We start from the raw sequence: 110,895 nt of genomic DNA, 5'->3' as shown, positions 1-110,895 counted from the left end.
CCACCGCACAGCGTTCGAGCAAGGTCGTGAGCTGCAGATCGTTGTGCACCGGTGGTGCAATGCAGCGGTAATTCACCACAGCCGTACCCCCTCCACTGGCACAGATTCCCTGCACCGTCTCATCAATCCAGGCCGGCAACTGAGCGTGCTGCTGCAGATCAAGACATCTCACCGTGCCCAGCAAACGCACCTGATCGGCAATCACGTTGAAGGCGCGACCGCCCTCCACCTTGCCGAAACTGATCACAACCGGCTGTAAAGCGTCCAAGCGGCGGGCGATGGTCTGCTGAAGCTCTGTGATCACCCGAGCCGCCAGCCAAACCGCATCCACCGACTGATGGGGACGGGCACCATGGCCACCTTCTCCCTGCACCAGGATCTCCAGCTCTCCGGCCGCCGCCGTGAGACAGCCCCGCCGGATCCCCACCGTGCCCACCGGCAGATTTGGCACCACATGCACGCCATACAACGCATCGAGGCCCTCCACCGCCCCCGCATCCCGCATCCATACCGCCCCCTGGGCCAACTCTTCGGCGGGTTGAAACAGCAGCCGCACTCGAGCCCCTAAGTGGGGCTCCTGCGCCAGCAAGCGCGCGACACCAAGGCCCGTGCAGGTGTGCAGATCGTGGCCACAGGCATGCATCAGACCCTGGCGGGTGGAGGCATAGCTCAGGCCGGTGCGCTCCTCTACGGGCAGGGCATCCATGTCCACCCGCAAGCCCACGGTGGGGCCGTGGCCAGGCCCCAATTCGGCCACCAGGCCCGTGCGGCCAACCCCCTCTCGGACCCGCCAACCCAGTTGACGCAGTTCACCGGCGACCAGGGCGGCGGTCTGGTGTTCCTCACCGCTGAGTTCAGGGTGGGCATGCAGATGCCGGCGCAGCTCCAGAAGCTCAGGCAGCTCACGGCTGAGTCGATCGGACAGGGACGCCGCTTGGGTCATCTCAGGACGCCTCCAGGGCCAGGAACGCCATCAGATCCTCCGTCGGTTGCGGTGGCCAGCGGCGCACCTGCTGCAGCCAGTCGGCCTGGCGGTAACGCTGATCCAGCCCGGCCGCCGCGGCCCAGTGGCTTTCGGCTTCACCACTGGATCCTTCCCGCCAGAGCAAGCCGCTGAGGGCTGCCCGAGCATCGGCGAACAAGGGATAGCGACGAATCAGTTTGCGCAATTCCGCCTCCGCCCAGTCGAGATCCCCTGTTTGCCAAGCCGCCAGCGCCTCGCTGGAGCGGGCCATGGCGAAGCCGGGGCGGGCGAGAGCAGCCTGGCCATAAAGCTCTCGCGCCTCAGGCCAGTCCCCTTGCGAGCCACGCACATTGGCCAGGTTGTAGAGGGCCGAGGCATCCTGCGGATCGCGCTCCAGAATCCAGAGATAGTCGTCCGCTGCTGCGGACCAGTCCTGAAGCGCCTCTTCTGCCGTGCCCCGGTTCAGATGCGGGTCGCTTTCCTCAGGTGCCAGCACAATCGAGGCGCTCTGGTCTTCGATCGCCCCAGACAAATCCCCCAGGGCCAAACGCACATTGCCGCGATTGCTCAGCGCTGCTGCATCCTCTGGAACCTGCTCCAGAAAGCTGTCCCAGAGGGGCAACGCCTCCACAAAATCCCCCTGACGGCTTGCCGTCAGCGCCTGCTCATAAAGCCCCTGCAGATCGAGAGCTTGCACTGGCAGGGCCAGCACCAAACTCATCAACAGGACGAGAAACCGGTTCATGCAGCCTCGGCCAGATGACTGCGGGCCGCATCCGTGACCATCCGGCCGCGGGGGGTGCGCATCAGCAACCCCTGTTGCAACAAAAACGGCTCCACCACGGTCTCCAGGGTGACGGGATCGTCGCCAAGGGCCGCCGCCAGGGTCTCCAGGCCCACCGGGCCACCACCGTGGTGGTCGATCAGCAGCTGCAGCAAACGCCGATCGCTTGCATCGAGGCCCCGATGATCCACGCGGTGCAGGCTCAAGGCCTCTCCAACGAGGGCCTGATCAATGGCTCCACTGCTCCCGCCTCGCACGCTGGCCACATCCCGCACCCGGCGCAGCAGGCGGTTGGCAATCCTGGGTGTACCGCGGCAGGAGGCCGCAATGCTGCTGCGGGCCTGCGGTGTGAGGGTGACGCCGATCAACCCCGCGGTGCGCTCGACGATTGCTTCCAGGTCGTCCTGGCCGTAAAACTCCAACCGCTGGATCAGGCCGAACCGGTCCCGCAGCGGGGAGCTCAGCGATCCGGCGCGGGTGGTGGCCCCCACAAGGGTGAAGGGCGGCAAGTCGAGGGAACGAGTTCGTGCTGAGCTGCCCTTGCCCACGGTGAGATCGAGGCGACGGTCTTCCATCGCCGGATAGAGCAGCTCCTCCGCTACCCGGCTCAGGCGATGAATCTCGTCAATGAACAGCAGATCACGAGGCTGCAGGTTGACCAACAACCCAACGATGTCGCGCGGGCGTTCCAAAGCCGGTGCACTGGTGACCTTGCACTGCACCTCCATTTCTTCGGCCAACACCATGGCCATGGTGGTTTTGCCCAAACCCGGCGGGCCATAGAGCAACACATGATCGAGGGCATCGCCGCGGCCAAGCGCTGCTTGCACCGCAATGCCCAGCACCTGCTTGAGCTCGCTCTGACCGATGTAGTCGTTCAGGCGCTGGGGCCGAAGCTTGTCTTCCGGCCGACTCACCACCTCTTCAGGTACCGGCTGGGGGTCCACCAGCGCTTCAGGGCGGCGTGGTGGCTTGCGACCGGAGCTGGAGGAGACAATCGCCATGCGGGCAGGGTACCCAGACCTGGATAGGGTCGGAAGACACAGCCGCAGCCATGGCCAAGGGAGGAGCGAAAAAAGCAGCCGCAGCCGCGGCACGGGCCGCCGCCAATCGGATGCTGGCGGACAACCGGCAGGCACGGCACCAGTACGAGATCCTCGAAACCCTCGAAACCGGCATCGAGCTGGTGGGCACCGAGGTGAAGTCGATCCGCAACGGCAAGGCCAACCTGCGCGATGGCTTCTGCCTGATCCGCAATGGGGAGCTGCAGTTGCACAACGTGCACATCTCACCCCACACCCACGCCGGCAGTTACTTCAACCACGACCCACTGCGCACCCGCAAACTGCTGGCCCATCGCCGTGAAATCGACAAGCTGCGCGGTTTGGTGGATCAGAAAGGCCTGACGCTGATCCCCCTCAACATTCACCTCAAGGGGTCCTGGATCAAGCTCACCATCGGACTGGGCAAAGGGCGCAAGTTGCACGACAAGCGCGCCGCCGAAAAGGAAAAGCAATCCAAGAAGGACGTGAAAGCAGCGATGGAGCGCTACTGATCGAGCGGTTCCGCCCGACAGGACAGGGTGAACAAAGCCGACGAGACCCCCTCGTTGGTAATCAGCACCTGCAGCGGAGAACCTGCTTCCGGAGCAATCCGAGTCACCTGCAGTGGACCGCGCTCATCCACCACCTGCCCGTTGGCACCAAACACCACCATCTGCATCAGCGGTGTGCCGTTGATGCCCAGTGCCACGACATCACCTGCTGGAGCCTCCACAAGCACCAAACGCGCACCACCGGCAGGGATAGGCAACGACGTGATGGCGGGTTCAAGCGGGCGCGCTTTGAGCCGCACGATCTGAACGTCATCAAGGCTCTGAATCGCCGCTGCAATCCAGAGCTGAAGAAAGGGGTCGGCAGGTTTCCGACCACGCATGGTGACCGGCAGCAGATCCTGGGCTCCAGCACTCACCAGATGCTCGACGACCCGCGGATGAACGCCCTGTTTCAACAGCGCCTCACGCGGCTGCTGCCAGTCCCCTGCCCCCAGACGCCCCAACTGGACCCGAATCGCCGGCGGCAGCAAGGCAATCCGAGCCAGCCATTGCTCGGCCAGCTCGGTCCAGACCCTGCGTAACGATGCTTCCTGCTGCGGCTCCGTGCTGAGCTGGCTGGCATCCACAAGTTCGACAAACCAGCCACGATTCACTTGAAGCGCCCGCAGCCGGCTGAGCAATTGCTGGCGTTGATCCAGCTCCGCCGACGGCAGGCTGACGACGGGCGCCGAAGCCCCCCCTTCGCTGCTGGCACGAAAGGCCTCAACAACACGGGAACTACGGGACAACAGGACCCATCCAATCGCGGAACCCACCAGCGCCAGGACACCCAGAGCAATCACCACGGGCCAGAGGCGACCCTCCGCTCCCTGCTCGCGAGCCAAGGCCCGACTAGTTCGCGCCGCCACGCCTGACTCGGGTTCAGACGCGGGCAAAACCACCGACTCCAGGGCCTGCAGCACCTCAGCAGCCTCATCGAAACGGTGCTCTGGCTCCTCCGAGCACAACCTCTCCAGAACCTGGCGAAAACTCGCCTCCAGCTCCAGGCCCTTGGGCCAGCATTCGTCGTCGCCTGCGGTCCCGCCGAGCAAGACAAGAGCGGTGACCCCAAGATCATGGAGATCGCGCCAGGGAGCATCCGTCGGGGTCGTGCCCACCCGCTGAACCCCGCCACCCTCCAGCAACACCGGCAGGCCATCGCTGCTTCGGCGCAGCAGATGGCGGGCATTCAGATCACCGTGCACCAGCCCGCTGCCATGCCACACCGCAAGCACCGGCAGCACCTGGCGCAGCAAGAGCAGAACCTCATCCGCACTGAACCGCCTTTGACGCAGCAGCAGGTCGTAAGCGATGCCGTCCTGCCAATCACGCACAAGCCATAACGCCCCATCCAGTTCCAGCAGCTCGCCGCAGCGGGGCGACTGGGAATGCGACAGCATCTGCATCTGTGGCCACACTCCCTGCAATCGCTCCTGGGATTCCGGAGTCTCCAGTTGGCGCATGGCCACCGGCAGATCGCCCGCCATCACATCCACCGCACGCCAGAGGGAACCACGCAGCGGATCGGGTCCACTCAGCCGTTCCTCCAGGCGATATCGCTCCACCAGCACCGTGCCGGAACCGCTCAAGGGATTCAGCCACATCGATGGGCTGATGGTACCGATGGTTCGCTGCACCCCCTAGGGTCCGCGCAAGTTGGTTCGGGCCCGTGCTGCTGGACACTCTGCTGGCGGTGCGGCAGCGCAGCGAAACCCTGATCGCACCTCTGGAACCCGAAGACCTGATGCTCCAGGGGATGGCCGATGCCAGTCCACCCAAATGGCATCTGGGCCACACCAACTGGTTCTTCGACACCTTCGTGCTGCAGCCCCATGCAGCTGGACATCGGGCCTGCGACCCGCTCTGGAGCTATCAGTTCAACTCTTATTACGACGCCATCGGAGCGCGTCACCCCCGGCCGCAACGGGGCCTGCTCAGCCGTCCGGCCATCGGCGCGGTGCTGGCCTGGCGCCAACGGGTGGATGCCGGTCTAGAAGCACTGCTGCAGGACCCGCCCGAAGGGGTTGATGCCTTGGTGCAGCTCGGCCTGCAGCATGAACAACAGCACCAGGAACTGCTGCTGATGGACCTCTTGGATGGCTTCAACCGCCAGCCATCGGAACCCGTCTACAACCCTGAAGCTGAGCTGACCCTGACCCTGGAGGAGGAACAGTGGCTGGCCTGCCCCGGCGGGTTGACGGAGATCGGCCACCAGGGCGAGCGGTTCCACTTCGACAACGAGACGCCGCGGCACCGGGTGTGGCTGGAGCCGTTTGAACTAAGCAGCAGCCTGGTGAGCAACGCTGGCTACGCCGGCTTCATCGCCGATGGGGGCTATCAACGCCCCGAGCTGTGGATGAGTGAAGGCTGGACCTTGGTGCAACAGCACCAGTGGCAGGCGCCGCGCTACTGGCGGGAAAACAACCACGAATTCACCCTGGCGGGCCGCCGCCGCCGCGACCCCCAGGCACCGGTGCGTCATCTGAGCTGGTTCGAAGCGGATGCCTATGCCCGCTGGAGCGGTGCCCGGCTTCCCACCGAAGCGGAATGGGAACACGCCCTTGGCCTGCATGGCGCTGCCATGCAGCACGCCCACCGGGTGCTGTGGCAGTGGACCGCCAGTGCCTACAGCCCCTATCCCGGCTTTCGCCCGGTGGAGGGGGCCATCGGCGAATACAACGGCAAATTCATGAGCTCCCAGATGGTGCTGCGCGGCAGCAGCTGGCTCACGCCCCCTGGCCACGAGCGCAACAGCTACCGCAATTTTTTCCCTCCAGCGAGCCGCTGGATGGCGGCCGGCATCCGTCTGGCCCGATGAGCATCAGCCTGGTCAACCTCCACCCGCCGCCGGCGGATCTGCAGCGCCTGGTTCGGGATGGCTTGCGGCGCAGCCCACGCCAACTGCCGGCCTGGATGCTCTACGACGCCGAGGGATCACGGCTCTTCGCCGAGATCTGCCGGCAGCCGGAATACACCCTCACCCAACGGGAAATCGCCCTGTTGGAAGAGAACGCAGCCGCCATCGCCGCCGCCACGGGCCCCGGGCTGGTGGTGGAATTCGGCATCGGCAACGCCCGCAAGGTGGATCCGCTGCTCACAGCTCTGGGCAGCAGCGTCTTCGCCGCCTTGGACATCAGCCTCAGCGCCCTGAAAGAGGCCCTCTCCGGCCTCGCGGCCCGGCACCCCAACACTGCCATGGTGGGCATCTGCTGTGACCACACCCGCCTGGAGCAGCTGCCGCCGCATCCCGCCCTGGACGGTCAACGACGCATCGGCTTCTTTCCTGGTAGCTCCTTGGGCAACTTCACCCCAGAGGAGGCTGTGGACTTTCTGCGCAATGCCCGGCAGCTGCTGGCTGGAGGGCCGCTGCTGCTGGGGCTGGATCAACCCCGCGAGCCGGCCCTGATGGAGGCCGCCTACGACGATGCCGCCGGCGTGTCCGCCGCCTTCGCCCGCAACCTGCTGCAGCGGCTCAACCGCGACCTCCAGGGGGATGCCGATCCGGCGCAATTCCGCTACCGGGCCCACTGGCAGGCGAGGCAGCAGCGCATCGAAATGGCGCTGGTGAGCACGCAGGATCAGACCGTGCACTTGGGCGGAGAGGCCTGGTTCTTTCGCCAGGGGGACGCCTGGATCACCGAGCACAGCGTCAAATACTCCCCGGACGCCGCGGCCGCCCTCGCGGCCCAGGCCGGCTGGCGGATCCAACGCCGCTGGACCGATCCAAACCAGCAGATCGCTCTGCATCTGCTTTTGCCGGCAAACTGAGCCCACAGACTTATCCAAATACGGAGCCCAGGAGCTCAGGCGGCATGAAATCAGACGAACGGCGTCAGGCGATCAAGCGGCAGCGCGAACAGCTGATCCAAGACCTGGAAGCGGTGTACATGGCCGCCTTCGATCGCCTGGGGGAACTGGAAGGTGAAGTGGGAGAAGTGAAAGCAGCACAGCTCACCCAGATGATCCTCAACTCCAAAACCGCCGCAATCGAGCCCTTGGAGAAAGAGATCGAAAAACCAGTGATCACCACGCCAGGCGAAGCATGAGCAGCTGGCTGGAGCAGTTGGAGCGGGAGCTGGATGCCCGGCTCTCCGCCTTTCTCCGCAACAACCCCGTCCAGGAGGACCTGTTCAGCGAACAGCACCAAAAGGATCGGGCCGCAGCCCTGCAACGGCAACGTCAACAGCTGCAGAGAGAAGCGAAGCAGCAACGCCAACAGCTGCTGAGGCTGGCCGAGGACGTACGGGCCTGGCGCAGCCGGGTGGAGCGAGCCAGGGCAGCCGGCGCAGCCGATCTGGCCGGGCGAGCCGAACAACATCTCACCAGCCTGATGAACCAGGGCCGTGCCCTCTGGGCCGACCTGGAGGATCTGGGACGCCGCTTCAACGAGGTGGAGCGGCAGTTGCAGGAGCTTCAACAGCAAAAGCAAACGCCCAGCCCCTCAACACTGGAGAAGGACTGGGCGTTGTTTGAAGCGGAACAGGAGCTTGAGCAGCTGCACCGTGAGGCTGGGCTGAGTTAAATCAGGCCTTGGGCGCGGGGGGCTCCAGGCTGACACCCTCGGGCGGAGGTGTGGGATCCGGATCGGCGATCAGCATGTGCTGCAGCACGATTTCAGGGCGCTCACTGTCGCGCCAGCGGATGCGGTAAGCAGGCATTTTGGTGCCACGGCTGGTGGTCTGCTCCACCGGCTCCATCACCCATCCCCGGCGGGAACGGCCCTGGGGATTCCGCTTGACCACGGCATCAGCGTGCTTGAAGCGAAACCCGACGCGTTCTCCACTCATGGGGATAGGACCATGCCACTCCTCCCATTATTCCACTGAGGGTGGTTCTCCCTTGCGGGACTCCGGCCGCAGCAGCGGGAAGGCGATCACATCCCGAATCGAAGGGCTGTCGGTGAGCAACATCACCAGCCGGTCGATGCCGATCCCCAAACCTCCGGTGGGGGGCATGCCCACCTCCAGAGCCGTGACGAAGTCCTCGTCCAACCCCTGGGCTTCCAGATCACCCGCCGCCTTGCGCGCTTGCTGGGCCTCAAGGCGCTGGCGTTGATCGACGGGATCAGTGAGCTCACTGAAGGCATTGGCGTGCTCACGGCCGACGATGAACAACTCAAAGCGTTCCACCAAGCCGGGCTTGCTGCGATGGGGCCTGGCCAGGGGCGAAATTTCCACCGGGTAATCGGTGACGAAGGTGGGCTGAATCAGGGTTGTCTCCACCGCTTGCTCAAAGGCTTCGTTGAGCAGACGGCCCACCGAGTCGGCCAGCTCAGGCGCATGCAGGCCCTTGGCGGTCATCGCCGCGGCCGCCTCCTCGCGACTGCTGAAGCTGTTGAAATCAAGCCCCGTTGCGTCCTGCACGAGCTCATGCATCGTGGCGCGCCGCCACGGCGGAGCCAGATCGATCTCAGTGCCCTGGTAGGTGATGGTGGTCGACCCGCAGACCTCCTGGCACACCGCGCTGACCATCTGCTCGGTGAGCTCCATCATCCCGAGGTAATCGCTGTAGGCCTGATAGATCTCCACCGAGGTGAACTCGGGGTTGTGGCGGGTGCTGACCCCTTCATTGCGGAAGATCCGGCCAAGCTCATACACCCGCTCAAAGCCACCAACCACCAGGCGCTTCAGGTGCAGTTCCGTCGCAATCCGCAGGGTGAGGGGCAGGTCGAGGGCGTTGTGGTGGGTCTCGAACGGCCGAGCATCTGCACCACCGGGTTCGCTCTGCAGCACGGGGGTCTCGATCTCGAGAAAGTCCCGCTGATCGAGCCAGCGACGGATGCCGCTCACCAGGCGGGCCCGGCGACGGAAGGTCTCACGGCTGTCGGGGGAGACCACCAGATCCAGATAGCGCTGGCGGTAGCGCTTCTCCACGTCGGCCAGACCATGCCACTTGTCGGGAAGGGGCTGCAGCGCCTTGGTGAGCATGCGCCAGTCGCTCACTTTCACCGACAGCTCGCCACGGTCGGTGCGACGCAGGGTGCCGCTCACCCCAAGCCAGTCGCCACTGTCCACCAGCGTGGTGATCTGTTTGAACCAGCCCTCCTGCTGGGCCTCGAGACCCGCCTTCTCCAGGAACAGCTGGATGGAGCCCGTCTCATCCGCCAGGGTGAAAAAGGCCAGCTTTCCCATCACCCGGCGGGTCATCACCCGTCCCGCCACCGAAACGCTGACGTCCCGCTCTTCCCCCTTGGGCAGATCGGCATGGGTCTCCTGCAGCTCAGCCATGCGGTGGCTGGGACTGAAGGTGAGGGCATAGGGGCCTTGCCCTAGCTCTTCCAAGGCCTTGGCCTTGTCCAGACGGGTGTCGCGCAGCTCAGACACAGCAGCAGGTCAGTCGGGCGCCATCCTGCCCGCCCGCGGGTTGATCAACCGGCAGCGGAGGCTTCACCCATGCGCTGGGAGGCGTAACCAATGCCTCGCACCGTGAGGATCAGCTCGGGATTGCGAGGGTCAGGCTCCAGTTTTCCGCGCAACCGCGCCACATAGACATCCACCACGCGCAGATCGGCGGCACGGCGAGGGGGATAACCCCAGAGCTGCTCCAGGATTTCAGCCCGTGGCACCACATGGCCGGGATCGCGGAACAGCAACTCCAGCAGGCTGAACTCCGTATAAGTGAGGTTGATGCGCTCCGATCCACGGGTGACCTGGCGTCGGTTGGTGTCCACCACCAGATCGCCGAGCCGCAAAACGCCCTGTCCTGTGGGCAGTTCGCGACTTTCAACAACCGCATTTCCCCGGCCCACCCGGCGCAGAATCGTGGCAATGCGTGCCTCGAGTTCCTTGGGGCTGAAGGGCTTGGGCAGGTAGTCGTCAGCACCCAGATCCAGACCGGCCACCCGCTCGGAGATCGCTTCCACCGCGGAGAGGAAGATGATCGGCACGCAGGATTCGGCCCGCAGGCGGCGGCAGACGGCAAAGCCATCCAGCTTGGGAAGCATCACGTCGAGCACCACCAGGTCGGGGGACTCGTTGTGGAACATCTCTAGGGCCTGTTCACCATCCTCAGCACAGATGACGCGGTAGCCCGAAAGCTGCAGGCGCATCACCAAGACGCGCCGGACTGCAGCCTCGTCATCAACGACAAGAACGGTCGCTTTCGGTTGTGAGGGCAGGTCGCCCGTCATCCGAATCAAACCCTTAACGAGCTGCAACCTTACTGGTCAGGGCCTGGACACCGACGCAAACACCCTGGCGCGCAGCCGGTTTACCGATTGTTTTAAGAATTGCCGGCGGCCTCAGGCCAGCGCGAACGGGCGTAACGGTTCCATTCCGACGCCGCAGCTGTTAACGCCTGCTCAGGGCTGATCTGGGCCAACATCGCCCGCTGCATCTGGGTGTAGAGGATCTTCTGCAAGCGCTTGATCCCTGGCAGAGCCGGCACCAACACCCGGGCCCGGTCCAACGTGCTGGCGGACAACAAACGGGCCTGGCGAATCTGACGCTCCGCGGCTGTGGAAGAAACCTGCTGCTCCAATTCGGCACGCACCCGGGCCAAGGCCTCCAACGACGACGGCAGCACCCGGGCCTCAGCCGCGAAGCGCGCCTGTTGATCAGCATTAGTCATGAACAGCGCAAGATCCACGGCCTCCTGGGCGCGCTGGCTCTGACGCGGCACCGCCAACGTCATCAAAGCCACATTGGCTGTGCCATCGGCACCGGTCACCGGGGGATGGGGCTCCGTCACCGCGGCCACCCCTGGCGCATTGGTCTGAATGCTGCGCAGGAATTCCGCCCCCGTGGCCGCCAAGGCCAGATCACCGCTCTGGAACAACTCGATCGCCCGGCGCTGCCCCTGACTCACCACCTCCCGAGGCAACACCCCCTCCCGGTAAAGATCACTCCAGAAACGAAAGGCCCGGAGCCCCGCAGGGCTGTCGAAGGCGGCCCTGCGTTGGGAATCCAGCAGGGTCACTCCCATCTGCACCAGGGTTTCCAGGAGCTCGGCCGAGTCGTCAGGAACAGTGGTGAGGAAGAGGCCGTAACGGCCTGTTCGCTCGCGGACGCGACGGGCGAATGCCGGCACCTGCTCCCAGCGGCTGGGCGGAGCAGCGATGCCGGCTTGATCCAACAGCGCCCGATTCACCAAACTCAGCCGCACCGTGAGGTACCAGGGCACAGCGATCTGCCCGGCATCGGGGTCACGGCAGGCTTGCCACACCGAGGGCAGATAACGGCCAGCGGCATCAGCCGGCAGCAGCGGGGTCAAGTCGGCCAGTCCTCCCTTGCTGGCCAGATTGGCCGCAAAGGGCGGATTGAGGTTCACCACATCCGGAGCCGTGCGCGCAAACACCGCCGCCAGCAACTTGCGTTCCACAGACCCCCAGGGCAGATCCGTCCAGCGCACGGGCGCATCGGGATGGAGGCCGGCCCAGGCCCCCAGAACATCGGCGAAATAGGGGTTGAACTTGGGAGCCAATTGCAGGGTCCACAACTCCAAGGCCCTGAGCTGTGGGGTCTTCGGGCCGCAAGCCGCCAACCCCATGGCCGCTGTCCCCAGCAGGAGATCCCGACGGGTCAGCCTCATGAGGGAACCCTCCTGCGCCAGAGCAGCAACTGCAACGACACCAACACCGGCGCCAGCACACCCGTCACCAGGGCCTGGCACCAGAGGGTCTGCAGGCCCCAGCTCTGGGTGAGGGGATCCAACACTCCGCCTTGACGCCACCAGAGCTGAAGGATCAACGACAAACCAAGACCCACGGACCCGAGCCAGGCCAACAAACCCAGATTCAGGCTGCGTTGAATCGGTGCTGCACGCCGCCCCAGCCGTCCCCACCACCAGCCCAGCAGCAGCAGCGCCGGCACCTGACTGACACCGCCCAGATTGAGACCATCCAGCACCAGCCCCAAAGCCACACCCGACAACGCCCCTGACACCGGACCATCCACGAGAGCCCAGGGCAACAGCCAGAGCACAGCCCAGGCGGGACCAACCCCATCGATGGCCAACCAAGGCGGCGACGCCAAGGCCAGAAACGGCACCACCAAAGCTGAGGCCACACAGATCGGTTGTCGGTGCAGACGCGTCATGTCAGTGGTTCATCTCAACGGGTCTGCACCTGCACCCAGTCGATCGCCTCCGGTGCTGCGATCAACTGCACCACCGCTACGGGTGCAGGAACAGCCTGTTCATCCACCGACTGGATCACCCCAACCGGCACGTTGGGGGGCAACAGGGTGCTGGCCGGGGACGTGGCCACCAGATCCCCCGGACGCACGTCGGGGTCCTTGTCGATGAAACGCAGCGACAGACGGCTGTTGCCGCGGCCCACCAGCAACCCATGACGGCGGCTGCGGGGCAGCCAGACGCCGATCTCATGGCCCGGGGCGGTGAGCAACTTCACCCGCGCTGTGGCGGGGGTCACACTGTCGATGCGGCCCACCAAACCGCCGGGGCCAAGAACCGCATCGCTGCGACCGATGCCCTGCAGCGAGCCCTTGCCCAGCTGCAATTGCTGCCACCACCCCCGCGGCGAGCGGGAGATCACGGCAGCGGAAACGTTTCCTTGCGCTGATCCTTGTTGCTGTAGCTCCAGCAGAGCGCGCAGGCGCCGGTTGTCCTCTTCCAGAAGCTGCAGGCGAGAGCGCTCCTCCAGATCCACCGCGGCCGCCACCCATTCCCGTTGCGCGGAACCCGGCCAAAAGGGGCGGCTGAGCAGGGCATAGGCATCGCTGAAACCAGCGCCCTTGCTCAGACGCACCATCAACAGCCCGGCCACAAGCAGCAGCCAGGGGGTGAGTTGCCCCAATCCGCGCCAGCGGCTCTTGCCGGGACGGAGCGTCGGGGCCATCGCTTCAGACGCCTGCCGCGGTTCGGACGAATTCGGGGGTATCCACCACCCGCTGGAGGCGTTTCCAATCCTCCAGCACCTGACCACATCCGTTCACCACACAGAGCAGAGGGTCTTCGGCGATGTGCACAAAGATGCCGGTCTCATGGCTGATCAGGTCGCTGATGCCTCGCACCAACGCACCACCACCAGCCAGCATGATGCCGCGATCCACGATGTCGGCCGCCAACTCAGGCGGTGTGCGTTCCAGGGTGCGCTTCACCGCTTCGACAATCACATTGAGCGGTTCGGCGATGGCTTCCCGCAGATCACCGGCCTTGAGATTGATGGTGCGCGGCAAGCCAGAGAGCAGGTGCAGACCCCGCACATCCATGGACTGCTGATCGAACTCGTCGTCGGGGAAGGCGGAGCCGATGCGGATCTTGATCTCCTCGGCCGTGCGCTCACCCACCACCATGTTGTGCACCTTTTTGAGGTAGACGCTGATGGAGTCGCTGATCTCATCGCCGGCAACGCGGACGGATTCACTCAGCACCGTTCCGCCCAGGCTCAACACCGCCACCTCAGTGGTGCCGCCGCCGATATCAACAATCATCGTCCCAACGGGCTCGGTGACCGGAAGGCCAGCGCCGATGGCGGCTGCCACCGGCTCATCAATCAGATGAACTTCACGGGCCCCTGCCATGCCCGCCTCACGAACGGCACGACGCTCCACACCAGTCACGCCACTGGGAATGCCGACGACGAGCCGAGGGGCCATGATTCCTCGGCCCTCATTGCCTTTGGTGATGAAGGTTTTGAGCATCTGCTCAGCCGCATCAAAATCGGCAATCACCCCATCGCGCAACGGGCGGACGGCCCGGATGTTCCCCGGGGTTCGGCCAAGCATCAACTTGGCTTCATCACCCACAGCCATGGTGGTGCCACGCTCGAGATCAAGAGCCACCACGGAGGGCTCCTGCAGCACGATGCCCCGGCCTGAAACGTAGATCAGGGTGTTTGCGGTGCCCAGGTCGATGCCGATGTCGCGCGACAGCTGGAAACGACGAAAGAACACAGACACCGCAGTCGAGACCGCCGGATCATAGGGGCGTTCTCAGCGGTTGCCTGTTACGCCCAGCAGCATGGGTGGAACTCCTTAAAAGCAGTCACCCAACCGGTGCCGCATCATGAATCCAAATTCAGGAGATGAATTGTCTATGGGCGTTAATTCCGTCACCCTCGTCGGCCGTGCCGGCCGCGATCCCGAAGTACGTTACTTCGAGTCCGGCAGCATGGTGGCCAACCTCACCATGGCGGTGAACCGTCGCAGCCGCGACGATGAACCCGACTGGTTCAACCTCGAGATCTGGGGCAAGCAGGCCCAGGTTGCTGCGGATTACGTGAAAAAGGGCTCCTTGCTCGGCATCATCGGCAGCTTCAAGCTGGACCGCTGGACCGACCGTGCCAGCGGCGAAGAGCGCAGCAAGCCAGTGGTGCGTGTGGATCGGCTCGAACTGCTGGGATCCAAACGGGACAACCAGGAGGCCGCCGGCAGCTTTGGCGGCCAGGCTTCCGACGAGGACATCCCTTTCTGAGCCTCTCCCCCAGGGAAACCCTCGCGCCGGTGCTCAGTCGGACGACTGACGCCGGCGCCAGATGCGCAGACCCAACCAGATCGCGCCCGCCAGCAGCGACACCACCAGCAACACCTTCACAGCCTTGGAGACCGGGTCAATCCAGAGCTCAACGTTGCTGTAGCCCTCTCCGAGAACCATGCCGGCCACGGTGAGCAGGGCCGTCCAGATCAGGCTGCCGGCGGTGGTCCAGACCAGAAACGGCGCCATCGGCATCATTTCAATGCCCGCCGGGACCGAGATCAGCGTGCGAATGCCAGGCACCAAGCGCCCCCAGAACACCAGGGCGGTGCCGTAGCGGCTGAACCAGCGGCGGCTGCGGGCCAACTCATCGGCACTGATGCCGATCCAGCGACCGTGACGTTGCAACCAGGCTTCGATCCGTTCCTCGTTGATCAAGCGACCGACCCCGTACCAGGGCAGGGCACCGAGCACCGTGCCCAGCAAACCGGCCAGCACCACGGGCACCAGATCCAGCTGACCCTGCTGCACATAGAAGCCCCCGAGGGGCATGATTAGCTCGGACGGAATCGGCGGGAACAGATTCTCAAGAAACATCGCCGCGAAGATCGCGGTGTAGCCCAACCACTGATTCGCCTCAACCGCCTGGCCGATCAACTCCGGCAGTTGTGTGATCAGATCAGAAAGCCCCATGGAGACTGCGCTTGATCGCGCAAGTCTTCCATGGGGCCGTGAAGATCAGATTCCGATCCGCCGGATCGTGATCAGTAGCGGTAGTGGTCGGGCTTGTAGGGACCTTCCACGGGCACATTGATGTAGTCGGCCTGATCCTTGCTGAGTTCGGTGAGCTTGGCGCCGATGCGACCGAGGTGGAGGCGCGCCACCATCTCATCGAGATGCTTGGGCAGCACGTACACCTCTTTGGCGTACTCATCGCCCTTGGTGAACAGCTCGATCTGAGCCAACACCTGGTTGGTGAAGGAGTTGCTCATCACAAAGCTGGGGTGGCCGGTGGCACAGCCCAGGTTCACCAGGCGGCCTTCCGCCAGCAGGATGATCTTGTTGCCGCTGGGCAGGGTGATGTGGTCCACCTGCGGCTTGATGTTCTCCCACTCGTATTCCTTGAGGGAGGCGACATCGATCTCGTTATCGAAGTGACCGATGTTGCAAACGATGGCTTCGTCCTTCATCTTCACCAGGTGCTCGTTGCGGATCACCTGGTAGTTGCCGGTGGCGGTGACGAAGATATCCATGTCTTCGACCACGTCCTCAAGACGGACAACGCGGTAGCCCTCCATGGCCGCCTGCAGCGCACAGATCGGGTCCACTTCCGCAATGCAAACGGTGGCACCGAGGCCGCGTAGCGACTGGGCCGAACCCTTGCCCACATCGCCGTAGCCGATCACAAGGGCCTGCTTGCCCGCCACCATCACATCGGTGGCGCGCTTGATGCTATCCACCAGCGACTCACGGCAGCCGTAGAGGTTGTCGAACTTGCTCTTGGTGACCGAGTCGTTGACATTGATGGCGGGGAAAGGCAACTCACCGCTCTTCTGCATCTTGTAAAGACGCGCCACACCCGTGGTGGTCTCCTCGGTCACACCCTGGATCTGGGCTTTGGTGCGGGAGTAGAAGCTGGGGTCCTGGGCCAGCTTCTTCTTGATCGAGGCGAACAGGAAGGTCTCCTCTTCGTTGCCGGGGTTGTCCAGAACGGTGATGTCCTGCTCGGCCTTGCTGCCCAGCATCACCAGACCGGTGGCATCGCCACCGTCATCCAGGATCATGTTGGGGGAACCGCCGTCACCCCACTCAAGAATGCGGTGGGTGTAGTCCCAGTACTCCTCGAGGGTTTCACCTTTGACGGCGAACACGGGGATGCCCTGGGCGGCGATCGCCGCAGCAGCGTGATCCTGGGTGGAGAAGATGTTGCAGGAGGCCCAGCGCACTTCGGCCCCGAGTTCCACCAGGGTCTCGATCAGAACCGCGGTCTGGATCGTCATGTGGAGGGAGCCAGCGATACGGGCTCCTTTCAAGGGCTTCTCGCTGCCGTACTTCTCGCGCAACGCCATCAGACCGGGCATCTCGGTCTCGGCGATGTCGAGTTCCTTGCGGCCGAAGTCGGCCTGATTGATGTCGGCGATGACGCAATCAACGCCGAGCTTCAGCTCAGCCGGGGACGTGGGCGCTGCCACCATGGATCTAATGCTCCCTAAAGCAATCGTGGAGTTGAATCTCTGCAGAGACGCCGAGGCTTCGGGCTCGCCAGGACCGGACTCTACAGGGCATGTCTGGTCCCTTGAGACCCTTGAGAAGACCCGGGCCCTGGGCCGATTGCTGGCGCGCGAGCTTCCGACGGGAACAATCCTGCTGTTGAGCGGCCCCCTGGGGGCCGGCAAAACATCGCTGGTGCAGGGCCTGGCCGAAGGCCTCGGGATCAGCGAAGCGATAACCAGCCCCACCTTCGCTTTGGCGCAGCACTACCCCCAGGGGGAGCCGAAACTTGTGCACCTTGATCTCTATCGCCTGGAGCAGCCGGCCTCCGCCGATGAACTGTTTCTTCAGGAGGAGGAGGAAGCACAAGCCACCGGGGCGTTGATGGCCGTGGAGTGGCCGGAACGGCTGGGGCTCGATCTGGCCGAGGCCTGGCACCTGGAGCTTCGCCATCAAGGCGAAGGGCGACTGGCTCAGCTCACCTCTCCTAGGAAGGCCTCCACCTGAGCCTGCGTGGGCTGGGGATCAATGCCACCGGCCCCGCCGCAGACCAGAGCACCACAGGCGGCAGCAAAGCGGATGCGTTCATGGGCTGCAGCGGCCCAGCGGTGCAACAGACCGGCCGTGAAGGCATCACCGGCACCGGTGGTGTCCACCACGACGGGAGGCTGAAAGGCGACCTGCTGACCGGAATCAGCACCCAATTGCCAGTGCACCGGCTCTGCTCCATCGGTGACCACCACATCGGGTCGCTGGGGCAAGGCCTGCTGTATTACACCGGGATCGTCGGTGTTGAAGAACCAAAGGGCTTCCTCACGAGCCAACTTGATCAGAGCCGCCTGCTGGAGCAACGGCTGGATGGCCGCGAGCGCCTTGGGATCGGGTCCGGCGTCCGGATCCGCGACCGGATCCCAGAACGTGGGACGCCAGTTCACGTCGAGGGCAACCGCCGTTCCTTGGCTCCGGGCCTGGCGCACAGCCGACAACAAAGCCTCAGCCGACGTTGGGGTTGCCAAGGGGAGGGTGCCAATCAGCAACCATCGGGCCTGAGGCAAAGCAGCCAGCTCTAGAGCCTGATCCGCGAAGCCAGCCCCTTCATCCCCAGCAAAACCCTGAAACTGCCGTTCACCCTCCAGCGAACGACGGACCAGCACGATGCGACTGGGACGCACGGCATCCCGCTGCAACAACGCAGTCTCAACCCCACGCTCAACAAACAATTTGGAAAACGCCTCACCAATGGCGTCCTGGCCAAGTCGTCCGGCAAAAGCAACGGGGGTGCCCAAGCTGGCCAAGCCACAGGCGACATTCGCGGGCGCACCGCCCAGACGATCGTCCACCGGCCGATCGACCGCCGGGTCACCTCCAGGCGGACCGAGCCGATCAATCAGGGCTTCACCAAGACAGACGACCACGGAACCAAGCGTCATCCGATCGCAGCAGAACCTTGCTTAAAGGTGGGCAGAGCAGCCCAAACTGCCAAGCAACGCCTCAATGATCCGCGCATTGGCGGCTGGAAAGGCGTAGTTCCCTAGGTCATCCGGACGCACCCAACGCACCTGCTGACTGGCAAGGGGCTGCGGCTCTCCCGAGACCCAGTCGCAGACATGAACCACAAAGCGCAGCTTCTTGTGGCTGTAGGCGTGATCCACAGTGATCAGTTCAGCCCCGACCGTCACTGCAATGCCGAGCTCCTCCTTGAGCTCGCGGGCGATGCAGGTTTCGATTGTTTCGCCCTGCTCCTGTTTGCCACCGGGAAACTCCCACATGCCTCCCAGCAGGCCTTCCTCCAGGCGCTGGTCAATCAACACCTCTCCTGCCGAGTTGAGCACGACCCCCACACCGATCACCTGAAAGGGCAAGGGCTTGGTGGCGTCGGTCACGGGCCAGCGGCGGGGGTCGCCGGCAGCGTAAGCAGCGCAGTGGGATTGCCAGGGGCAGCGGGGGCAATCAGGCTGGCGGGGGGTGCAAAGCGTGGCCCCCAGATCCATCAAGGCCTGGTTGGTGTCACGAGGCCGCAGCGGATCAAGCAGGGCCTCGCTCCATCTCCAGAAGAGGGCGTCGTCGCGGGCTGGCGGGCGCGGATGGGCCATCAAGCGCGCCAGCACCCGTTTGACGTTGCCATCCAAGATCGGCAACGGGACATTGAAGGCACTGGAAAGGATGCTGCCGGCGGTGGTGCGACCGATGCCCGGCAACGCCATCCACTCCTCCAAGCTGCGGGACCAAGGCTCACCAACCAGCAGCTGCGCCGCCTCATGCAGCCGGCGAGCCCGCGAGTAGTAACCGAGGCCCTGCCACTTCAGCCGCACTTCGTCCAGAGAAGCCGCGGCCAACGCCTCCAGGGTGGGAAACGCCGCCATCCAACGCGTCCAGTAGGGGAGCGCAACGGCCAACTGGGTCTGCTGCAGCATCACCTCGGCAATCCAGATTCCGTAGGGATCGAGCTGGTGATCCGCTTCAGGCCAACCCCCGGCTGGATTGAACATCCAAGGCTTCTGCTGGGGATCCCGCCGGCCATGGGCCTGCCACCAGCTGAGCAAGCAAGCGCTCAGATCAAGGGAGTCGACCAAGCCGGGAGCGGAGTTGCCGCCACTGGCGTGAATGGTGCCGGCGCTGAGATGCGGTGAGCGGGGCATGGGCAAGCAGCTGCTGCTGATCCGCCATGGCCTGAAACAGCGGGGCCAGATCGGGCTGCATCCTCGCGGCTCGCCGACAAAGGTGCGGGAAGCTTTCCCCCTGCAGGGGCTCAACACCCCGATGGGCCAGCAGGCGAAGGGACTGAGCCAGAGGTGAGCGGGGCCAGTGGGCCAGGCGAAGCAGCAGCCAACCAGCCAACAAAGCCGCTAAGCCACTCACAACAATCACCACACCCAACCAGCGCAACTGCGCACCAAACAGCATCTGCAGCCAGGCCTGCTGACTGGTTTGATCGAAACTCAACCACCAGCGCGTCCAGGCCAGATCCAGGCCCCACAACTGCCATTGGAACCAGCGCCACCAGGGCACCTTCTCCTCAAGCCGCTGCCCTGGCTCAGCAGCCACTGCGGCTGGCAAACCAGGAGTTGTGGCCCAGAGGGTGGGATCCACCCGCTGCCAACCCTCCCCCTCTAACCACAGCTCCACCCAGGCATGGGCATCGCTCTGGCGCAACTCCAGATAGGGACTGCCGCTGAGCGGTTGCACCACATGACCACCCTGATAGCCGCTGATCACGCGGGCCGGCACATCAGCAGCCCGCATCAAGGCCGCCAGGGAACTGGCGTAGTGACCACAGAACCCCACCTGCTGATCGAACAAAAAGGCATCCAGATCAGCCACCGCGCCGGGCTGAAGGGTGTAACGGAAGGGCTGACGCCGAAACCAACCCTCAACTGCTTCCAGCCGTTCACGGCTGGTGGGCAACTGGCGAAACTGTCGCGCCAAGGTCTTCAGCCTGGACAAGGAATCAGGGGGCGACTGGCGTTCACTGGGAATGGGGGGTCGCTGCTGCCAGGCCGCCACCTTGTCGGGGGACTGCAGGCGAAAGGAGCGGCGCTGGCGCGATGCGGCACCGACCAGCAGCTCACCTTCCGGCGTGATCCACTGATCCGGCGAGGTCGGCAAGGCGGAACCATCCCAGGGGACGGCCCTGGTGGCTGAAGGTTCCACCACCCACCACTGGCTGGTTCCTTCCCCAGCCGTTGAAACACCCGAGCCACCCCGAGGAACGGGAGGATCCCGGTGCTGCCAGCGACGGCCATCGAATTGCTCATGCACCAACACCCGCCAGTAGGCATCCGTCGGCAGGGGCTGCCCCTCCGGCAGCAAAACCCGAGCTGCCGAGCCATCCACCAGCGCCAGCTCGGTGATGCTGAGGGGATCAAGGTCTGGGGACAGACCGGAGACCGCACCGCGGGTGGGACCCAGCTGGGTGGTCCACAAGGGGGGAAGCCTGGGCACAAAGAAGAACAACACCAGGGCCAGTGGCAAGGCTGCCGCCAGCAGCTGCAAGCTGCGCTGCACAACACCACGGAAGCTGAGGGAGCCGGCCAGTTCATGGCCCAGCAAACCGGCAAGGGCCAGCAAGACAGCCAGCAGCTGAAGCACGCTCGCCAGCAGCCCCTGCAACTGGGCCGCCAACAGGCCTGTGGAGAGCAACTGCAGGAGAGCGACAAGCCGCCGGTCAAAGGGCCGCCGGCATTCCCGCAGCTTGAACAGGGCACAGAGCACCAACGCCCACGTGGGCCAGGTGAGGGGCGCAGACCAATTCAATGCGAGGCATTGCAGCAGCAGAGGGGGTAACACCCACCAGGCCAAAAACGATGAATGGCGTTGATGGCTCATGCCGTCGCCAACGCTTCCAGACAGGCATCGCGATGGCGCACCCCCTTCGATGGCGCCAGAGAGAGGCCCTGGATCTGCAGGCCATAGCAGGCACCTCCGTGGTGCAAGCGCCAGATGCGATCCGCCAGATGCTCCCGGGCCAGCTCCAGTGCAACGCCGGGTGCAGGAGCGAGGATCACTTCAGGCTCCTCGGGATCGTTGAACACCTTGGCCTGCAAGGGCCGGCCTCGGGCGGCACTGGCCCAATCCACCAGGGCCGGACGTTCGCCCTCGCGAACCGGCCGGAGGTCCTGCCATTCCTCCAGACCATTAATGGAGCGTGGAGGCTGCGTTTCAGCCACAGGACCAGACCGACGCCGCGGCCAGATCAACTGCGGCTGCTGGGGCTGCCAGCGCCCCCAACAGATGAACAGTCCAAGGGGCGCAATGGTCTCGATCTGCACGGGGGACGGCAGCTGCCAGCCCCGGTGCTCCGCCACCCAGGGAAGCGTGAGGGTCGTGGTGCCTGCTGCGATGCGATCACACACCACCACCGCATGCCCCTGAACACGCAAGCTGCACCGGGGCCGAGCTGCGGAACTCTCCAACTGCAACGGGTACTCGGCCGGCTCACCAGCAAAGGCCGGCGAAGGCCCAGCACAGCGCAAGGTGAGGCCCTGAAGTGTGTCGTGCGTCAGGAACATGGCGAGCAACATCAATCCGAGCATCAGGAAAGCCAGCAGCAGGGTGCTGTTGCTTCCCGTCTGAATCGCCACCAGCAGCAACAAGCCAGCGGCTGCAATCCAGAGCGCACCGAAGCGACTGGGAATGATGTAAAGGCTGCGATGCCCCAGCTTCAGTTCAGCGCAAGGCCGGGACGGCTTGAAGAAGGGCTTCACTGTGCGGTGCGCCATGACGAGCGAGACAACCGGCATCCAGTCGATGCTCCACCACCGCCGGCAACACGGCCTGAACATCGTCAATCAGCACATGATCGCGTCCGTTGAGCAGCGACCAGGCGCGGGCAGCCGCCAGCAGCCCCTGGCTGGCCCGGGGAGAGAGACCGGGAAGGCGCTGACGACTCACCTCCACCAGATCAAGGACGTAATCGATCAGAAGCTCAGAGCAGTGCTGAGCAGCACAACGCTGCTGCAGCTGCTGCAGCACTTCCGGACCAAGCCGCTCCAGCGAATGATCGAAAGCTGAATCAAAGCCAGACGTCAGCATCGTCCGCTCGGAGGCACGATCGGGGAAACCCAGGCTCAGGCGCATCAGAAAACGATCCAGCTGGGCTTCCGGCAAGGGGCTGGTGCCCACCTGATCGAGGCTGTTCTGCGTTGCAATCACGAAAAACGGCTGAGGCAAGTCATGGCTGACGCCGTCAACACTGACCCGACCCGCGGCCATCGCCTCCAGCAAGGCGCTCTGGGTGCGGGGGCTGGCACGATTGATCTCATCGGCCAGCAACACCTGCGTGAACAGCGGGCCGGGCTGAAAACGGAAGCTGGCCTCCGCCGGATTGAACACGTTCAGGCCCGTGAGGTCCGCCGGCAACAGATCACTGGTGAAGCTCACCCGCTTGAAGGCGAGGGCAAAGACCCTGGCCAACGCTTCGGCCAGGGTCGATTTCCCCATCCCCGGGCGGTCTTCGATCAGCAGATGACCACCGGCCAGCAAACAACTGAAGGCGAGACGCACCTGGTGCTCCTTGCCCAGCAGCACCCGGCCGACAGACTCGATCAAGGGCAACAGCTCCGGTGCAGCCAAGGGATCACGCACAGCACTGCTCCAAATTGACAGGTCCAGCGAGCAAACGCTCAGCAAGCCTCAATGCACACGCTTCGCTCGCCAGGATGCACTGGCGCAGCAAGCCAAGGCGTGAGCCCAAGCAACAGCCTCTGGAGCTGGAACCAGCGAACAATCGGTTGGAGCCTGATGGGCGACCCCAATGCCGAAGAGGCCGTGCTGCTGATTCATGGTTTCGGGGCCAACACCAACCACTGGCGTTTCAACCAACCGGTGCTGGCCGAACTGATGCCCACCTACGCCATCGATCTGCTCGGTTTCGGGCGCAGCGATCAGCCTCGGGCTCGCTTGAAGGATGAACCCGTTTCAGCGGATGCCGTTCATTACGGCTTTGATCTGTGGGGCCAACAGGTGGCTGACTTCTGCCGCCAAGTCATCGATCGCCCGGTGCGACTGGTGGGCAACTCGATCGGCGGGGTTGTCGCCCTCCGTGCCGCTCAGCTATTGGGCGAGAACTGCCGCGGCGTGGTGCTGATCGACTGCGCCCAGCGCTTGATGGACGACAAGCAACTGGCAACCCAACCGGCTTGGATGGCCTGGATCCGGCCACTGCTGAAAACAATGGTGCGGCAGCGCTGGCTCAGCACCGCACTGTTCCGCAATGCGGCACGTCCTGGGGTGATCCGCAGCGTGTTGAAGCAGGCCTATCCCAGTGGCACCAACATCGACGAGGACCTGGTGGATCTGCTGTTTCAACCAACCCAACGCGAAGGTGCCGCCGAGGCTTTCCGCGGATTCATCAACCTGTTCGACGACCATCTCGCCCCACAGTTGATGGAAGAGATGTCGACCCCTGTGGATCTGATCTGGGGTGAGCAGGATCCCTGGGAGCCAATTGCTGAAGCCGAGCGCTGGGCCCAGACACTGAACTGCGTTCGATCCCTCTCAGTGATTCAAAACGCAGGCCACTGTCCTCACGACGAAGCACCGGATCAGGTCAATCCGGTGCTTCAAATGCTGATCAACAAAAAATCAATTCAGCAGGCGACGTAAGCCTCCACCTGATCACTGACCCGGCGCAGGCCGGCCAAACCATCACGCTCGAGGTTGCGAACACGGTCACGGCTCATCCCCAAGATCCGGCCGATGCCCGTGAGGCTCATCGGATCTTCTCCATCCATGCCGTAGCGCATCCGCAACACCTGCTCCTGCAGATGGGGCAGCTGTCCCAGGAGACTGCGCAGATCACCCTTCAAGCAATCCTCTTCCACCTGATCGCTGGGCAGATCGCCATCGCCGGAGAGCAGCTCCAGCAGTTCGGTGTCATCACCATCACCCACCTTCATTTCAAGGCTGACGGGCTGACGAGCACGACACATCAGATCTTTGACGTCGTCTTCCGGCAGCTCAACGAACTCAGCCAACTCGGTCACCGTGGGGGTGCGTCCCAGCTCCTGGCTCAACTCCCGTTGACCCTTCTTGAGCTTGTTCAACATCTCCGTGATGTGAATCGGCAGCCGAATCGTGCGGCTCTTCTCAGCAATGGCCCGCGTGATGCCCTGGCGGATCCACCAATAGGCGTAGGTGGAAAACTTGTAGCCCCGAGTGGGGTCGAACTTCTCCACACCACGCACCAATCCAATGGTTCCCTCCTGAATCAGGTCAAGGAGCTCCATGTTCCGCTTGGTGTACTTCTTGGCCACGCTCACCACCAGCCGGAGGTTGGCGGCCACCATCCGCTCCTTGGCGCGGCGACCATGCTGCAGCTTGCGCTTGAGCTGCATCGAGGACAGACCTGATGCCTTGGCCAGCTGGTCACGACTGGGCTTTTCACCAGCCTTGCTCTCCAGCTCAGACTCGAGTGATTCCAGATCCATCAGTTCCTGCACCTGGCGACCCAGGGTGATTTCCTGCTCGTGTGTCAGCAGAGGGACCCGGCCGATGTCTCGTAAATAAGAACGAACCAGATCGACGTCTGCCGTAATGGTTTTCGCAGCTTTGGCAGCGGTTTTGGGCTTGGAAGCAGCGGTCGCAGCCGGAGCCATGGGGCGCTTCTTTTAGTTATGTGAAGAGTACTCCTAAGAAACGTAAACAGACTCTCAGAAAACCCCGAAAACAAAGAAATGGGTAGAAATACCTGCGGCTTGCACCAGCTGCGGCAGGTGGATCAGCAGCCACCCCGCCGTCTTCAAGTAGATCAGCGTTCCCGCCACATCCGTGCAGGTGGTGATGAAGGGTGTGGACATCAACGCAGGATCCAGGCCCATGCGGTCAAACAGGAGCGGAAACGCGGCACCGGCCGTAGCCGCCAGGGTGGTGATCGCGAGCAGGCTCATCCCCACCGAGAGGCCCACCAGTGCGCTTTCGCCGCGCCACCAGGCGAAGGGAACCACCAAAAGCATCATCAACACCCCCAGCAACGCCCCCGCCATGGCTTCTCGGCCAATCGCCCGCAGGGGGCCGAGACTGGAGATGCTCTGGGTGCTCAAACCACGGATCACCACCGTGGAACTCTGGGCCCCCACGTTGCCGCCGGTGCCACCGAGCAAGGGGATGAACGCCGCCAGCAAAACCACCCGTTGCAGCACATCTTCATTGGCGGCGATCACCTCTGAGGTGAAAAAGCTGGCCAGCACCAGCACCGCCAGCCACACCACACGGCGGCGAGCGACGGTGAACAGATTGCTGCTGAAGTAATCGTCGTCATCGCCGGCCTGCACCGCGCCGGCCGCGTAGAGATCACGGGTGGCCTCCTGCTCAATCACGTCGATCACGTCATCCACCGTGACGATGCCCACAAGACGCTGCTCCAGATCCACAACGGGAACAGCGAGGAAGTCGTAGCGCTGAATCGTGCGGGCCACCTTCTCCTGATCCGTGTCAGTGCTGACGCTGAGCACCTCCTCCGTCATCACATCACCGATACGGGCCTGGGGGTCTGCTGTGACCAGATCCCGCAGCGAAAGGATGCCGGTGAGGCGTCGCTCGGCGTCCGTCACGTAGAGGGAATAAATCGTCTCGGTGTCGCGAGCACGGCGCCGCACGATCTCCAGCGCCACTGCGGCGGTTTGGTTTTCCTTGAACGCGATGTATTCGGTCGTCATCAAACGACCGGCCGTTTCGGAGCGGTAGCCCAGCAACTCAGCGGTCACCTTGCGTTCATCCGGGCTGAGCTCGCTCAACAACTGCCGCACCACCTTGGCCGGCAACTCCTCGAACAATCGGGCGCGATCATCCGGCGACATCTCCTCCATCACCTCCCGCATCTCGCCAGAGCGCAGCAGGCTCAGCAGGCTTTGCTGCGTGGCGGTGTCGAGGTATTCGTAAACACTGATGGCTTCATCCTTGCTGAGCAGGCGAAAGGCAATCGCCTGCAGATTGGCCGGAAGACTGCCGATCGCCTCGGCGATGTCCACCGGCTGCACCGGTTCCAGCAGCAGTTTCACGGCGTCGTAATTGCCCGCCTGAAGCATCGCGGCGAGTTCCTGGGAGACCGCTTCGGCCAGCAAGTCGGGTTCCACGCTCACGCCAGCACTGCTCAGCCCCGATGCCTCCGTCATGCCCCTCCGGCCGGGAGCCCAGTGTATGGCCGTTGGAGCCGGTTAACCTCTGCGCTCCATCCCTGTTTCTCCATGGCGATCAGCGTCAGCGCCGTCTCTGTCACCACTCCTGACGGCAGCATCAAATCCCTGGGCGACTACGCCGGCAAGGTGCTGCTGATCGTGAACGTGGCCAGCCGCTGTGGCTTCACCAAGCAATACGCGGGTTTGCAGGCTCTGAACGAGGCCTACGCCGCCAAGGGCCTGGCAGTGCTGGGTTTCCCTTGCAACGACTTCGGCGCCCAGGAGCCCGGCAGCCTCGACGAGATCAAGAGTTTCTGCTCCACCACCTACGGCGCTGACTTCGAACTGTTCGAGAAAGTGCACGCCAAGGGGAGCACCACCGAGCCCTACACGACCCTCAACCAGATGGATCCCGCCGGTGATGTGGAGTGGAACTTCGAGAAATTCCTGGTGGGCAAGGACGGCACCGTGATCGCCCGCTTCAAGAGCGGCGTCACCCCCGAAGACCTCAAGTCGGCGATTGAGGCGGCGCTGGCGGCTTGAGCCGTCGCCCCAGGCTGAACCCCAGGGCTGCGGCACCCAGCCCCAGTCCGAGGGTCAGCCCGATCAAGCCCAATGCGGCGGCCCAATCACCCACACTCAGGTGCTTCATGGCCGCCAGCATCCAGCTGCTGAAGGTGGTCAGCGAGCCGCAGAAACCAATGCCCAGCAGCAACTGTCGCCTTGGGGCGGCGGGGAGCCCAGCCAGCAAGCCCAAGAGGGCAGCCCCCAGAACATTCACCAGCAGGTTCTGGTCCCCCAGATGAAGGGCCAATTGCCAGCGCAGCAGCGCTCCGGGAACAGCGCCCACGCCAACAAGCAGCAACTCCTGCAGTTCCAGTTGCAGGCTTGGTTTGGTCTCAGGCATGGGTCCCCAATCCGTAACCCAAAGCAGAGGCCAGCAAACCCGCCCCGATCGAGGCCAGCGCCAGCACCACAGCAGTGAGCGCCTGGCCAGCCCGCAGCTCGTTCAGCAGCTCCACGGCAAAGGTGGAAAAGGTGCTGAGGCTGCCGAAAAAGCCCACCCCCATCAGCAGGGCAATGCCTGTGCTGGCGGTGCAGGTTTCATTCAGCGCCAGCACCAGACCCAGAGCAAAACAGGCCACCACATTCACGATGAAAGTGCCCCAGTGCTTTTTCGGCACCATGGGTTGAAAATGGTTCACCACCTTCAGGCGCAGCCAGGCTCCGGGGATCGCCCCGAGCCCAACCAGCAGAGCCTCAGACGCGGAGCCAGCCACGGCGTTGCTCTCCGGAAAGGGTTTGCACGTGCAGCCAGTCCTGGCCATCGGCGCTGGACCAACGCCGCAGCAGCCGCAGAGAGGATCCCGCCTTAAGGGTGCTCAGCCGTGGAGCGACTGCAAGCGGACTGAGGCGCAGAGGTTGATCGGAACTGGTGTGCAAGGGGCCGGAGGCTGCGCGACGACGGGGCTGCGGTTGACGCCGGTCAGCGCCACCAGCCGGCAGGGCAGCCGGAGCCATCAGCGCCACCCCCAGCAGCCAACTCCACCGCAGGACAGGCCCCATCAGATGTCGAGGGCTGCCATGTCCAGCTCGGCGCTGTGGGTTTCGATGAATTCCCGACGGGGCGCCACCTTGTCGCCCATCAGGATCGTGAAGATGCGATCGGCCTCGAGGGCATCCTCGATCTCCACCCGCTTCATCGTGCGGGTGGTGGGATCCATGGTGGTTTCCCAGAGCTGCTTGGGCATCATTTCGCCAAGGCCCTTGAAGCGCTGGATCGTGTAGTTGGCCTTCTCGCCGAAGCCCTCCAGGGTCTTCTGCAGATCGCCCTCGTTGTAGCAATAGGTGTGATTCTTGCCGCGCTCAACTTTGTAGAGCGGCGGGCAGGCGATATAGATGTAGCCCCCCTCCACAAGCTCCTTCTGGTAGCGGTAGAAGAAGGTGAGCAGCAGGGTGCGGATGTGGGCGCCGTCCACGTCGGCATCGGTCATGATCACGACCCGGTGGTAGCGGAGGTTCTTCATGTCGAAGTCCTCACCCTTGATCCCCAGGCCCAGGGCGGTGATCAGCGCCTGAATCTCCGTGTTCTTGTAGATCTTGGCGTCGTCGGTCTTCTCGATGTTGAGGATCTTGCCCCGCAGCGGCAGGATCGCCTGGAAGCGACGGTCGCGGCCCTGCTTGGCGGAACCCCCTGCGGAGTCGCCCTCCACGATGTAGATCTCGGATTCGCCGGGGTCCCGGGAGCTGCAGTCAGCCAGTTTTCCAGGAAGGGTTGAGCTCTCCAGAACACTCTTGCGCCGCACCAGTTCGCGGGCCCGGCGGGCGGCTTCAGCGGCATTGAACGCCTGGATTGCCTTCTCCAGGATCAGGCCGATCACGGAGGGATTGAACTCGAGGAACTGACTGAGAGCTTCACCCACCAGGTTGTCGACAATGCCGCGCACCTCGGTGTTACCGAGCTTGGTCTTGGTCTGACCCTCGAATTCAGGTTCCGGCACCTTCACCGAGAGCACCGCCGTCAGGCCTTCACGAATGTTCTCCCCCGCCAGGTTGGAATCGGATTCCTTGCGTTTGCCCAGCTTCTTGGCGAAGGCATTGAGGGTGCGGGTGAGCACCGTCTTCAGGCCTTCGATGTGGGTGCCACCATCCACGGTGCGGATGTTGTTGGCGAAGCCGAGGATGCTGTCGGAATAGGCATCGGAGCACCACTGCAGGGCGGCCTCCACCTGAACGCCGTCCTTCTCGGAATTCACGTAAATGATGTCCGGATGGAGGGCGTCCTTGTCCTTGTTCATGTAGGCGACGTATTCCTTGATGCCGCCTTCGTAGAAATAGGTCTCCTCATGGGGGTTCCCCTCCTCATCGCGGGCTGACTCCCGCTCATCGCGGAAGACAATTCGCACGCCGCCGTTGAGATAGGCCAGCTCCCTCAGACGGGCCGAGAGGGTGGCGTAGTCGAAGACGATGCCGCCCGTGAAGATTTCAAGGTCAGGCTTGAAGCAGACGGTGGTGCCGGTCTCCCCGGACTCCGCTGCGGGCTGCGACTCCGACGCCAGCCCCCCGATGGCCGCGCCGCGCTCGAAACGCTGGCGATGCACCTGGCCCTGACGGCGCACCGTCACCTGCACCCATTCGCTCAGGGCGTTCACCACCGAGACGCCAACGCCGTGCAGACCGCCGGACACCTTGTAGCCACCGGCGCCAAACTTGCCGCCGGCATGCAACACGGTGAGCACCGTCTCCAGGGCGCTCTTGCCGGTGCGAGGGTGCACATCGGTGGGAATGCCGCGGCCGTTGTCGCTCACCGAGGCGGAACCGTCTTCCCCCAGAACCACAACGATGCGGTCGCAATGGCCCGCCAGGGCTTCATCGACCGAGTTATCAACAACCTCGTACACCAAATGGTGCAAGCCCCGCGGTCCGGTGGAGCCGATGTACATGCCCGGGCGCTTCCGAACGGGCTCAAGCCCCTCCAGCACCTGAATCTGCTCAGCGCCGTAGGCGTTCTGGACCTTGGAAGCGTCGCTCATTCAGAAAGTCTCAAGCCAGGAAACCGGGTCATGGGCGGGCGCAACGGCTCTAAACCTCGACCTGACAATGTCAATCTACCACCGGCTGTCTATAGAGGCTTGCAGAGGCCTCTCAGCGCCCATTCCACGCCGGGCTGCACCCCCCTCACCCCTTTGAACAGCTCCCACCCCCTGGTGATCACCCTGCTCGGGCCCACCGCCAGCGGCAAGACCGCCCTGGCGCTGGATATCGCCGAACGGCTGGATCTACCGGTGATCAACGTGGATTCGCGCCAGCTCTACAAGGAGATGGATCTGGGCACCGCCAAGCCCACGGCGGAGCAACAGGCGCGGGTGCCGCACCATCTGCTGGACCTGCGCAGGCCCGATCAGCCGATCACGTTGCAGGAGTTTCAGGCGATCGCAACCCCTTGCATCGACGCCGCTCTGGAGCAGCGAGGCGTGGCGTTGCTGGTGGGCGGCAGCGGCCTGTATCTCAAGGCCCTCACCAGTGGCCTTCAGCCTCCGGCCGTGGCACCCCAGCCGCAGCTGCGCCAGCAGCTAAAGGCCTTAGGCCAAAGCATCTGCCACCCAATGCTGCAGGCCGCTGACCCAAGGGCCGCCGCGAAAATCGCCCCCGCCGATGCGGTGCGCACCCAGCGCGCCCTGGAAGTGCTCTACGCCTCCGGGCAACCGATGAGCCGCCAGGCAACAGCCACGCCTCCGCCCTGGCGGGTACTGGAACTGGGCCTCAACCCCGCCAACCTGCGCCAGCGCATCCAGCAACGCACCGAGCAGCTGTACCGCGATGGGCTGGTGGAGGAGACCCGGCGACTGAGCGAGCGCTATGGCGCCGATCTGACACTGCTGCAGACCATCGGCTACGGCGAAGCGCTGCAGGTGATCGCCGGCAGCCTGAGCAGTTCAGAGGCGGTTCGGATCACTTGCCAACGCACTCGCCAGTTCGCGAAACGCCAACGCACCTGGTTCCGGCGTCAGCACAACCCCCACTGGCTGCCCGACCAGGCAACGCTGACGGATGCAATGACGTTGATCGAGCAACATCTAAGGTGAATGATGCAGACGTTGTATTCAGCGAAGTTGTCTGCACATGTCCCCGTCACCGCCTGAATGCCCCCACGTCCCCGTTTTGACCGTCGTGCCCCGGTTCGGGAGCTGCCCAACATCAACGACCGGATCAACTACCCCCAGTTGCGGGTGGTCGACTCAGACGGCGCTCAGCTGGGCGTGATCAGCCGGGAAGAAGCTCTGGATGTGGCCCGCGACCGGGAACTGGATCTGGTGCTGGTGAGCGAGAAAGCTGACCCGCCTGTCTGCCGGATCATGGACTACGGCAAGTTCAAGTTCGAGCAGGAAAAGAAAGCCAAGGAGGCCAAGAAGAAGTCGCACCAGACCGAAGTCAAAGAGGTCAAGATGCGCTACAAGATCGACCAGCACGACTACGACGTGCGGATCGGCCAAGCCCAGCGCTTCCTCAAGGCCGGCGACAAGGTGAAGTGCACCGTGATTTTCCGCGGTCGCGAGATTCAGCACACGGCGCTTGCCGAAACTCTGCTGCGGCGGATGGCCAAAGATCTCGAGGAAAAGGCCGAGATCCAGCAGGCGCCCAAGCGGGAGGGCCGCAACATGATCATGTTCCTCACACCGCGCAAAACGCCGCTGGTGAAAAAAGAGGAGAAGGAGCAGGCCGCCAACAAAGCCGTGCGCACCATCCCCGCACCGCCAAAGCCCACCGCCGCCAAGGTGGCCAGCCCCCAGGGCTAGACCACAAGGTCATCACCCAACAGCAAGCGCCATCCCTGGGCTGACGCCTGGGGACTGAAAGCGCTGCGGGCTTCGCACATGAAGCCATGGTCGGCACCGGCGTACTCCACAAAGCGCAAGCGCTGGCAGGCGGGGTCAACCTTGCTCAGGGCAACCCCTATCGCTTCGCGATCCTCGAGAGGGATCAGTGGATCAGCCGTACCGAAGACACAGGTGAGCCGCGCCTTGATTTCAGGCAGCAGGGCCAACGAGGGTTCACCACCACCAGGCCGCATTCGGCTCACACCGGCACCGTAAAAATCAAAGGCGTGCTCAACCCCGGGCAACGTGGCCGCAAGAAAAGCGGCATGCCCCCCGAAGCAGAAGCCCACCACATGGATGACGGCCTGCGGGTAACGAGCCATGAACCAGCTGACTGCTGCGGCAACATCAGCAAGGATCTGCTCGCTGGTGGTGGCGTCCTTATGAAGGCGCCCTTAAGCCAAATCGGAGGCGTCGTAGGCCAACTCCAAAGCAGGAGCCGTGCGGGAGAACAACGGCACCGCCAGGGCCGGATGCCCCTGGGCGGCCAAGCGATCGGCCACGCTGCGCACCCAGGCATTCACACCAAACACCTCAGGCAGCGCAATATATACACGTTTTACATACGATTTTGAGTCAATTTCGTTCGCACTGCGTTGCTGTTCTGCCCACCAGCAACGCAAGCAAACTGAGCCATTCGGAACTTCAACCCAGACGCCCCGGGTGGAGTCAGAAGTTTCCATAACTGCATAGGACACACAGGCAATTGTCACCAAAGGAATCGGTCCGTATGGTGGCCGCATTCAGACCTGTCCCACCGGCGTGCGATTCCATATCCAACAGGAAAGTGACATTCCGGCATCGACGCAGCTCTACAACCAGATCTGTTTTGCCATCGCAGCGCGGCATTACCCGCCGGGACATCGCTTACCGAGCACCCGCCAGTTGGCGATGCAAACGGGGTTGCACCGCAACACGATCAGCAAGGTGTACCGCCAGCTGGAAACCGATGGCGTGGTGGAGGCCATGGCCGGCTCTGGCATCTACGTGCGCGACCAACAGAAACCCCGGGAAATCAAAACGCCTCCGCACATACGCAACAGGGGCGTCACCGACCTCGACCGGGAAGTGCGCAAGTGCGTGGATGGCCTGCTCAATGCAGGATGCACCCTGCAGCAAACCCGCGAATTACTGACCCGTGAGATCGACTGGCGGCTGCGTTGCGGCGCCCGCGTGCTGGTCAGCACACCCCGGGAAGACATTGGCGCCTCGATGCTGATCGCAGAGGAACTGGAACCCTGCCTGGATGTACCGGTGGAAGTGGTGCCGCTGGAAGAGCTGGAAAGCGTGCTGGAGAACTCCAGCAATGGCACCGTGGTGACCAGCCGTTATTTCCTCCAACCAGTGGAGGAACTGGCCAAGAAACACAGCGTCCGGGCCGTGGCGGTTGACCTCAACGACTTCCGCCAGGAATTGGCCATGCTCAAGGAACTGCGCCCCGGCAGCTGCGTGGGCCTGGTGAGCATCAGCCCCGGCATTTTGCGGGCTGCGGAAGTGATTCTCCATTCAATGCGTGGCAATGAATTGCTGCTGATGACCGCCACCCCGGATGTGGGCAGCCGCCTGCTGGCCCTTCTACGGGCCTCAAGCCACGTGCTCTGCGATCGACCCAGCCTTCCCCTGGTGGAACAGAGCCTGCGCCAGAATCGCTCCCAACTGATGCGCATGCCCCAGGTGCATTGCGCCGAGAGCTACCTCAGCACCGATACGATCGATTTGCTCCGTAAGGAGATTGGTCTGCAAATTCCGGCCGCCGCCAGCTAATTCTCCTGCGATGTTTGATCACATCCGTGCCGACCTCGCGATCATTCGCGAGCGTGATCCGGCTGCTCGTGGCTGGTTAGAGATTGTGTGCTGCTATCCCGGCTTCCAGGCGATCAGCCTGCACCGAATTAGCCATCGCCTATGGACCTGCCGTCTGCCCCTGAAGCTGGCCGCCCGCTGCCTCAGCCAAGTAAGCCGCGCCCTCACCGGCATCGAGATCCACCCCGGCGCCCGGATCGGACACAGCGTATTCATTGACCATGGCATGGGGGTGGTGATCGGCGAGACCGCCGAAATCGGCCACCGTTGCCTGCTGTATCAAGGCGTCACCCTGGGAGGCACAGGCAAGGAACACGGCAAGCGCCACCCAACCCTGGCGGAGAACGTGGTGGTGGGTGCAGGCGCCAAGGTGCTGGGTGCAATCACGATCGGGACCAACACCCGCATTGGCGCTGGATCCGTGGTGGTCCGCGATGTGGAGAGCGACTGCACGGTGGTGGGCATCCCCGGAAGGGTGATCCACCAGAGCGGTGTACGGATCAATCCCCTTGCCCATTCGGCCCTTCCGGATGCGGAAGCAAACGTGATCCGCAACTTGATGGAACGGATCGATCAGCTCGAGAACACGGTGATGAACCTCAAACGCTGCCTACAGGAGGTGGCGGCCGGTCGGCAGCTCCTAGAAGAATGCTCGGGTGAAGCCCAGAACCTCAAAGATCGAGAAATCTTGGAATTCCTGGGAGATAGCACTAAATAAAGAGCTCACAGCTGGCCGATTTAATTAACTTTATGGCGAATACTTTTGACCCAGAAAATCTACATTGACCCTCCAGGGCGAACCTTTTCGCCAGGAAACCCTTAAACGCACACTGCGCAAAAACAAGTCAACATTCAGGGCTAATCACAAGAACAATCTCACTTAAGCATTAGAAACAAGCAAGACAAGCTTTTATCTTTATACACAGATATATTGGATGACTCCATAAAACCAAAGAAATGCAGTGAATTTAGCCAGCAAAGATTTCCCTAGAGCCAATAATGACTAAGAAAATATTGATTAAAAATTCCCCAGAACAGCGCCTTTGCCCTGAATCATAAAGACTAGTTTTTGGGAGCTTGCGGCTGGAACATGAACATTGAATAAATGACATTGCGACGCATGTTGGTCATCATTTCAAGGAACATGTCGTAGCCCTCGTTCTTGTATTCAATGAGAGGGTCTTTCTGACCGTAGCCACGCAGACCCACCGATTCACGCAGGGCATCCATCGCCTGAAGGTGCTCCCGCCAGAGGGTATCGATCTGCTGAAGGATGAAGAAACGCTCGGCCTCCCGCATCAGCCCCGGACGTTGCTGTTCGATCTGGCCTTCTTTGAGGTCGTAGGCGTTGCGCAGTTGCTCCTGAAGAAAGGCCTTGAGTTCCTCCATGCCAAGGCCCTGCACCTGATCAGGGGTGAGATCCTCCAGGAGGTAGATGAATTCCTTCACCTTGCCCACCAGCTGGCCCAGATCCCATTCCTCCGGCGGCAGATCCGGATTCACATAGGCCTCCACGATTTCGCCCATGGTGCGTTCGCCGTAGCCGATCACCTGCTTCTTGAGGGCACGGCCATCGAGCACCCGGCGGCGTTCGGAATACACCGCACGCCGCTGATTGTTCATCACCTCGTCGTACTCGAACACCTGCTTGCGGATGTCGTAGTAGTAGGTCTCCACCTTCTTCTGGGCCCCCTCCAGCGAGCGGGTAAGCATTCCGGACTCAATCGGCATGTCCTCCTCCACGCGGAAGGCATTCATCAAACCGGCAACACGGTCACCGCCAAAGATCCGCAGCAGGTTGTCTCCTAAAGAGAGGAAGAAGCGGGTGGAACCGGGGTCGCCCTGGCGGCCGGCACGGCCACGCAGTTGGTTATCGACACGGCGGGACTCATGCCGTTCCGTGCCGATCACATGCAGGCCACCGGCCTCGCGAACGCGGCTTTCCTCCTGCTTCACCACGGCGTCGTATTCACCCTTCACCCTGGCGATCGCCTCGCGCAACGCCTGAATCTGGGGATCCTCAGTGGGAGCTTTCTCCGCAGCAGTGGCGATGCGCTCCTCCAGCTCAATCACCGTGAGGGCACGGTCGCCCCAGGCCTTGACCAGATCACGCGCCAGCTGGCCGAGGGCTTGATCAGTGTCATCAGTGAGGGGGCAGGGATAGAGGCTCTCACCGCTGCGGGGCAGCGAAGGCGCCGCAGCATCAGCAAACCCGCCCGGAGCACTGCGCTGCAAAGGGACGGGCGGCTTGTGATCTTCCTCCGGTTTCACAAGACGGCCTAGCAGCACCTCCCGCAACTTCAAGCGGGCCATGTAGTCGCTGTTGCCGCCAAGGATGATGTCGGTGCCACGGCCCGCCATGTTGGTGGCAATGGTCACGGCGCCAGCCCGACCCGCCTGGGCGACGATCTCCGATTCGCGCTCCACGTTCTCCGGCTTGGCGTTGAGCAGGTTGTGGGGGATCTCCTGCTCCGCCAGCAGCGAACTCAGCAGTTCGCTTTTCTCCACCGAGGTGGTGCCCACGAGCACAGGCCGTCCGTTCTTGTGGATCTCAGCTGTTTCGTTGGCCACAGCGCGCCATTTGGCAGCCTCGGTTTTGTACACCTGATCGGCCCAGTCCTGACGCGCCCGGACCCGGTTGGTGGGGACGATTGTGGTTTCGAGTTTGTAGGTCTTCTCGAATTCAACCTCTTCCGTTTTTGCCGTGCCGGTCATACCGGCCAAGCGCGGATAGAGCAGGAAAAAGTTCTGATACGTGATCGAAGCGAGAGTCTGTGTTTCCGGTTGGATCGGCAGGGCCTCCTTGGCCTCGATGGCTTGGTGCTGGCCGTCACTCCAACGGCGACCCGGCATCACCCGACCGGTGAACTCATCCACAATCACCGCTTCGCCGTCGCGCACGATGTAGTTCACATCCTTGACGAACAGCTCCTTGGCCTTGAGGGCGTTGGTGATGTAGTGAGCCCAGGGGTCCTGAGGGTTGAACAGATCCGCCACCCCCAACATCTGCTCGGCTTTGGCGAAGCCTTCATCGGTGAGGGTGCAGCTGCGCTGCTTTTCATCGACCTCGTAATCACCTTCTGGATCGATGCCGTCTTTGCCCAACTCAGCGGCGCGAGCCAAGGCATTGGCCACCTCGGCGGCCTGCTGGTATTTCTCCTGAGGACGTTCCACCTGACCAGAAATGATCAGTGGAGTTCGGGCTTCATCGATCAGGATCGAATCCACTTCGTCGATCACGCAGTACTGAAACTCCCGCTGCACCACCTCCGAGATATCGGCGGCCATGTTGTCGCGCAGATAATCGAAGCCCAGCTCTGAGTTGGTGGCGTAGGTGATATCGCAGTTGTAGTTACGCCGGCGCTCCTCAGGACGCATGTCCTGCTGAATCAAACCGACAGATAAGCCAAGAAAACGATGCACCTGGCCCATCCATTCGGCATCACGACGAGCCAGGTAGTCGTTCACCGTCACGACGTGAACGCCCCTTCCAGTGAGGGCATTGAGATAGCTCGGAAGGGTGGCAACCAGGGTTTTGCCTTCGCCGGTTTTCATCTCGGCGATCTGACCTTCATGCAGCACCATGCCGCCAATCAGCTGGACATCGAAATGACGCATGCCCAGCACACGCTTGCCGGCTTCACGAACAACGGCAAAGGCCTCAGGCAGGATCTCGTCGAGGATCGGCCGCTGGTTCGCCAGACTGCCGGCATTGGCCAAACGCTCCTGGAAGGCAGCGGTTTTGCCACGTAACTCGTCGTCGGAGAGCGGAGCGATCTCCTCTTCAAGCAGCTGAATATCCGAAACGATCGGCTGGTAACGCTTCAGCTTGCGGGCATTGGGATCACCCAGCAGGAGCTTGAGCATGGAAAGCAGCAACCGAATCGGGTGCAGCCTAATGGAGGCTCACTCGCAGAAGGCCCTTCTGGACTGGGTTCTGAATCAAGCGGATGAAGAGATTCGAACTCTCGACCCTCTCCTTGGCAAGGAGATGCTCTACCACTGAGCTACATCCGCAGGTGTCGACGCGGGCATGTCCCTGACGACTTGGAGACTCTGCCTTACGGAGGGACCAATGGTCAATTGCCAAGGGTTCCCACCGTGAATTTCAACAGGAGCCGGCCATCTTCTGACGCAGCTGCTTCACCCGATCCCGCAGGTTGGCGGCTTCCTCGAAGTCGAGCTTCTTGGCCGCCTCCTTCATCTTGGCTTCGAGCTGATCGATCAACTCCGGCAGCGCCTCCAGCGCCAAGCCGGCATCGGGATCGTTCTCCAGGGCCTTAGCGGCCTTGCCGACCACCTCCACCAGATCCGCGTCCGGGCCGTCTTGCTTCAACTTGCGGCTCAACTCCAGGAAGCTGAGGATCGAGTTGCTGGCCTTCTTGCCCGCCGCCGTAGGCACCACCCCGTTCTTCTCGTTGTAGGTCTGCTGAATCGCCCGGCGTCGTTCGGTCTCGGAGATGGCCTTGGCCATCGAGTCGGTCATGTTGTCGGCATAGAGCAGCGCCACCCCCTCCACATGGCGGGCGGCCCGGCCGATGGTCTGGATCAGGGAGCGCTCAGCCCGCAGGAAGCCTTCTTTGTCGGCATCGAGGATCGCCACCAGGCTCACCTCCGGCAGGTCGAGACCCTCCCGCAGCAGGTTCACCCCCACCAGCACGTCGTATTCCCCCAGGCGCAGATCCTGGATGATCTCGATCCGCTCGATCGAATGGATCTCCGAGTGGAGGTAGCGCACCCGCACCTCGTTTTCTGCCAGGTAATCGGTGAGGTCTTCCGCCATCCGCTTGGTGAGCGTGGTGACCAGCACCCGCTGGTTCTTGGCGGCCCGGTCACGGATTTCCCCCAGCAGATCGTCCACTTGGCCCGTGGTGGGCCGCACCTCCACCACCGGATCGAGCACCCCGGTGGGGCGAATCACCTGCTCGGCCACCTCACCGCCGCTCACCTCCATCTCCCAGTCCCCCGGGGTGGCGGAGACAAACACCGTCTGGCGCGCCTTCTCCCAGAACTCTTCACCTTTGAGGGGCCGGTTATCGGCGGCACTGGGCAGGCGGAAGCCGTGCTCGATCAGCACCTTCTTGCGGGCCTGGTCGCCGTTGTACATCGCCTGCAACTGCGAGCAGGTGACGTGGCTCTCGTCCACGATCAGCAGCCAGTCGTCCGGGAAGTAGTCAATCAGGCACTCCGGCGGCGTGCCCTCCTCACGGCCGGCCAGATGGCGGGCGTAGTTCTCTACCCCGTTGCAGTAGCCCACCTGGCCCAGCATCTCCAGGTCGTACTTGGTGCGCTGCTCCAGCCGCTGCGCTTCCAGCAACTTGCCTTCGCCGTTGAGCACATCCAGCCGCTCCCGCAGTTCTGAGCGGATGGCGCTGATGGCGGAATCCAGCCGGTCTTTCGGGGTGACGAAGTGCTTGGCCGGGTAGATGTTCACCGCGTCCATGCTCTGCAGGATCTCGCCGGTGGTGGGGTCGACGTAGCGGATTGCCTCCACCTCATCGCCGAACAGCTCAATCCGCACCAAGCGGTCTTCGTAAGCCGGACCGATCTCCAGCACATCTCCCTTCATCCGGAAACGGCCGCGGGCGATTTCGGTGTCGTTGCGGCTGTACTGGTTATTCACCAACTCCCGCAGCTGGCTACGGATGTTGAGGGTCTCGCCCACCTCGAACTTCACCGCCGCCTTGAGGTACTCACTCGGAATCCCCAAGCCGTAGATGCAGCTGATCGAGGCCACCACGATCACGTCGCGCCGTTCAAACAACGACCGCGTCGCCGAGTGGCGCAGCATGTCGATCTCCTCGTTGATCGACGCCGTCTTGGCGATGTAGGTGTCGCTGACCGGAACGTAGGCCTCCGGTTGGTAGTAGTCGTAATAGGAGATGAAGTACTCAACGGCGTTCTCCGGGAAGAACTCCCGCAGCTCGTTGCAGAGCTGGGCCGCCAGGGTTTTGTTGTGGGCCAGCACCAGTGCCGGCCGGCCGGTCTGGGCGATGACGTTGGCCATCGTGAACGTCTTGCCCGTTCCCGTCGCCCCCAGCAGGGTCTGATAGCGCTCGCCGCTGTTCACGCCCTTCACCAGCTGCTTGATCGCCGTCGGCTGGTCGCCCTTCGGCGAATACGGAGCCGTGAGGTCGTAGGCGGGCATGGGTGCGGGGCCAGACGGCGGCCATCAATTATCGCCGGGGAGCAAGATGAAGTGCTGCGGCTCCCCAACCCGTGACCCCGATCCGGCTGGTTCACCATGCCCCCGGTGCCCCCGGCCTGCGTTGGCTGGGGCTCGGGCCGGATCTGCGCCCCAGCCGGGCCCTGCTCAAGCTGCAACGGCTGTTCGATCGCCACGCCTTCTGGGCCCGCGGCCGCAGCTTTGCTCAGCTGCGGCGACTACTTGCCGGCAGCGATGCCGTGGTCAGCCTCTGGCGCGGCAAGCGGCTGGTGGGCTTCGGCCGGGCCACCTCCGATGGCTTCAGCCGGGCCGTGCTCTGGGACATCGTGGTGGCCGGCGATCTGCAGGGCCATGGCCTCGGCCGCCGGGTGATCGAAGAACTGCTCCACACCCCGCCTGTGGTGGGCGTGGAACGGGTGTATCTGATGACCACCAAGAGCGCCGGCTTCTACCGGCAACTGGGCTTCCAGGATGCGAACCCCCAGCAGCTGATGGTGCTGCGCCGCTGAGGCATCTCAATCCGGTCAGGCCCGGTACGATCCGGATCCGTCAGATCAGCCGATGCCCCGGTCAGCGTCCCAGTCCCCTGACGACGCCCTGCAGGGCAATCTGTTCGGGGCGCCTGAGCCGGCCGCACCGACTGCACCCACCGGCGAACCTGAGGCGGCCAGCCACGATCTCAGCGACGACGAGCTCGGCGCCGATGCCGCGGCCCGGCCCCGAACGCGCCAGGCCACAACAAGCGAGGCCTGCAGCGAAGCCCCGGCTGCAAACGATTCAGAACCCAGCAGCGACGAACCGGCCTGGGCCCACCACAGCCAGCTCGACCCGCTGCAGCTCACACCGATGCTGCGCCACTACGTGGAGCTCAAAGCGGCCCATCCCGAACGGGTTCTGCTCTACCGCCTGGGCGACTTCTTCGAGTGCTTCTTCGAAGATGCCATCGAACTCTCCCGGGTGCTGGAGCTCACCCTCACCGGAAAGGAAGGCGGCAAGGCGATTGGGCGGGTACCGATGGCGGGCATCCCTCACCACGCCGCCGAGCGCTACTGCACTGAGCTGATCAAGCAGGGCTACAGCGTGGCCCTTTGCGATCAACTCGAAACCACCCCCACCAAGGGCGCCCTGCTCAAGCGGGACATCACCCGGGTGCTGACCCCTGGCACCGTGTTGGAGGAGGGCATGCTCAGCGCCCGCCGCAACAACTGGCTGGCGGCGGTGGTGGTGGAGCCGGCCCAGGGCAAGCAACCGCTGCGCTGGGGCCTGGCCAGCGCCGATGTGAGCACCGGCGAGGTGCAGGTGATGCAACGGGACGACAGCAGCGCCCTGCACCAGCAGCTGGCCCAGCAGGAGGCCTCCGAACTGCTCTGGGCCGCCGCTCTCGATGCTGAGCGGCCGGCCTGGTGCCCGGAACGGCTGCGGCTGACGACAATGGCCAGCACCCCCTTCAGCCCAGTGGAGGCGGAGCGCACCCTGCAGCAGCACTACGGCCTCAGCAACCTCGATGGCCTCGGCCTGCCGGAGCACCCCCTGGCCCTGCAGGCCCTCGGCGGCCTGCTGCGTTACCTGCAGGACACCCAGCCCCTGGAGGAGGACAGCCGCATCCCCCTGGAGGTACCGGCGATCGTGCACCGCGGCGATGCCCTGGTGCTGGATGCCCAGACCCGCCGCAACCTCGAGCTCACCGCCACCCAGCGGGACAACCAGTTGCAGGGGTCCTTGCTCTGGGCCATCGATCGCACCCTCACCGCAATGGGCGGCCGTTGCCTGCGCCGCTGGCTGGAAGCACCGTTGATGGACCGTCAGGCCATTCAGCAGCGCCAGGATCTGGTGAGCAGCCTGGTGGGTGAGCGCAGCCTGCGGCTGGCGATCCGCCAGCTGCTGCGGCCGATGGGCGACCTGGAACGGCTGGCCGGCAGGGCCGGAGCGGGCCATGCCGGTGCCCGCGATCTGGTGGCCATCGCCGATGGCCTGGAACGCTTACCCCAGCTCACCGCTCGGCTGGGCTCTGCGAGCAGCGTGGGGCCGGAGTGGTTGCAGCAGCTGCTCAGCCCCGATCCAGCCCTGGCGGAGCTGGCCCAAACGATTCGCCACAAGCTGGTGGAAGCCCCACCGCTCTCCCTCTCCGAGGGCGACCTGATCCATGACGGCGTCGATCCCCTGCTGGATGGGCTGCGCAACCAGCTGGACGATCAGGACGCCTGGCTCAGCCACCAGGAGCAGCAGTAGCGCCAACGCAGTGGCATCAGCACCCTGAAGCTGCAGCACCACCGCACCTTCGGCTACTTCCTGGCGGTGAGCAAAGCCAAGGCCACCGCCGTGCCGGACCACTGGATCCGGCGCCAGACCCTGGCCAACGAAGAACGCTTCATCACCCCCGATCTCAAGGAGCGGGAGGGTCGAATCTTCCAGCTGCGGGCTCGGGCTTGCCAGCGGGAATACGAGCTGTTCTGCCAGCTGCGCGAGCAGGTGGGGGCCATGGCCGCCCCAATCCGCCAGGCGGCCCGCGCCGTTGCTGCCCTCGATGCCCTCACCGGCCTGGCCGATGTGGCCGCCAGCGGTGGCTACTGCGCACCAACCATCACCGACGGCCGGGGGCTGCAGCTGGAGGCCAGCCGCCATCCGGTGGTGGAGCAGCGGCTGGTGGAAACCGCGTTCACCCCCAATGATGTGCAGCTGGGTGAGGGAACCGACCTGGTGGTGCTCACAGGCCCCAACGCCAGTGGCAAAAGCTGCTATTTGCGCCAGATCGGCCTGATCCAGTTGATGGCTCAGATCGGCAGCTGGGTGCCGGCCCGCTCCGCCACGGTCGGCATCGCCGATCGGATCTTCACCCGGGTGGGTGCCGTGGATGATCTGGCCGCCGGCCAGTCCACCTTCATGGTGGAGATGGCCGAAACCGCCAACATCCTTCACCACGCCAGCGATCGTTCCCTGGTGCTGCTCGATGAGATCGGGCGGGGCACCGCCACCTTCGATGGTCTCTCGATCGCCTGGGCCGTGAGCGAGCACCTGGCGGGCGACCTGGGCAGCCGCACGGTGTTCGCCACCCACTATCACGAGCTCAACAGCCTGGCCGCCGAACGCGACAACGTGGCCAACTTCCAGGTGCTGGTGGAGGAGACCGGTAAAGATCTGGTCTTCCTCCATCAGGTGCAGGCCGGCGGCGCCAGCCGCAGCTACGGCATCGAAGCGGCACGCCTAGCCGGCGTTCCCAAGCCCGTGGTGCAACGGGCCCGTCAGGTGTTGGATCAACTCGCCGCCTGAAATCTGGTTTGGTCATCCCGCTCACCGGGGCTTTAATTGCCTCTCTTCCGTCGGTGCCGCGTGAAGGCAGATCAAGAACTCAGCGCACAGATCGAGGCAGCTGCTGCGGCTTATCACAGCAATCCAAGGCGGCTGCGAAGGATCACACGTCAGCTCCGCCAGCGTGAAACCAAATCATCCTGCCTCAGGAGCGCAAAATTGCTTCTGAAATACGAACCTGAATCTATCGAGGCCATCGCCTCCTTGATCTTTTCCTATTCAAATGACAGATGCGGAAAAAACTTGCGAACAGCCCTCGATCTGGCGCAACAGCGTGCGGTAATTGACCCCAAAGCACTAAAAATCATTCTGCGCAAAGTACGACGCAGCCTCGACGATCGCCGTCTCAGACGCTTCGACAACCAGCTGAGCAGTTACACCTCTGAACAAGAACAGATCGCAATACGGCAAGCCCGAAACCTGAAATCCCAAGACCGGCTCCGACGACGGCCGCAGAGCAAACCCAACAGCTGTGATGTGATTGCCATCGCCTCGAATGAGGGGCCTTACATCGCAGAATTCATTCATCACTATCTGTTCCTGGGCTTCAACAACATCTACATCGGTCTGAATAACGATCATTCCGGTACCACGGGCCCGATTGTGAATGCGATCAGTAGGCACTACCCACAAGTGCACCTGATCAACACCGATCAAGATCATCAACAGGGCCTGCAGCGGGGGTCCTACACCCGCCTCTACGAAGTGGCCTCCCAAACGAGTGACGCATCCCACTGCATGGTGGTGGATGTGGATGAGGCGTGGGTTGCTGTTCCTTTCCCCACCAGCATCCAAACCTTCCTGACCGCGCATCCCAAGGCGGATGTGATCTCATCCAATTGGCTGCACTGCCATGGCGCCAACCTGTTCGACAACCCACTGGATCTCTCGAACACCCGCCTGAGGCTCACCGATCAATTCAAAAGTTTGTTCCGCTATGGAATCGCGGTGACCGATCTGGGTGCTCACGTGCCCTGGGTGCTCGCTGAACCAGAAATCCAGCACACCAGCAGCGACGCGAGACCCGTCAAAAGCAAGCCTGTTAATGGACTACGGAGGCTGAGCAAACGAGGCATCAAGGCCTCCATCCACAAAGCAAACACCAGCTGGGTGATCCACCGCCACACCCGATCAGAACTGGAATATGCCGCCAAATTGCTCCACCCGGATGTGAACAAGAAGGCGATCCCATTCAAACCAAACCGAAAGGGCTACCTGCTGCCAAAGGAAAGCCAGGAGTCACGCCAACTGGCGACCAAGCTCCTTGGTCCAACCCACCAACCACCGCAAGCTTATATCGATTCTTTTGAGGCCTTCATTGATCGCTGCAGCATTCGCGACCTGATCAAAACCGCCCGCGCCGAAATCGGTGAAGAGCCGATCAAAAATCGGATCAAGACGATGGATCCCGCGCAAATCAGAAGCCATAAGGCCATTTGGACCCATACGTTCCGGGGCACTCGCTTTCTGCAACTGCTCGAGCAACGCAGCCGATAGAGCGGTCTTCAGTCCAACGCTTAAGGCAAAGCCTTCATCAGGCTGCCCATCTCCAACGCCTCCAGGCCGTAGCTCCAGCCCAGATTGCTCTTGATGCCCGCCCGTTCGAGCGCCTGCTGCATCGTGTCGGTTGTCAACACGCCGAAGATCACGGGCACAGACGTGTCGCGGGCCACCGCAGCAACACCCTTGCTGGCCTCCGCCACCACCACATCGAAATGGGGCGTATCACCGCGGATCACCGCCCCCAGGGTGATCAGCACCTGGTACTGACCGGAGCGGGCCATCTGCTGGGCCACTATTGGCAGTTCGAACGATCCCGGCACCCAGGCCACGTCCAGCTGGGAGCTGGTCTCCGACACATCCACGCCATGGCGCTTGAGGCAGTCGAGACAGCCGCTCAGCAGCTTGGCGGTGACCAGATCATTGAAACGGGCCACGACAATGCCGACGCGCAGCCCGGCTGCGTCAGAGAAACGTCCTTCAAACGTGGCCATTGGGAAGGTGCCGACTGAATTTCAGCCATCGTGGCACCCGCCAGGTTCTGCCTGAGGCTGAGCTCAGACGACGAAGAAGCTCACACCCCAGTTCAGCAGCACCAGCGCCACCCACACAGCACTGCCCAGCAGGATCAGACGGTTGGAGCGGCCGCTGTCCTCACTGGAGGCATACAGCACCGGCACCGCAACGATCAAAGCGAAGGACGCCACCACCAGGGCCAGAACGGTCAGCGTGTTGATGAACTGCATGGAGCTGGAAGTCAGGAATTGATTTTCACACGAGAGCTGTTGCTCCCGCGAGCGAGCGGAGCACTCTTCACACCATGAAGGGGAAGAGGCCTCCGCTCAGCGGAGATTCAGGTTCAAACGCGGGTCGCGACAGCGCTACCGAGGGCATCACGCAGACCACGAACAACGGCCACCATCGCCAGCTCATCCTGCAGGCGGTTCACGGCAGAACCGACGCCCACGCCGGCCGCACCGGCAGCGATGGCCATCGGCAGTGTGACCGCCGAAAGACCCGAAGCACAAAGAACGGGCACATCGACAGCGCGGCTGATGCTGTGGGCGGCGGCCAGGGTGGGGGCAGCCTTCTCAATCAGGCCCAGGTGGCCAGCACTGAAGGGCTTGGCACTGGTGCCGCCCTCGGTTTGGATCAGATCGGCACCTGCAGCCACCAGATCGATGGCCAGCTGCTCCTGCTCATCAATCGGCAACACGTGGGGCACGGTGACGCTCAACACCACGTTGGGCAGCAGTTGGCGGGTGCGGCGGGTGAGCTCCAGCACCTCAGCCGCATCAAAGATGCGGCCCTGGGGATAGAAGGCGTCGTAGTTGCCGATCTCCACCATCACGGCACCGGCCGCAACGGCGGCGGGGAACTGCTCGGGCTCGACCGACGACACACACACAGGCACGCCGCCGGAGGCCTTGATCGCCAACTGCACGAGGGCGGGATCACAGGCCACATCAATCAGATCGGCCCCACCACGGCCTGCGGCACAAGCGACACGTTCGACGCTGGCAGCATCGAAATTCATCAAGCCAGCGATCACCTTGAGGGCGGAGCGCTGCTCGAGGCTGCGCTGCAGAGCGGCGGGCAGCTGATGAAGTCGGGTCATGGCAGAAACAGCAATAACGACAGTCTCCCACCGGAGCGGGAGGGACCCGAGCGAGAATTGCCACCGGAGCACCTCGCTTGTGGCCTCTCATTCCGACTGGAGCGCGTGGCATCACCAGCTGCACCAACGGCTGCTGAAGAAGCCGCAGCTGCTGCCAGCCGGGTCGGGCCTGGTGCTGGCCATTTCCGGCGGACAGGATTCGATGGCCCTGCTGGGCCTGCTGCGGGACCTCCGCCATAAGCACGCCTGGACACTGAAGCTCTGGCACGGGGACCACGGCTGGCACCAACACTCAGGCGAGATCGCAGCCGCGCTTTCCGCCTGGTGCCGAAGCCAAGGGTTCGACATCCGGATCAGCCGGGCTGAACAGGGGCAAACCAACAGCGAAGCCAAAGCCAGGGCCTGGCGCTACGCCGAATTACAGAAAGCAGCAGAGGAATGGAACAGTGATGTGGTCACCGCCCACACCGCCAGCGATCGGGCCGAGGGGATGCTGATGAACATGGCCCGGGGCTGCGACATCGAAGGACTGAGCAACCTGCGGGAGGTGCGGCCCCTCAGCGAACACATCCCGCTTGGCCCGCGCCTGCGCAGACCGTTGTTGCACCTCAGACGCGATGCGACGTCAGCAATCTGCTCCAGCCTGCAACTGCCGATCTGGCTGGATCCCAGCAATACCGATCAATCCCTGGAACGCAACCGGATCCGACACCAGGTGATGCCTGTCTTGAACCAACTGCATCCCGGATGCGAACAACGCATGGCAGACCTCAGCGAACGCCTTTCCCGGGTCAGGGACACCCAGGCCGGACTCTGCGACCTGGCCCTGCAAAGCCTGATCCATGCAGCAGGACTCGATCGCCAGACCATGCGTCGCCTCGACGACCCGACATGCCGCGCTTTGCTTGCCACTTGGCTGAGAAAGCAGGGGACCCCCCGCATCACCAGTCAAAGGCTCGACGAGCTCAGCCATCGCCTGCGCACGGGTCCAGGCAATGGACAGAGCGACCTGGGGAACCATTGGCGACTTGAGTGGAACCCATCAACGATTCAACTGATCAACACCGCTCCAAAAGAAAAGAACTGAAGCCAACGATTCGCCACTGGTAGGCTCCCCCAGCCATCCAGACCACAGATGATTATTTCTGAATCTAATCAATTTGTGTTCATCAAAGGCAGAAAAGTTGCTGGAACCAGCGTTGAAGTTGGGCTGACCAGCCTCTGCGATCATCGAGATATTCTTACTCCGATTACACCCATTGACGAAGTTGTTCGATTCCAAACAACTCGATTAATGGCCCAGAACTACGGAGCGGATCCAGAAAAGCTCGAGGCCTACGCCCACACGATCCAACGTATCGAGCAAGGTGGCGAGGCAAACTGGAGCGAAATCCGAAAGCCCCGGGGCCAATATATGGGCCATATGCCCTTGATCGAGATCGAAGATCAATACGGAGCGATTCCCCAGGATTGGACCATCATCGCCATCACCCGCTGCCCCTACGAGCAAGCGCTCTCGCGCATCAAACACATGGCAAACAAGGAAGCCGTAAGAGAGCGGTCAGAGGCAGCCATTGACGTTGAAAGCAGCTACTTTCAAGAAGCAAAAACAAAATTCATCAACAAAGCAGCCAACAAAAAACCGCGTCTTAACATCAGCCTTTACAAGGACTCCGCTAATAACTTACGGCCAAATTTCTATCTACGCTATGAAAATCTCAACAGCGATTACAAGCGACTCCTGGAGAAACTAGGCCAAACCAACGCGCCAGAGCTGCCTCACCTTAAAAAAACAAGCACGACCAAAAGAACAGCAGCGCAAGACCTGTTCGAGCGCCAAGAACTCGACATTATCAACGCATGCTTTGAAGAAGAATTCCAGCAATACAACTATCAAGCCATTTAATTAGTCCAAACGGCGTCACATCTTTCTGCAGCCATGACAGGCAATCAGTGGACCATCACGCAGGCAATTGCGGCAGAGGTAAACGGACCAACGATCAAACCACACGGTCCGGCAACAAAATCCCGTCAGGACCGCAAGATTTCTTGACAATCACGACGGAAGCATCAACAACAACCATACAGACATCAATCAGAACAAGCTCTCCACAACAAAACTAATCATTCATTAGCTGGATTCAACAAACAGCGACAAAGCGCAAGAAAAGCTTGAGGCCTTAAGCTTAGATTTCAATTCAGATCAGCATCAACCAAGCAACAAGCATGTTGCCAGGGGAAGCCACGGCCCCGTGTTAAAATAAACAAAATTTTCACGTCAATGAAAAAGCTGTTTATTCTTGGCGTAGGCGCTCAAAAAGGTGGAACGACGTGGCTACATCGTCAACTCAACGACAACCCCAATGTAGACCTTGGCTTCCGAAAGGAATATCACATCTTTGATGCCATCGCCGACACGAAGCTCCGCGGAGACAATGACGAATCAGGCAATTCCTTCCGAAACAAACGCATCAGAAAAATCCTGAAGTTTAACGATGCAGGAAAATTAGGAAAAAACCTGGGCAGCAAGCGAAAAAGATCCCAACACACTGCTCTTGAACTTGCTTTTTAGACAATCTTGACCACTACTTTGATTATTTTGACTACTTATATTTGAAAAATTCAGACGTGGAAGCGGTTGGCGACATTACGCCGAACTACGCAATCCTGAAGCCCTCGATGCTCCGCATGATCAAAAGGAGACTCGAAGATAAGGGATTTACGGTAAAAGTTATCTTTTTAATGCGTGATCCAGTGGAACGGATATGGTCGCTAGCTCGAATGAAAAAGAGAAACATGAACGAAGCAAGGCAGCAAGATTTTGACGAAATTAAGTATATTTCGACTAAAGTGAGCAAAAATTTTGCTATCGTCAAGTCGAGCTACGAGTACACGATTCAAAACTTAGAGAAGGTATTTAATCAACAGGATATTTACTATGGATTTTATGAGACGCTTTTTAGCGAAGCAAGCTTCGAAAAAATCCAAAAATTTCTGGGAATTTCTTTAAATAAATTTGATACGGAGCAGGTCTTTAATGCTTCGCCGAAAACAACGGATATTCCGGCTGAAACGAATCAAGATCTTGTTGAGCGCTTTGAGTCAACCTACAAATTCATGCTGAGCCGTTTTGGCCAATCAATGAAGGAGATTTGGCAGGGATACGACTTGCTCGACAACCCTCAAGCTTGAATATAACTTCCAGGCTTGATCTGATGGACAGCGCTCGAAATACGCTCATCACTTGAATCCAACCCAATAAAATCTGCCATTTCCTTAACGAATTGCTCTGGACTCATAATTGCTTTCTCATAGCTACACACCAATGATGGGCATTTCGATTTACGAATAATCTCGAGATTACGATTTTGCCAGGCCAAATGTTGCTCCATTAATTTAATCGGCGATGTTTTTTTTGCCGACTTGCCACGGGCGGTCTTGCGTCCCAAGGGCCTGAGCGACGAAGCGAGAGGGTCCCTCAACACGCAGATGAGGTGGGGCCGACGGATGTGCTCAATAATTTGATTGAGATAAACATTGGCACGAGGATATTTCCAACCCCAAACTGAATTTGTCAGATTACGCTGGTTAACGGCATCAATCAAAGATGCGCGCATCTTACTTCGATCAGCCTTGAATTCATCAGGCATGCAGTCAAAATTGAAGGCCTGATCTTCATAATTAGCCGGAAGATCTTGACCCATCGGCACACCCAACTGCTCGACAATCCGGGCCACCATGGTGGTACCACCGCGCGGAACTCCGAACACCACAAAGGTGCGCGGATCAGCTGCATTCACAGCAGCAGATGATTCTCCAGGGATTTGAATTGACGTCGAGAACAGCTCGAAACCCTGCACCGATCCTCAGCTCTAAGCAACTGCAACCTTACGCTGCTCAGAGGCTGGCTCTCAACAGAGCGTTCACCGCAGCCGCCACCAGCCCGGCTCCTCCGCGGCTGCCCTCCAGACGGATCTGAGCCAGACCACTGGCTGCCAGGTGCGCCTTGCTTTCGGCCACGCCGACAAACCCCACAGGCATACCAATCACCAGGCTGGGGGCTGGAGCACCAGCGGCCACCTGTCGCAATAATGCCTCCATCGCGGTGGGGGCACTGCCAATCAGCACCACAGGTGGTGGTGTTGCTTGGCCAAGGGTCCGCCACGCCTGCTCCATCCCAGCCGATGTGCGGGTCGAACCCTCGGGTGCGCAGTCAGGGGCCCACTCCAAAACCGTGTGCACCACGCTTCCAAGAGTGCGCTGGGCCATGGGCGTCACCGCCGCTGCAGCCATGGCGGTGTCGGTGAGGATCGCCGCTCCCTGCTGCAACGCCTTCATTCCCCGCTCGCAAGCCCCTTCGCTGCAGTGCAGCAGCTCCCCCAGGGAAAGGTCGCCGCTGCTGTGAACACAGCGTTCCAGCACCTGCTGCTCCAGCGGCGGCAAGCCCGTGTCCCCCAATGCGATCCGAATCCGGCGGATGCTCTCGGTGAAGATCGGGTGGTCTTGGCTCATCCACGCCATCATCAACCCATGCCGATCCATTTGTTCTGGGGTGATGACGCCGCCGCCCGGGACCGGGCCATCGACGCGCTGATCGCTCGGGTTGTCGATCCCAGCTGGAGCAGCCTCAACCTCAGCCGACTGGATGGAGCCGAAAACGGTCAGGCCCTGCAGGCCCTCGAAGAAGCCCGAACCCCGCCCTTCGCCGCCGGAGAACGCCTGGTGCTGCTTCAGCGCAGTCCGTTCTGCAATGGCTGTCCCAGTGAGCTGGCCGACCGGTTTGAAGCCGCCCTGGAGCTGGTGCCCGAGAGCAGCCATCTCGTGTTGGTGAATCCGGCCAAACCGGATGGTCGCCTGCGCACCACCAAAGCCCTGCAAAAGCGGATCAAGCAGGGCCTTGACCATGAGCAAAGTTTCCCCCTGCCGGCGGCCTGGGATGGTCGGGGCCAGCGCCAGCTGGTGCAGAGCACAGCGGAAGCCCTGGGACTCTCCGTGGACTCCAACGCAGTGGATGCGCTGGTGGAGGCCATTGGCGCCGACAGCGCACGGCTGGAATCAGAGCTGCGCAAACTGTCGCTGCGGTCCACCAGCATCGATGAAGCCCTGGTGCGGGAGCTCGTGGGCGGGCGCAGCACCAACGCACTGGCGGTGGGTGATGCTCTGTTGGAGGGCAATCCCGGCGAAGCCATCGCCCGCTGGGATGCTCTGCTGGACGCAGGCGAACCAGCCCTGCGGATCGTGGCCACCCTCACCGGTCAGATCCGCGGCTGGCTCTGGGTGAGCCTGCTGGAGCAGCAGGGTGAACGGGATGTCGCCGTGATTGCCAAGGCCGCCGGGATCGGCAACCCCAAACGGATTTACGTGATGCGCAAGCAGCTTCAGGGACGCCCACCGAAGCGCTTTCTCTCGCTCCTGGGCCGCCTGCTGGAGGTGGAGGCACGGCTGAAACGGGGGGCCATGCCGGGCGATGCCTTCCGCGACGGTCTGCTGGGCTGATCGCTGACCGCCAGGTGAGAAAATCCAGCGTTGCTGAAGCTCGGCCCATGGCGCTCCTGGTGCAGAAATTCGGGGGCACCTCCGTCGGCAGCGTGGAACGGATCAAGGCGGTGGCCGATCGCATCGGACGCTGCCGTGAAGAGGGGCACGACGTTGTGGTGGTGGTCTCCGCCATGGGCCACACCACCGATGAACTGACTGGCCTGGCCAACGCCATCACCTCCAGCCCCACCCAACGGGAGATGGACATGCTGCTCGCCAGTGGCGAACAGGTCTCCATCGCCCTGTTGGCCATGGCCTTGAACGCTCAAGGGGTGAGCGCAACGTCGATGACCGGACCGCAGGTGGGCATCGCCACGGAATCCACCCACGGCAGAGCCCGCATCCTCGGAATTCGCACCGACAGGATCCGCAACCGTCTCACTGCCGGCCAGGTGGTGGTGGTCGCCGGTTTCCAGGGCACCAGCACCAGCAGCGATGGGCTCAACGAAATCACCACCCTCGGGCGCGGCGGCTCCGACACCTCCGCTGTCGCCCTGGCGGCAGCCCTCGGTGCCGATGCCTGCGAGATTTATACGGATGTTCCGGGTGTTCTCAGCACCGATCCGCGCAAGGTGACCGATGCCCAGCTGATGGACACGATCAGCTGCGACGAAATGCTGGAACTCGCCAGCCTGGGGGCCTCCGTGCTGCATCCAAGAGCCGTTGAAATCGCCCGCAATTACGGCGTGAACCTTGTGGTGCGCTCCAGTTGGAGCGATGCCCCAGGCACCCGGATCACCAGCCGTTCAGCCCGTCCGATCAGCAGCAACGGACTGGAGCTTGGCAGTCCTGTGGATGGGATGGAAGAAGTGGACGGACAGGCCGTACTCGCCCTTTCCCACATTCCCGATCAACCCGGCATCGCCGCACGCCTCTTCGAAACCCTCTCCGAAGCGGGGATCAATGTGGACCTGATCATTCAGGCCACCCACGAGGGCAGTAGCAACGACATCACCTTCACCGTGGCCGAGGCTGATCTCGAGCTGGCCCATGGTGTGAGCCAGAAGGTTCTCGATCAACTGGGCGGCGAACTCGCGGCAGAGGGAGGGCTGACCAAGCTGAGCATCAGCGGGGCCGGAATCATGGGGCGCCCTGGGATTGCCGCCGGCCTGTTCAACTGCCTCTGTCAGCAGGGCATCAACCTCCGCCTGATCGCCACCAGTGAGGTGAAGGTGAGCTGCGTGATCGACTCCGGCGCCGGCAGCAAAGCTGTTCAAGCCGTGCAGGAGGCCTTCGACCTCGAGGATTCACAAATCCTCATCAATCCCACCGACAACGGCAGCGGCGAACCGGAAGTGCGCGGCGTGGCGCTCGACCGCGACCAGGTGCAACTCAGTGTTCGTCATGTGCCCGATCGTCCCGGCACCGCAGCCGCTTTGTGTTCAGCCCTGGCCGATAACAGCATCAGCTTGGATGCCATCGTTCAATCGGAACGACAGCACAGCGACGGATCGCGGGACATCACCTTCATCCTGCGCAAGGACGACCGCGCCCGCGCCGATGTGGCCCTGGCACCGCTGCTGGCCCAGTGGCCCGGTGCCGCTCTGGAGGATGGTGAGGCCATTGCCCGGGTGAGTGCTGTGGGCGCTGGGATGCCGGCAACGCCAGGGACGGCGGGGCGCATGTTCCGCGCACTGGCGGATGCGGGCATCAACATCGGCCTGATCGCCACCAGCGAAATCAGAACCAGCTGTGTGGTGGCCGAAGATGCTGGCGTCAGGGCGCTCCAGGTGGTGCACACCGGATTCGGACTGGGAGGTGAAGAGCGTCACACCGCCCAAGGCACCGCCTCACCGCACGACCCCGACTAACGGTCTACAACGGGGGGACTGGCCCCCCAACGCGTGGACGCCGATTTCGAGCAGCACTACCAAGCCGCAGAACGGGCCTATGGCCTCGGGGAGTACGCCGAGGCCCATGCAATCTCCTCAGCGTTGTGGGATCAACTCCAAAGCGCCTCGAACGACCACGACCCCAGCCTGGTCTTGGGCTGGCGGGCGGTGGTGTCGCTGCTCCTGGGTCACATCCAGCTGCATGGGCTCTAGCAACCGGAGCAAGCCGCCATCTCCTACGAACGGGTGCTGGAGGGTGACGTGGACGCCACCATCGCCGCCCTGGCGGAACAGGGGCTAGAGCGCTGCCGATCAGAAGCCAACGCCAGTGGAGCATGTACGACTCCCGCAACCAATGGCGCCGTCCCAGACCTGCTTAAGGATCCATTCCTGAACACGGATCCTGATCAAGTCAGGGCAGCACCGGCTGATGTGTTCACCGCAATGCCGCGTGGTTGCCCAGTGATGAGGAACCCAGGGCCATGCCGACTCCGGATCCCTCTCCCACTGCGGTCCCAAACCCAAAGACAACAGTAACTCCAGCAGCCGATTCAGACATCCAGCTGACAGACCTGGAGATCAACCCCACAACAGAGGAATCAAGCGAAGGCAACGTCGAGACAATTACCCCGAGCCCAAAGCCAACGCTCACCCCGGAAGCCAGTTCAGAGGTGGAGATGGCGAACCAGGAACAAGCATTCAGCGAAGAAGAGCCACCCCTCGACACCATCGAGCCCGCACCCCAGGGGCCTGAGGCCCCATCGCTTTTGGAACATTCATGGCTACGCGTCCAACTCCAGCCCGACATCAAAAGCCCGACCAACTCCAGGGAGCCGATGGGACTGATTAACAGGATCAAAGGGGTCTTCGCCCGATCAGCTGGCCCCTAACTACTAACTACCCCGAGCAAGCATCCGGATGAATAACACCTTGGACAAACCATGACCTTGGGCTACAGATAGCCACAACATGTCTTTTTCAATCACCTAAACCAATGACCCGACAAACCTGCAGCGTAGAAAGCAGACAATGAAAGCATCAATCCAAAAGATTTGACCAGAAAACATTAACGTGCCGAAAGAGACTAAATACACATCAAACTCACATCTCACTCGCTTTATAACCCATTTGGGCATCAACCCTCTTGGCATGCTCCTTCAGTTCCTTCCTCGAAAAACCAAGGCCCATAAATTGATTCAACGATACAGCCAATTGAAGAGGATCATCAATCGCCTTCTCGTAACTCACCAACAACGCAGGAGCACCAGCTTCTTCAAGGAGTGCCAATTGGTTAGCCTGAAGCTCCAGCGCGTAACGAATGGCACCAGCTGCTGGCCGACCACGACGAACAACACCGCGCCATGTTGAAGCAACAACATCACGGAACACACACACAAACATAGGATTAACAACTTGAGAGCAAATATCCTTCAGATAGAGGTCAATACGCGGATATTTCCATCCCCAAGTGTCAAATTTTTGATTCCTGCTTTCAATAGCCTGCCGAATGGAAGCAATCTTTTGCTCACGAGTCCATTCCGGATTTTTTCGCCCCAAAATATCCCAATTAAAATCACCATCCTCAAGATTCACAGGCAATTCCTCGCCCAAATAAACACCCATTGAACGAACAACATTCGCGATCATTGTTGTCCCACCGCGAGGCATGCCAAACAGAATAAGTGTCTTCTTAACACCGGCATTCAACGAGTCGACATCTGCCACATTCAGCGAAAACACAACCTCATTATCAAGAGACTCCAGCTTCTTCCTAGAAACTCTTTTAACCATGAGCCCAGCATAAGTCTCATGATCATAATCCAAGCTGAAGAGCGCAAAAAACAGACATTGGCCCAAAAAGTTCGGCGAAGGATAGATTGCCTCAAAACAATCAAGGCCTCTTACAACGGCTTCCAGCAGGCGATAAACAACAATCAGAGTTCGGTATAATTCACACTCCTTCAAAGACAGCATCCAACAATCTGTTGAAGCGCTCATGGCTCCGCGTTCAACTCCAGCCTGAAATCAAAAGCCCCACCGACTCCGGGGAGCCGATGGGGCTGATCAAGAGGATCAAAGGGGTCTTCGCCCGCTCAGCTGGCCGCTGAACGACGACGACGGGTGCGGCCTGCAGGCATCTCCGGCTCCGGCGAAGCGGGTACTGCCTTTTCAGCCACCGGTTGAGGAGCCACTTTCTCCACCACTGCGGTTGCCGCAGCGGCACGGACGGGGGCCGGTGTTGCCGAGCTAGACCGGCCGTTGCCCTGGTTGTTCCGCACCGGAGCGGGGGTTCCACCGCCACCGCCGTTGCGACGGCCATAGGGAGAGCCACCGCCACGACCACCGCGACCGCGGGGAGCCGGACGGTCATCGGGCTCAGCATCGGCACGGCCCTTGTAGACCGGTGTGCCACCAGGAGCAGGCTGCACCAGACAGAGGATCAGCGGCTCCACCTGCAGTTCACGGCGCATCCGGCGGCCAAGGCCCACCTCCACTTCTCGCTGCACACCCATCCAGTCCACCTCCGGGGCCTTGCCACCGGTGTTGCGGCAGAGCTGCTTCCAGCGGTTTTCGAGCACCCACTTGATTTCGCGCTCTACCCACAACGACATCTTGCGGGCATCGGCTGTGGTGACCACACCCCGCAGGTTCACCCGCGGCGGGGCCACCATGGCGCCATCGGTGCTGATGGCGGCCAGGATCGTCACCACGCCGTCTTCCGCCAGCTGCTGGCGTTCCTTCAGCACCCGGGCATCAACGATGCCGTTGCGGGATTGATCCAGCAGCTCGATGCCCGCTTTCACGGCATTGCCTTTGCGGATCGAATCCGGGGTGAGCTCCACCACATCACCGTTGTCGATGATCAGGGTGTTATCGACCGGAACCCCCATCGAATGGCCGGTGCGGGAGTGCTGCACCAGCATCCGGTGCTCACCGTGCACCGGCACGAAGAACTTGGGCCGGGTGAGGGCCAACATCAGTTTCTGGTCTTCCTGGAAGCCATGGCCGGAGACATGAATGCCTTCGCCCTTGCCGTAAACGACCTTGGCACCCAGCATCATCAACTTGTCGATGGTGTTCACCACGGAGATGGTGTTTCCAGGGATCGGGCTGGCCGAGAAGATGATCGTGTCGGTGGTCTTCACCTTCACCTGGGGATGCTCCCCGCGGGAGATGCGGCTCAGGGCAGCCAGCGGCTCACCCTGGCTGCCGGTCATCAGCAGCAGGGTTTCGCGATCGGGCACATCGTTGATCTGCTTGATCGGCACAAACAATTCATCCGGCGCGCGCATATAGCCCAGTTCCCGCGCCTTGGCGATCACGTTGAGCATGGAGCGGCCCAGCAGTCCCACCTTGCGGCCGTTCTTCAGGGCCAGCTCCAGAATCATCGACACGCGATGAATCGAGCTGGCGAAGGTGGTGACAATCACTCTCCCTTCGGCATTGGCGATGTGGCGATCCAGGTTGGGGAACACCGAGCGCTCCGGCGGGCAGAAACCAGGAACCTCGGAGTTGGTGGAATCGCTGAACAGACAGAGGACGCCCTTGTCACCGTGGTGAGCCAGGCGGGCCATGTCGAAGTTTTCGCCGTCGACCGGGGTGTGGTCGAACTTGAAGTCACCCGTGAAAATCACGGTCCCCACTGGTGTGGAGATGGCCAGCGAGAAGCTGTCGGCCATCGAGTGGGTGTTGCGGATGAACTCCACGGAGAAGTGCTGACCCACCTTCACCACATCGCGCGGACCGACGGTCTGCAGGGTGGTGCGGTCGCGGACACCGGCCTCATCCATCTTGCCGGTGAGCATCGAGAGGGCCAGCCGCGGCCCGTAGATCACCGGAATGTTGAAGTGCTTGAGGTGGTGAGCGATGCCACCGATGTGGTCTTCATGACCATGGGTGACGATCATGCCGCGGATCCGCTTCTGGTTCTCGCGCAGGAAGCTGGTGTCGGGCAGCACCACATTCACCCCGTGCATGCCGTCGCTGGGGAAGGCCAGACCGGCATCCACCAGCATCAGGTCATCGCCGTACTCGAACACACAGGTGTTCTTGCCGATTTCGTGGAGACCACCCAGGGGAATCACACGAAGGCAGGGCTCCTGACCCTTGCTGGATCGCGCGTTGTTAGCCATGGAAAACGATGTGTAGAAGAACGGGTTGCGTGAGCCGATAAGCCGGACCGAGCTAGGTCTGACGGAGGGCGGCCATGGCGGTGGAGAGCGAACGTTTCATGTCGTCAGAGAGGGGGCACAGGGGCGGACGGGGCGCACCGACAGACCAGCCATTGAGTTCCAGGGCAGCCTTGACGGGAATCGGATTGGTGGTGGCGAACAGGGCCTTGAACAGGGGAATCAACGCGTCGTGCAGGGCGAGTGCGGAGGCACCATCGCCGTTCAGATAGGCCTCGATCATGGCGCGGATCTCAGGGCCCGCCACGTGGCTGCCCACACTCACGACGCCCACTGCACCCACAGCAAGCATCGGCAGGGTGAGGCCGTCGTCACCGCTGTAGATCGCCAACTGCGGACCGCAGGCCAGCCGCAAGGCCGTGACCTCTTCAGTGGTGCCGCTGGCGGCCTTGAAACTCACCACATTGGGGCAGTCCATCAGCCGGGCCACCGTGGCCGGGGCGATGCTGCAACCGGTGCGGCCAGGGATGTTGTAAAGCATCAACGGCAGCTCAGGTGCCGCTTCAGCGATGGCCCGGAAATGGGCCTCCAGACCCTCCTGGGGAGGCTTGTTGTAGTAGGGCACCACAACGAGAGCGCCATCGGCGCCGGCCGCCGCCGCTTCCTTGGTGGCCTCCACCGCTTCCGCTGTGGAATTGCTGCCCGTGCCCGCCAACACCTTGGCGTTGCCGCCCACGGCATCACGAACGGCCTGCAGCAGCTTCAACTGCTCGTCCCAGCTGAGGGTTGGGGATTCACCGGTGGTGCCGCACACCAGCAATCCATCGGAGCCCTGCTCCACCAGGTGCCGCGCCAGCTTTCCAGCGACGCTGAGATCCACAGCACCACTGGCGTCAAAGGGAGTCACCATCGCGGTGACCACACGGCCGAAGGGCGTTGGCGAGAGGGTGGCGGCCTGGGTCATCACTTCTGAATCAAGAGTTCAGCGATCTGAACAGCATTCAGCGCCGCTCCCTTGCGGATCTGGTCCCCACACAGCCAGAGCTCCAGAGCATTGGCATCGCTGATGTCCTGCCGGATCCGGCCGATCGCGACCGGGTCGCGACCGGTCACATCCGTCGGCATCGGGAAACGGTTCGCCACCGGGTCGTCAATCAACTCCACCCCAGGTGCAGCCGCGAGCAGCTCCCGTGCCTCATCAACCGGGAAGGGGGACTCGAACTCGATGTTCACCGCTTCGGAATGGGCCCGCAGCACGGGCACCCGCACGCAGGTGGCGGTGAAGCGCAGATCCGGCAGACCCATGATCTTGCGGGTCTCGTTCACCATCTTCATCTCCTCCTCGCAATAGCTGTTGGCCTGCAGGGGAGAGTTGTGCAAAAAGAGGTTGAACGCCAGGGAGTAGGGCAGCACCTCTCCTTTCGGAGTGCCGCCATCCAGCACCGTCTGCGACAGGTTTTTCAGCTCCTTCATGGCCCGGGCACCGGCACCACTGGCGGATTGGTAGGTGCTCACCACCACCCGGCGCATCGCCCGCTTGGCCGCCAAAGGAGCCAAAGCGAGGGTGAGAAGGATCGTGGTGCAATTCGGATTGGCGATCACGCCCTTGTGGGCGAAGGCCGCATCGGGGTTGACCTCGGGCACCACCAGCGGTACACCCTCCTCCATCCGGAAGGCACTGGAATTATCCACCATCACGGCACCGGCGGCGGTGATCGCCTCGCGCCACTGCTTGGAAACAGAACCACCGGCTGACGCCAGCACCAAGTCGACCCCTTCAAAGGATTGGGCCGAGACCTCTTCCACTGTGAGGGTGCGGCCATTCCAGCTTTGGGTCTGGCCGGCCGAACGGGCCGACGCCAGCAGCTTCAGCTCACCAACGGGGAAACGGCGCTCTTCAAGCAGCAGCAGCAGCTCTTGGCCAACAGCACCGCTGGCACCAAGAACAGCAACATTGAGAGGGCGATTGGGAAGGGTCGAAGACAAGCGGTGGAGTGAACGATCTGAACGAAAACCCGTCGTTTCTCAGGCCCAACATCACTACGTAGAGAACGTGATGCCGGCCTAGCGACGCGCTCAGCTTACCGATCCAGCCTGAATTCACCGGTTGCATAAAGTGCTGGGCTGCCCTTTCCCTTCCCCCATGAGCGCTGCAGCCCTGAAGGTGACCACCGAAGCCCGCCCCAGCAGCCGCCTGGCGGTGACGGTCACCGTTCCTGGGGAGCGCTGCAAGACCAGTTACGAAGACGCCATCACCAACCTGAGCCGCAGCATCAACCTGCCGGGCTTCCGCAAGGGCAAGGTGCCGCGCACGGTGCTGGTTCAGCAGCTGGGTGGCGTGCGGATCAAAGCCACGGCTCTGGAAAAGCTGATCGATAACGCCTGGCGTGACGCCATCAAGCAGGAATCGCTGGAACCGATCAGTCAGCCTGATCTGAGCAGTGGTTTCGACGGCCTGCTGGAGAGCTTTGAGCCCGGCAAAGAACTCACCTTCACCCTGGAAGCCGACGTCGCCCCGACGCCGAAGCTGAAAACCACCAAGGGACTGAAGGCGGAATTTGAAACCGTGGCCTACGACGCCTCCCGGGTCGACGCGATGCTTGAGGATTCCCGCAAGCAGATGGCCACGGTCGTGCCTGTGGAAGGCCGTGCCGCCAAGAACGGCGACATCGCTGTGCTCGGCTTCAAGGGCACCTACAGCGATGACGGCAGCGAGATCGAGGGCGGCAGTGCCGATTCGATGGATGTGGACCTGGAAAACGGCCGGATGATCCCCGGCTTCATCGAAGGGGTCATCGGCATGAAGGTCGGCGAGACCAAAACCGTGGAGTGCCAGTTCCCTGACGACTATCCGAAGGAGGACGCCCGCGGACGTAAGGCCGCCTTCGAGATCGAACTGAAGGACCTCAAGACCCGCGAATTGCCCGAGCTGGATGACGAATTCGCCAAGCAGGCCAGCGAACAGGAAACCCTGGCGGACCTGCGCAAAGACCTGGAGCAGCGGCTGAAGGACGACGCCGAACGCCGTCAGACCAGCAACCGCCGCGATGCCCTCGTCGCCGCCCTGGTGGAGCAGCTGGAGGTGGAGCTTCCGGAAGCCCTGATCCAACAGGAAAGCCGCAACCTGCTGGAGCAAACCGCAGCCCAATTCGCCCAGCAGGGCATGGATGTGAAGTCGCTGTTCACTCCCGACCTGGTGCGCAACCTCATGCAGAACTCCCGCCCCGAGGCTGAAGAGCGTCTGCGCCGCAGTTTTGCCCTCACCGCCCTGGCTGAAGCGGAGGACATCAAGCTCGACGACAAGGACGTGGACGCCAAGGTCAAGGAGGTGAAGAAAGAGCTCTCCGCCGACGCCAAGATCGATCCAGAGCGCCTGCGTCAGGCCGTGATGGATGACCTGATGCAGGATCGTCTGATGGGATGGCTCGAGGAGAACAGCACCCTCACCGAAAAGGCACCGTCTGCGGATGACAGCAAGGCTGCAGCCAAGAAAAAGCCCGCCGCCAAGAAGACCGCAGCTAAAAGCAAGTCCAAGGCGGACGCCAAGGACTGAGCAACGCCCATAGATTGACCCAACTTCACCGCATACCGATCGCGTGATCGACGCCCGCAGTCACCACCCCATCCAGAACCGCTGGCGGGCCGCCATGCCCGTCTCGGCACCGGGGCCACTGCCCACGGTTGTTGAACAGTCCGGTCGCGGCGACCGCGCCTTCGACATCTACTCCCGCCTGCTGCGGGAGCGGATCATCTTCCTCGGCACCGGCGTGGATGACGCCGTCGCCGACGCCCTGGTGGCGCAGATGCTGTTCCTCGAAGCCGAGGATCCAGAGAAGGACATTCAGATCTACATCAACTCGCCGGGAGGGTCGGTCACCGCTGGTCTGGCGATCTACGACACCATGCAGCAGGTCGCCCCTGACGTGGTGACCATCTGCTACGGCCTCGCCGCCAGCATGGGTGCCTTTCTGCTCTCCGGAGGCACAAAGGGCAAGCGTCTTGCCTTGCCGAATGCCCGGATCATGATTCACCAACCCCTCGGTGGCGCCCAGGGGCAGGCGGTGGACATCGAGATCCAGGCTAAGGAAATCCTGTATCTCAAGGAAACCCTGAACGGGTTGATGGCAGACCACACCGGCCAGCCGCTCGACAAGATCTCGGAAGACACCGACCGCGACTACTTCCTTTCTCCAGCAGAAGCGGTTGAATACGGCCTGATCGATCGAGTGGTGGACAGTTCCGGGGACGGAGGAATCATTACGGAGGGCTGACAGACGCCCTTCCGTTCTCGATCCTGTGTGTTCAGGGAGACCCCATCGGTTGATTCCTGAGTTGTTCTCCTGCGTGGTGCCCAGCGTTCGATGGCCAAGTTCGACGCCCATCTGAAGTGTTCGTTCTGTGGGAAATCCCAGGACCAGGTGCGCAAGCTGATCGCCGGACCTGGCGTTTACATCTGCGACGAATGCATCGATCTCTGCAACGAGATCCTGGATGAAGAGCTGGTGGATGGGCAAGGCAACCCACGCCACAGCAATGAGCCGAGCCGAAAGGCCACCCCAGCCGCCCGTAAGAGCAGCAAGCCGGCCCCGACCCTGGCTTCTATTCCAAGGCCGCAGGACATCAAAAGCTTCTTGGATCAGCAGGTGGTCGGCCAGGACGCGGCCAAGAAGGTGATGTCTGTGGCGGTCTACAACCACTACAAACGTCTGGCCTGGCAGGGGGATGGCCAGGGTGAAACCGAGGAAACAGCAACCCGGCTGCACAAGAGCAACATCCTGCTGATCGGACCCACCGGCTGCGGCAAGACGCTGTTGGCCCAGACCCTGGCCGAAATGCTGGACGTGCCTTTCGCCGTGGCCGATGCCACCACCCTCACCGAAGCGGGCTACGTGGGTGAGGACGTGGAAAACATCCTGCTGCGGCTGCTGCAGAAGGCCGATATGGATGTGGACCAGGCCCAGCGGGGGATCATCTACATCGATGAAATCGACAAGATCGCCCGCAAGAGCGAGAACCCGTCGATCACAAGGGATGTATCGGGCGAAGGTGTCCAGCAGGCCCTGCTGAAAATGCTGGAGGGCACGGTCGCCAACGTGCCACCCCAGGGCGGGCGCAAGCACCCCTATCAGGACTGCATCCAAATCGACACCAGCCAGATCCTGTTCATCTGCGGTGGTGCCTTCGTCGGCCTGGACGACGTGGTGCAGAAACGCATGGGCCGCAATGCCATCGGCTTCATGCCCAGCGACGGCCGTGGACGCAGCCGCGCCAACCGCGACCTTCAAGCCGCCCAAGTGCTGCGGCACCTGGAGCCGGATGATCTGGTGCGCTACGGCCTGATCCCCGAATTCATCGGCCGGATGCCGGTGAGCGCCGTGCTCGAGCCCCTGGACGAAAGCGCCCTGCAATCGATCCTCACGGAGCCCCGCGATGCTCTGGTGAAGCAGTTCCGCACCCTGCTGAGCATGGACAACGTGCAACTGCAGTTCGCCGATGACGCCATCGAGGCGATTGCCCAGGAGGCTCACCGGCGCAAGACCGGTGCCCGCGCCCTGCGCGGCATCGTTGAGGAGCTGATGCTGGACCTGATGTACGACCTGCCATCGCAGACATCGGTGAAGGAGTTCACCGTCACCCGGGCGATGGTGGAGGAACACACCGGTGGCAAGGTGCTGCCCCTGCCTGGCACGGAACAACAAAAGACCGCCTGAAGTCTTGGCTGCCGCTGACCACCTGGAGGTGCCGCGGCAGCACGGCCTGTTCAACCACCACGGCATCGACCTCGGCGACGGAACCGTCGCTCACTATCTGGAAGGGCGTGAAATCCTGCGCAGCCCCTTGGGGGAGTTCAGCCAAGGGCAACCGTTGCGGGTGATCAACTACGTCGAAGAATCTCCGCAGGGTGTAACCCTGCGCCGGGCCATGGGGCGCCTGGGGGAACAGGACTACAACCTGCTGTTCAACAACTGCGAGCACTTCGCCACCTGGTGCAAAACCGGACGTCATCGCAGTGGCCAGGTGGACTCCGTGCTGGAGCGCGCCCGTCACTGGAGCGGGCTGATGCCTTCGGCGCTGATGCGGGGCCTGGAGCTCCTGGTGCAGCGGGGCCTGCTCGATGACGACGCCCGTGCCATGGCCAGGCGGGGTGTGGAGAAGCTGGAACGCCTGCGCCTCTCGCTGCTGCACAAGTTGGAGGGTCTGCTGGAACGGGCGGGAGAGGGAACCGATCGCCGGCTGTTGCTCACGGGCCAGAGCCTGGCCGATGAACTGGCCGCCGTCGAAGACCTGAAACAGCGGATTGATGCCCTGCTCCAGCAGCACCCCACCCTTCCAGGCTCCGAATCCTCTGAGTAATCTCCTCTCAACGCTCGCGGCGCATGAGTTCGGCCTACCAGCCGCTGCATCACAAATACCGGCCCCAGCGCTTTGATCAGCTGGTAGGGCAGGAGGCGATCGCCGCCACCCTGGGCCACGCCCTCACCAGCAACCGCATTGCCCCGGCCTATCTGTTCAGTGGCCCCCGCGGCACCGGCAAAACCTCCAGCGCCCGCATCCTGGCCCGCTCGCTCAATTGCCTGAACAGCGAAGGGCCCACCCCAGAACCCTGCGGCACCTGCGAGCTCTGCACCACAATCGCCGCCGGCACCGCCCTCGATGTGATCGAGATCGATGCGGCCTCCAACACCGGCGTCGACAACATCCGAGAGCTGATCGAACGCTCCCGCTTCGCACCGGTGCAGGCCCGCTGGAAGGTGTACGTGGTGGACGAGTGCCACATGCTCTCCACCGCAGCCTTCAACGCCCTGCTGAAAACCCTGGAGGAGCCGCCGCCGCAGGTGGTGTTCGTGCTCGCCACCACTGACCCGCAACGGGTGCTACCGACGATCCTGAGCCGTTGTCAACGCTTTGATTTCAGGCGCATTCCTCTGGATGCCCTCAACAATCATCTGAGCTGGATCGCCGAACAGGAAGCGATCGAAATCAAACCTGAGGCCATTCATGTGGTGGCCCAGCGGTCCCAGGGAGGCCTGCGGGATGCGGAAAGCCTGCTGGATCAGCTGAGCCTGCTGCCGCCGCCGATCGAAGCCGCTGCGGTGTGGGATCTGCTGGGGGCAGTCCCCGAACAGGAGCTGTTGGAACTGGTGGGGGCCATGAGCAGCGCCGAACCTGTGCAGCTGCTGGAGGCCACCCGAAACCTGCTGGACCGGGGCCGGGATCCCGGGGCCGTGCTGCAGGGTCTGGCCGGGATGCTGCGGGATCTGGTGCTGATGGCCGCCGCTCCAGACCGACTGGAACTCACCAGCGTGTCGCCCCAGTTCCGCGAGCAGCTGCCCGCCCTCGCCAAGACCATCGGCAGGGCCCGCTTGCTGCAATGGCAGGCACAACTGCGCGGCACCGAGCAACAACTGCGCCAAAGCGTGCAGCCGCGCCTGTGGCTGGAAGTGCTTCTTTTGGGGTTGCTGGCGGAACCGGTGTCAGCTCAGAGCGCAGCCGCAGCTCCGGCCCCAAGACAACCAGCAACAACGCAGCCGGCAGCAGCAAGCCCACCGACAACACCAGTCGCCCCTCCTGCTCCCACGGCTTCCGCAGCAGCACCTGCAGCAGCCTCAGCCCCAGCAATCGAGGCCCCCAGCCCAAAACCTGCCCCTGCGCCATCACCGGAACTGCCGGCGGTCTCCACCCCTGCACCTGCAGCCAGCACCAACCTGCCCGAGCTATGGCAACAGATCCTGGGCAGCCTCGAACTGCCCTCCACCCGAATGCTGCTGTCGCAGCAGGCCCAACTGGTGCGCCTTGATGCCAACCGTGCCGTTGTGCAGGTGGCAGGCAACTGGATGGGGATGGTGCAGAGCCGAGCATCCCTGCTGGAACAGGCCGTGGCCAAAGCGCTTGGAGGCTCGCGGCAGCTGGTGCTGGAGGCCAGCAACAGCGCCATGCCACCTCCGCTGGCAACAGCCCCGGTCACACCACCATCAATCACTCCACCAACCACAACCACCCCGATCGCTCCGGACATCACAACCACGCCGGTCGCAACCATGCCGGTCGGGACAGCCCCGGTCGCAACAGCCCCAGCAGCGGTCGAGCCCCCAACTCCGGCACCGGCCCCAACGCCGGCACCCTCAGCAACACCAGCGTCAGCTCCGGTGCCAGCGCCAGAACTGCCGCATACCCAAGCCAAACCAATGGACGCCAACCCGGCAGCTGCACCAGCAGAACCCAACCCTCAACCCAGTCCTCCCTCAGGCCTTGATCGTCAGGCCCGCAACCTGGCGGACTTCTTCAACGGTCAGGTGCTCGACGTTGACGACGTCAACTGAGTGAACGTCGATTCAACGACCCTCGCCCCGGTCATGCCGTTCAACAGGCAACAACCTCAGGCCTGAACCGGATGCTCCTGACCATGGCTGGTTTTGGCCCAGACCAAGCGTTTGGGGAGCAGTGACATCCGCAGCGTCACCCAGGGAATCACCACAAACCAGTGGCCGAGGTAGACGATCGCCACAAGGAGATTGGCCAGGCTCGCTGAGGGGATCTCCGGCCCTTCGCTTCCACCACGACAGCCGCGCCAGTAAGCCAGACCCGAAACGCTGAAGGCCACCACAGACAAGGGCCAGTAGACCGGCAGGCTTCGGGTGATCAGAGCCGTGCTCAGATCAGCAAAGGACACCACCGGCAGGGCGTACTGGAGCAGAAAAAAGGCCGTCAGATCCCAACGCTGGCGAAGACTGAGCTGGGCCGAGGTCAGCACCGGCCAGTAATCAAAGAAGCGCTGCAATCCGCCTTCCGCCCAGCGCTGCCGTTGTTTCCACAGGGCATAGAGACCAGGAACCGCCTCTTCCTGGACCGGAGGGTCCCACAACAATCCCAGCAAGGCCCCATGGGTCAGCAGGCGGAAGCTGAGATCCAGGTCATCGGTGACGGTGTCTTCGTTGAAACCACCACTGGACTCGAGCACGGAGCGCTTGATCAGCTGTCCGTTTCCCCGCAGTTCGGCCACGCCTCCATTGGCCAATCGGCCCGACTGGATCACCGCATCCAGAGCCATCTCCATCGCCTGGGATCGGGTCAACCAATTGCGATCGGCATCAATCACGGCCTTGCGCAGCTGCACCGCCGACCAGCCACCCTCCAGGGCGTAGGGAATAAGGCGCTCGAGCAAGTCGTCCTGCAACTGAGCATCCGCATCAAGCACCAGCAGCCACTCACCTTTGAGGCAGCCCAAAGCGGTGTTGAGCGCACCCGACTTGCCCCCACCGGCATTGCGCTGGCGATGGATCACGTTCAGCTCAGGGTGCTGGCTGGCCAGATCGTCCAGCAGCTCAGAGGTTCGATCAAGACTGCCGTCGTCGATCACCCAGGTGGTGAGCTGCCCGGACGGATAACGCAGTGAAGTGAGCCGCTCCACCAGACGCGGCACCACCGCCTCTTCGTCGCGGGCGGCCACCACCACATCCAGGCTGGGAAGCTTCGTCCGATCAATCTCCGGCACGGACACCGATGACCCACGCGTCAGCTGCCCGCGCATGACGGAACGGAGGCCATAGCCCCCAAGCATCAGGGCAAGACTGATGGCAGGCCAGAGCGAACGGGCGGAGTCCAGCCAGTGGGGAGCAGCACCAGCACATCCGCATGCGAACAGGAACGCTGCCGATTTCACCCGACGGTGATCACCCGATGTGGCGTTCGAGCTCATCCAGCTGCCCAGGTGGGAAGGACTTTAAGGGGACTGCACCAGTGTTGAGAGTGGGCCGTAGACAGTCCCTGGGTAGTAATGGCTCAGGATCCGCTCCACAGGCCAGCCACGCCAGGCCAGATCAATGGCTCCAGCCTGCGACAAACCAGCCCCATGGCCAAAGCCACCACCCACCACCAACCAGCGTTCAGTCCCCTGAGGCTCCAAGACGAACAGGGTGCTGGGCAGCGTGCGGAGGGTCCGGCGAATGGCATCCAACTTGAGGATGACCGGAGCGGCGTCGCTGCTGCCTGAGATCTGCAAGGCCAGCACCCTGCCGCTGGCGCCCCGCTCGAGCACCTTCAATTGCAAAGGCGAAACCAGCGGGTCTGCGGCTGCGCCAAGGGCCTGACGCAAGGTCGGACCCGAAAGGATTCGGGTCCAGCGGAAGCGGGGGTGCCGCTGGCCAAAGGCCCCGCTGCGATCCGCCAGCAGCGCCTGCACCGCCTGGCGCTGCTGCAGGGGCAAGGGATGACGGTTGCTCCAGCCCTCATCCCCATCCGGCTGCGCACGCAAATAAGTGGTGCTCTGCATGGCCCAGGCTTCCGGCCCGGCAGCCATCACCCCGCCATTGGTGGCGTGATACACGGCGCTGATCGGCTGATTGTTCAGGCTGAGCAACTTGCCCTGGGTGGCTGCAATCGCCTCGCGCACAGCGGCTCCCGCGTGGCGGGGATCGCTGTAGACCTGACACTGGGTGTCGCTGCAGAGGTGATAGCCATCAACGCTGAAGCGATGGCTGTTGGCTAGAGCCCAGGTGCGCGCCAGAACGGTCTGAGCCTGCAACGCCGCCATCGGTGAACCCGCACCGATCTCGTGGGGAACCACCCCCTCGAGGTAGCGCTCCACCGGCACCTGCTCCACAAGGGTCCAGCTGCCATAGGCATCCCTTTGCAAGCGGAAGGGCCCTTCAAAACGTCCACCAGCCCAGAGCAATCCATCCGAGGCTTCAATCAGAAGAGGTCCCTGCAGGGGGCGTCCCCCCTCCGGCGTCTGCAACACCGGTTCGACGGTGCTGGTGACGGTGCTTTGCCAATCACGCACAGCCAGACCGTCGGGCACACGCGAACTCTCCGGCGCCCACACCTCCCACTCCCTGGGATGGGCCACCTCAGCTGCAACCCCTAGAGCACGCCAACGGGAGGCAACACGATCCGCCGACTCGAAGCTGGCGAAGGGACCTGCAACCCGGCGAGCCAACGTCATCGGACGGGCCAGGGCAACGTTTCGCCAAGTGATCACGAAATCTGAACCACTGCCTTGCACCCCAGTGGCGTCGCGAAGGCTTAGCGATCCAGCAAAAGCCCGCAGATTCAAAGGAGCTGCTGTTTCAGCAGCACCGAGATGATCCTCCAAAGCCACCCAGAGCACCGGTTCATGGCCCTCAACCGGCGGTGGGTCAGCGACGGAACGGTGCGTCGCCCGCTGAACCGTTTCCACCACAGCAGGTTGGAGAGAATCGCTGTGCTCACGGGCGCGGCAGCCAAGACCCACGCAAAGCAGCAATGTGAGCGTCAAGAGCCGAATCATTCAACGGGGGCACGTCGGGACGTATTGTTGTCGTTTGTGTCCGAACGAGCAGACCAATGCCCAAGCTGAAGACCCGCAAAGCTGCCGCGAAGCGGTTCAAAGCAACCGGCACTGGCAAATTTCTGCGTCGTCGCGCTTTCCGGAACCACCTGCTGGACCACAAAACGCCCAAGCAGAAGCGGCATCTGGCCACCAAGGCCGTGGTGGACCGCACCGATGAGGAGCGCGTGACCCTGATGATGCCCTACGCCTGAGCTCAGCAGCTCAGACGAGACCGTTCAACAAGACCTGATCCAACCCTTCCAACCTCATGGCCCGCGTCAAGAGAGGCAACGTCGCCCGTAAACGCCGCAACAAGATCCTGCGACTGGCCCGTGGCTTCCGTGGTGGCAATGGAACCCTGTTCCGTACAGCAAACCAGCGGGTGATGAAAGCCCTCTGCAACGCCTACCGCGATCGTCGTCGTCGCAAGCGTGATTTCCGTCGCCTCTGGATTGCCCGCATCAACGCCGCTGCCCGCCTGAATGGTGTGAGCTACAGCCGTCTGATGGGCGGTCTCAAGAAGGCCGATGTTCGCCTGAACCGCAAGATGCTGGCTCAGCTGGCGGTCGTTGACCCCGGCAGCTTCACTAACGTCGTGGCTGCAGCCAAGAGCTGAATTTCCCAACTGTGAACCTGCTGCCCCAGACCTACCTGCTGGGCCTGGTCGGCCTGCTTGCCATCGTTGCGGTGGTGGTGGGCCGCCAGTTTTTGCGAGTGCGTCGCGATGAAGCACGCCTGATCGAGCTCGAGAAATCCGACACGGCCTCGTCACGACAGGCATCTGACCTTTACGAGCTCGGATCCGTTCAACTACGGAAAAGGCTGTATCCACAAGCAGCTGCCACCTTGAAGCAGGCCCTGAAACGCCTGAGTGGTGAGCCGGATGAAGCCCGTGCGGTGATCGAAAACGCGCTCGGCTTTGCCTTTGCCGCGCAAAAGGATTACTCCGGCGCCACCAAGCACTACAAGCTCGCCCTCAAGGCGAAAGCGGACTACCCCGTGGCAATCAACAACCTGGCTTTCGCCCAAGAAAAGTTGCTGAAGGACGCTGAAGCGATTTCCCTCTACGAGAAGACGCTTCAACTGGAACCCGACAACGCCACCGCAAAGAAAGGATTGAAAAAACTCAAGCGTCGGAACAGCTGAGTTCTTTCAGATGTTCTCAGAACCTCAAAAGATTGGGGTCACCAGAGCGGCTGAACCGGAGGTTCCTCCTGGCAGCTTGCGGTCATCGCCAAGCGTCCACCTACTCCCGTGCTGGGGTCGGCCACGTTGATCAATCGAGACGCCTGCCAGCTGGTGGGACTGAACATTTGCAGTCCAAGGAAGACGCCGCCAGGCTCAATCCCCGCAATCAGAGGATCCGCCAAGGGGATGAGGTCCAGCTGATCCGACTTGGCATGGACATTGCCTTGAACCGGTGTGGTGACGGAACCAAGGGTCATCGTGCCCCGGAGATCCACCATCTGGCCCATCGCCGTCATTTGGGTGATGTCCAACGTGACATCGACGGTGGGATTGCCATCAAAAGGCTCAAATGTGCCGCACCATTGACGGGGCAGCGATACCGCCAGCTCTGCAGCGCGTGCAACTGGGTCAAAGCTCTCCACTGAGCCTTGATCAATCTCCATAGGCACCGCCAACTGAATCGGATCCAGAGGCAACTGGGGATTGGTCTGGAACGACACCTGGCTGCCAGCCGGGAGATCCATGGCAAGCAGGAACGGCATGGAAGACGATGGATGATGAAAGAAAGGTAGGCCCTTTTGCTCAGACGCGTCATGGATTCGCCCTCCCCCAACTCCGACCCCCTGACCATTGGCGGGCGGCAGTTCAACAGCCGTCTATTCACGGGCACCGGCAAATATCCATCCATGACATCGATGCAGCAGAGCATTGAGCGATCCGGCTGCGACATGGTCACAGTGGCTGTGCGCCGGGTGCAGACCGTGGCGGCAGGCCACGAGGGCCTGATGGAAGCCATTGATTGGAAACGGATCTGGATGCTGCCCAACACCGCGGGCTGCATCAATGCGGAGGAAGCTGTGCGTGTCGCCAGGCTTGGGCGGGAGCTCGCCAAGCTGGCGGGACAGGAGGACAACACCTTCGTAAAGCTGGAGGTGATTCCTGACGCCCGGCATCTTCTGCCCGATCCGATCGGCACCCTGAACGCCGCAGAACAACTGGTGAAGGAAGGGTTCACAGTTCTGCCTTACATCAATGCAGATCCGCTGCTGGCCAAACGGCTGGAGGAGGTCGGATGCGCCACGGTGATGCCTCTGGGCTCTCCGATCGGCTCGGGTCAGGGACTCAACAATGCCGCCAACATCGGTTTAATCATCGAAAACGCCGGGGTTCCAGTGGTGGTGGATGCCGGCATTGGTGTTCCAAGCGAGGCGGCACAGGCCCTCGAAATGGGCGCCGATGCCGTGCTGGTCAACAGCGCCATAGCCCTAGCGGGCGACCCCGCCGCCATGGCCGAGGCCATGGGCCAGGCGGTGATGGCCGGGCGGACCGCCCACCTCTCCGGGCGCTTGCCGCGGAGGGATCAGGCCTCTGCCAGCTCACCGACCACGGGCCTGGTGCAGTCACCCCAATGAAGTGAAGAGACATGAAGTGAGGTGAAGCCTGCTTCACAAAGGCAGGCAATGAGCATTTGGACTCATAAGGTCCGACCAGTCGCATTGGACCCATGTCGGTCACCACTGAAGACGGCGGTCGTCTCAACGCCTTCGCCAAGGAGCCACGCATGGAGGTGATGGACGTCGCCACCAGCCAGAGCCGCAACCGCAGCTCAATGATGATGCTGGTGAGCGGTGGATTGATCGTGGCCGCGATGGTGGCGGTGACCGTCGCCATCAGCTGAGACGGCTCACACTGAAAATCCCTGTAGTAGCTTGCCAAGACTGAGCATTACGCTCGTTCCAGCAGGAGTTTGGGGTGAAAGTTCTCGTTCTCGGCGGTGACGGCTTCTGCGGCTGGCCCTGTGCGGTGAACCTGGCGGATCAGGGCCACGACGTTCTGATCGTGGACAACCTCAGCCGTCGCAAGATCGACATCGACCTTGAAGTTGAGTCGCTGACGCCGATCGTGAGCATCGGTGAGCGCCTCAAAGCTTGGGAGGAAACCGGCGGCAAGCCGATGCGGTTTGTCCACATGGACATCGCCCATGAGTACCAGCGGTTGCTGGATCTGCTTCGGGACGAGCGCCCCGATTCCGTGGTCCACTTCGCGGAACAGCGGGCCGCCCCCTATTCGATGAAGAGCAGCGCCACCAAGCGCTACACCGTCGATAACAACGTCAACGGCACCCACAACCTGCTGGCGGCCATCGTTGAAAGCGGTCAGGACATCCACGTGGTGCACCTCGGCACCATGGGCGTCTACGGCTATGGCTCCCACCGCGGCGCCACCATCCCTGAGGGCTACCTCAAGGTGGAAGTGCCCCAGCCCGACGGCAGCCGCTTTGAGGAGGAAATCCTCCACCCGGCAAGCCCCGGCAGCGTTTATCACATGACGAAGACGCTCGATCAGCTGCTCTTCCTCTACTACAACAAAAACGACAAGGTCCGCATCACTGACCTGCACCAGGGCATTGTCTGGGGAACCAACACCGATGCCACCGACCGTGACCCGCGGCTCACCAATCGCTTCGATTACGACGGCGATTACGGCACGGTGCTGAACCGCTTCCTAATGCAAGCCGCCATTGGCTATCCGCTCACCGTTCATGGAACCGGGGGCCAGACCCGCGCCTTCATCCATATCCGCGATTCCGTGCGCTGCGTCCAGCTGGCGCTGGAGAACCCTCCGGAACAAGGGGAGCGGGTGAAGATCTTCAACCAGATGACCGAAAGTCATCAGGTGGGTGAACTGGCCAAGAAGGTGGCCGCCCTCACCGGCGCTCAGGTCAACAACCTGCCCAACCCCCGCAATGAGGCTGTTGAAAACGATCTGATCGTGGATAACCGCTGCTTCATCGAGCTGGGCCTCAACCCCACCACCCTCGATGACGGCCTGCTGAAGGAAGTGGTGGAGATCGCCACCCGCTACGCCGACCGTTGCGACCGCAACCGCATCCTCTGCACCTCCGCCTGGACCAAAACCCAAGCCCAGGCCATCGGCACCGCGTCCTGATCGAACTTCATCCTTGAAAGTCGCCTTCTTCACCGAAACCTTCCTGCCGAAGGTCGATGGCATCGTCACCCGTCTGACCAAGACGGTGAAGCATCTAGTGGACGCCGGCGATGAAGTGGTGGTCTTCTGCCCGGAGGGCTGTCCAGATGAGTACATGGGAGCACGCCTGATCGGTGTTCCGGCAATGCCCCTGCCGCTCTATCCCGAGCTCAAACTGGCCTTGCCTCGCCCGGCGGTGTCAGAAGCGATCGATGCGTTTCAACCCGATCTGATCCACGTTGTGAACCCGGCGGTGCTGGGTCTTGGCGGCATCTGGCTCGCAAAAAACAAAGGCATCCCCCTGGTCGCGAGTTATCACACCCACCTGCCCAAGTACCTCGAGCACTACGGCTTGGGAATGCTGGAGCCCCTGCTTTGGGAAATGCTCAAGGCCGCCCACAACCAGGCCCTGCTGAATCTGTGCACCTCCACCGCCATGGTGAAGGAGCTCAGCGACAAAGGCATTCAGCACACTGATCTTTGGCAGCGGGGTGTGGACACAGAGTTGTTCCGTCCCGAGCTGCGCAGCGCGGAATTGCGCCAGCGGCTTCTCGGGGGCCATGACGACCGTGGAGCCCTGCTGCTCTACGTCGGCCGCCTCTCGGCGGAGAAGCAGATCGAACGGATCCGCCCCGTGCTAGAGGCCCTTCCCGATGCACGACTAGCCCTGGTGGGCGATGGTCCCCACCGCCAACAACTGGAGAAGCACTTCGAGGGAACAGCCACCACCTTCGTCGGCTACCTCGCCGGGGACGACCTGGCAGGGGCCTACGCAAGCGGCGATGCCTTCCTCTTCCCCTCCAGCACCGAGACGCTGGGGCTGGTGCTGCTGGAAGCCATGGCAGCCGGCTGTCCAGTGGTCGGCGCCAACCGTGGCGGCATCCCCGACATCATCACCGACGGCGTCAACGGCTGCCTCTACGAACCCGACGGCGCCGATGGTGGCGCTGCAAGCCTGATCGAAGCCACCCGCCGCCTGCTGGGCAACGACCTGGAACGCCAGGTCCTGCGAACTGCTGCCCGCGCCGAAGCCGAGCGCTGGGGCTGGGCAGGCGCCACCGAACAACTGCGCACCTACTACCGCACGGTGCTGTCAGCGCCTCAACTCACGGCCGCCTAGCGCTGCCGAGTGCGCTCCCACTCCGCCAGCACCTTCTTGGCCATGGGCAGAGCGTGAACCGATCCCCCTCCAGGAGTGTTCTGGGCGAAGGCCACTACAACGATCTTGCCGTCGGGATAGGGGGCATAGCAGCCGAACCAGGCGTGATCAGGCCCTCCCGTGCTGTCTTCAGCCGTTCCGGTTTTGCCCGCCGCAGCAGGAATGCCAGGGCCATTGAGTCCGGCACCGGTTCCGGCCTCCACCACTTTGCGCAGGCCCTCCCGGATCGTCTGCAACGTTGATGGCTTCATCGCCACCTTGGTGCGGTGCTCCGGACTCAGCCAGTCGATGTCGCCGGCGGCGAGATGGGGCGTTACCAACCAACCACCATTGGCGAACACCGCATAGGCGCGGGCGAGCTGCAGAGGAGTGATCTGCACAACGGACTGACCGATGGAGGCACTGGCCATGTCTTCAGGGATCCAGGGCACCGTGCCAGGCTCCGCCCAACCCCGGCCACGATCGGCCCAGGGCTCATCTCCCACCAGCCCGACGCTCTCCTCCCAGCCGATCTCAATGCCGGTTTTCTGCTGGAACCCAAGCTGATCAGCAGCCTGCTTCAACGCCAGGGATCCAACCCCGACGCCCACCTGATAGAAGAACGTGTTACTCGAGTGGCGCAGGGCATCGGCATAACCAATGGTGCCGAAACCTTTGCCGTTGTGATCCGGAAAGCAATGGCCGCCGTAGGGGATGCAGGCCTTGGTATGGAGCATGGTGTCGGGCGGGAATTGGCCCGACTCCATGCCGGCCATCGCCGTCACCGGCTTCCAGGTGCTGCCGGGGTCATAGGGATTCATGGCCCGGGACAACAACGGCTTCTTCGGATTGGAAAAGAGGGCGTCGTACTCCTTCTGAGTGGTGATCAGCTTGGAGAAGAAGTTCGGATCAAAGCTGGGACGGCTGGCCAGAGCCAACACGGCACCCGTTGCGGCCTCCAGCGCCACAACGGCACCACCAGGCTTGTCGGCCAGCGCCTGCTCCGCCACCCGCTGCAGATCCAGATCGAGGGTGAGAACAAGATCCTTTCCTGCTTGAGACGGTCGATCGCCCAGGTTGCGCTGCACCTCGCCCATGGCATTCACCTCGAGCATCTGGCCGCCCCACTTCCCACGCAGATGGCGCTCGTAGGCCGCCTCAACACCGGTACGACCAATGCGGTCGCGGATCTTGTAGCCCTTCTCCGCCAGCACTTCGAATTCGCTTTCCGTGATCGGCTGGGTGTAGCCGAGGGCATGGGCCGCCAGGGTTCCGTTGGGATAGGAGCGCAGGATGTCGACATCCACCTGGGCGCCCCGCAACCCCAGGGCCTGTTCCCGGAAGCGCAGCACCTGTTCCGGCTTGAGATCGAGGGCCAACGTGGTGCGGTAACCATCCCGATCCAGGCCCTTCTGCCGGCGCTGGTCGAGCAGATCAGGCTTCAGGCTTAGCAGCCATGCCAAGCGATCCCGCAGATCAGGCCAGTCGTCATCGCTGACCAGGCGCGGCTCAAGGTACAGCGAATAAGTGAGTTTGCTGGTGGCCAGCACCCGGCCTTTGCGATCAAGCAACCGACCACGAATGGGCGAGCGAGGCACAAGACGGATGCGGTTTTCGTCTGCCAGTTCGCGAAAACGGGCCCCCTCCAGCAGCTGCATCCAGACCAGGCGACCAACCATGGCGCTGCAGAACAGCAACACCAGCATCAGCAGCACCAGGGGTTGCTGACGCAGACCGGTCTGACGCTGCTGGACAGAACGGGTCATTCCTGTTGCGGCTCTGGCAAACGGCGGCGCAACTCCTCGAGGCGCTTTTCGATCCGCCGCAAAGTCGGCAGCAAATCGTCGGGGCCGTCCTGTTCAACCGTTGCCGGTTCATCAACAGAAACCGAGACAGGCATCACCGGATTGCCCAGCCCGGGGCTCACGGCATCCAGCTGGTCTCGGACGCCCCGCGCCACGGGCTCCCCTTCCTGACGCAAATCAGCGATGGGGTCCTCCGAGCCGGCCGTGAACGCCTCCACCACCTTGCCGGGACCCCCCTGCCGGGCCCGCTCCATCACGGCCAGCCCCACAGGCAGCACGTCCTGCATCAAGGAGAGACGCAACTGGTCGAGCGGGTTATCGGAGTTGGAATCAGCGGCCATGGGGCCAGATCAACGAACCCCAGTCTGTCCCGAAGGAAGCGCCAATGTCGGACAAGCCGAACGGTCCGCCGCCAGGGACCAGCCCATCACCCCACTCAGCACCATCAGCATCACCACAGGCACAAGGGCTTTCTGGGTGGTGTCCAGCAGGATCCACTCTCGCCAGGCACGCCAGAAGCGGCTGCGCTCAAAGCGGCGGTGCTCACGGCTTTCGTCGCGCTGACGCCGCCGGATCGCCTTGTCCACCCAGCGCTCGAAGGCCCGCTTCTTGGTGATCGTCATCTTGCGTTCCACCTCGAGCATCTGCCCGGAACCCAGCTCGGGATGGAAGGTGCTGATCAGCTCCAGGCTCTTGAGGAACATCTCCACAGCGCCATCGTGAACGGCGGTGGCGTGATCATCCAGCTGGCCCCAGTCGAGTTCGGGGTAAAAACGGCTGCGGTTGGCCGTGATCTGATCCTCCGTCAGCTGACCGGGCTCCCGCAGCCAGCGATCGGTATTGCTGTCGAACCGCCGCCAATAGAGGAAAGGGTTCAGATAGATCGTGCGGCCACCCAGCTGAATGCTGTCCTGCTGCAGCCGTCGCTGCAGCTGAACATCCTGCTGTTGTGTCGCCGTCATATCCCAAAGGCCGGTGGCCCAAGGTATCGGTGATGCAGGGCCGTCGCCAGCCGTGATTCAGTCTGCGGCCTGCGCAGAACGTGCGCCGGCATGGGGCAACACCTTGCCGCGGATTCGGTAGCCGCGACGCCTGAGAAAACGGCAGAGCGCGGCCTGCTCCGAGGGCACGCTGATGTCGAACTCAAAGAAATTGCTACGTCCGGCGAAATAGCGCTTCAGATCAAGGTCATGGCGCTGCCAGGCCTCCTGCCAGTGCTGGCGCAGGTCCTCCAAGGTCAACGAAGGATCGTCATAGGCCCGACGCATCCGATCCAGATAGGCGCGGGCGTACTTGCCCTTGCGGTGGTTCATGCGTGAGTCCACCCAGCGGCTCACGTCGCGCGTGTTGTAGACGAAGCAGGAGCCTGGGTACTGCAGGTCCAACAAAGGAAACAGCCGGTAGGCGTAGAACTCACCACAGAGCTCCATGTCCGTGTAGCCGCAATAGCCATCCACACCATCCAGCAGCGGCTTGGAGAAGGTGAAGTTGGCCTGAATCCGACGGGCCAAGCGCCCCTTGTCGTAGTGGATCGAGCTATAGCCGTTCTTGCGCAATAGCTTGTGGAACGACCGCGTGCCGCACTTGTTGTGGCCAATCAAAAAAATGCGGCCCGGTTTGGGCCGCAACCAATCCCATGCCATCACTCCCACTCGATCGTGCCGGGGGGCTTGCTGGTGATATCGAGCACCACCCGGTTCACCCCCTTCACCTCATTCACGATCCGATTGGAGATGGTCTCCATCAGGTCGAAGGGAAGACGGGACCAATCGGCGGTCATGCCGTCCTCACTGGACACACAACGCAGCACGATCGGCCAGGCATAGGTGCGTTTGTCCCCCATCACCCCAACCGAACGCACGGGCAGCAGCACGGCAAAGGCCTGCCAGATGTCGTGATACAGCCCTGCTTCCTTGATTTCCTGGCGAACGATCAGGTCGGCATCACGCAGGCAGTCCAGCTTCTCGTCCGTGACTTCACCCAAGATGCGGATGGCCAGACCAGGCCCCGGGAAGGGATGACGGCGCACGATCTCCTCGGGCAGGCCGAGGCTGCGGCCCACCTTGCGCACTTCATCCTTGAACAGCTTGCGCAGGGGCTCCACCAGCTTGAACTGCAGGTCTTTGGGAAGTCCGCCCACGTTGTGGTGGCTCTTGATCTTCACGGCAACCCGCTCGCCCGTCTTGGGGTCCACGTTGGTGCCGGCGCTTTCGATCACGTCGGGATAGAGCGTGCCCTGGGCCAGGTAATCGAAGGGTCCTAGCCGCTTGCTCTCCTCTTCGAACACACGGATGAACTCGGTGCCGATGATCTTGCGCTTTTCCTCCGGATCGGTGATGCCCTTCAGCTTGCCGATGAACCGCTGGCGGGCATTGATGTACTCCACATGGATGTTGAACTTCCGATCGAAGAAGTCCATGAGAAACTCGGGCTCACCCTTCCGCATGAAGCCCTGGTCGATGAACATGCAGGTGAGCTGATCACCAATCGCCTTTTTGAGCAGGAAGGCAAGGGTGGATGAATCCACCCCACCGGAGAGAGCCAACAGGACGCGCTTGTCGCCCACCTGCTCCCGCACCAGGCCAACGGCCTCATCAATGAAGGCCGCGGTGGTCCAATCCGGATCACAACCGCAAACGTGATACACGAAATTGCGAATCAGAGCCATGCCGCAGGTGGAATGCACCACCTCGGGGTGGAATTGCACCCCGTAGAGCTTGCGTTGCAGGTGCGCCACCGCCGCCTCCGGCGTGTTGGCGGTGTGGGCCAGGCGCACAAACCCATCGGGCAGAGCCTTCACTGAGTCGCCATGGCTCATCCACATCGTCGAACCGTTGTCGACATTGGTGAGCAGGTCCGTGGGGTCGTCCACTTCCAGGGGCGCCTTGCCGTACTCGGCCTTGCCCGTGGCGGCTTCCACAACGCCCCCGAGCTGCTGCACCATCAGCTGCATCCCGTAGCAAACCCCCAGCACGGGAATGCCCAGATCCCAGATGCCGGGATCGCAGAGCGGCGCATGTTCGGCATACACGGAACTTGGGCCACCGCTGAGGATGATTCCCTTCGGAGCCATGCGTCGCAGCTCCTCGGCCGACGTGCTGTAACCGAGCACCACCGAGAAGACCTCGGTCTCGCGCACGCGCCGGGCGATCAGCTCCGAATACTGGGAGCCGAAATCAAGGATGACGATGGCCGGCTGACGCTGACCGTCGGACGAGGGCTGGGACATCGATCCTGGGAGGTATCGCTCGCGGACGAGCGTCAATCCCTCAATGTAAAGAAGCGCTTCTCCCCCTCCGGTCCCCACCAGCGCAGGGTGCGGCTTCGGTCGAACAGGGCAGCACCAATCCGCATCGACCAGGCGCCGTAGCGATCCACATAGGACTGGCTGCGCCGCTCCACGATCGCGGCCAGATGCTGCCCGAGGGTCGTGGCTTGATCGGCCTCCAGTGCCTGAAAAGCATCCTCAACGGATGCAGCACCCCGCAGTTGCAGCAACTGGGCCACTGACAGACCGGCATCAAGGCCCAGGGCCACAAGCACCTCCAGACGGCCATCGGCCAGGTGGTGATGGGTGTGAAAGATGCCGCCGGCCAGCTTGATCAATTTGCCGTGGTAACCGAGCAGCAGCAGATCGCGAACACCGGCCTCGGCCGCCGCCACCAGCACGGGCCCCACCCAGTTCCCCACCTTCAGCACGGGCTCCAGACCCTGCTGGCGGGCCAGATCCAAGCCGTTCTCACCGATCACCAGAACGAGGCGTCCCTGAAACGCCGCATCCGCAGCGAGCGCCCTCAGGTCTGCCAACACCTGCTGCAGTTGATCCGGTGCGGCGCTGCGCTGCACCTCCGCCTGGGTACCGATCAAGGCCAGACCATCAACAACACCGAAAGCGGCATTGCTGGTGCGTTCGGCCAGGACGCGGCCCCTCGGAAGAATCGGCTGCACCAGCAAGCCCCGACCCGGCGGCAGCAGGGGCAACAAATTCCGCTCCAACAGCCCACGGGCAAAACCGGAGAGGCAAACGTCCCCCTCAGCGCCAAAACGACCCACCCCTTCTCCGGCCTGCAGCTCGAGCACCGGCTGGGATGCAGCGATCCAGGCCACCCGCACCCAGACCTCAAGATCCCGCGTCAGATCAAGGCCAGGCCCTGGATCACAACGGCTGATGCCCAGGGCCTCTCCTGGGGCCAGAGGAGCCGCTGAGCAGACCGGCACCTGCAGAGACGGTTGATCTGAGCCCTGACTCAACTGCTGCTCAGGCTCAAACGGCTCACCAAGCAACACCTGCAGGGCCGCCTTGGCCGCCGCCGCCACCCACACCGGCAGGGTCAATCCAGAACTGGAGGGGGCGATGGAACTGGACAAGCTGTTTTCTAGAGTCGCCGATTGGCATCCCCCGCGCCATGCAGGACAAGCTCACCCTGATGATTCCGGGCCCCACCCCGGTGCCGGAAACGGTGCTGAAGGCCATGGGTCGTCACCCCATCGGCCACCGCAGCGGGGAGTTCCAGGCCATCGTGCGGCGCACCACCGAACAGCTCAAGTGGCTGCACCAGACGACAAGCGACGTGCTGGTGATCACCGGCAGCGGAACCGCCGCCATGGAAGCGGGGATCATCAACACCCTCAGCCGCGGCGACAAGGTGCTGTGCGGTGACAACGGCAAGTTCGGCGAACGCTGGGTCAAGGTGGCCCGCGCCTACGGACTCGATGTTGAGGTGATCAAGGCGGAGTGGGGCCAACCCCTCGATCCAGAGGCCTTCCGCTCAGCGTTGGAAGCCGACAGCGCTAAAGCGATCAAGGCCGTGATCCTCACCCACTCGGAAACCTCGACAGGGGTGATCAATGACCTGGAGAGCATTGCCCGTCACGTGAAGGCCCACGGCACGGCCTTGACCCTGGCGGACTGCGTCACCAGCCTTGGCGCCACCAACGTCCCGATGGATGAGTGGGGACTGGATGTGGTGGCATCAGGCGCTCAGAAGGGCTACATGCTTCCACCGGGCCTGAGTTTTGTGGCCATGAGTGCACGGGCCTGGGAGGCCTATGAACGCTCCGATCTGCCCAAGTTCTATCTGGATCTGGGCCCTTACCGGAAAACAGCGGCGAAGGACAGCAACCCCTTCACCCCGGCCGTGAACCTCTATTTCGGGCTGGAGGCTGCTCTGGACATGATGCAGAGGGAAGGCCTGGAGGCGATTTTTGCCCGCCACGCCCGCCATCGCGCCGCCGCCCAGGCAGGCATGAAGGCAATAGGTCTGCCCCTGTTTGCTGCCGAGGGTTGCGGCAGCCCGGCCATCACCGCAGTGGCCCCTGAAGGCATCGATGCCGAACAGTTGCGCAAAGCCGTGAAGGAGAAGTTCGACATTCTTCTGGCTGGCGGACAAGACCACCTGAAAGGTCAGGTGTTCCGCATCGGCCATCTCGGCTACGTCTGCGACCGGGATGTTCTGACCGCCGTCGCTGCGATCGAATCCACCCTTCAGTCCCTTGGTCTGCACAAAGGCAGCATGGGAGCAGGGGTTGCTGCAGCCTCCGCTGCTCTTAGCTAAAACACAGGTGGCGAGAGCGATCTCGCCCCTTTGCGGGTGTAATTCAGTGGTAGAATGTCAGCTTCCCAAGCTGAACGTCGCCGGTTCGAGTCCGGTCACCCGCTTGAACACATTTCAAATACTCATCAAGAACGAGGCTTGATGAGCTGGAGAACCTGAGGCCCGGCAGATCCAGCACGGCGTTCGTGTCCCAGGGCCTGCAAAATCAACGAGCCTGCTTCATTGATGCGGCCATCTTCTGCACAGTGGCGGGCCTTGATAAACAAAGCCTGAGCTGCTGATTCATGGTCCTGACGTTGTTGAGCAGCCGCCTCTGATTGTTTTGATTTCGTGAGCGTCAGGGTCACCGTTCGAATTCTCTTGTCTACAAAAGAGTAGCTCTAATTGATATTTAGACCATCCCACACGCGATCCACCCGATTGCCGATCAACCCCGTCGATCACTTGGATTTAGTCAGGTACCCGGTTCCTCTGCATTGCCCCCCAGATCGGCAATTCGGTCACGCAGCTGCGAGCAACGGCGCTGATCACCTTTGGCTTCAGCGAGGGCAAGCGCGAATTCCAGCTTCTCGAGCTGATGACCACCTTCAAGGAAACCTGACCGGGTCCAGATGGTCATGCCATGCAAGGTGCGAGAGGCACAAGCATTGGAGGCAGGGATGGTGGTCGCCATAGTTGCCTTTCTTTTTATTTTGGCACCGCACGCCACCCCTACGCGACGTCGCGGCCCGCTTCTGTTTCGGCCTCCTGACCCCAGGCATGGTTCTGGGAGGACTCCTCAGCCATTTCAGGCTCTGGCATCGGAGCTGTGCTCTCCAGCAGCTCCCGCGTTTCCCGCAGCAGAGCTTCTACGCCCTCGAGAGTGGAGATCTCTTCGTCTGGAACAGCATTCAGATTCTGCTGCTGATGGCGCATTTGGAGCTCGAGCGCTTCCTGACGCTGTTCCAGTTTCACCAAGCGCTGCGACAGAGCCGTGATGGTTTGAGCGAGATCTTCCGCTGTGCGGGTGATCCGAAAGGACACGGAGGACGTCATCACCGAAAGCTGATGGTTCCGCTGATGACAACACAGGAGCGCCGCTGTCTCAAGATCAAGCTGACATGACGCGATCGAGACCGATGCCTTCCTTGGCAACTCTGGCGCTGTACCTGCTGGCTGGAACCGCCATCGGACTGCTGGCTCTGTTCAGCGGCATTCCCGCCGCACCTCTGGCGGGAGCCTTGCTGGGTGCTGGCATCGTCAGCATGAGCGGCCAGCTGGAACCAGCCACATGGCCAGCGGGAACGCGCACGGTTCTGGAAATCGGCATCGGCACCGTGATCGGAACTGGCCTAACGCGAGCGTCCTTGGAGCAACTGCAACTTCTCTGGAAACCAGCGGTTCTGATCACCCTGGCGCTGGTGCTGACAGGACTGGTCGTCGGCCTCTGGACCAGCCGCTTGCTCGGCATTGATCCCGTTGTGGCCTTGCTTGGCGCTGCCCCGGGTGGCATCAGTGGCATGAGCCTGGTCGGTGCCGAATTCGGCGTCGGTGCCGCGGTGGCCGCCCTCCATGCCGTGCGGCTGATCACCGTGCTGCTGGTGCTGCCGTTGGTGGTGCGGCTGATCGTCCCCTCGACAGCTGGAAGCTGATCGATACCTTGGGACCATTCCATAACTGACGTCATGGGTCCCATCAGGTCATCGCTGGTTCTCTCCGCCGCGGCCCTGATCGGCGCTCTCAGCACCATGACCTCCCCCCTGCAAGCGGCCGAAGCCACCGAAGAGAAGGGGGCCAAGATCTATTGCTTCATGCGGTCCAGCGGCAACGACCACGAGGTGAGCTGGAATGCCGCCTACGCCGTGATCAAGCGGCAGCGCAGCGGCGTGTTCAAAACATCCCCGGAGCATGCCTCGGTGATGATTACGGAAGCCGTCGTCCAGGACCCCGGCAATTTCCCCGACTGTGGCCAGTTCCTTGGTGATCTGTTCGGCGGAAACACTCAACCAGCCACCGCTGCCGCCCTTGCAAACTCCTCATCCGACTCCGAAAGCAGCATCGAGAGCAGCGACGACACCACGCGCTACAGCTACTGAGCCCTCAGGGCTTCTGGGGCTGATGCTTCTGGCTGCCGTGTTGGTGGCTGGCTGCCAGAGCAAGCAACCCGCGACGTCTGCCAACACACCGACGCCGCTCGTCTCCAGTTGCCTCAGCGGGTTCCGCATGGATGACCTTGAGCTGATGGTCAAACGCTGTGATGAGGCCATCGAGCAGGCACCGGATCAGGCCGATCTGCATCGCGACCGCGCCCTTGTCTTGACCCTGCTTGGCGATCAAGCCAAAGCCTGCGACGACGTCGCAACGGCAGTGTCGTTGCTGAAGCGGTCAAGCCAGCCGGTCGACCCGATGTTGCAGCACGAACTCCAGGTGCGTCAGAGCAGCTGCAAACAATCCCGCACCATGGCGGGGAGTGATTGACGTTGCAGCGACAAGCGCCGGGGCCCCAGCAACACCTCGATCCGTTCCGCCTTGCTCGCCAACAAACCATCCACCAGCTGGTCGGCTGCGCCGAGTTGCAGCCAATGGCAGGTCAGGCCATCTCCCATTCCCAGACGATGACAGCGGTCTTCGGCTTGGTCGAGATCGCCTGGCGTCCAAGGGCGTTCCAGCAACACCACATGACGGGCCCGGTGCAGGGTGAAACCAAGGGCACCGGTGCCGAAGGTGGCCAACAGACAATCGTTCTGACCCTGCTGAAACCGATCCACACTCTCCTGGCGTTCAGCAGGGAGCTGGCGACCGGTTAACAACTCGCCGCCAAGAGTTTGCTGCAACAGCTGCAATGGAGCCACAAAGCCACTGAACAGAACCACAGCCTCGCCTTGCCGGCGCAGTGACTCCACCAACTGCCGGGCCGCCGGCAATTTGAATTCCGCAGCGATCTGGCGCATGGAGGTGAGCAGAGCCAAGTGCTCGGCATCCCGTCGCACCTCTCCGAGCTGAACCCGACGCCGGTAGTCATCCAGCACCAGCTCGAGACGATGGTCGAAACCTGTGAGCTCAGCCTCCGACAGCTCCACGGGGTGAAGCCGCCGCTGCTTGGGAGGAAGGTCTACCACCTGCTGCTTGCGGCGATGCAGGATCAACGGTCGAGTCAAGCGCCGCAGCTCCTCCAGCTGGCTGGCGCCGGACGCCTGCCAGCGTTTACCGGTTCGACCCTCCCGCCAGTGCCCCTGGCAATACCGCTCTTCGAACTGGCGTTGATCCCGAGCAATCGGATGATCCATCGCCGCCAGCAGGGGATACAGCTGGGACGGGCGACCGTTCTTCATCGGGGTTCCCGTGAGCATCCAGATCGCCCGCAGACGGGGATGACGGGCCAGACGCAGCAAAGCGGCCGTGCGCTGCGCCTGAAGCGACTGGGCGTAGTGCGCTTCATCCACCACCAGGAGCGTTCCCGCTGGTGGCAGGGTGTCGGGAAGCCGAGCCCAGCTCGCCAACTCAAGCTCAACCCCGAGAGCCTCTGATTCCCGGCGCCAGTGGGGATGCAGGCCAACGGGAGCCACCACCAGCAACCGCAGCTCAGCGCAGCGCATCAGAGCACGAGCCGCCAACAGAGCTGTAAGGGTCTTCCCCAGCCCCATCTCATCGGCCAGAACGGCACCGCGACGAGCCAGGAGCCAGCGGACCCCGGAGCGTTGATGGCGCAGAGGCCGACGACCATCCTGCAGGACTTCGTCGAGATCCGCTGCAGCAACAAGGGTCCTATGCGGTGGCAGCGGCGGCAGCGGCTGCTGACACCAGTCGAGCCACTGCTGGAGTGCGGAGGTGACAGGAAAACGACGCCCCAGGGCCTGCTGAAGCGCATCGGCTGCAGCCAAGGGGAAATCCCACCCCTGGCCAGCGCCGTTCCAACGCCCGCGGGGCTTGATCCGACGTAATTGGGACTGGGTCACCGCATCAAACGGGCTGACCACCCGAATCAGTCCCGCTGGAGAGAGGTCCAGGCAACAGGTCAATGTGGGTTTTGGCGGCACCAACAGGCCCCCACAAACAATCACTTTAGTGAACCCAGATCAGCGCGCAAGCATTGAGATCAAGATTCACATCACAGGCTGAAAAATTATCGAAAATGCAGCGCTCGACACATTGACGGGCTTTTAGTTCAAGGCAGAATTCCCTCAACCGATGCATTCGGATGCATAGCAGGGACGCGGTTTTTCTCGACGAACTCTGTCCCAAATTGCGCGTTCGAAGATGGCGACAGTCTCTTCACACTTTTACCGGTAAAAGTTGCATTTATTGCGGCAAACCTTCCGAATCAATTGATCACATTCACCCCCAGGCCAAAGGAGGTTCAAGCGTTACTGAAAACTGCGTGCCGGCCTGCTTGTCTTGCAATGGCCGCAAATCCGACGCCGACGTTTTCGACTGGTACCGGCGACAGCGCTTCTATGACCCACGCCGCGCTATGGCGATCCGGGCCTGGATGGATGGCGACCTGCGCCTCGCCGTCCGTCTGCTGCAGTGGGCCCAACCGGATCACCCCATCAACGAGCCGGACGACATCTCAATCGCAGCTCAGGCCGCCTGAGGCTCACCAAACCCGGCAGACATCCGAGGAGTGATGACGCTGGCAGATGGAGGCCTGAACGCCTGGGTCTTCAGGGGCCAGCACCACAGCACCGGCGAGCAGGGCAGCCGTCAGGATGGCCCGGAGCACGATAGGCCCGGAGCGGGAACGATGGAGAGACGACGACGTCACGACAGTACATTTGATCTAATACAGGTGTACTGATGCTTGCCGATCTTGTCAAGCGGTCGCACACGCTGGCGGCTGACGCCAAGCTTCTGGTGCTGGGCGGCGGATACAGCGGACGTTGTCTGGCCGGGCTGGCCCGAGCCCTGGAAACACCGGTGCTCTGCACCCGTCGTTCCCTCGACTCTGCCGAGGCGGATCTGCTGTTCGACAGCAACGGTCAGGACCAGCTCGACCCTGCTGCCCTGGAGGGCGTGACCCATCTGCTGTCCACCATCCCTCCGGATCGCGAAGGCAACGATCCGGTCTTGTTAAAGCTGCTGCCAACACTCAGAAGCCTGCCGCTGCGCTGGGCGGGCTATCTCTCCACCACAGGGGTTTACGGCGATCGTAAGGGCGGTTGGGTGTCGGAACAGGACGACCCGGCGCCAGCGCTGGACCGCAGCATGCGCCGCCTCAACTGCGAACAAGCTTGGTTGCGCTCAGGGCTGCCGATCCAGATTCTGCGTCTGCCAGGCATTTATGGCCCAGGCCGGTCGGTGCTCAACGGCTTGCAGCAAGGGCGGGCCCGCTTGATCGACAAGCCTGGCCAAGTGTTCTGCCGCATCCATGTGGAAGACATCGCAGGGGCCTGCTGGCACCTGATGCATCGCGCCGAGCAGGACGCTCCAGCAAGCCCGGGCAATGAAAGCATCGTGAATGTGGTGGACGACCTCCCGGCTCCCACCGCCGAACTGATGCGGCATGCGGCAGACCTGTTGGGTTGTGCCCTGCCGCCGCTGGAGCCGTTCGACCAGATCGTGGACAGCATGAGTTCGATGGCGCAGTCGTTCTGGAGCGAGAACCGCCGCGTCAGCAACCACAAGCTCTGCCATGAGCTCGGTTATGCATTGCTGCATCCGAACTACCGCATTGGGCTGCAGGATTGCCTGAACCAGGACAAACTCAATCCGTCTGACCTGGGTTCTCCCCCTCAATCAGCCAACGGTTGAAATCGAAACCCTCGCCTTCCTCAGGCAGGGATAGCCGCACATCCTCAAGGAAACGGGAGAGATGCAGTTCGATCCAGCCATTGCTCAGGCCAGCGGCCAATCCCACCAACAGACACCCCAGCAGCAGCAAACGCAGCACAGCGATGGGCCCCCACGATTCCACGAACCCTAGGCATGAGCTGGTGATCGCTCTCGGCGATCCCGCGGGCATCGGCATGGAAGTGGTGCTCAAAGCTCTCGCCTCACCCACGCTCCCCCCAGAGCTCCAACCCCTGCTGGTGGGTTGCCGACGCACGCTGATCAGCACCCACGCGCGACTGCAGCGGCAAACGAGCCATCCCCTTGCCAACCCCGCAGCCCTCAGGATCGACGACCAACCGCTGGAGGCCAGCGTTCAGCCAGGACAGCCCACCACCAGCGGAGCTGATGCAGGGTTTCGCTGGCTGACCCGCGCCGTCGAACTGCTGCAGGAACGGGGGTCCCGCGCCCTGGTCACCGCGCCCATCGCCAAACACCTCTGGCATGCGGCCGGCCATCGCTATCCCGGGCAGACCGAACGGCTGGCTGAGTTGGCTGGACGCCAGCGCTCCTCAATGCTGTTCACCGCCGTCTCTCCCACCAGCGGCTGGCGCCTGAACACCTTGCTGGCCACCACCCACATCCCCCTCAGCCAGGTCCCTAAGGCGCTGAGCCCAGACCTGGTGCAGCACAAACTGAACGTGCTGGATGGGTTCTGTCGTCGCTTCACGAGCACACCCCATCTGCGCATTGCCGGTCTGAATCCCCATGCCGGTGAAGCCGGTCAACTGGGCCACGAAGAAGCCGAATGGATGCTGCCGCTGCTGGATCAATGGCGGAAGGACCATCCTCAGGTGCAGCTGGAGGGTCCCGTTCCTCCTGACACCTGCTGGATCAGCGCTGCTCGCGCTTGGCAGTCACCAAACCAGCCTGGTCCTGACGGGATCCTGGCCCTGTATCACGACCAGGGGCTCATTCCCGTGAAGCTGCTGGCCTTCGACGCAGCGGTAAACACCACCTTGGAACTGCCGTTCCTACGCACCTCCCCCGACCACGGCACCGCTTTCGACATTGCAGGCCAAGGGATCGCCAGCCCTGAGAGCACGTCGGCGGCCATTCAGGCCGCCTGGGACCTGAGCTGACTCAGGCCGGCTTGACCCGCATCAGCACCTGACCGAATTCAACGGGCGTGCCGTTGTCGACCAGGATCTCCACCACTTCACCGCCAACCTCAGACTCAAGCTCGTTCATCAGCTTCATCGCCTCAAGGATGCAGACGGTCTGGCCGACATTGATGCGGCTGCCCACCTCAACAAAGGCAGGTTCGCCCGGAGCGGGAGCGCGATAGAAGGTGCCCACCATGGGAGCCGTGACCTCAAGCAGGTCACTGCGGGTTGCGGTGGATGCAGGAGGTGCAGCTGCAGGCTCAGCAGGCGCAACGGGCGCTGGTGCAGCAGCAACGGGAGCAGGCATGACCGGGGCCATGACGGCCTGGGCCGGCAAGTTGCGACGGATTTCCAGACGGAAGTCGTCCCCTTCCAACCGGAACTCCTGGATGTCGCTCTCGCCGAGCGCTTCCAGCAAGCGGTGCAGTTGTTCGTGATCCAGCTGCATGGTCATCCGTTTTCGCGCCCGAGGTAACTGTCGTTGCGGGTGTCCACTTTGATCTTTTCTCCCACAGAAAGGAAGAGCGGAACCATCACTTGTGCCCCGGTCTCAAGAATGGCGGGCTTGGTGCCACCGGTGGCGGTGTCGCCTTTGACGCCAGGGTCGGTTTCTTTGATCTCCAGAACCACGGAGTTGGGCAGTTCAACCTCGAGGGGGGTGTCGTTCCAGGACACCACGTTCACCTCCATGCCCTCTTTGAGGTATTTGCGGCTCTCGCCGATCTGGTCGGCGCTGAGGCGGGTCTCCTCGTAGGTGGCCATGTCCATGAAGACATAGTCCTCACCTTCCATGTAGGTGTGCTGAAGCGAGGATTTCTCCAACATCGCCTGGGGAAGCATTTCCCCGGCGCGGAAGGTCTTCTCCACCACGTTGCCGGACTTCACCGCCTTGAGCTTGGTGCGCACGAAGGCAGATCCCTTGCCGGGCTTGACGTGCAAGAACTCGACAACACGCCAGACGGCCCCATCGATCTCAATCGTGGTGCCGGTGCGGAAGTCGTTACTGGAGATCATTCCCACCGAACGGTTCATCGGACTATACGGCTGTGCCAAAGTCCCGTCAGCACTGGGGTTCCCCCTTGGTCCATCAGCGTTTGAACGCCGTCCTTGCTGTTCTGATCAGCTTTGCTCTGATCACAATCGCCGCCCCTGCCTGGGCCGCATTGCCCCAGGGCAATGCCGTGAAGGACCCTGCCGCGATTCTTCGGGACGCGCTTCCGTTCGATCAGGACGACATCCGCGAACTGCAGCATCGGCTGGAACTCACCAGTGACGATCTGCGGGCCAAACGCTGGACAGCCCTCGGCAAGACGGTGTCACGCACTGAATCTCTGCTCAACACCCGCCGCGACACCATCCTGAACGCGGTCCCTGAAGCCAAACGCGGTACGGCTGAAGCACTGTTTGAGCGCGTGGATCAGGGCCTTGAAGACCTCAAAGAGAAGGTCAAAGCCACCGACAAACCAGGCTTCATCGCCGATCGACGCCGGACGCTGAGCTTCATCGGCGATGTGGAGGCCCTGCTGGTGCCCGACGGCTTTGAACGGGAGATCCCCGCAGAATTCGATGCCCTGCCACGGCTGCAGGGACGAGCCACCCTCAACATCAGCACCACCCAGGGGGAGCTGACCACCGTGGTGGATGGCTACAACGCCCCACTCACCGCAGGCGCCTTCGTCGATCTCGCCCTCAAGGGCTTCTATGACGGACTGCCGTTCATCCGGGCCGAAGATTTCTACGTGCTTCAGAGCGGTGATCCGGAAGGTCCGGAGATCGGCTACGTGGATCCAAAGACCAAGCAGGAGCGCCATGTGCCCCTGGAGATCCGCGTGCCGGGCGAAGACGACACGATCTACAACGAAACCTTTGAAGACGTGGGCCTGTTCATGGCCACACCAACCCTTCCGTTCGCAACCCTGGGCACCCTTGGCTGGGCCCATTCAGACCAGGCCCTCGACGACGGATCCTCGCAGTTCTTCATGTTTCTCTACGAGGCAGAGCTCACCCCGGCTGGTCTGAACCTCGTGGATGGCCGCAATGCAGCCTTCGGCTACGTGGTGGATGGATTCGATGTTGTGGAGGAATTGGGCGTCGATGACCGGATCACCGCCGTGAAGGTGATGGAGGGAGCGGAGCAGCTCAAAGCCCACGCATGAGCCCGACCCTGGCGGAGCTGACTGAAGCGGAGCTACTCAGGCGGCTGGCTCGCTTCGCTCCGCCCGATCAGCTCAGTGACGACACCGCAGCCCTGGCCGCCGACGCCCGGCCACTGCTGATCAACACCGACGTTCTGGTGGATGGCATCCATTTCAGCGATGCCACCACAACCGCCATGGATGTGGGCTGGCGCGCCGTTGCCGCCAACCTGTCCGACTTGGCCGCCAGTGGTGCCGTCGACATCGATGGAATCACCGTGGCCCTGGTCGCCCCAGGCCACACCCGTTGGGACTGGGTGGACGGGGTGTATCAAGGCATCAGTGCCGCCTTGGGGCAGTACGGCGGCGTTCTACTGGGAGGTGACTGCTCCAAAGGAGAGCAGAGGCTGCTCTCGATCACGGCACTCGGCCGTCTCGGACCCCTGCGTCTGCATCGCAACGCAGCCCGTCCTGGCGATGTGCTGGTCACCAGTGGGCCCCATGGGCTCAGCCGACTAGGCCTCGCCCTCCTCCAGAACGATCCAAACGTGCGTGAGATCGCTTTGTGCTCAACCCTGCGGGACCAGGCGATCGCACGCCACCAACGCCCGACACCTCGGCTGAAGGACGTCCAGCAGCTGCTGGCCTGCAAACCGAAGCATCTAACCTGGCGGGCTGGGGGAACCGACAGCAGCGACGGACTGCTCTCTGCCGTCGCAGGTCTCTGCAGCAGCAGCGGCTGCGGAGCGGTGCTGCACAACGACCAGCTTCCAACGGCCGAAGGCTGGCCTGAGGGCGCTCCATGGACGGATTGGTGCCTCGCCGGAGGAGAGGACTTTGAGTTGGTGCTGAGCCTTCCCGAAGCCTGGGCCGATGCATGGCAGCGATGCATCCCCGAAAGCCAGCGCATCGGCCAGATCAATGCTGAAGCGGGCGTCATCCGCTGGGCCCACAACCACGAGCCAGTGGACACAAGCGGATTTGATCACTTTGGCCAGCCCTGAGAAGCCCTAAGCGACCCCTAAGCGACCGTGCCTGACCAAAAAAAATCCCCCCCAGATCGGGAGGGATCAAAAAAGCGATCAACTGGCGATCACTTCCAGTTTTTGGCCACCACCTCGGCGAGGTCAACAACACGCTGGCTGTAGCCCCACTCGTTGTCGTACCAGGCCAGGATCTTCACAGCCTTGTCACCCATGGCGTAGGTGAGGTCGGCATCAAAGATGGTGGACTCGTTGGTGCCGGCGTAGTCGGTGGACACCAGGGGCAGATCGCTGTACTTGATGATCCCCTTCATGCCGTTCTCGGAAGCCGACTTGATGGCGGCCTTGATGTCGTCGACGCTGGCGGCACGGGAGGGGCCGAAGGTGAGGTCAACAGCGGAGACGTTCGGGGTTGGAACGCGCATGGCGAAGCCGGTGAGCTTGCCCTTCACCTCGGGGTAAACCAGAGCCACGGCCTTGGCTGCACCGGTGGTGGTGGGAACCATGTTCAGAGCTGCAGCACGGGCGCGACGCAGGTCGCGGTGGCTGTTGTCCAGGATCCGCTGATCGCCGGTGTAGCTGTGGATGGTGGTCATCAGACCCCAGTCGAGGCCGAAGTTCTGATCCAGAACCTTGACGATCGGTGCCAGGCAGTTGGTGGTGCAGCTGGCGTTGCTGAGGATGTCCCAGTCTTCGTGGCGGTACTGGTCGTCGTTGACGCCCACAACGAAGGTGCCGACGCGATCACCCTTACCAGGGGCGGTGAGGATCACCTTCTTGGCGCCAGCCTGAATGTGCATGCTGGCTTTCTCATCGGTGTTGAACACACCGGTGGACTCGATCACCAGGTCAACACCCCACTCCTTCCAGGGGCAGTTGAGGGGATTGCGGTCAGCGAAGAACTTGATCTCCTTACCGTTGACGAACATCGAGCTGTCCGTGGTCTTGATGTCCACGGAGGGATCGAGACGCCCAAGGATGGAGTCGTAGGTCAGCAGGTGAGCGCTGGTGGCGGGGTCGGACGTGGAGTTCATCCCCACGATTTCCAGACCGGTGTCAGCTCCCCGGCTGATCCATCCCCGCAGAACATTGCGACCGATCCGGCCGAATCCATTGATCGCAACGCGCAGGGTCATGGCAGAAGCGGCAAAGCCGCGCAAGGGTTTTGGCCGCCGATCATACAGAAATCAGCAGAAATACCCTGTTGCACCCCGCTTCAATCCGCTCGATCCGGCCCTCAGCACAGAAGACAAGCAGCGCCAACTGACTTATCTTTCTTCGGACTGAAGCCCTCCGTTGCCGCGCCTGCTCGACCGCCAGACACCAGTCCACTTCATCGGTGTCGGCGGAATTGGCATGTCGGCTTTGGCCCGGATTCTCGTTGACCGCGGTCACGCGGTCAGCGGCTCGGACCCGCGTGACAACGCGACAACACAACAGCTGAAGACCCTAGGGGTAAAGGTCTTCCGTGAGCAGGACGCCACCTGCATCGATGCCGTCACGGGAGAAACAGCCGCTGGCTCACCGGTGGTGGTGATCAGCACAGCCATCCCTGAGAGCAATCCGGAACTGCAGCGGGCCCGACAGCAGGGGCTGGAGATCTGGCATCGCTCCGATCTCCTGGCGGCTCTGATCGAACAGCAACCCTCCATTGCGGTCGCCGGCAGCCACGGCAAGACCACCACCAGCACCTTGATCACCACCTTGCTGCTGGAGGCAGATCAGGACCCAACCGCTGTGATCGGAGGCATCGTCCCCAGCCTCGGCAGCAATGGTCACGCTGGCCAGGGAAAGCTGCTCGTGGCCGAGGCGGATGAATCCGACGGTTCACTGGTGAAGTTCAGCCCCAGCCTGGGGGTGATCACCAACCTGGAGCTGGATCACACCGATCACTACTCCAGCCTCGACGAGCTGATCTCCACCCTGCAACGCTTCGCAGGGGGTTGCGATCGCGTGCTGGCCAATCACGACTGCCCGATCCTGCAGGAACATTTCCAGCCAACGGCCTGGTGGTCCAACCAGAGCGCCAAATCCGTTGACTTCGCCGCCCTGCCCTTGAGCCTGGAAGGCGATCGCTGTGTCGCCCGTTTTTATGAAGCCGGCCACCCGGTCGGCGACTTCAACCTGCCGATGGCCGGGCTGCACAACCTGAGCAATGCCACAGGCGCCTTGGCCGCCTGCCGGATGGAAGGACTCCCCTTCGACCAATTGGTGGAAGGCCTGGCTGGCCTGAAGGCACCGGGCCGCCGCTTTGACCTTCGGGGCACCTGGAAGGGCCGTCACATCGTTGATGACTACGCCCACCATCCCAGTGAGGTGAAGGCAACCCTGGAGATGGCACGCCTGATGGTGCGCAGTGGCCGCAGTCCACTCCCCACAGCACCACAACGGCTCCTGGCGGTGTTCCAGCCGCACCGCTACAGCCGCACCAGGCAGTTCCTCGATGGCTTCGCCAAAGCCCTGCAGAACTGTGATCTGCTGCTGCTTGCTCCCGTCTATCCCGCAGGCGAACAACCGCTGCAGGGCATCAGCAGCAACGCCCTGGCGGATCGGGTGCGCAAGCTGAAACCGGATCTAGAGATCGCCGTCGCAGACAACCTCGATCAACTCACCGAGCTGGTGATCCAGAACAGCCGCGAGAACGATCTTGTTCTGGCCATGGGTGCTGGCGACGTGAATGGACTGTGGTCAAGGCTGACGTCATGACCCAGTGCGATGCCCACCTGCCGCAGGCCCAAGTCAAGCTGGCGGACTACACCACCTGGCGGGTGGGGGGAGCGGCCGAATGGCTGGCCGAACCCGCCAGCCTTGAGGAAACCCAGGCCTGGATCGAATGGGCCGCTCACCAGGGCATGCCCTGCCGCGTCATCGGCGCCGGATCGAACCTTCTGATTCACGATGACGGCCTGCCGGGGCTCTCGCTCTGTCTGCGCAAACTTCAAGGGCTGCAGCTTGATGCCACCACGGGGACCGTGGAGGTGCTCGCTGGCGAACCGATCCCATCACTGGCAAGACGCGCTGCACGCGCTGGATTGCATGGCCTGGAGTGGTCGGTTGGCATTCCGGGAACCGCTGGCGGTGCGGCTGTGATGAATGCAGGAGCCCAGGGAGGCTGCACAGCGGAATGGCTGGAGTCGGTGCGGGTCATGCCACTGGAGGGGGGCAACTGCTTTGAGCTGCAGCGGGATCAACTGGACTTCGCCTACCGGCACAGCCGTCTTCAAGACGACAACCTCGTGGTGTTGTCGGCACGGTTCCGCTTGCAGCCCGGTAACGATCCGGATGAACTGAAGCGGGTCACCACTGCGAACCTCAGTCACCGCACCACCACGCAGCCCTATCAACAACCCAGCTGCGGCAGTGTCTTCCGCAATCCCGAACCGCTCAAGGCCGGACGGCTGATCGAAGAGCAGGGGCTGAAGGGAACCCGGATCGGCGGCGCCGAAATCTCAACCGTGCATGCCAATTTCATCGTCAACACCGGTGATGCCGAGGCGAAGGACATCGCCCAGTTGATCCAGCTGGTGCAGGACCGCATCGAAGCCGAACACGGAATCCGTCTGCACCCCGAAGTGAAGCGGCTGGGATTCGCTTCGGCGGCTTAACCTTCCGGCTCCCACAGGATCGCCATGGCAGGGTTCGGACTCCCCAATTTCGGCCAGCTCACCGAAGCCTTCAAGAAGGCTCAGGAGATTCAGCAGAACGCTCAGGCCCTGCAGGACGAACTGGACGGGATGGAGATCGAAGGCAAGAGCAGCGATGGCCGCGCCAGCGTTTGGCTGTCGGGCAACCAGCAACCGCTGCGGGTACGACTGGACCCAGCCCTGCTGCAGGAGGGCCAACAGGCCAGCGAAACGGCCACCCTTGAAGCCCTGCAGGCGGCCTATGAGCAATCCACCGCCACGATGAAGGGCCGGATGGAAGAACTCACCGGTGGCCTGAATCTCAACCTCCCCGGGATGGGCGGCTGAGGCTGCTCTGCTCGATCAACGCGGCCTTGTACAGGGCATAGCGTTCCCAGTCCGTGGAAACACCGCAGCCGGGCTCACCGCGATGCAGGCAGTCGCGGAAGCGACAGGGCCAGGGATCCAGTTGCTGACGCAGCTCCGGAAAGAGAACCCCCAGTTCCTGGGGGTCATCAGGCAGATCGGGGCGGTTGAACCCGGGGGTATCAGCCACCCTCGCGCTCGGCCCTAGGGGAAACAGCTCAACGTGGCGGGTGGTGTGGCGGCCGCGCTGCAATCGACCGGACACCGCAGCCGTACGCAGTTGAAGGTCAGGGCGCAACTGGTTCAGCAGGCTGCTCTTGCCCACCCCAGAAGGCCCACACAGCACCGAAAGCTGCGCACCAGCCAAACGCTGCCGTAAAGCATCAATGCCCGTTCCGGCTGCACTGGACAGCGCCAGCGGGTCATAGCCCCACCCTTTCAACCGGGTCACCAGCCGCTCGAGCGCTGCACCTGAAAGAAGGTCTGTCTTGGTGAGCAGCAGGATTACCTCCAGCCCGGTCCTTTCCGCCGTCAACAGAAAGCGACTGGCCTGATCAGGGTCAAAACTGGGCTGTTCCACTGCCAACACCACAGCCACCAAGGAGACGTTGGCCACCGGTGGGCGTGTGAGAAAACTGTGGCGTGGCTCGACCTCGGCCACCACGGCACGCCCCTGGCCTGGATCAATCGCCTCGACGCGAACCCGATCGCCCACATAAACGGCTTCACCCCGATGGCTGAGCCGGGTGCGACGGGTGCAGAGCAGCCGCCCTGGGCATCCATCAGGTGCGGCATCCAGCTCCACCTCCAGGTAGTTGGCCTGGAGCGCCACCACCATCCCGGATGCCACCGAACGGGCGGTGTCAGCCACCGCAGATCACCTCGATGGTGATGGCATCCGGCGTTTGATCAATGCACTCCACACGATGGCCTGCATCCCTCAGACCTGGAAGAACCATGGCCTCAGGCTCCCCCCGATCGAGACAGACCTCCAGACAGTCACCGCTGCTCATCTGCTCGAGGGTGAGCTTGCAGCGAATGAAATTCACCGGACAGGGCGTTCCCCGCAGATCCAGGGAACGCCTGCTCATCCCTTCTGACCGAACAAGCGAGCGAACAGACCACTGTTGTGGTGGTGGTGTTGCTTGCCGCGGGCGGAATGGTGACCCGCCAACTGCTCGAGGAGCTCCCGCTCCACATCACTGATCCGCTTCGGCAGATCCACGGTGACCGTCACGCGCTGATCGCCCCGTGCCACTGGATTCCCGAGCTTGGGAATGCCCAGGTTCGGCAGGGTGAGCACCGTGCCGGGCTGGGTGCCGGCGGGGATGTCCAGCTCCTTGCTGCCATCCACGGTTTCCACCTCAATGGTGTCGCCAAGAATCGCCTGGAGGTAGCTGACCTTGACCTCCGAGAAGATGTTCAGGCCATCCCGCTGCAAGCGCGGGTGATTGCGAACGGTGAGGAACACGTAAAGGTCACCGGACGGGCCTCCCCGGGGTCCGGCGTTGCCTTCACCGGTCACACGAAGCCGTGTTCCGGTGTCCACCCCGGCAGGGATGTTGATCCGCAGCTTCTTGCGCACCTGTTTGACACCCTGGCCACCACAGGACCCGCAGGGATCCGAAATCACCTGGCCCGTACCGCCACAGTTGGGGCACTCGGCGACCTGGGTGAAACTGCCGAAGGGAGTTCGGGTGGCACGGCGCACTTGCCCGGCGCCGCCACAGGTGCCGCAGGTGGTGGGTCCACTGCCCGCTTTGGCACCGCTACCGCCGCAGGTGTCGCAGGTCTCCAGATGCGGGATCTTGATCTCCTGCTCCTGACCGAACACCGCCTGCTCGAAATCAATCGTCAGGTCGTAACGCAGGTCATCCCCCTGCTGAGGGCCCTGACGCCGCGGCCGACCAGCTCCAGCACCCCCAGGTCCACCGAAGCCTTGGAAAAACGTCTCGAACAGATCCGCAAATCCGCCCATGTCCCCCATGTCGGGAGCACCGGCCGCACCACCAAGTCCGGCTTCACCGAACTGGTCATAACGGGCCCTGGTCTGGGGATCACTGAGCACCTCGTAGGCGCGGCCGATTTCCTTGAAACGGTCTTCAGCTCCCGGATCCTTGTTGATGTCGGGGTGGTACTGACGCGCCATGCGCCTATAAGCCCGCTTGAGGCTGTCGGGATCCACATCCCGGCTGACGCCGAGCAGGTCGTAGAAGTCGGCCATCAGGCCTCCTCCGCCGTCTGATCCGGTGCCGCTGCGGCCTCAGCGGGCGCTGACGCCGGATCGGATGGTCCTGGACCCATCGACACCTTCACCATGGCGTGGCGCAGCACACGCCCATCGCGGTGGTAGCCGCGCTGGAGCTCCTCACACACCACGTCCTCCGCAAACTCGCTGCTTTCCTCCCGCAGCACGGCCTCATGCAGGTTGGGGTCGAACTCCTGGCCAACCACTTCCATCCGGGCCACCCCCTGCTGCTTCAGCACCTCCACCAGTTGCTTGTACAGACCCTGGTAACTGCGGTGCAGCGCCTGGGCTTCCTCACCTTCAGGATTCAGCTGCTGACGAGCCCGCTCGAAGTTGTCGACAACGGGGAGAATCTCCGTGAGGGTCGAGCAGACCAGTTGCTGACGCATGTCGTCCTGGTCGCGGCTCTGGCGCTTGCGGAAGTTGTCGAAATCCGCCGCAATGCGCATGTATTGGCTGTTGAGCGTCTCGTGCTCCTGCTTCAACCCGCTCAACTCCTGCTCGAGCTGCTGCATCCGATCGGCCGGATCCACCGCTGCAGGAGCCTGTTCAGACGTCACCTCGGGCGCATCAGGAGCGGACTCCGGCGTGGCTGGAACAGCACCGGACTCAACGGTCTGGTCCTGCTCTGGGGTGGAGGCGTCGCCGCTCATGCTGACCGCTCAAGGATTGCTGTCTAGACATGTTGAAGGGCAACGCTGACCTCCCACAAGCTGCGGAAGCCCGCACCTCGTTCGCCATCCATGACCTTGACGCTGCCCACCCCCGATGCCGGCGACACGGCACGGCAGCGTTTCGCCCTTGAATTGCTGTTGCAGCAACCGGTTCCGGGCCCAGAGCAACTGCTGGCAAGCCGCAAGCTGCTCAGCGACGCCCTCCCAGAGGTCAGCCCGAATCAATGGCGGGCACTGCAGGCCATGCCGATCGCCATCGGTGCTGACCACCTGGACATCGCGATCCCCAGCCAGTGGCGAGACCAGGAATGGCAACACCTGATCGATCAGCTGCCGGACCAACACCGCACGATCCGCCTGCACCCCGCCATCGAAGCGGATCTGCAGCGGGCCTTGGCCACAGCAAGGGACCAGCCAACAAAGGAACCAAACCCGCCAACCGCAGAACAGTCGAGCAACCCTGCTCCGGCAAAGACAGCCAGCACTCTCGATCTGAATGCTGAGTCGTTTCTCCACGACTTCAGCCCCGATGAGGTGCTGGAGAGCGAGGAAGACAGCGACGCCCAACTGGCTCGGGATGCCATTGACCTTGAGACCAGCCTCAATGATGCGGAAGCCTCGCCCGTGGTGACGCTGGTGGACAGGATCCTGCTGCAGGCCATGTCAGTGGGGGCCAGTGACATCCATGTGGAGCCACAGAAGAAGGGGTTGCGTCTGCGTTTCCGCCAGGACGGTGTGCTCCAGCAATACGTGGAGCCGCTGCCCAGTCGCCTGGTGCCAGCGGTGACATCCCGCTTCAAAATCCTGGCAGATCTCGATATTGCCGAACGGCGCCAGGCCCAGGACGGCCGCATTCGTCGCAAGTACCGCGACCGGGTGATCGATTTCCGCGTCAACACCCTGCCCAGTCGCTTCGGTGAAAAGGTCTGTCTTCGCCAGCAAGTTGGCGGCCCTGGTCGATGCCGGCGTGCCGATCGTGCGCAGCCTCGATCTGATGGCGACGCAGCAGAAGCTGCCGATGTTCAAACGTGCGCTCACCAAAGTGAGCCTCGACGTCAATGAGGGCATTGCCCTGGCAACAGCCCTGCGTCAGTGGCCGAAGGTGTTCGATCAGCTCAGCATCGCCATGGTGGAAGCCGGGGAAGCCGGCGGCGTCCTGGATGAGGCCCTGAAGCGACTGGCCAAGTTGCTGGAAGACAACGCCAAACTTCAGAACCAGATCAAGGGAGCCTTGGGCTATCCCATCGCCGTGCTGGTGATCGCCATCCTGGTGTTCCTGGGGATGACCATCTTTCTGATCCCGACGTTCGCGGGGATCTTCGAAGATCTGGGCGCCGAGCTGCCGGCCTTCACCAGGCTGCTCGTTGATCTGAGCGCCCTGCTGCGTTCCTCGGCCTCGCTTTATGCGACCGGAGTGATCCTGCTGGCGATCTGGATGTTGAACCGGTTCTACGCCACCCACAACGGTCGTCGAACGATCGACCGCCTGATGCTGAAGCTGCCACTGTTCGGCGAACTGATCCTGATGACAGCGACAGCTCAGTTCTGCCGCATCTTCAGTTCGCTCACGCGGGCCGGTGTGCCGATCCTGATGTCGATGGAGATCTCGAGCGAAACCGCCGGCAACGCGATCATTTCCGATGCCATCCTTGCCTCGCGGGGCATGGTTCAGGAGGGGGTGCTCCTGAGCAATGCGCTGATCCGTCAGAAGGTGCTGCCCGACATGGCCCTGAACATGCTGGCCATCGGCGAGGAAACCGGTGAGATGGACAAAATGCTCAGCAAGGTGGCGGACTTCTACGAAGACGAAGTCGGCGCCATGGTCAAGGCGCTCACCTCGATGCTCGAGCCCGCGATGATTGTGGTGGTGGGCGGAATCGTGGGATCCATCCTGCTGGCGATGTACCTGCCAATGTTCACCGTGTTTGATCAGATCCAGTGAGCACTGCAGCGATGGCCTGGCCCGCCAGCCAACCACCGCTCCAGCAAGCCTGAAAGTTGAAACCGCCGGTCACCCCATCCACATCCAGCAGTTCACCGGCCAGGTAAAGACCGGGACAGCGGCGGCTCTCCATCGTGGCCAGGTTGACCTCCCCCAAGGCGACACCGCCGGCGGTGACGAACTCCTCCCCAAAGGGTCCACGTCCCTGGATCGGCACACTCTGCGCACAGAGCAGTTCCACCAATCGACGCTCCGCCTTGATCGGCAGATCCGCCCAACGGCGCTCTGTCTCGACCCCAGCCATGGTCAAAAAGGCTTGCCACAACCGCCGCGGCAAATGTTCGAAGGGCTTCGCGGCTGCAAGGGTTCGCCGGGCCTGCTCCTGTCGCCATTGCTGAAACCGCTCGGTCAGCCCCGACCGTCCCAACCCTGCGCTCCAATCCAACTTCAGCTCACCCCTGTAGCGGTTCTGATGCAGGGCCCTGGCGGCAAAGGCTGAGAGGCGCAACGTGGCGGGTCCACTCAAACCACGGTGGGTGATCAGGACCCGCCCGGACTGGAGGAAGCGCTGATCGCCCAGCTTGAGATCAAGGCCCACATCGTCGATGGCAATGCCACTGCAGGCCGACAGGGCCGGTGCCTGTAGGGCAAGGCTGAACAGCGATGGCACCGGCGGCACCACCTGGTGGCCAAGGGCTGCCGCCAGGTTTCGGCCACTGGGATGCCCACCCGTGGCCAGCATCAAGCAGCTCCCATGCAAAGGCTCGAGGCCGCGGCCCTCGAGCACAAACCCCCCCTCGGGGTGAACGCGCACCTGCTGGACCATCGCCTTCGTGCGCAGCTGGACACCCGACGCCCTTGCCGCCTTCTGCAGGCACTGAATCACGGCCTCAGAACGGTTCTGCTGCGGAAACATCCGTCCATCAGGTTCCTCCACCAGCGTGAGCCCATGCTCGTCAAACCAGGCGATCGCGTCGCCGCAGGCGAAGCGACTGAAGGGGCCCCGCAGGGGTCGACTGCCACGGGGGTAATGGGTCGCCAGTTCACGGGGGTCCCAGCAGGCATGGGTCACATTGCAGCGACCGCCACCGCTGATGCGCACCTTCTGGAGAGGCTCAGGGGTGCCTTCCAGCACCAGCACCCGCCGAACCCCCTGCTCAGCGGCAGTGATCGCCGCCATGTAGCCGGCAGGACCACCGCCAACAACAATCAGATCAAGCGGGCTGGAAGCGGAGGGCGACACCGTTGTTGCAGTAGCGCTTGCCGGTGGGTCGCGGTCCGTCATTGAACACGTGGCCCTGGTGCCCACCACAACGGCTGCAGTGGTATTCCGTGCGCGGCAGGATCAATTTGAAATCTACTTTCGTGGCGATGGCTCCATCCAGGGGCTGCCAGAAGCTGGGCCAGCCGGTGCCGCTATCGAATTTGGCCTCCGACGAAAACAAGGCTGCATCACAACCAGCGCAGTGATAGGTGCCGGAACGCTTCTCCCCATTGAGCGGACTGGTGAAGGGGCGTTCCGTTCCCTCATTGCGCAACACGTCGTAGGCCTGGGGAGACAACCGATCACGCCACTGGTCGGCATTGAGATCCCACGAGGGATCGCCAGCTTTGGACGCCGCCAGCACAGGCTGAGGTCTCCAGAGACTGCCAAACACCCCTGCCATTGCCGCCAACAGCAACGATCGACGGGACAGAACAGCGGCACTCAAGCTCATCGGTGCTGAAGCGGGAATCTCGGGCGGTTCTAATGGATTGATGACTGCCTCCGGATCCACCGCTGCCTACCGCTTCAGTGTGGCCCCGATGCTGGATTGCACCGACCGCCACTTCCGGGTGCTGATGCGGCAGATCAGCCGCAGGGCCCTGCTCTACAGCGAAATGGTGGTGGCCCAGGCGCTGCACCACAGCAAGCGACGCAACAAGCTGCTGGACTTCGATCCTGTGGAGCATCCGATCGCCCTGCAGGTGGGGGGGGACGACCCAGCCCTGCTGGCCGAAGCGGCACGACTGGCGCAGGACTGGGGCTACGACGAGATCAACCTCAATGTGGGTTGCCCCAGCCAGAAGGTGCAGGCCGGAAATTTCGGAGCCTGCCTGATGGCGGAACCGGATCTGGTTGCCCGCTGCGTGGAAGCCATGGTGGACGCAGGGGGACTCCCCGTGACCGTGAAGCATCGGATCGGCATTGACGATCTCGACAGCGATGCGCTGCTGACGAACTTCGTGGATCGGGTGGCGCTGGCAGGAGCCAGCCGCTTCGCTGTTCATGCCCGTAAGGCCTGGCTGGAGGGCCTTGATCCCAAGCAGAACCGGACGATTCCTCCGCTGCAGCATGAGCGCGTGGTGGCGCTGAAACAACGCCGCCCCGACCTGGTGATTGAACTCAACGGGGGGCTGGAATCCCCTGAAGACTGCCTTCAGGCACTGGAAGGGTGCGATGGCGCCATGGTGGGCCGAGCGGCCTACAGCCATCCCCTGCGCTGGACCAGCGTCGATGCCCTCATTTTTGGAGAGGAATCACGCCAGATCCTGGCGTCAGACGTTGTGAACGGACTGCTTCCCCATGCGGCCGCTCATCTGGAGCGAGGAGGACGAATCTGGGACCTCTGCCGTCACCTGGTGCAACTCGTGGAAGGCGTCCGGGGTGCACGGCACTGGCGCCGGGAGCTGGGGGAGAAAGCCCAGCGCCCCGGGGCCGATCTGGAGGTGCTGCTCAATGCCGGGCAGCAACTCAAGGACGCAGGGCTCTGATCAACGGCTGAGGTCAGCCCTCAGCTCCGCCGTAACCGGAATAGTCATCGCCACCGCCACTGGACGATCCACGGCGACGACGGCTGCGCCCTTCGTCGTAAGCATTGCCCTCCCCAGCGTTATCGCGGGCGCCATAGCTGCGGTCTTCCCAGCCCCGTGCACCGGAAGGACGATCACCGCCACCGCCATAGCCGCCGCCGTAGCCACCACCGCCACCGCCACCGCCACCGCGATAACCGCCACCACCGCCGCCGTAGCCACCACCGCCACCGCCACCGCCACCGCCACCGCGATAACCGCCACCGCCACCGCCACCGCCGTAGCCACCGCCGCCACCACGACGGGGGGCGCTGCCGCGGGGCTCCGCTTTGTTGATCCGCAGAGGACGGCCCATCAGTTCGGCACCCTGCAGCCCCTCAATCGCTGCCTCTTCGGTGGACTCATCGGCCATCTCAATGAAGGCAAAACCACGCTTGCGGCCTGTATCCCGCTCGAGGGGCAGCGCGCAGTTGGTCACTTCACCGAACTGGGCAAACAGCTCGATCACATCTTCCTGCTCAGCGCGGAAGGGAAGGTTGCCGACAAAAATGCTCACGTTTTGCGTGGACCGGGTACGAAACAGTGGACCGATGAGGCCTTGAACATTGCCATCGGGCCATGACTCCGGAACGAAGTGACATACCTCTGGCTGATTAAGCGTAGACCCGGTTATGGGTGAGAGTCATCCCACCGGCTGAGTTCCGTTGAAACGCTGTAGCCAGCGCTGAAGCTGTTCATCAACACGCTCAAATCCTGTCCCCCCTTCACTGCGACGGGCGGCCACAACAGCACGGGGAGCCAAGGCGTCGTGCAGATCCGCCTCAAAGGCCGGGTGGAGTTCCTTCCAGGCACTCAGATCAAGGTCCCGCAACAGAGATCCCTGCTCCAGACAGCGCCGGACGACAGCACCGACCAATTGATAAGCCTCGCGAAATGGAACACCGCGAGACACCAGATAGTCGGCAACATCCGTTGCATTGGAGAAATCCTTCTCCACCGCTTCATTGAGGCGCTCGACCCTGAAATCAAGGCCTTCCTCAAACAAAATCGCCATCGCCTCAACACAATCACGGGTTGTGCGGAAGGCATCAAACAGCGCCTCCTTGTCTTCCTGAAAATCCTTGTTGTATGCCAGCGGAAGACCCTTGATCATGGTCAGCAATCCCTGGAGATGTCCGAAGACCCGTCCGGTTTTGCCCCGAACCAACTCAGGCACATCGGGATTCTTCTTCTGGGGCATCAGGCTGCTGCCCGTGGCACAGCGGTCGCTGAGCCGCACGAAGCCGAATTCCTCGGACGCCCAGGCGATCACCTCTTCCGCCAGACGGCTGAGATGCACCATCACCAAGGAGGCGGCAGCGGAGAACTCAACGCAGAAATCGCGGTCACTGACCGCATCGAGGCTGTTGGCATAAACCTCTGAAAAACCGAGCTCCTTCGCGGTGCGCTGGCGATCAATCGGAACCGGCGTACCCGCCAGGGCGGCAGCGCCAAGCGGGCAGATGTTCACGCGTTTCCGCACATCCTGAAGTCGCTCACGGTCGCGCTCCAGCATCTCGACATAGGCGAGCAGGTGATGGGCGAGGCAGAGCGGCTGGGCCCGCTGCAGGTGGGTGTACCCAGGAATCATGGTGCGGCGATGGCGATCCGCCTGGGTCAGCAGTGCCCCCTGCAACCGCTGCAGATCCTGATCCAGGCCATCCAGCCGTCGCCGCAGCCAGAGGCGGAGGTCAGTCCCAACTTGATCGTTGCGGCTGCGTCCGGTGTGCAACTTCTTGCCCACGGGACCGAGCAAGGCAATCAGCCGGCGTTCCACGGCGAAATGAACGTCCTCATCTGCCAGGCCGGGCTGGAAACTGCCGGATGCCGCCTCAGCACGAACGGTCTCCAGACCCTCCACCAGCTGCTCAGCCTCCGCTTCCGTGATCACTCCCACGCTGGCGAGCATCCGGGCATGGGCGATCGACCCATCGAGATCCTCCTGAAGAAGGGTCAGGTCAAAACCGATGGAGGCGTTGAACGCCTCGATGAAGGGATGCAGACCCTGCTCAAAACGATCGCTCCAGGTGCCTGCTGCACCACCGGTCACCCCACCAGCCATCAATTCATCCGTCGATTTCCTCAGCTTGTCAGGCGATTGACCGTCCCTGCACACTCGGCAACGTGACCGCCTCCGGAACTTTCAGCACCACAAGCGACGCGTCGTCCTCCAGCTGACGATCCGGACCAACAAAACGGTCCAAGCGTTCAAACAGGCTTTCAAGAATTCCCTGCGCTCCCTGACCACTGCGACAGGCCGTTTCAAGGGCACGAATCAGCCGCGCCTCATCGAAACGATCGCCCGTGATCCCCGGTGCTTCGGTGACGCCATCGGTGTAGTAGAGCAACACGTCTCCCGGTTCAAGGCGAATCTCGCCAAGGGCGAACTCAGCTTCGGGTTGGAGACCGATCAGCAGCCCAGCCGCATCGAGCCGCATGATCACCCGTCGCTCGGCACGCCAAAGCAGGGGCGGGTTGTGGGCCGCATTGGCATAACGCAGCCGCAGCGTGCGCGGATCCAGGTCGGAATAAAACAGCGTCACGAACCGATGCGACTGCGCCAGGTCTTCCTGCGCCAGCTGGTTGAGGTCGTGAAGAATCCGATCCGGTGGCAGACCGCTGAGAACCTCCGCGCGCAGCATCCCGCGCAACATCGTCATCAGCAAACCAGCGGGCACGCCCTTGCCCATGACATCACCCATCACCAGGGCCCAGCGACCCCGCTCACGGCGTCGACCGATGAGTTCCGGACGGGTGGGGATGAAGTCGTAGTAGTCACCGCCCACCTGAAACGCAGGCCGACAGCGCGCGGCCAGATCAACACCCTCGATCACGGGGCAACGGTCCGGCAACAACTGGGCCTGAATCTCTGCACCGATGCTGAGTTGTCGATCCACCCGCTCATGCCGGCGGGCGTCCTGCAGCATCTGATCGTTTTCGATCGCAACGCCAGCAAGATCCGCCACCAACTGAACGTGCCGACGGTGCACCTCGGTCCAGACCATCGAGCCGTTACGGGCGTACACGTAAAGGCGGCCCCGCGTCCGACCACGAGCCGTCAGAGACGTGGCAAACAAAGCCGCTTTGGGAAGGCAGCGTTGCACCAGCCGGTCGAGCGCCAGCAGCTGCTGATCGTCGCTGCCGAAGCCCACGGCAGAGCCGGTTTCAAAGGCTGCCAAACGCCGCAGCAGATCCTGGGACGGCTCAGCTGGAATCCCCTGCAGCTGATCACGCCAGAGGCGACCATCCGACTGAAACGGAACAAGCAAGGCCCCCTCAACACCCACCAGACGTGAGGCCACCACAGGCACAAGCTCAAGAAAGCGCTGGAGGTTGGTGAAGCTGCGGAGAGCAAACCCCAGGGAGACCAACAGATCCTGATTGCGGCGCTGTTCGCTGCTGAGGCTGTCAAACAGCTGACGCAACGAGGCCATCGCCTCGGGCGAGGGGTTCCAGGTCCGCTGCGCAGAGCTGGGATGACGTCCGGGCGGCTTGCTGCTCAACCTCGCACCCCCAGGGTCCGCAAGGTAGCAACGCTTCAGCGTCCAGCCAGCAGAGCCTCAACGAATTCAAAACTGTTGAAGGGGCGCAAATCGCGAATCCCTTCCCCAGCGCCGATAAAACGAATCGGCAATCCAGCCTCAGACGACACCGCCAGCGCCACGCCGCCACGGGCCGTGCCATCAAGTTTGGTGATCACAACGCCGGTAAGACCTGCCGCCTGGGCAAAGGCCATGGCCTGGCGAAGCCCGTTCTGACCCTGACTGGCATCAAGAACCAGCAGGGATTCAACCTTCGCCTCCGGCGCCAAACGGTCGATGATCTTTCTGACTTTTTGGAGTTCCTCCATCAGATTGTGCTTGGTCTGCAAGCGTCCGGCGGTGTCCACCAACAACAAATCAGACTTGCGCGAGCGAGCGGCACCAATCGCGTCGAAGACAACGGCAGCGGGGTCGGCGTTGCTGCTGGGGTTGGACACCACTGGAACATCACTGCGCTCTCCCCAGACCTCAACCTGCTGGACAGCTGCAGCCCGGAAGGTGTCGGCGGCCGCGATCAAAGCTGAGTAGCCGCTGCGAACAGCAAGGTTGGCAAGTTTTCCAAGCGTGGTGGTCTTACCAACTCCATTCACCCCAACCATCAGCCAGATGTTGAGGCGATCCCGTTCAGGCGCCAGAAGAGGAACACCACTGGCCTGAATCGGGGCATCCAACAGGCCACGCAGCTGTTCCTTGAGGAAGCGAATTCCCTCGGCAGGATCCACCACCTCCTCATTCATCCGCTGACGCAGGGCATCCAGCACCTGATCGGTGGCCTGGACGCCGGCATCAGCCCGGAGCAACAGGGTTTCGAGATCGTCGAGAACCTCCGGCGTCAGCGGATCGTCACCGAGATTCTCCAGAAGGCTGGTGACAAAACCCTGACGGGTCTTTTCAAGGCCGCGGCGCAGCCGACCCAACCAATCGATTTCCTCAAGGGAAACCTGATCGACGCGACGGCCCTGGGCCGCAAGCACTTCGGCAGACCAGGTGAAATCCTGATCAAAGTCACCCAACTGCGGCTCTTCTGAGTCGACAGCTGGCGCAGGGGTGGGAGCCGGCGTGGGAGCAGGGGGAGCCTCGAGAGCCCGTTCATCCAGATCCTGCTGACGCTGCTGGCGTTGAGCCGCGGCCTGCTCCAGCAGCGACAGTCCGGGGGCTGGTGCTGGAGTCGGCGTGGGATTTAGTGGCTGACTCGGGAGCGGGGACGGCGTTGGTAACGGTGCCGGTCCTGGAGTTGGGGTTGGTGAAGGTGTAGGCGCTGGTTCTGGACTGGGCGCAGGGGTGGGCTCGGGGGCCGCTTCGGCGACAGAGGCCGCGGCCTGTTGTTGAGCCTTCAGCCGGGCATAGGCCTCACGGGCCCAAACCAGAGCCTCATCCTCTTCCTCACTGGCTGCAGGAGCTGGAGTCGGCTCCGGCGCCGCTGAAACGGGGGCATCAGTCCCACCAGCCATCGGTTCCAGCGTCGGCGCGGGGGTGGGCGTCGGCTCCGGCGTCGGTGACTCCTCAGCCTGTCGTTCGAACCAGTTGAACACCATCAGGCCGATGCTTTCGATTGAGCGTCATGGAAGCGACGCAACACACCATTGATCATCCGGCGACCCTGCTCATCGCTGTAACGGTTGGCCAGCTCAACCGCCTCGTTAAACGCGACCGGAGCGGGAGTACGCAGGCTTTCCAGGTCAACGACAGCCAACCGGAGGATGTCCCGATCGATCCGCGGAAGCCGGGTCAGTCTCCAGCCCTCCATCACCTGATCCAATCGTTTGTCGATGCCCTCGCGCTGGGTGAGCACCTTCTGAACCCGCTCCATGGCGCCGCGGCGAATCTGCTCCTGGTCGCCAAGCAGCAACAGCCGAGGCAACTCAAGGCTGGCTGACAAACCATTCAGCACCTGTTCAGCGGAACTCAAAGAGGCGCGCAGATGGGTGCGGACGGTGTCATGGGTTCCTTGTTCGCCCTGCTGTAGCTCGCTGTCCAGCAGGGACTGCTGTGCTTGATCGAGCTCGGCAGCACTGGCATCAAGCGACTCACGCCAGTGCTGGGTGAGGGTGTCGAGGGCCTGGTCCAGGATCGAATCAAGGGCCAGGTCAGCGACTGAGGCTGACTTCTGTTCCGGCACCTGACCAAGCACCAGCAAGGCCAGCTCGCGTGTAAGGGATCGTGTGGCCATGACTCAGCTGGAAGGAGATGCAGAAGCCCGTAACTGGGCCATGAGGCTGGAGAAACTTCGATTCACAGGAGCTTCACGATCATCGGGGTTGACGATGCCGGCCGAAATAATCGTTCGGAAAGCTTCTTCAACGCTGATCTCAAGCTCTCGGACGGATCCAGCTGGAACAAGGGTGTACCAACCGGTGGTGGGATTCGGAGCGGTGGGAATGAACACACTCAACAGGGGCTCCTTCAGATCGGATTGAAGGGAAGGCCCCACCTCCCCGGTGACAAAACCAACGCTGAACAATCCCTCCCGTGGGTACTCAACGAGAACAACACGACGGAAGCGGGAGGAGTTGTCGCGGAAAAAGGTCTCAAGCAGCTGCTTCAGCGTCTTGTAAACCGATCCAGCCAGGGGAATCCGGCTCAAGGTGCCTTCACCGAACTCCAACAGCCAGCGACCCACGATGTTTCGGGCCATCAGGCCGATCAGAAGGATGCCCATCAGAGGCACCGTGAGACCGAGAGCCAGATTGATCAGATCCTGAAGCAGTGGGTTCAGGGTGATGAACGGATTGAACTGCTTTGGTATCGAGGTCAGGAACGCCAGAACAAAGCGACTGACGATCGTTGACAGCCAAATCGTTGTCGCCAGTGGGATGACCACCAGCAACCCTGCAATCAGGTCGTTTTTCAGATCCTGCCGAAGCCTTGCGGACAGCGGCAGATCAGGTCTGGGATTGGACTGGACCAAGGAGCTACTGCGCCCAGCTTTGAGTGAAGTCTGACCAACCTAACCAGCGGTCAGAGCACTGCCGTGAACGCAAGGAGCGCAAAGGCAATCGCAAGAACCACAGCCGTGATGGTTCCACCGATGAACCGCTGCTGGGATTCACGGGCCTGGCCAGCCTCAACGGTCTTGAGCTGGGCCTCCATCTGGGCGATCTGATCGTCCACCATCTTTTGTGCAGCCCGCAGCTTGTCGTCCTCGGTGGCATCGGCAGCGAGTTGACCGGCCTGGGCCAGCTGCTCACCAAGGGAGGTGACTTGCGCTGCATCAGCTCGGAAGGCTCGAGCATCCTTCAGCGCTTCGCGGCCCTGATCCAGATTGCGCTGACGGGCCACGTCACCCGCACCCCCATCCAGGGACATGGGCACGGCAATCACCATGCCGAGGGCCAACAGCGCTGAAAGGACGGCGATCAGCAGACGCAAAGGAGTGCGCTGCTGATGGGGGTGATCCAGCCGTGATCCGATCAGGCAGATCAACAAACCGGCAAATCCCAGAGGAGCAAGGGCCACCAGCGGTCCGGTGACCTGCGGGCGTGGAGCATCCGCACCCCAGTCGACACCGACAAGAACAGCGAGCATCTGCAGGACGAGGATCACCACGAGGGTCAAACCAAGCCAGCGCAGCAAGGGAGCAAGCCGTCCTGTCTCAGTGCCGGTCACAGAGAAGATGCTGATAAGCGCCCAACCTTAAGGTCGATGCAAGGGCATGTCACCGATCAACAAACTCGTTTAAGCGAGGCTCTGAAGCGCCGCGCCGCTGAGGAAGGGTTCAATCCCGTTGGCATTGCCAGAATCCCGGGAAGTCCTCGGCTGCAGCTGCGCACCAAAGCTCTGCAGCGCTGGTTGGACCATGGTCATCAAGCCAACATGGCCTGGATGGCCGCCCCCCGTCGGCGA

118 protein-coding genes, 2 tRNA genes and 2 pseudogenes (2 of these 122 only partly in view) are annotated in these 110,895 nt (G+C 62.4%); 53 read left to right on the top strand and 69 right to left on the bottom strand.

Features of this window, described 5'->3' with window-relative positions; all coding sequences use genetic code 11:
* The 3 genes in view from DXY35_RS05620 to ruvB are tightly spaced (at most 1 nt apart) and all read right to left on the bottom strand, a layout consistent with a single transcriptional unit that may run on beyond the window.
* A protein-coding gene (locus tag DXY35_RS05620; protein ID WP_115081471.1) for an amidohydrolase crosses the window boundary here: on the bottom strand, positions 1-943 show its 5' portion. The gene continues 239 nt to the left of window position 1, outside the view; the window shows 943 of its 1,182 coding nt (coding positions 1-943); it begins with the start codon at positions 941-943; its stop codon lies beyond the left edge, outside the window.
* Position 944: 1 nt separating this feature from the next.
* Positions 945-1,709 (bottom strand): tetratricopeptide repeat protein, encoded by a 765-nt coding sequence (locus tag DXY35_RS05615; protein ID WP_115081470.1) that lies wholly within the window; start codon positions 1,707-1,709, stop codon positions 945-947.
* Entirely contained in the window at positions 1,706-2,752 is a 1,047-nt protein-coding gene (gene ruvB, locus DXY35_RS05610; RefSeq protein WP_115081469.1) for a Holliday junction branch migration DNA helicase RuvB, read from the bottom strand. The genes DXY35_RS05615 and ruvB overlap by 4 nt, the downstream gene beginning before the upstream one ends.
* A gap of 50 nt (positions 2,753-2,802) precedes the next feature.
* Here ruvB and smpB point away from each other — a divergent pair, with 50 nt between their 5' ends.
* The gene (gene smpB, locus DXY35_RS05605; protein ID WP_115009647.1) at positions 2,803-3,303 is read left to right on the top strand and encodes an SsrA-binding protein SmpB; all 501 of its coding nucleotides are present in this window, start codon (positions 2,803-2,805) and stop codon (positions 3,301-3,303) included.
* On the opposite strand, the gene DXY35_RS05600 is transcribed toward smpB, so the two are convergent.
* Positions 3,297-4,931 carry a serine/threonine protein kinase gene (locus tag DXY35_RS05600; protein ID WP_244272931.1) on the bottom strand — a complete coding sequence of 545 codons (1,635 nt, stop codon included), beginning with the start codon at positions 4,929-4,931 and terminating at the stop codon, positions 3,297-3,299. The genes smpB and DXY35_RS05600 overlap by 7 nt on opposite strands.
* An 80-nt stretch (positions 4,932-5,011) precedes the next feature.
* Between DXY35_RS05600 and egtB the strand changes: the two genes are divergently transcribed.
* Genes egtB through DXY35_RS05580 form a run of 4 tightly spaced genes read left to right on the top strand, consistent with a single transcriptional unit; the run spans position 5,012 to position 7,864 of the window.
* Entirely contained in the window at positions 5,012-6,160 is a 1,149-nt protein-coding gene (gene egtB / locus DXY35_RS05595) for an ergothioneine biosynthesis protein EgtB (protein WP_115081467.1), read from the top strand.
* Complete coding sequence (gene egtD, locus DXY35_RS05590) at positions 6,157-7,110, top strand: L-histidine N(alpha)-methyltransferase (RefSeq protein ID WP_115081466.1); 954 nt, start codon at positions 6,157-6,159, stop codon at positions 7,108-7,110. The genes egtB and egtD overlap by 4 nt, the downstream gene beginning before the upstream one ends.
* Before the next feature lie 44 nt (positions 7,111-7,154).
* Positions 7,155-7,388, top strand: a complete 234-nt coding sequence (locus DXY35_RS05585; protein ID WP_115009649.1) for a hercynine metabolism small protein — start codon at positions 7,155-7,157, stop codon at positions 7,386-7,388.
* Positions 7,385-7,864 carry a hercynine metabolism protein gene (locus tag DXY35_RS05580; RefSeq protein ID WP_115081465.1) on the top strand — a complete coding sequence of 160 codons (480 nt, stop codon included), beginning with the start codon at positions 7,385-7,387 and terminating at the stop codon, positions 7,862-7,864. The genes DXY35_RS05585 and DXY35_RS05580 overlap by 4 nt, the downstream gene beginning before the upstream one ends.
* A gap of 1 nt (position 7,865) precedes the next feature.
* On the opposite strand, the gene DXY35_RS05575 is transcribed toward DXY35_RS05580, so the two are convergent.
* The 7 genes from DXY35_RS05575 to DXY35_RS05545 all read right to left on the bottom strand — a co-directional run bounded on the left by DXY35_RS05575 (position 7,866) and on the right by DXY35_RS05545 (position 14,195).
* The gene (locus tag DXY35_RS05575; RefSeq protein ID WP_006851112.1) at positions 7,866-8,129 is read right to left on the bottom strand and encodes a hypothetical protein; all 264 of its coding nucleotides are present in this window, start codon (positions 8,127-8,129) and stop codon (positions 7,866-7,868) included.
* 27 nt (positions 8,130-8,156) lie between these two features.
* Entirely contained in the window at positions 8,157-9,665 is a 1,509-nt protein-coding gene (lysS, locus tag DXY35_RS05570; RefSeq protein WP_115081464.1) for a lysine--tRNA ligase, read from the bottom strand.
* 44 nt (positions 9,666-9,709) lie between these two features.
* Positions 9,710-10,471 (bottom strand): response regulator transcription factor RpaB, encoded by a 762-nt coding sequence (rpaB, locus tag DXY35_RS05565; RefSeq protein WP_115081463.1) that lies wholly within the window; start codon positions 10,469-10,471, stop codon positions 9,710-9,712.
* A 92-nt stretch (positions 10,472-10,563) separates the two neighbouring features.
* On the bottom strand, positions 10,564-11,871 hold the full coding sequence (locus DXY35_RS05560; RefSeq protein ID WP_115081462.1) for an ABC transporter substrate-binding protein: 1,308 nt from the start codon (positions 11,869-11,871) through the stop codon (positions 10,564-10,566).
* Positions 11,868-12,377, bottom strand: coding sequence for a rod shape-determining protein MreD (locus DXY35_RS05555; RefSeq protein ID WP_115081461.1), 510 nt, complete (start codon positions 12,375-12,377; stop codon positions 11,868-11,870). Before DXY35_RS05555 ends, DXY35_RS05560 begins: the two co-directional genes overlap by 4 nt.
* A 14-nt stretch (positions 12,378-12,391) precedes the next feature.
* Positions 12,392-13,138 (bottom strand): rod shape-determining protein MreC, encoded by a 747-nt coding sequence (gene mreC / locus DXY35_RS05550; RefSeq protein ID WP_115081460.1) that lies wholly within the window; start codon positions 13,136-13,138, stop codon positions 12,392-12,394.
* Between the two features lie 4 nt (positions 13,139-13,142).
* Complete coding sequence (locus tag DXY35_RS05545; RefSeq protein WP_025362008.1) at positions 13,143-14,195, bottom strand: rod shape-determining protein; 1,053 nt, start codon at positions 14,193-14,195, stop codon at positions 13,143-13,145.
* A gap of 142 nt (positions 14,196-14,337) precedes the next feature.
* On the opposite strand from DXY35_RS05545, the gene DXY35_RS05540 reads away from it, so the two are divergent.
* On the top strand, positions 14,338-14,715 hold the full coding sequence (locus DXY35_RS05540) for a single-stranded DNA-binding protein (protein ID WP_114988041.1): 378 nt from the start codon (positions 14,338-14,340) through the stop codon (positions 14,713-14,715).
* 33 nt (positions 14,716-14,748) lie between these two features.
* On the opposite strand, the gene DXY35_RS05535 is transcribed toward DXY35_RS05540, so the two are convergent.
* Together DXY35_RS05535 and ahcY are read right to left on the bottom strand one after the other, a co-directional pair.
* Positions 14,749-15,408, bottom strand: a complete 660-nt coding sequence (locus DXY35_RS05535; protein ID WP_115081459.1) for a DedA family protein — start codon at positions 15,406-15,408, stop codon at positions 14,749-14,751.
* Between the two features lie 71 nt (positions 15,409-15,479).
* Positions 15,480-16,910: an adenosylhomocysteinase gene (gene ahcY / locus DXY35_RS05530; protein WP_115081458.1), complete on the bottom strand. Its 1,431-nt coding sequence runs from the start codon at positions 16,908-16,910 to the stop codon at positions 15,480-15,482.
* Positions 16,911-16,917: 7 nt separating this feature from the next.
* Here ahcY and tsaE point away from each other — a divergent pair, with 7 nt between their 5' ends.
* Entirely contained in the window at positions 16,918-17,433 is a 516-nt protein-coding gene (tsaE, locus tag DXY35_RS05525) for a tRNA (adenosine(37)-N6)-threonylcarbamoyltransferase complex ATPase subunit type 1 TsaE (protein WP_115081618.1), read from the top strand.
* Here tsaE and DXY35_RS05520 read toward each other — a convergent pair.
* The 5 genes from DXY35_RS05520 to DXY35_RS05500 all read right to left on the bottom strand — a co-directional run bounded on the left by DXY35_RS05520 (position 17,400) and on the right by DXY35_RS05500 (position 23,010).
* Positions 17,400-18,356: a carbohydrate kinase gene (locus DXY35_RS05520; protein WP_115081457.1), complete on the bottom strand. Its 957-nt coding sequence runs from the start codon at positions 18,354-18,356 to the stop codon at positions 17,400-17,402. The genes tsaE and DXY35_RS05520 overlap by 34 nt on opposite strands.
* Positions 18,357-18,377: 21 nt before the next feature.
* The gene (gene mutT, locus DXY35_RS05515) at positions 18,378-19,565 is read right to left on the bottom strand and encodes an 8-oxo-dGTP diphosphatase MutT (protein WP_115081456.1); all 1,188 of its coding nucleotides are present in this window, start codon (positions 19,563-19,565) and stop codon (positions 18,378-18,380) included.
* Positions 19,483-21,180: a DUF3488 and transglutaminase-like domain-containing protein gene (locus DXY35_RS05510; RefSeq protein WP_170950520.1), complete on the bottom strand. Its 1,698-nt coding sequence runs from the start codon at positions 21,178-21,180 to the stop codon at positions 19,483-19,485. Before DXY35_RS05510 ends, mutT begins: the two co-directional genes overlap by 83 nt.
* Before the next feature lie 68 nt (positions 21,181-21,248).
* Positions 21,249-22,145, bottom strand: coding sequence for a hypothetical protein (locus DXY35_RS05505; RefSeq protein ID WP_115081454.1), 897 nt, complete (start codon positions 22,143-22,145; stop codon positions 21,249-21,251).
* On the bottom strand, positions 22,093-23,010 hold the full coding sequence (locus tag DXY35_RS05500) for a MoxR family ATPase (RefSeq protein WP_244272929.1): 918 nt from the start codon (positions 23,008-23,010) through the stop codon (positions 22,093-22,095). Before DXY35_RS05500 ends, DXY35_RS05505 begins: the two co-directional genes overlap by 53 nt.
* 156 nt (positions 23,011-23,166) lie before the next feature.
* Here DXY35_RS05500 and DXY35_RS05495 point away from each other — a divergent pair, with 156 nt between their 5' ends.
* Positions 23,167-24,030, top strand: coding sequence for an alpha/beta fold hydrolase (locus tag DXY35_RS05495; protein ID WP_115081616.1), 864 nt, complete (start codon positions 23,167-23,169; stop codon positions 24,028-24,030).
* On the opposite strand, the gene DXY35_RS05490 is transcribed toward DXY35_RS05495, so the two are convergent.
* Entirely contained in the window at positions 24,015-25,022 is a 1,008-nt protein-coding gene (locus DXY35_RS05490) for an RpoD/SigA family RNA polymerase sigma factor (RefSeq protein ID WP_115081453.1), read from the bottom strand. The genes DXY35_RS05495 and DXY35_RS05490 overlap by 16 nt on opposite strands.
* A 54-nt stretch (positions 25,023-25,076) precedes the next feature.
* Positions 25,077-26,537, bottom strand: coding sequence for a magnesium transporter (gene mgtE / locus DXY35_RS05485; protein ID WP_115081452.1), 1,461 nt, complete (start codon positions 26,535-26,537; stop codon positions 25,077-25,079).
* A 72-nt stretch (positions 26,538-26,609) separates the two neighbouring features.
* Between mgtE and DXY35_RS05480 the strand changes: the two genes are divergently transcribed.
* Positions 26,610-27,083, top strand: a complete 474-nt coding sequence (locus DXY35_RS05480) for a glutathione peroxidase (RefSeq protein WP_115081451.1) — start codon at positions 26,610-26,612, stop codon at positions 27,081-27,083.
* On the opposite strand, the gene DXY35_RS05475 is transcribed toward DXY35_RS05480, so the two are convergent.
* From DXY35_RS05475 to gyrB, 4 genes are read right to left on the bottom strand one after another with little or no spacing between them, the layout of a single operon-like run.
* Entirely contained in the window at positions 27,049-27,447 is a 399-nt protein-coding gene (locus DXY35_RS05475) for a CrcB family protein (RefSeq protein WP_115081450.1), read from the bottom strand. The two genes, DXY35_RS05480 and DXY35_RS05475, sit on opposite strands and share 35 nt — an antisense overlap.
* Complete coding sequence (locus tag DXY35_RS05470) at positions 27,440-27,820, bottom strand: CrcB family protein (protein WP_115081449.1); 381 nt, start codon at positions 27,818-27,820, stop codon at positions 27,440-27,442. The genes DXY35_RS05475 and DXY35_RS05470 overlap by 8 nt, the downstream gene beginning before the upstream one ends.
* The gene (locus DXY35_RS05465; RefSeq protein ID WP_115081448.1) at positions 27,801-28,106 is read right to left on the bottom strand and encodes an SH3 domain-containing protein; all 306 of its coding nucleotides are present in this window, start codon (positions 28,104-28,106) and stop codon (positions 27,801-27,803) included. The genes DXY35_RS05470 and DXY35_RS05465 overlap by 20 nt, the downstream gene beginning before the upstream one ends.
* Positions 28,106-30,073, bottom strand: a complete 1,968-nt coding sequence (gyrB, locus tag DXY35_RS05460; RefSeq protein WP_115081447.1) for a DNA topoisomerase (ATP-hydrolyzing) subunit B — start codon at positions 30,071-30,073, stop codon at positions 28,106-28,108. Before gyrB ends, DXY35_RS05465 begins: the two co-directional genes overlap by 1 nt.
* 153 nt (positions 30,074-30,226) lie before the next feature.
* On the opposite strand from gyrB, the gene miaA reads away from it, so the two are divergent.
* Both miaA and infC read left to right on the top strand, forming a co-directional pair.
* On the top strand, positions 30,227-31,126 hold the full coding sequence (gene miaA, locus DXY35_RS05455; RefSeq protein ID WP_115081446.1) for a tRNA (adenosine(37)-N6)-dimethylallyltransferase MiaA: 900 nt from the start codon (positions 30,227-30,229) through the stop codon (positions 31,124-31,126).
* Between the two features lie 57 nt (positions 31,127-31,183).
* Positions 31,184-31,837: a translation initiation factor IF-3 gene (infC, locus tag DXY35_RS05450; RefSeq protein WP_115081445.1), complete on the top strand. Its 654-nt coding sequence runs from the start codon at positions 31,184-31,186 to the stop codon at positions 31,835-31,837.
* Here the strand turns inward: infC and DXY35_RS13290 are convergent.
* Both DXY35_RS13290 and DXY35_RS13285 read right to left on the bottom strand, forming a co-directional pair.
* A pseudogene (locus tag DXY35_RS13290) lies at positions 31,834-32,280 on the bottom strand (dienelactone hydrolase family protein); the annotation flags it as partial. The gene infC and the pseudogene DXY35_RS13290 sit on opposite strands and share 4 nt — an antisense overlap.
* A 33-nt stretch (positions 32,281-32,313) precedes the next feature.
* Positions 32,314-32,442, bottom strand: coding sequence for a hypothetical protein (locus tag DXY35_RS13285; protein ID WP_371681742.1), 129 nt, complete (start codon positions 32,440-32,442; stop codon positions 32,314-32,316).
* Between the two features lie 238 nt (positions 32,443-32,680).
* On the opposite strand from DXY35_RS13285, the gene DXY35_RS05440 reads away from it, so the two are divergent.
* Positions 32,681-33,682 carry a GntR family transcriptional regulator gene (locus tag DXY35_RS05440; RefSeq protein WP_115081444.1) on the top strand — a complete coding sequence of 334 codons (1,002 nt, stop codon included), beginning with the start codon at positions 32,681-32,683 and terminating at the stop codon, positions 33,680-33,682.
* 10 nt (positions 33,683-33,692) lie between these two features.
* Positions 33,693-34,439: a serine O-acetyltransferase gene (gene cysE / locus DXY35_RS05435; RefSeq protein WP_115081443.1), complete on the top strand. Its 747-nt coding sequence runs from the start codon at positions 33,693-33,695 to the stop codon at positions 34,437-34,439.
* A 344-nt stretch (positions 34,440-34,783) separates the two neighbouring features.
* On the opposite strand, the gene secA is transcribed toward cysE, so the two are convergent.
* The 3 genes from secA to uvrB form a co-directional block, all read right to left on the bottom strand.
* Positions 34,784-37,588: a preprotein translocase subunit SecA gene (gene secA / locus DXY35_RS05430; protein ID WP_115081615.1), complete on the bottom strand. Its 2,805-nt coding sequence runs from the start codon at positions 37,586-37,588 to the stop codon at positions 34,784-34,786.
* A gap of 78 nt (positions 37,589-37,666) precedes the next feature.
* A tRNA-Gly gene (locus DXY35_RS05425) sits at positions 37,667-37,738 on the bottom strand.
* Positions 37,739-37,829: 91 nt separating this feature from the next.
* A complete protein-coding gene (gene uvrB, locus DXY35_RS05420; RefSeq protein WP_115081442.1) occupies positions 37,830-39,869 on the bottom strand; it encodes an excinuclease ABC subunit UvrB in 2,040 nt (679 codons plus the stop codon).
* 71 nt (positions 39,870-39,940) lie between these two features.
* Here uvrB and DXY35_RS05415 point away from each other — a divergent pair, with 71 nt between their 5' ends.
* The 3 genes and pseudogenes from DXY35_RS05415 (at position 39,941) to DXY35_RS05405 (ending at position 44,690) form a co-directional block, all read left to right on the top strand.
* Positions 39,941-40,396 carry a GNAT family N-acetyltransferase gene (locus DXY35_RS05415; RefSeq protein ID WP_115009672.1) on the top strand — a complete coding sequence of 152 codons (456 nt, stop codon included), beginning with the start codon at positions 39,941-39,943 and terminating at the stop codon, positions 40,394-40,396.
* Between the two features lie 52 nt (positions 40,397-40,448).
* Positions 40,449-43,154: pseudogene (gene mutS / locus DXY35_RS05410) on the top strand (DNA mismatch repair protein MutS).
* 282 nt (positions 43,155-43,436) lie between these two features.
* On the top strand, positions 43,437-44,690 hold the full coding sequence (locus DXY35_RS05405) for a glycosyltransferase family 2 protein (protein ID WP_170950519.1): 1,254 nt from the start codon (positions 43,437-43,439) through the stop codon (positions 44,688-44,690).
* A 20-nt stretch (positions 44,691-44,710) separates the two neighbouring features.
* On the opposite strand, the gene ribH is transcribed toward DXY35_RS05405, so the two are convergent.
* The 3 genes from ribH to DXY35_RS05390 all read right to left on the bottom strand — a co-directional run bounded on the left by ribH (position 44,711) and on the right by DXY35_RS05390 (position 46,311).
* Positions 44,711-45,187 (bottom strand): 6,7-dimethyl-8-ribityllumazine synthase, encoded by a 477-nt coding sequence (gene ribH / locus DXY35_RS05400; RefSeq protein WP_115081440.1) that lies wholly within the window; start codon positions 45,185-45,187, stop codon positions 44,711-44,713.
* A 63-nt stretch (positions 45,188-45,250) separates the two neighbouring features.
* A complete protein-coding gene (gene psbZ / locus DXY35_RS05395) occupies positions 45,251-45,439 on the bottom strand; it encodes a photosystem II reaction center protein PsbZ (protein ID WP_006850156.1) in 189 nt (62 codons plus the stop codon).
* 113 nt (positions 45,440-45,552) lie between these two features.
* Positions 45,553-46,311, bottom strand: coding sequence for a DUF561 domain-containing protein (locus DXY35_RS05390; RefSeq protein WP_115081439.1), 759 nt, complete (start codon positions 46,309-46,311; stop codon positions 45,553-45,555).
* 79 nt (positions 46,312-46,390) lie between these two features.
* Here DXY35_RS05390 and tilS point away from each other — a divergent pair, with 79 nt between their 5' ends.
* The 4 genes from tilS to DXY35_RS05370 all read left to right on the top strand — a co-directional run bounded on the left by tilS (position 46,391) and on the right by DXY35_RS05370 (position 49,503).
* Positions 46,391-47,398 (top strand): tRNA lysidine(34) synthetase TilS, encoded by a 1,008-nt coding sequence (gene tilS / locus DXY35_RS05385; protein WP_244272927.1) that lies wholly within the window; start codon positions 46,391-46,393, stop codon positions 47,396-47,398.
* 48 nt (positions 47,399-47,446) lie between these two features.
* On the top strand, positions 47,447-48,217 hold the full coding sequence (locus DXY35_RS05380) for a hypothetical protein (protein WP_137006716.1): 771 nt from the start codon (positions 47,447-47,449) through the stop codon (positions 48,215-48,217).
* Between the two features lie 375 nt (positions 48,218-48,592).
* Positions 48,593-48,883, top strand: coding sequence for a hypothetical protein (locus DXY35_RS05375; RefSeq protein ID WP_115081436.1), 291 nt, complete (start codon positions 48,593-48,595; stop codon positions 48,881-48,883).
* Between the two features lie 56 nt (positions 48,884-48,939).
* On the top strand, positions 48,940-49,503 hold the full coding sequence (locus DXY35_RS05370; RefSeq protein ID WP_115081435.1) for a sulfotransferase domain-containing protein: 564 nt from the start codon (positions 48,940-48,942) through the stop codon (positions 49,501-49,503).
* Here the strand turns inward: DXY35_RS05370 and DXY35_RS05365 are convergent.
* Both DXY35_RS05365 and DXY35_RS05360 read right to left on the bottom strand, forming a co-directional pair.
* Positions 49,494-50,171, bottom strand: coding sequence for a hypothetical protein (locus tag DXY35_RS05365; protein WP_137006715.1), 678 nt, complete (start codon positions 50,169-50,171; stop codon positions 49,494-49,496). The two genes, DXY35_RS05370 and DXY35_RS05365, sit on opposite strands and share 10 nt — an antisense overlap.
* 37 nt (positions 50,172-50,208) lie before the next feature.
* Positions 50,209-50,832: a precorrin-8X methylmutase gene (locus tag DXY35_RS05360; RefSeq protein WP_115081614.1), complete on the bottom strand. Its 624-nt coding sequence runs from the start codon at positions 50,830-50,832 to the stop codon at positions 50,209-50,211.
* 9 nt (positions 50,833-50,841) lie between these two features.
* Between DXY35_RS05360 and holA the strand changes: the two genes are divergently transcribed.
* The 3 genes from holA to DXY35_RS05345 are packed head-to-tail and all read left to right on the top strand — an operon-like array spanning position 50,842 to position 53,894.
* The gene (holA, locus tag DXY35_RS05355; protein ID WP_115081433.1) at positions 50,842-51,807 is read left to right on the top strand and encodes a DNA polymerase III subunit delta; all 966 of its coding nucleotides are present in this window, start codon (positions 50,842-50,844) and stop codon (positions 51,805-51,807) included.
* A 47-nt stretch (positions 51,808-51,854) separates the two neighbouring features.
* The gene (locus tag DXY35_RS05350; protein ID WP_115081432.1) at positions 51,855-53,660 is read left to right on the top strand and encodes an aspartate kinase; all 1,806 of its coding nucleotides are present in this window, start codon (positions 51,855-51,857) and stop codon (positions 53,658-53,660) included.
* A gap of 33 nt (positions 53,661-53,693) precedes the next feature.
* Complete coding sequence (locus DXY35_RS05345; RefSeq protein ID WP_115081431.1) at positions 53,694-53,894, top strand: hypothetical protein; 201 nt, start codon at positions 53,694-53,696, stop codon at positions 53,892-53,894.
* 888 nt (positions 53,895-54,782) lie between these two features.
* On the opposite strand, the gene DXY35_RS05335 is transcribed toward DXY35_RS05345, so the two are convergent.
* From DXY35_RS05335 to DXY35_RS05320, 4 genes are all read right to left on the bottom strand, one after another.
* Positions 54,783-55,679, bottom strand: coding sequence for a hypothetical protein (locus DXY35_RS05335; RefSeq protein WP_137006714.1), 897 nt, complete (start codon positions 55,677-55,679; stop codon positions 54,783-54,785).
* 95 nt (positions 55,680-55,774) lie between these two features.
* Entirely contained in the window at positions 55,775-57,814 is a 2,040-nt protein-coding gene (locus tag DXY35_RS05330) for a ribonuclease J (RefSeq protein WP_115081428.1), read from the bottom strand.
* A gap of 52 nt (positions 57,815-57,866) precedes the next feature.
* Entirely contained in the window at positions 57,867-58,775 is a 909-nt protein-coding gene (gene dapA, locus DXY35_RS05325; RefSeq protein ID WP_115081427.1) for a 4-hydroxy-tetrahydrodipicolinate synthase, read from the bottom strand.
* On the bottom strand, positions 58,775-59,797 hold the full coding sequence (locus DXY35_RS05320) for an aspartate-semialdehyde dehydrogenase (RefSeq protein WP_115081426.1): 1,023 nt from the start codon (positions 59,795-59,797) through the stop codon (positions 58,775-58,777). Before DXY35_RS05320 ends, dapA begins: the two co-directional genes overlap by 1 nt.
* Before the next feature lie 157 nt (positions 59,798-59,954).
* On the opposite strand from DXY35_RS05320, the gene tig reads away from it, so the two are divergent.
* The 5 genes from tig (at position 59,955) to DXY35_RS05295 (ending at position 66,132) form a co-directional block, all read left to right on the top strand.
* Positions 59,955-61,364: a trigger factor gene (tig, locus tag DXY35_RS05315; protein WP_115081425.1), complete on the top strand. Its 1,410-nt coding sequence runs from the start codon at positions 59,955-59,957 to the stop codon at positions 61,362-61,364.
* A gap of 43 nt (positions 61,365-61,407) precedes the next feature.
* Entirely contained in the window at positions 61,408-62,082 is a 675-nt protein-coding gene (gene clpP / locus DXY35_RS05310; RefSeq protein ID WP_038551825.1) for an ATP-dependent Clp endopeptidase proteolytic subunit ClpP, read from the top strand.
* 90 nt (positions 62,083-62,172) lie between these two features.
* Entirely contained in the window at positions 62,173-63,522 is a 1,350-nt protein-coding gene (gene clpX, locus DXY35_RS05305; RefSeq protein ID WP_115081424.1) for an ATP-dependent protease ATP-binding subunit ClpX, read from the top strand.
* A gap of 4 nt (positions 63,523-63,526) precedes the next feature.
* Positions 63,527-64,165, top strand: a complete 639-nt coding sequence (locus DXY35_RS05300; RefSeq protein WP_115081423.1) for a lecithin retinol acyltransferase family protein — start codon at positions 63,527-63,529, stop codon at positions 64,163-64,165.
* A gap of 23 nt (positions 64,166-64,188) precedes the next feature.
* The gene (locus DXY35_RS05295; protein ID WP_115081422.1) at positions 64,189-66,132 is read left to right on the top strand and encodes a DNA polymerase III subunit gamma/tau; all 1,944 of its coding nucleotides are present in this window, start codon (positions 64,189-64,191) and stop codon (positions 66,130-66,132) included.
* 56 nt (positions 66,133-66,188) lie between these two features.
* On the opposite strand, the gene DXY35_RS05290 is transcribed toward DXY35_RS05295, so the two are convergent.
* Entirely contained in the window at positions 66,189-67,508 is a 1,320-nt protein-coding gene (locus tag DXY35_RS05290; RefSeq protein WP_115081421.1) for a glycosyltransferase family 2 protein, read from the bottom strand.
* A gap of 24 nt (positions 67,509-67,532) precedes the next feature.
* Positions 67,533-69,077 (bottom strand): SpoIID/LytB domain-containing protein, encoded by a 1,545-nt coding sequence (locus tag DXY35_RS05285; RefSeq protein ID WP_115081420.1) that lies wholly within the window; start codon positions 69,075-69,077, stop codon positions 67,533-67,535.
* Between the two features lie 56 nt (positions 69,078-69,133).
* Here DXY35_RS05285 and rpmI point away from each other — a divergent pair, with 56 nt between their 5' ends.
* The 3 genes from rpmI to DXY35_RS05270 are packed head-to-tail and all read left to right on the top strand — an operon-like array spanning position 69,134 to position 70,265.
* The gene (gene rpmI, locus DXY35_RS05280; protein WP_006852081.1) at positions 69,134-69,331 is read left to right on the top strand and encodes a 50S ribosomal protein L35; all 198 of its coding nucleotides are present in this window, start codon (positions 69,134-69,136) and stop codon (positions 69,329-69,331) included.
* 56 nt (positions 69,332-69,387) lie between these two features.
* Positions 69,388-69,735, top strand: coding sequence for a 50S ribosomal protein L20 (rplT, locus tag DXY35_RS05275; protein ID WP_011363098.1), 348 nt, complete (start codon positions 69,388-69,390; stop codon positions 69,733-69,735).
* A gap of 11 nt (positions 69,736-69,746) precedes the next feature.
* Positions 69,747-70,265 carry a hypothetical protein gene (locus DXY35_RS05270; RefSeq protein WP_115081419.1) on the top strand — a complete coding sequence of 173 codons (519 nt, stop codon included), beginning with the start codon at positions 69,747-69,749 and terminating at the stop codon, positions 70,263-70,265.
* A 38-nt stretch (positions 70,266-70,303) separates the two neighbouring features.
* Here DXY35_RS05270 and DXY35_RS05265 read toward each other — a convergent pair whose 3' ends face one another.
* The gene (locus DXY35_RS05265) at positions 70,304-70,849 is read right to left on the bottom strand and encodes a hypothetical protein (RefSeq protein ID WP_115081418.1); all 546 of its coding nucleotides are present in this window, start codon (positions 70,847-70,849) and stop codon (positions 70,304-70,306) included.
* Positions 70,850-70,900: 51 nt separating this feature from the next.
* On the opposite strand from DXY35_RS05265, the gene DXY35_RS05260 reads away from it, so the two are divergent.
* From DXY35_RS05260 to DXY35_RS05245, 4 genes are all read left to right on the top strand, one after another.
* Positions 70,901-71,719: a thiazole synthase gene (locus DXY35_RS05260; protein ID WP_115081417.1), complete on the top strand. Its 819-nt coding sequence runs from the start codon at positions 70,901-70,903 to the stop codon at positions 71,717-71,719.
* A 92-nt stretch (positions 71,720-71,811) separates the two neighbouring features.
* Positions 71,812-71,985, top strand: coding sequence for a photosystem II assembly protein Psb34 (gene psb34, locus DXY35_RS05255; protein WP_114988853.1), 174 nt, complete (start codon positions 71,812-71,814; stop codon positions 71,983-71,985).
* Between the two features lie 74 nt (positions 71,986-72,059).
* A complete protein-coding gene (locus DXY35_RS05250; protein WP_115009693.1) occupies positions 72,060-73,256 on the top strand; it encodes an NAD-dependent epimerase/dehydratase family protein in 1,197 nt (398 codons plus the stop codon).
* Between the two features lie 13 nt (positions 73,257-73,269).
* On the top strand, positions 73,270-74,415 hold the full coding sequence (locus DXY35_RS05245) for a glycosyltransferase family 1 protein (RefSeq protein WP_115081416.1): 1,146 nt from the start codon (positions 73,270-73,272) through the stop codon (positions 74,413-74,415).
* On the opposite strand, the gene mrdA is transcribed toward DXY35_RS05245, so the two are convergent.
* The 6 genes from mrdA to cbiD are packed head-to-tail and all read right to left on the bottom strand — an operon-like array spanning position 74,412 to position 80,606.
* Positions 74,412-76,199, bottom strand: coding sequence for a penicillin-binding protein 2 (gene mrdA, locus DXY35_RS05240; RefSeq protein WP_115081415.1), 1,788 nt, complete (start codon positions 76,197-76,199; stop codon positions 74,412-74,414). The two genes, DXY35_RS05245 and mrdA, sit on opposite strands and share 4 nt — an antisense overlap.
* A complete protein-coding gene (locus DXY35_RS05235; protein ID WP_115081414.1) occupies positions 76,196-76,579 on the bottom strand; it encodes a hypothetical protein in 384 nt (127 codons plus the stop codon). Before DXY35_RS05235 ends, mrdA begins: the two co-directional genes overlap by 4 nt.
* Before the next feature lie 9 nt (positions 76,580-76,588).
* On the bottom strand, positions 76,589-77,200 hold the full coding sequence (locus DXY35_RS05230) for a hypothetical protein (protein WP_115081413.1): 612 nt from the start codon (positions 77,198-77,200) through the stop codon (positions 76,589-76,591).
* Between the two features lie 57 nt (positions 77,201-77,257).
* Complete coding sequence (locus tag DXY35_RS05225; RefSeq protein ID WP_115081412.1) at positions 77,258-77,881, bottom strand: sulfotransferase; 624 nt, start codon at positions 77,879-77,881, stop codon at positions 77,258-77,260.
* Positions 77,881-79,467 carry a glutamine-hydrolyzing GMP synthase gene (guaA, locus tag DXY35_RS05220; RefSeq protein WP_115081411.1) on the bottom strand — a complete coding sequence of 529 codons (1,587 nt, stop codon included), beginning with the start codon at positions 79,465-79,467 and terminating at the stop codon, positions 77,881-77,883. Before guaA ends, DXY35_RS05225 begins: the two co-directional genes overlap by 1 nt.
* A gap of 32 nt (positions 79,468-79,499) precedes the next feature.
* Entirely contained in the window at positions 79,500-80,606 is a 1,107-nt protein-coding gene (cbiD, locus tag DXY35_RS05215) for a cobalt-precorrin-5B (C(1))-methyltransferase CbiD (RefSeq protein WP_115081410.1), read from the bottom strand.
* A 38-nt stretch (positions 80,607-80,644) separates the two neighbouring features.
* Between cbiD and DXY35_RS05210 the strand changes: the two genes are divergently transcribed.
* Both DXY35_RS05210 and DXY35_RS05205 read left to right on the top strand, forming a co-directional pair.
* The gene (locus tag DXY35_RS05210; protein ID WP_115081409.1) at positions 80,645-81,793 is read left to right on the top strand and encodes an alanine--glyoxylate aminotransferase family protein; all 1,149 of its coding nucleotides are present in this window, start codon (positions 80,645-80,647) and stop codon (positions 81,791-81,793) included.
* Positions 81,794-81,825: 32 nt separating this feature from the next.
* A tRNA-Gly gene (locus tag DXY35_RS05205) sits at positions 81,826-81,897 on the top strand.
* 21 nt (positions 81,898-81,918) lie between these two features.
* Here the strand turns inward: DXY35_RS05205 and DXY35_RS05200 are convergent.
* The 3 genes from DXY35_RS05200 to DXY35_RS05190 form a co-directional block, all read right to left on the bottom strand.
* A complete protein-coding gene (locus DXY35_RS05200) occupies positions 81,919-82,140 on the bottom strand; it encodes a hypothetical protein (protein ID WP_115081408.1) in 222 nt (73 codons plus the stop codon).
* Positions 82,141-82,247: 107 nt separating this feature from the next.
* Positions 82,248-82,466 (bottom strand): hypothetical protein, encoded by a 219-nt coding sequence (locus DXY35_RS12640; RefSeq protein WP_038551887.1) that lies wholly within the window; start codon positions 82,464-82,466, stop codon positions 82,248-82,250.
* A 38-nt stretch (positions 82,467-82,504) separates the two neighbouring features.
* Entirely contained in the window at positions 82,505-82,828 is a 324-nt protein-coding gene (locus DXY35_RS05190) for a chemotaxis protein (RefSeq protein ID WP_115081407.1), read from the bottom strand.
* Between the two features lie 65 nt (positions 82,829-82,893).
* On the opposite strand from DXY35_RS05190, the gene DXY35_RS05185 reads away from it, so the two are divergent.
* From DXY35_RS05185 to DXY35_RS05175, 3 genes are read left to right on the top strand one after another with little or no spacing between them, the layout of a single operon-like run.
* Positions 82,894-83,424: an AbrB family transcriptional regulator gene (locus DXY35_RS05185; RefSeq protein WP_256359514.1), complete on the top strand. Its 531-nt coding sequence runs from the start codon at positions 82,894-82,896 to the stop codon at positions 83,422-83,424.
* A 33-nt stretch (positions 83,425-83,457) separates the two neighbouring features.
* On the top strand, positions 83,458-83,868 hold the full coding sequence (locus tag DXY35_RS05180) for a DUF6554 family protein (RefSeq protein WP_115081406.1): 411 nt from the start codon (positions 83,458-83,460) through the stop codon (positions 83,866-83,868).
* 22 nt (positions 83,869-83,890) lie between these two features.
* The gene (locus tag DXY35_RS05175; RefSeq protein WP_244272925.1) at positions 83,891-84,250 is read left to right on the top strand and encodes a hypothetical protein; all 360 of its coding nucleotides are present in this window, start codon (positions 83,891-83,893) and stop codon (positions 84,248-84,250) included.
* On the opposite strand, the gene DXY35_RS05170 is transcribed toward DXY35_RS05175, so the two are convergent.
* Complete coding sequence (locus DXY35_RS05170) at positions 84,205-85,755, bottom strand: DEAD/DEAH box helicase (protein WP_244272972.1); 1,551 nt, start codon at positions 85,753-85,755, stop codon at positions 84,205-84,207. The genes DXY35_RS05175 and DXY35_RS05170 overlap by 46 nt on opposite strands.
* A gap of 215 nt (positions 85,756-85,970) precedes the next feature.
* Between DXY35_RS05170 and DXY35_RS05165 the strand changes: the two genes are divergently transcribed.
* Complete coding sequence (locus DXY35_RS05165) at positions 85,971-86,366, top strand: HNH endonuclease (protein ID WP_115081405.1); 396 nt, start codon at positions 85,971-85,973, stop codon at positions 86,364-86,366.
* 3 nt (positions 86,367-86,369) lie between these two features.
* On the opposite strand, the gene DXY35_RS13180 is transcribed toward DXY35_RS05165, so the two are convergent.
* Positions 86,370-86,495, bottom strand: a complete 126-nt coding sequence (locus DXY35_RS13180; RefSeq protein WP_256359513.1) for a hypothetical protein — start codon at positions 86,493-86,495, stop codon at positions 86,370-86,372.
* A gap of 74 nt (positions 86,496-86,569) precedes the next feature.
* Here DXY35_RS13180 and DXY35_RS05155 point away from each other — a divergent pair, with 74 nt between their 5' ends.
* Entirely contained in the window at positions 86,570-87,523 is a 954-nt protein-coding gene (locus DXY35_RS05155; RefSeq protein ID WP_115081403.1) for an SDR family oxidoreductase, read from the top strand.
* On the opposite strand, the gene DXY35_RS05150 is transcribed toward DXY35_RS05155, so the two are convergent.
* Entirely contained in the window at positions 87,477-87,686 is a 210-nt protein-coding gene (locus DXY35_RS05150) for a hypothetical protein (protein ID WP_244272923.1), read from the bottom strand. The two genes, DXY35_RS05155 and DXY35_RS05150, sit on opposite strands and share 47 nt — an antisense overlap.
* On the opposite strand from DXY35_RS05150, the gene pdxA reads away from it, so the two are divergent.
* Positions 87,667-88,683, top strand: coding sequence for a 4-hydroxythreonine-4-phosphate dehydrogenase PdxA (gene pdxA / locus DXY35_RS05145; RefSeq protein WP_115081402.1), 1,017 nt, complete (start codon positions 87,667-87,669; stop codon positions 88,681-88,683). The genes DXY35_RS05150 and pdxA overlap by 20 nt on opposite strands.
* 1 nt (position 88,684) lies before the next feature.
* Here pdxA and accB read toward each other — a convergent pair whose 3' ends face one another.
* Positions 88,685-89,161, bottom strand: coding sequence for an acetyl-CoA carboxylase biotin carboxyl carrier protein (accB, locus tag DXY35_RS05140; protein WP_114988838.1), 477 nt, complete (start codon positions 89,159-89,161; stop codon positions 88,685-88,687).
* Positions 89,158-89,721: an elongation factor P gene (efp, locus tag DXY35_RS05135; RefSeq protein WP_011363074.1), complete on the bottom strand. Its 564-nt coding sequence runs from the start codon at positions 89,719-89,721 to the stop codon at positions 89,158-89,160. The genes accB and efp overlap by 4 nt, the downstream gene beginning before the upstream one ends.
* 65 nt (positions 89,722-89,786) lie before the next feature.
* Between efp and DXY35_RS05130 the strand changes: the two genes are divergently transcribed.
* Entirely contained in the window at positions 89,787-90,863 is a 1,077-nt protein-coding gene (locus DXY35_RS05130) for a peptidylprolyl isomerase (RefSeq protein WP_170950517.1), read from the top strand.
* Positions 90,860-91,846, top strand: coding sequence for a thiamine-phosphate kinase (gene thiL / locus DXY35_RS05125; protein ID WP_115081400.1), 987 nt, complete (start codon positions 90,860-90,862; stop codon positions 91,844-91,846). Before DXY35_RS05130 ends, thiL begins: the two co-directional genes overlap by 4 nt.
* 89 nt (positions 91,847-91,935) lie before the next feature.
* Here thiL and gap read toward each other — a convergent pair whose 3' ends face one another.
* Positions 91,936-92,961, bottom strand: coding sequence for a type I glyceraldehyde-3-phosphate dehydrogenase (gene gap / locus DXY35_RS05120; RefSeq protein WP_038556735.1), 1,026 nt, complete (start codon positions 92,959-92,961; stop codon positions 91,936-91,938).
* Between gap and DXY35_RS12635 the strand changes: the two genes are divergently transcribed.
* The 4 genes from DXY35_RS12635 to DXY35_RS05105 are packed head-to-tail and all read left to right on the top strand — an operon-like array spanning position 92,960 to position 95,796.
* A complete protein-coding gene (locus DXY35_RS12635) occupies positions 92,960-93,112 on the top strand; it encodes a hypothetical protein (protein ID WP_170950516.1) in 153 nt (50 codons plus the stop codon). The two genes, gap and DXY35_RS12635, sit on opposite strands and share 2 nt — an antisense overlap.
* A gap of 9 nt (positions 93,113-93,121) precedes the next feature.
* A complete protein-coding gene (murC, locus tag DXY35_RS05115; RefSeq protein ID WP_115081399.1) occupies positions 93,122-94,531 on the top strand; it encodes a UDP-N-acetylmuramate--L-alanine ligase in 1,410 nt (469 codons plus the stop codon).
* The gene (murB, locus tag DXY35_RS05110) at positions 94,528-95,430 is read left to right on the top strand and encodes a UDP-N-acetylmuramate dehydrogenase (protein WP_115081398.1); all 903 of its coding nucleotides are present in this window, start codon (positions 94,528-94,530) and stop codon (positions 95,428-95,430) included. The genes murC and murB overlap by 4 nt, the downstream gene beginning before the upstream one ends.
* 24 nt (positions 95,431-95,454) lie before the next feature.
* Positions 95,455-95,796 (top strand): YbaB/EbfC family nucleoid-associated protein, encoded by a 342-nt coding sequence (locus DXY35_RS05105; protein ID WP_011363068.1) that lies wholly within the window; start codon positions 95,455-95,457, stop codon positions 95,794-95,796.
* On the opposite strand, the gene rsgA is transcribed toward DXY35_RS05105, so the two are convergent.
* Genes rsgA through grpE form a run of 4 tightly spaced genes read right to left on the bottom strand, consistent with a single transcriptional unit; the run spans position 95,771 to position 98,715 of the window.
* Positions 95,771-96,652, bottom strand: a complete 882-nt coding sequence (gene rsgA / locus DXY35_RS05100) for a ribosome small subunit-dependent GTPase A (protein WP_170950533.1) — start codon at positions 96,650-96,652, stop codon at positions 95,771-95,773. The two genes, DXY35_RS05105 and rsgA, sit on opposite strands and share 26 nt — an antisense overlap.
* 25 nt (positions 96,653-96,677) lie before the next feature.
* The gene (locus DXY35_RS05095; protein WP_114988831.1) at positions 96,678-96,905 is read right to left on the bottom strand and encodes a sulfurtransferase TusA family protein; all 228 of its coding nucleotides are present in this window, start codon (positions 96,903-96,905) and stop codon (positions 96,678-96,680) included.
* Positions 96,902-98,038, bottom strand: coding sequence for a molecular chaperone DnaJ (gene dnaJ, locus DXY35_RS05090; RefSeq protein WP_114988830.1), 1,137 nt, complete (start codon positions 98,036-98,038; stop codon positions 96,902-96,904). The genes DXY35_RS05095 and dnaJ overlap by 4 nt, the downstream gene beginning before the upstream one ends.
* A complete protein-coding gene (gene grpE / locus DXY35_RS05085; protein WP_115081396.1) occupies positions 98,038-98,715 on the bottom strand; it encodes a nucleotide exchange factor GrpE in 678 nt (225 codons plus the stop codon). Before grpE ends, dnaJ begins: the two co-directional genes overlap by 1 nt.
* Positions 98,716-98,805: 90 nt before the next feature.
* Between grpE and DXY35_RS13095 the strand changes: the two genes are divergently transcribed.
* Entirely contained in the window at positions 98,806-99,798 is a 993-nt protein-coding gene (locus DXY35_RS13095; protein WP_244272921.1) for a GspE/PulE family protein, read from the top strand.
* Entirely contained in the window at positions 99,680-100,678 is a 999-nt protein-coding gene (locus DXY35_RS05075) for a type II secretion system F family protein (RefSeq protein ID WP_244272970.1), read from the top strand. Before DXY35_RS13095 ends, DXY35_RS05075 begins: the two co-directional genes overlap by 119 nt.
* Here DXY35_RS05075 and DXY35_RS05070 read toward each other — a convergent pair.
* Both DXY35_RS05070 and msrB read right to left on the bottom strand, forming a co-directional pair.
* Complete coding sequence (locus tag DXY35_RS05070) at positions 100,653-101,921, bottom strand: NAD(P)/FAD-dependent oxidoreductase (protein WP_115081394.1); 1,269 nt, start codon at positions 101,919-101,921, stop codon at positions 100,653-100,655. The genes DXY35_RS05075 and DXY35_RS05070 overlap by 26 nt on opposite strands.
* The gene (gene msrB / locus DXY35_RS05065) at positions 101,893-102,396 is read right to left on the bottom strand and encodes a peptide-methionine (R)-S-oxide reductase MsrB (RefSeq protein ID WP_114988825.1); all 504 of its coding nucleotides are present in this window, start codon (positions 102,394-102,396) and stop codon (positions 101,893-101,895) included. Before msrB ends, DXY35_RS05070 begins: the two co-directional genes overlap by 29 nt.
* 40 nt (positions 102,397-102,436) lie before the next feature.
* Here msrB and dusA point away from each other — a divergent pair, with 40 nt between their 5' ends.
* Positions 102,437-103,432 carry a tRNA dihydrouridine(20/20a) synthase DusA gene (gene dusA, locus DXY35_RS05060; RefSeq protein WP_115081393.1) on the top strand — a complete coding sequence of 332 codons (996 nt, stop codon included), beginning with the start codon at positions 102,437-102,439 and terminating at the stop codon, positions 103,430-103,432.
* A gap of 13 nt (positions 103,433-103,445) precedes the next feature.
* On the opposite strand, the gene DXY35_RS05055 is transcribed toward dusA, so the two are convergent.
* From DXY35_RS05055 to DXY35_RS05025, 7 genes are all read right to left on the bottom strand, one after another.
* Positions 103,446-104,027 (bottom strand): RNA-binding protein, encoded by a 582-nt coding sequence (locus DXY35_RS05055; protein ID WP_115081392.1) that lies wholly within the window; start codon positions 104,025-104,027, stop codon positions 103,446-103,448.
* A 126-nt stretch (positions 104,028-104,153) separates the two neighbouring features.
* Complete coding sequence (argH, locus tag DXY35_RS05050; RefSeq protein ID WP_115081610.1) at positions 104,154-105,572, bottom strand: argininosuccinate lyase; 1,419 nt, start codon at positions 105,570-105,572, stop codon at positions 104,154-104,156.
* A gap of 28 nt (positions 105,573-105,600) precedes the next feature.
* Entirely contained in the window at positions 105,601-107,013 is a 1,413-nt protein-coding gene (locus tag DXY35_RS05045; protein WP_115081391.1) for a PP2C family protein-serine/threonine phosphatase, read from the bottom strand.
* Positions 107,014-107,048: 35 nt separating this feature from the next.
* Positions 107,049-108,587 carry a signal recognition particle-docking protein FtsY gene (gene ftsY / locus DXY35_RS05040; RefSeq protein ID WP_115081390.1) on the bottom strand — a complete coding sequence of 513 codons (1,539 nt, stop codon included), beginning with the start codon at positions 108,585-108,587 and terminating at the stop codon, positions 107,049-107,051.
* A complete protein-coding gene (nusB, locus tag DXY35_RS05035; protein ID WP_115081389.1) occupies positions 108,587-109,222 on the bottom strand; it encodes a transcription antitermination factor NusB in 636 nt (211 codons plus the stop codon). Before nusB ends, ftsY begins: the two co-directional genes overlap by 1 nt.
* A 3-nt stretch (positions 109,223-109,225) precedes the next feature.
* Positions 109,226-109,960 carry a DUF502 domain-containing protein gene (locus tag DXY35_RS05030; protein ID WP_006849770.1) on the bottom strand — a complete coding sequence of 245 codons (735 nt, stop codon included), beginning with the start codon at positions 109,958-109,960 and terminating at the stop codon, positions 109,226-109,228.
* A 50-nt stretch (positions 109,961-110,010) separates the two neighbouring features.
* Positions 110,011-110,658, bottom strand: coding sequence for an HpsJ family protein (locus DXY35_RS05025; RefSeq protein WP_115081388.1), 648 nt, complete (start codon positions 110,656-110,658; stop codon positions 110,011-110,013).
* 36 nt (positions 110,659-110,694) lie between these two features.
* On the opposite strand from DXY35_RS05025, the gene queG reads away from it, so the two are divergent.
* Positions 110,695-110,895 carry the 5' portion of a tRNA epoxyqueuosine(34) reductase QueG gene (gene queG / locus DXY35_RS05020; protein WP_115081387.1) on the top strand. 765 nt of this gene lie beyond the right edge of the window, so 201 of the gene's 966 nt are visible here — the first part of the coding sequence; its start codon is at positions 110,695-110,697; its stop codon lies beyond the right edge, outside the window.

Source organism: Synechococcus sp. N32 (genome assembly GCF_900473895.1).
Lineage (GTDB): Bacteria > Cyanobacteriota > Cyanobacteriia > PCC-6307 > Cyanobiaceae > Parasynechococcus.
Note: the sequence above shows the minus strand (reverse complement) of the source record. Positions and strands in the feature narration are given on the sequence as shown.

Excerpts from the sequence above, each read along its gene's own strand:
- DXY35_RS05575 (WP_006851112.1), bottom strand. The coding sequence starts at position 8,129 with ATGAGTGGAGAACGCGTCGGGTTTCGCTTCAAGCACGCTGATGCCGTG.
- DXY35_RS05490 (WP_115081453.1), bottom strand. The coding sequence starts at position 25,022 with ATGGCTCCGGCTGCGACCGCTGCTTCCAAGCCCAAAACCGCTGCCAAA.
- DXY35_RS05105 (WP_011363068.1), top strand. The coding sequence starts at position 95,455 with ATGGCAGGGTTCGGACTCCCCAATTTCGGCCAGCTCACCGAAGCCTTC.
- ftsY (WP_115081390.1), bottom strand. The coding sequence starts at position 108,587 with ATGGTGTTCAACTGGTTCGAACGACAGGCTGAGGAGTCACCGACGCCG.
- DXY35_RS05295 (WP_115081422.1), top strand. The coding sequence starts at position 64,189 with ATGAGTTCGGCCTACCAGCCGCTGCATCACAAATACCGGCCCCAGCGC.
- guaA (WP_115081411.1), bottom strand. The coding sequence starts at position 79,467 with ATGTCCCAGCCCTCGTCCGACGGTCAGCGTCAGCCGGCCATCGTCATC.
- rsgA (WP_170950533.1), bottom strand. The coding sequence starts at position 96,652 with ATGGTGGTGGCGCTCCAGGCCAACTACCTGGAGGTGGAGCTGGATGCC.
- DXY35_RS05350 (WP_115081432.1), top strand. The coding sequence starts at position 51,855 with ATGGCGCTCCTGGTGCAGAAATTCGGGGGCACCTCCGTCGGCAGCGTG.
- DXY35_RS12640 (WP_038551887.1), bottom strand. The coding sequence starts at position 82,466 with ATGGCGACCACCATCCCTGCCTCCAATGCTTGTGCCTCTCGCACCTTG.
- secA (WP_115081615.1), bottom strand. The coding sequence starts at position 37,588 with ATGCTCAAGCTCCTGCTGGGTGATCCCAATGCCCGCAAGCTGAAGCGT.
- DXY35_RS05535 (WP_115081459.1), bottom strand. The coding sequence starts at position 15,408 with ATGGGGCTTTCTGATCTGATCACACAACTGCCGGAGTTGATCGGCCAG.
- DXY35_RS05260 (WP_115081417.1), top strand. The coding sequence starts at position 70,901 with ATGGATTCGCCCTCCCCCAACTCCGACCCCCTGACCATTGGCGGGCGG.
- DXY35_RS05375 (WP_115081436.1), top strand. The coding sequence starts at position 48,593 with ATGAAAAAGCTGTTTATTCTTGGCGTAGGCGCTCAAAAAGGTGGAACG.
- DXY35_RS05380 (WP_137006716.1), top strand. The coding sequence starts at position 47,447 with ATGATTATTTCTGAATCTAATCAATTTGTGTTCATCAAAGGCAGAAAA.
- DXY35_RS05505 (WP_115081454.1), bottom strand. The coding sequence starts at position 22,145 with ATGGCGCACCGCACAGTGAAGCCCTTCTTCAAGCCGTCCCGGCCTTGC.
- egtD (WP_115081466.1), top strand. The coding sequence starts at position 6,157 with ATGAGCATCAGCCTGGTCAACCTCCACCCGCCGCCGGCGGATCTGCAG.
- msrB (WP_114988825.1), bottom strand. The coding sequence starts at position 102,396 with ATGAGCTTGAGTGCCGCTGTTCTGTCCCGTCGATCGTTGCTGTTGGCG.
- DXY35_RS05580 (WP_115081465.1), top strand. The coding sequence starts at position 7,385 with ATGAGCAGCTGGCTGGAGCAGTTGGAGCGGGAGCTGGATGCCCGGCTC.
- tig (WP_115081425.1), top strand. The coding sequence starts at position 59,955 with ATGAGCGCTGCAGCCCTGAAGGTGACCACCGAAGCCCGCCCCAGCAGC.
- dnaJ (WP_114988830.1), bottom strand. The coding sequence starts at position 98,038 with ATGGCCGACTTCTACGACCTGCTCGGCGTCAGCCGGGATGTGGATCCC.
- DXY35_RS05390 (WP_115081439.1), bottom strand. The coding sequence starts at position 46,311 with ATGACCCGACTTCATCAGCTGCCCGCCGCTCTGCAGCGCAGCCTCGAG.
- DXY35_RS05475 (WP_115081450.1), bottom strand. The coding sequence starts at position 27,447 with ATGCCTGAGACCAAACCAAGCCTGCAACTGGAACTGCAGGAGTTGCTG.
- gyrB (WP_115081447.1), bottom strand. The coding sequence starts at position 30,073 with ATGAGCGACGCTTCCAAGGTCCAGAACGCCTACGGCGCTGAGCAGATT.
- ruvB (WP_115081469.1), bottom strand. The coding sequence starts at position 2,752 with ATGGCGATTGTCTCCTCCAGCTCCGGTCGCAAGCCACCACGCCGCCCT.
- dusA (WP_115081393.1), top strand. The coding sequence starts at position 102,437 with ATGACTGCCTCCGGATCCACCGCTGCCTACCGCTTCAGTGTGGCCCCG.
- DXY35_RS05180 (WP_115081406.1), top strand. The coding sequence starts at position 83,458 with ATGGGTCCCATCAGGTCATCGCTGGTTCTCTCCGCCGCGGCCCTGATC.
- uvrB (WP_115081442.1), bottom strand. The coding sequence starts at position 39,869 with ATGCCCGCCTACGACCTCACGGCTCCGTATTCGCCGAAGGGCGACCAG.
- mgtE (WP_115081452.1), bottom strand. The coding sequence starts at position 26,537 with ATGACGGAGGCATCGGGGCTGAGCAGTGCTGGCGTGAGCGTGGAACCC.
- mutT (WP_115081456.1), bottom strand. The coding sequence starts at position 19,565 with ATGCCCCGCTCACCGCATCTCAGCGCCGGCACCATTCACGCCAGTGGC.
- DXY35_RS05225 (WP_115081412.1), bottom strand. The coding sequence starts at position 77,881 with ATGGCATGGGATTGGTTGCGGCCCAAACCGGGCCGCATTTTTTTGATT.
- DXY35_RS05330 (WP_115081428.1), bottom strand. The coding sequence starts at position 57,814 with ATGGCTAACAACGCGCGATCCAGCAAGGGTCAGGAGCCCTGCCTTCGT.
- DXY35_RS05360 (WP_115081614.1), bottom strand. The coding sequence starts at position 50,832 with ATGGCGTGGATGAGCCAAGACCACCCGATCTTCACCGAGAGCATCCGC.
- clpX (WP_115081424.1), top strand. The coding sequence starts at position 62,173 with ATGGCCAAGTTCGACGCCCATCTGAAGTGTTCGTTCTGTGGGAAATCC.
- mrdA (WP_115081415.1), bottom strand. The coding sequence starts at position 76,199 with ATGACCCGTTCTGTCCAGCAGCGTCAGACCGGTCTGCGTCAGCAACCC.
- DXY35_RS05210 (WP_115081409.1), top strand. The coding sequence starts at position 80,645 with ATGCAGGACAAGCTCACCCTGATGATTCCGGGCCCCACCCCGGTGCCG.
- DXY35_RS05585 (WP_115009649.1), top strand. The coding sequence starts at position 7,155 with ATGAAATCAGACGAACGGCGTCAGGCGATCAAGCGGCAGCGCGAACAG.
- gap (WP_038556735.1), bottom strand. The coding sequence starts at position 92,961 with ATGACCCTGCGCGTTGCGATCAATGGATTCGGCCGGATCGGTCGCAAT.
- DXY35_RS05335 (WP_137006714.1), bottom strand. The coding sequence starts at position 55,679 with ATGAGCGCTTCAACAGATTGTTGGATGCTGTCTTTGAAGGAGTGTGAA.
- DXY35_RS05520 (WP_115081457.1), bottom strand. The coding sequence starts at position 18,356 with ATGACGCTTGGTTCCGTGGTCGTCTGTCTTGGTGAAGCCCTGATTGAT.
- DXY35_RS05480 (WP_115081451.1), top strand. The coding sequence starts at position 26,610 with ATGGCGATCAGCGTCAGCGCCGTCTCTGTCACCACTCCTGACGGCAGC.
- DXY35_RS05175 (WP_244272925.1), top strand. The coding sequence starts at position 83,891 with ATGCTTCTGGCTGCCGTGTTGGTGGCTGGCTGCCAGAGCAAGCAACCC.
- grpE (WP_115081396.1), bottom strand. The coding sequence starts at position 98,715 with ATGAGCGGCGACGCCTCCACCCCAGAGCAGGACCAGACCGTTGAGTCC.
- DXY35_RS05615 (WP_115081470.1), bottom strand. The coding sequence starts at position 1,709 with ATGAACCGGTTTCTCGTCCTGTTGATGAGTTTGGTGCTGGCCCTGCCA.
- murB (WP_115081398.1), top strand. The coding sequence starts at position 94,528 with ATGACCCAGTGCGATGCCCACCTGCCGCAGGCCCAAGTCAAGCTGGCG.
- rplT (WP_011363098.1), top strand. The coding sequence starts at position 69,388 with ATGGCCCGCGTCAAGAGAGGCAACGTCGCCCGTAAACGCCGCAACAAG.
- accB (WP_114988838.1), bottom strand. The coding sequence starts at position 89,161 with ATGACCATGCAGCTGGATCACGAACAACTGCACCGCTTGCTGGAAGCG.
- cysE (WP_115081443.1), top strand. The coding sequence starts at position 33,693 with ATGTTTGATCACATCCGTGCCGACCTCGCGATCATTCGCGAGCGTGAT.
- DXY35_RS05560 (WP_115081462.1), bottom strand. The coding sequence starts at position 11,871 with ATGAGGCTGACCCGTCGGGATCTCCTGCTGGGGACAGCGGCCATGGGG.
- psb34 (WP_114988853.1), top strand. The coding sequence starts at position 71,812 with ATGTCGGTCACCACTGAAGACGGCGGTCGTCTCAACGCCTTCGCCAAG.
- smpB (WP_115009647.1), top strand. The coding sequence starts at position 2,803 with ATGGCCAAGGGAGGAGCGAAAAAAGCAGCCGCAGCCGCGGCACGGGCC.
- DXY35_RS05540 (WP_114988041.1), top strand. The coding sequence starts at position 14,338 with ATGGGCGTTAATTCCGTCACCCTCGTCGGCCGTGCCGGCCGCGATCCC.
- DXY35_RS05555 (WP_115081461.1), bottom strand. The coding sequence starts at position 12,377 with ATGACGCGTCTGCACCGACAACCGATCTGTGTGGCCTCAGCTTTGGTG.
- DXY35_RS05285 (WP_115081420.1), bottom strand. The coding sequence starts at position 69,077 with ATGATTCGGCTCTTGACGCTCACATTGCTGCTTTGCGTGGGTCTTGGC.
- DXY35_RS05495 (WP_115081616.1), top strand. The coding sequence starts at position 23,167 with ATGGGCGACCCCAATGCCGAAGAGGCCGTGCTGCTGATTCATGGTTTC.
- DXY35_RS13095 (WP_244272921.1), top strand. The coding sequence starts at position 98,806 with ATGACCTTGACGCTGCCCACCCCCGATGCCGGCGACACGGCACGGCAG.
- efp (WP_011363074.1), bottom strand. The coding sequence starts at position 89,721 with ATGATCTCCAGTAACGACTTCCGCACCGGCACCACGATTGAGATCGAT.
- nusB (WP_115081389.1), bottom strand. The coding sequence starts at position 109,222 with ATGGCCACACGATCCCTTACACGCGAGCTGGCCTTGCTGGTGCTTGGT.
- thiL (WP_115081400.1), top strand. The coding sequence starts at position 90,860 with ATGAGCCCGACCCTGGCGGAGCTGACTGAAGCGGAGCTACTCAGGCGG.
- ahcY (WP_115081458.1), bottom strand. The coding sequence starts at position 16,910 with ATGGTGGCAGCGCCCACGTCCCCGGCTGAGCTGAAGCTCGGCGTTGAT.
- holA (WP_115081433.1), top strand. The coding sequence starts at position 50,842 with ATGCCGATCCATTTGTTCTGGGGTGATGACGCCGCCGCCCGGGACCGG.
- pdxA (WP_115081402.1), top strand. The coding sequence starts at position 87,667 with ATGGGCCCCCACGATTCCACGAACCCTAGGCATGAGCTGGTGATCGCT.
- rpaB (WP_115081463.1), bottom strand. The coding sequence starts at position 10,471 with ATGACGGGCGACCTGCCCTCACAACCGAAAGCGACCGTTCTTGTCGTT.
- DXY35_RS05155 (WP_115081403.1), top strand. The coding sequence starts at position 86,570 with ATGCTTGCCGATCTTGTCAAGCGGTCGCACACGCTGGCGGCTGACGCC.
- infC (WP_115081445.1), top strand. The coding sequence starts at position 31,184 with ATGCCCCCACGTCCCCGTTTTGACCGTCGTGCCCCGGTTCGGGAGCTG.
- DXY35_RS12635 (WP_170950516.1), top strand. The coding sequence starts at position 92,960 with ATGGCAGAAGCGGCAAAGCCGCGCAAGGGTTTTGGCCGCCGATCATAC.
- dapA (WP_115081427.1), bottom strand. The coding sequence starts at position 58,775 with ATGACCCAGGCCGCCACCCTCTCGCCAACGCCCTTCGGCCGTGTGGTC.
- DXY35_RS05230 (WP_115081413.1), bottom strand. The coding sequence starts at position 77,200 with ATGACGGCGACACAACAGCAGGATGTTCAGCTGCAGCGACGGCTGCAG.
- argH (WP_115081610.1), bottom strand. The coding sequence starts at position 105,572 with ATGGCTGGTGGGGTGACCGGTGGTGCAGCAGGCACCTGGAGCGATCGT.
- mreC (WP_115081460.1), bottom strand. The coding sequence starts at position 13,138 with ATGGCCCCGACGCTCCGTCCCGGCAAGAGCCGCTGGCGCGGATTGGGG.
- tsaE (WP_115081618.1), top strand. The coding sequence starts at position 16,918 with ATGCTCCCTAAAGCAATCGTGGAGTTGAATCTCTGCAGAGACGCCGAG.
- DXY35_RS05095 (WP_114988831.1), bottom strand. The coding sequence starts at position 96,905 with ATGAGCAGGCGTTCCCTGGATCTGCGGGGAACGCCCTGTCCGGTGAAT.
- ribH (WP_115081440.1), bottom strand. The coding sequence starts at position 45,187 with ATGGCCACGTTTGAAGGACGTTTCTCTGACGCAGCCGGGCTGCGCGTC.
- DXY35_RS05290 (WP_115081421.1), bottom strand. The coding sequence starts at position 67,508 with ATGAGCTCGAACGCCACATCGGGTGATCACCGTCGGGTGAAATCGGCA.
- DXY35_RS05235 (WP_115081414.1), bottom strand. The coding sequence starts at position 76,579 with ATGGCCGCTGATTCCAACTCCGATAACCCGCTCGACCAGTTGCGTCTC.
- rpmI (WP_006852081.1), top strand. The coding sequence starts at position 69,134 with ATGCCCAAGCTGAAGACCCGCAAAGCTGCCGCGAAGCGGTTCAAAGCA.
- DXY35_RS05465 (WP_115081448.1), bottom strand. The coding sequence starts at position 28,106 with ATGGGGCCTGTCCTGCGGTGGAGTTGGCTGCTGGGGGTGGCGCTGATG.
- DXY35_RS05185 (WP_256359514.1), top strand. The coding sequence starts at position 82,894 with ATGACGCGATCGAGACCGATGCCTTCCTTGGCAACTCTGGCGCTGTAC.
- psbZ (WP_006850156.1), bottom strand. The coding sequence starts at position 45,439 with ATGCAGTTCATCAACACGCTGACCGTTCTGGCCCTGGTGGTGGCGTCC.
- DXY35_RS05165 (WP_115081405.1), top strand. The coding sequence starts at position 85,971 with ATGCATAGCAGGGACGCGGTTTTTCTCGACGAACTCTGTCCCAAATTG.
- DXY35_RS05265 (WP_115081418.1), bottom strand. The coding sequence starts at position 70,849 with ATGCCGTTCCTGCTTGCCATGGATCTCCCGGCTGGCAGCCAGGTGTCG.
- DXY35_RS05190 (WP_115081407.1), bottom strand. The coding sequence starts at position 82,828 with ATGACGTCCTCCGTGTCCTTTCGGATCACCCGCACAGCGGAAGATCTC.